This is a genomic window from Streptomyces sp. NPDC021020 (assembly GCF_044333285.1).
Taxonomy (GTDB): domain Bacteria; phylum Actinomycetota; class Actinomycetes; order Streptomycetales; family Streptomycetaceae; genus Actinacidiphila.
Genome location: NZ_JBIRQQ010000002.1, coordinates 855,226 through 961,749, shown reverse-complemented (window position 1 = coordinate 961,749; position 106,524 = coordinate 855,226). Strand labels below are relative to the sequence as shown.

Below are 106,524 nucleotides of genomic sequence, written 5' to 3'. Positions count from 1 at the left end.
CCATCAACTACCTCATCACCTGGCTCGGCTGCGCCAAGCAGCACGGACTGCCCATCAGCTACCTCGGCGGCTGGAACGAACGCGGCCACGACGCCGACTGGTACGTCCACCTACGCACCGCACTCGACAAGGCCGGCTACTCCGACATCCAGCTCGTCGCCGACGACAGCGGCTGGGGCGTGGCCGACGACATGGCCAAGGACAAGGCGTTCGACGACGCCGTGTCGATCATCGGCACCCACTACTCCTGCGAGGGCGGTGACGGCGGCAACGCCCACACCTGCTCCAGCACCAGCGCGGCCCGGGACAGCGGCAAGCCGCTGTGGGACAGCGAGAACGGCTCGCAGGACATGAACACCGGCGCGCCCGCGCTGATCCGGGCCATCACCCGCGGCTACACCGACGCGAAGATGGTCAACTTCTTCAACTGGCCGCTCATCGCCTCCGTCTACCAGAACCTGCCCTACAACACCGTGGGCCTCGCGACCGCGAACTCCCCCTGGTCGGGCAACTACTCGATCGGCGAGAACACCTGGGCCACCGCCCAGGTCACCCAATTCGCCCAGCCCGGCTGGCAGTTCGTCGACTCCGCCTCCGGCTACCTCGGCGGCGCCGAGACCAACGGCAGCTACATCACCCTCAAGTCCCCCAACGGCAAGGACTACTCCACCGTCCTGGAGACCACCACCGCCACCGAGGACCAGACGGTGAACTTCACCGTCAAGGGCGGCCTGTCCACCGGCACCGCCCACGTCTGGGCCACCGACGTCAACAACCCCAACCCCGCGACCGACTTCGTCCACCTCCAGGACATCGCACCCGCGGACGGCAGCTACTCCCTCACGGCGAAGCCGGGCTGGATCTACACCGTCACCACGACCACCGGCCAGGGCAAGGGCACCGCGAAGTCGCCCGCCGCGCACGCGCTGGCCCTCCCGTACTCCGACACCTTCGACCGCGACAAGGCCGGCACCGAGGCACGCTACGTCTCGGACATGCAGGGCTCCTTCGAGGTGCAGAAGTGCGCCGCCGGGCGGCACGGCATGTGCCTGCAGCAGATGGCGGACACCAAGCCGATCGAGTGGCAGGACGACTCCGACGCCTTCACCCTGGTCGGCGACCCGACCTGGACGGACTACTCGTTCGAGTCCGACGTGGAGCTTGCGAAGCCCGGCACGGTCGAGCTGATCGGGCGCGCGGGCACCCAGAACCGGCCGCAGTCGCACCAGCAGGGCTACTACTTCCAGATCAGCGACACCGGCGCGTGGACGCTGTTCCGCAGCGACGCCGACGGCCACCGCACCGTGCTCAGCCGCTCGGCGACGGCCGCGCTCGGCACCGGGAAATGGCACCGGCTGGGGCTGTCCTTCAGCGGCTCGACCATCACCGCCTCCGTCGATGGCAACGATGTCGGCACCGTCCGCGACAGCACCTACGCCGCCGGGCAGGGCGGTCTCGGCCTCACCTCGTACGTCACCGACCAGTTCGACAACCTGTCCTTCCGCAGCACCCGCGCGCAGACTCCCGCGGCCTCGCTGACGGTCACCCCGTCGAGCGCGTCCGTGCAGCGCGGCAAGACCCTGACCGTCACCACCACCGTCTCCGTGCCCAAGCACGGCAAGCCCGCCGAGGGCGTCAACCTCACCCTCGCCGCGCCCGGTTTCAGCTACGACGCGCAGCCGCAGGTCTTCGGCGAGGTCCGGCCGGGCCAGAGCCTCTCGGCGGTCTGGGAGCTGACCGCCCCGACCGACAAGGCGTCCGCAGCCACCCTTTCGGCCACCGCGACCTTCGCGCAGTCGGGCGTCGCCCAGTGGCTGCGCCAGGACACCGGGGTGAGCGTCGTCAACCCGCCGCCGCCCTCCGGGGTGAACGCTGTCAGCGACCTCGACTTCGTCTCCGCCACCAACGGCTGGGGCCCCGTCGAGCGCGACCTGTCCGTGGGCGGCACCAACTCCGGTGACGGCGGCCCGCTGACCATCGCCGGCACCGTCTACCCCAAGGGGCTCGGCACCAACTCGGTCAGCGACGTCTCGATCTACCTCGGCGGCAACTGCACGGCGTTCGAGTCCAGCGTCGGCAACGACGCCGACGCGGGCGGCGGCGGCTCCATGACCTTCAGCGTCCTCGGCGACGGCAAGACGCTGGCGGCCACCAAGACCGTCCGGGGGAACGACCCGGCCCAGAAGATCACGGCCGATCTCACCGGCGTGCAGATGCTCGACCTCGTCGTCGGCGACGCCGGCGACGGCAACGCCTACGACCACGGCGACTGGGCCATGCCCACGCTCACCTGCAACTGACGCGTAATCGACGTTCGATAGGACACTGATGCACTTCAGGCACAGCAGAACCGGAAGAACGAGCAGAACCGGCCCGGCCGGCAAGGCGGTCGCAGGCCTCGCCCTCGCGGCCCTCACCGGCAGCGGGCTGGTGGTGGCGGCCGCGGCGCCGTCGAGCGCCCGGCCGCAGCATTCCGGCACCACCACGATCGCGGGCCCCGCCCACTCCGGCCTGACCGCCCAGGTGACCGTCGACGGCGCGGGCGAGCCCTCCCTCGCCGTCGAGCGGAACGGCCGGCCGGTCCTGCTCCCGGGCCGGCTCGGGATCCGCACCGGAACCGACGACCTGACCACCGGGCTGCGCCTGGTGGACCGGCACGACCGCACCGTCCACGAGTCCTACCGCATGACCGCCGGCAAGCAGGCGGTGCGCTCGGCGACGATGCGCGAGTCGACCCTCACCTTCCGGGGCGCCGGCGGCGCGACGCTGGGCGTCGTGGTCCGGGTCTCGGACGACGGTGTCGCCTACCGCTACCTGGTCGGCGGGAAGGGGCAGGTGACGGTCACCCAGGAGGCCTCGACGTTCCAGCTCCCGGTGGACGCCAAGGCGTGGGTCCAGCCGTACAACCCCAGCTACGAGACCGAGCGCACCCAGACCACCGCGGGCGCCGCCAACGACGCGCAGCCGAAGACCTGCGACGGCGACACCTGCTCCTTCGGCTACCCCACGCTCTTCGAGTCGGGCGGCAGCTATGTGCTGCTCACCGAGGCCGACGTGGACGGCCGGTATTCGGGCAGCCACCTCGACCACCAGGCCGGCAGCGGTGCCTACCGGGTCGCGCTGGCCGACGACCAGCCCGTCACCGCGGCCGGGCCGCTCGCCACGCCGTGGCGCACCGCGATCGTCGGCAACCTGGACACGATCGTCGGCTCCACCCTGGTCGACGACCTCGCGCCGCCGTCGAAGATCACCGACACCTCCTGGATCCGTCCGGGCGTGGACGACTGGTCCTGGCTGAGCGACGGCTCCAGCCCCGCGAACTTCCAGCGGCAGAAGGACTTCGTCGACTACGCCGCCGCGCACGGCCTGGAGTACACCCTCGTGGACGCCGGCTGGCAGGAGAGCTGGGTCCCCGAACTGGTCCGCTACGCGCGGGCCAAGGGCGTGGACGTGCTCCTGTGGTTCGACTGGAACGCGCTGCGCACGCAGGCGCAGCGCGACGCCTGGCTGCCCAAGGTGAAGGCCTGGGGCGTCGCGGGCGTCAAGGTCGACTACATGTACTCCGACGCGCAGTCGACCTTCCAGTGGTACGACGACATCCTGCACGACACCGCCCGGCTGAAGCTCATGATCGACTTCCACGGGGCGACGATCCCGCGCGGCCTGCAGCGCACCTGGCCGCAGGTGATGAGCGTCGAGGCGGTCCGCGGCGAGGAGAACGGGCAGAACACCACGCGCGACATCTTCCTGGCCTTCACCCGCAACGTCGTGGGTTCGATGGACTACACCCCGACCTGGTTCTCCCGTCCCGGCCGCAAGGACACCCTGGCGCGCGAGCTGGCGCTGCCGGTGGTCTTCGAGTCGGGCTGGACGAGCCTGGGCGACAAGCCGGAAGGCTTCGCCGCCCAGCCGGTGGCCGAGAAGTACCTCGAACAGCTGCCCACCGCGTGGGACGAGACCCGGCTGGTCTCCGGCTCGCCCGACGTGCAGGCAGCCGGCGACCGGCAGGTCGTCATCGCCCGGCGCAGCGGCGACCGCTGGTTCGTCGGCGGCATCCTGGCCGGCCAGGCCGACACGATGAAGGCCCCGCTCGGCTTCCTCGGCAAGGGCAGCTGGCTGCTGGAGACGGTCGGCGACAGCGACGGGAAGCTGCAGCGCACCGTGCGGACGGTGACCGCCCGCGACACCCTCACGGTGGACGCCGCCACCGACGGCGGTTTCGCCGCCCTCGCGTGCCCGGCGACCCGGGGCCGTACCGACTGCGAGCAGCCGGTCGTCACCGCCCCGGCCACCACGCTGACCCTCGACCCTTCGGCGGCGACCGCCGAGCCCGGGGGCGGCGTGCGGATCGACGCGGGCTTCACCTCGCCGCAGGCGGGGCTGCACCAGGTGCGGATGACGCTGGACCGCTCCCGGCTCCCCCAGGGCTGGACGGTGTCGGGCCGTGACGTCACGAAGGGCAGCCTGCGTGCGGGCCAGGAGCTCGGCGGCCAGTGGCGGGTGACGGTCGGCAAGGACCAGCCGGGCGGCTCGGTGGACGTCCCCGTGTGGGTCGAGTACGCGAACCCGGCCGGCGGGAAGGCGCCACCGGTGCACGTCGAGCAGATCGTGCACGTCAGCATCCCGCTGCACGGAACGGCGTACGCCAGTGACCAGCCGTTCGTCTCCGCGACCAACGGGTGGGGGCCGGTCGAGCGCGACCAGTCCAACGGCGAGACCGGGTCCGGTGACGGCAAGCCGATCACCATCGGCGGCACCGTCTACGCCAAGGGCCTGGGCGTGAACGCCCCGTCCCAGGTCGCCATCGACATCCAGGGCCGCTGCACGCGTTTCGAGGCGCATGTCGGCGTGGACGACGAGACCGGCGGCAAGGGCAGCGTGACCTTCACCGTCCTCGGTGACGGCAGGCAGCTGGCCACCACCGACGTCCTGCGCGGCGGCCAGGGCGCGGTGGACCTGACCGCCGACACGACGGGGGTCCACACCCTGACCCTCACGGCCGGGGACGGCGGCGACGGCACCTCCTTCGACCACGCGGACTGGGGCACGGCCCAGCTCACCTGCGCCGACTGATCCGCCCACGTCCCGCTGCGGGCCGCCGTCCCGTCACCCCCGAGGTGGCGGGACGGCGGCCCGCGGCGCGTCCGGGAACGCGGCCGTCAGCGGCGGGCGGACCGTGCCTGCGGCGGGGATATCCGCACCCGGCGGGTCTCCGGCACGTTCTCGATGTCGTCGAGCTGCGCGACGACGGTGCGGCGCAGGTCGTCGTAGTCCTCGAACGTGTGGTCCTGGAAGAGGGTGTAGGCCGTCCACATCAGGTTGGCGCACACCCGGGCCGGCACCCGTCCCGTCCGGGCGCCCATCCCGACCAGCGCGACGGACCCGATACTGCCGGGCACCTGCCCGTTCTGCCGGTGGACGGCCTGGAAGGCGGCGGCGCAGGCGAGCGCGACGTTGAGCGTCTCGCTCACGTTCTGCCCGGACTCCTCCATCGTCGGCGCCGAGATCAGGTACTTCGGGCGGACCGCCCCGGACGGCACGCACACCGCGCTGCCCACCGGCAGCCGGCCGCCCGCCTCGTCACGGATCGCGCGCTGCACGCGCAGCTGGATGCCCGCTCCCAGGTGGCGCTTGACGACCGCGTCCACCCCGCCGTCCATCCGGCCCCGGGAGTTGGTGGGGCTGACCCACGCGTCCACGTCCTGGTCGAGGATCGAGGCCTTGCGGATCTCGATTCCGGGCGTGTCGGCGAAGGCCGCCCGCCACGACTCCACCACCGTCGCGTTCACGTCGGCCAGCACCACCCGGAGCGGCTGCTGCACCCGGTCCACGCTCATGGGTCCCCCTACGGTCGAGATCTTTCCCCTTGTCGATCACGACGCTACCGCCCCCCACTGACAACACCCCTCCGAGGCGCTGACGGCCCGTCATCCGCGGTCCGCGCTCGTGCGTGTGAGCAGATGTCAGACCCTTCCGGTATGAGTAGAGGTGCCGCAGCCGGCCGTACGAGGGCCGCGCGGGCCGGACACCGTACGGCCGCGGTCGGCCACTTTCGACACACCGGAGATTCCGCCATGAGCGACGCCCCCACCACCTCCGCCGCACCCGGCCCCGACGACCCGCTGGCTCTCGCGGAGCTCTTCGCGGGCGGCGGCGAGCCGTGGCTGCCGCTCCTCAAGCCGGTCATCGAGGCGCAGCCCGGCGCGGCCGATCTCATCGGCCCGCAGCGCCGCCCGGAGGTCGTCCCGGTCCGCGAGCTGACCTTCCAGGCGCTCAAGCCGCACGCGCCGCACAAGTGGAAGGTCGTGGTCTTCGGCCAGAATCCGTACCCGCGGCCGGAGAGCGCGACCGGCATCGCGATGTTCGACAACACCTTCCACAACTGGAAGGACAGCCAGTTCGGACGGGTCGTCAGCATCCGCTGCATCATCAAGGCGGCGGCGATGTGGAAGTACGGGATACCGAAGAAGACCCCGATCGCGGATGTGCGCGCGCTGCTGAAGGAGCGGGAGACCGTCCAGCCGCCCGAGTGGTTCCAGGCGATGCTCACCCAGGGCGTGCTGCTGCTGAACGCGGCGCTGACCGCGCACAGCGACGGCTCCTCGGGGCCCGACCGGCACACCGCCTTCTGGCGGCCGGTCGCCGAGCGGATCGTCGAGGAGATCCTCAAGGCCAAGCAGGACGCCCCGGAGGAGGACCGCGGGGTGGTCTTCGCGTGGTGGGGCGCGCACGCCCGCAGCCTCAAGCAGGTCGTCGTACGGCTGCAGAAGAAATACCCCGGTGTCGAGGTGCGGCACATCGACCACTGCAACCCGGCGGCGCAGGGCGACATCTTCTGCGACGGCGAGCACTTCTCGGTCGTCAACGACGCGCTCGCCTCGCTCGGCGCCGATCCCGTCGACTGGCTGCCCAGCACGGGGTGGAACGCGGCGGCGGCGCAGGCGGGCGGCGCGGACGGCGACGTGGCGAGCCGGATGGGCGCGTTCATCACGTCCACGATGGAGCTGCACCAGCTCTATCTGGAGCGCCTCGCGGGCGTGAAGGACGAGGGCCTCGTCCTCCCCGCCGTCACCGGCGTCCTCGACACGCCGCTCATGGACTTCCGGGACGCGGTCGGCCCGGTCGTCGAGCTGCTGCCCGCGCTGGACGGGCACGTCCGCCGCTCGCACGAGTTCGGCAAGCGCCGGGCGGACGAGCTGTCGGGCGTCCTGTCCCCGGAGGCCATCGCCGCGCTCTACCTCTACACGTGCGAGTCCGCCTTCTACCGGGAGATCAACGCCGTACTTCGCTCGCCCGACCGCACCAGGGTCGTCCCGTACCTGCCCTATCTGCGGCTGCTGTTCGCGGCGGTCTCCGGACTCCCGGCCAGGACCGAACCGCTGTGGCGCGGCGTGCCGCTCGACCTGCGGGCGCAGTATCCGCTCGGCCGGACCGTCACCTGGTGGGGCGTGTCGTCCTGCACGCCGAACATCGGCGTCGCCCGCGCCTTCCTCGGCAGCCGCGGCAAGCGCACCCTCTTCACCGTCGAGCCGCTGCGCGCGACGGGCATCCAGAACTTCTCGGCCTTCACCGGGGAGGAGGAGTTCATCCTGCTTCCGGGCACCCAGCTGAAGGTGACGGGCGTCCGGTCCGAACGCGGCGGCCTGTGCACGGTGACCCTCACCGAACTGGAGGCCCAGCCGCTCGTGTCCTGACCTGGTGCGAATTGTCGCCTACGACCGGTAGTGCCGGACCGGTCGAAGGCAGCATGCCGCTCAGCCCTTGATCAGCCGGTCGTAGGGCTCGTCCTCTGGCGTGGAGATCAGGACGAAGTCCTCGCCCGCCCCGGTCGCGACCTCACGCAGGCGGGCCAGGACATCGGCCTCGGCGGGAAGCTCAAGGCCGAGAGCAGCGGCCGCGCGGTCCCGCCGAAGTGCCAGGTCGGGCATGTCCTCCAGATACTCGGCGGCCAGGTCACCGCTCTCCTCCGCGGTGAACGCTCGGCAGTCGCGCCACCAGGGCGCGACCAGGAGGAGCCGGAGGAGTTCCGGCAGGCCGATTGCACCAGAGCCGCGCCGCCTTCGGAATCCGCGTAGAGAACCGGACGTTCCTCCCCGCCCTCGCCGCAGAAGAAGTACGTGCCCCCGGCTCCATCGCCCGCGAAGCCCTCCAGAGTCGCGCCCGACGCAAGGCGAACGTCCTCGCCGTGGTACCCCCGGTCGAGTGCGAAGTCGCCCGGCCAGGCCAGGAAGCGGGCAGCATCATCGTGCTCGGAGATGGCGGTGATCAGCGATTGCATGCGCCGCACCCTAGCGACCGGGAACGACACTCAGGCGCTTGCCGGCGAGCGGTGGCCGGTTGCCTGGGAGACGCCGGCGACGCCGCAGGCGCCGAGGACCAGGTGCAGCCGCTTGTGCGCGGCGTGTGTCAACGGTGGAACGAGCAACGTCGTGATCCCGGCTTCGACGGCCGCGCCGTCGTGGCCGGAGCGGTCGTCGACCATCAGTGTCTCGTGGGGCTGCACGCCGAGCCGATCCAGGGCGATGCGAAAGATGGCCGGGTCGGGTTTGCACGCACCACGCTCGAAGGACAGGACGAAGTCGTCGACGTGCGTGTCCAGGCCGGCCTTCACGAAGCTCGGGCGGATGTCGACATGGATGTCGCTCACGATCGCCACCTTCACCCCGGCTGCCTTGAGCGCCCCCAGCGTGGGTTCGACGTCGACGGCGAACACGTTGTCGGCGGCGTCGCACAGGGCGTCGTACATCACCTCGGCCAGGACGCAGTCCACACCGGCGGCCGTCACCCAGCGCAGGTAGCTCTCGCGGTGGGCCGCAGCGGACAGATCCGCGCCTGCCCAGCCCTCTGCGACATCGTGGCGCCTGCCTGCTGCGCCCAAGGCCGCGCTGATCCGCGCGACCTCTGCCGAGGAGACGTCCCGCCCCGCCTGTGCCAAGGAGCGCTCAATCCACGAGGCCCCTCTCGGTCGCCCGCACACCGGCATCTTCGTCCGCTGGTCCCGGACGTTCGATCTTCACCGAGAAGACCTCAGTGTCTCACTCCAGCGGATAGCCGATCTCCGTGATGTCTCCTGCCAGGTCGGCCAGTGTGATCTCCGGATTCAACGCGTGGACCACTTCTTCGGTCAGCGGACGCGAGGAAAGGACGTGCCGGACTGCCTCCACGTCGACCGGTATCTCGTAGTAGTCCTCGGCCCATTGCTGAAATGCTTCCGCTGAGCGATCCGCCAGCAGGCCGAACAAGAACGCAGCGCCGTCCGGATCCCCCGTCGCTGCTTCGGGGAAGTCGATCGTTCCGGTCCTCCAGTGGTCGTCCCCCGCCTCTCGCCACATGCAGGCAGTGACGACAGGCGTCCCGTTTTCGTCGGAGAAGGCAGGTTCCTCGACACACGAGCGGAAGACGTCGGGCACGTCGTCGAGCACGCCGGGCCACGGCCCGTCCTCGCCGTAGGGGCTCATGGGTGACTCGTGCGCGAAGCCACGCACATAGGCGCCGGCGGCCGAGAACACGATCGAGTACTCGTCACCCGACCCGTTGCGCATCGAGGCCATGGCCTCCGCCTCGGACCAGTGGGCGTCGAAGGAGCAGTAGCGGTCCTCCCACTCGGGGCTGAGGACCGCCTCCAGCATGGCCATGGCACGGCAGTGATCACGGAGGACGGCTGCCTCAGGCAGACATCGGGCAATGTCATGAACGGTCACGCGCACATCCAAGCGCACGCCTCCGACACCCGGTTCCTGCCCGGCGGTGGTGGCTGTCCCGTGGGACATCGCCCCCGGGGTGTGGGGTGCGCGTGGGTCGCACCCTTGTGAGGGAGGGGGGCGGGGAGGCTCTACGATCAAGCTCGTCCGGCGCGGCCGGGCGGTGGATGTGGGGGCGGTCCGGGAGGGTCGCCGGAGAACGAGGGTGGGGATTGTCCAGGCACCGGTTGTCGAAAAAGGGGCGGTACATCGCGTGGGGGACGGCTGCGGCCGTCGTCGCCGCGGGGGGTGTCGTGATGGCGCAGTCGTCGATGGCGGCGACCACGTGGCCCGCGCAGAAGACCTTCACCGGGCGGGCGTTCGACACCTGCACCGCGCCGTCGCAGGCGGCGATGAAGGCGTGGAAGGCGGACGGCTACTACGGCGGCGCGGCCGTCTACGTGGGCGGGCGCAACCGGGGCTGCGCGCAGCCCAACCTGACCGCCTCCTGGGTGAAGGCAGCCAACGCGGCGGGCTGGAAGCTCGTCCCGATCTACGTCGGCGCGCAGCCGCCGTGCCAGACGGGGACGAAGTCGGAGAAGCTCACCGCGGCCACGGCCACGTCGCTCGGGGCGAGTGACGGCAAGGACGCGGTCGCCAAGGCGGCGGCGCTGGGGATGAAGGCCGGTTCGGCGATCTACCTGGACATGGAGTCGTACGACGTCACCAACACGTCGTGCAACAACGCCGTGCTGGCGTACGTGCGTGCGTTCAGCAAGACGCTGCGCGACAAGGTCTACCGCGCTGGTTACTACGGGTTCTCGACGTCCAGCGCCAAGGCCGTGGCCACGGCGGCGAACCGGACGGACCTGCCCGGCAACCTCTGGTACGCGCTGTGGGACGGCAAGGCCACCACCACGACGGACTGGCCCTGGAGCACGAAGCTCTACACCAGCCACAGCCGGGGGCACCAGTACCAGGTCAACAGCAAGGAGACCCGCAAGGGTTACACGCTCACCGTGGACCGCGACTACTGGGACGGCCCGGTGGCCATCGTCTGAGAACGGACGGGTGCGGCGGGCCGCCGGCGGGGATCCCCGCCGGCGGCCCGCGCGCGTTGGGCGTAGCGGCCGGGGGCGGTGCCCAGCACGCGCTTGAAGTGGCGGCTGAAGTGGGACTGGTCGTAGAAGCCGACGGCGGTCGCCACCTCGGCGGCCGGCAGGCCGTCCAGCAGCATCCGGCGGGACAGGTCGACACGGCGGGACATCACGTACTGGTGCGGGGCGATGCCGAAGGCGGCGCTGAACGCGCGCACCAGGTGCGTGGGGTGGGCGTGCAGCCGGCGGGCGGCCTCGTCCAGGGTGACGCCTTCGCGCAGGTGCGCGTCGAGGAGGTCCCGCAGCCGGCGCGCGACGCCGGTGTCCCGCCCGGGAAGGGCGGGGACGAGCCGGGGGCGCAGGTGTGTGCGCAGCCGCTCGCCGACGAGGGCGAGGCGGCTCTCGGCCTCCAGTTCGTCGCCGGGGCGGGCGAGGGCCTGGTGCAGTTGCCCGATGCGGGTGCGCAGCAGCGGGTCGGCGAGATCCGGGGTGTCGACGGCCGGGCCGATGAAGCGCTCGTCGAGCTGCGTCATGTCGAGGTAGAGGACGCGCTTGCGGAATCCGTGCGGCGTGGCGGGCGAGCCGTTGTGCGGGACCTGCGGGGGCAGCAGGCTCACCGTGCCGACGGGGGTGCCGTGCTCGCTGCGGTCCAGGTCGTAGCGGACGGCGCCGTCGTCGACGATCAGCAGCGTCCAGGCGTCGTGCACGTGCATCGGGTAGGTGTGCGCGGTGAAGCGGGCGTGGAGGACCTCCACGACTCCCGCCACCGGCGGGCGCCACGCGGAGGTCTCGTGCGCCGGTGCCATGCAAAGAACGTACAAGACCGGCGCCGCCCGCGGCCGCGAGGCTGGGGGCATGGACATCCTGAACGAAACCGTGGACAGGACCGGGGCCGACTTCGCGCCCGTACGCTTCGACACCAAGATCGCCGTCCTGCTGCGCGACGACCTGCGGACCTGGCAGCGGCTGAACGTGACGGCCTTCCTGGTGAGCGGCCTCGGCAGCGTCCTTCCGGAGCTGGTCGGGGAGCGGTACGAGGACGCCGACGGCACCGCCTACCTGCCGATGTTCCGCCAGCCGGTGCTGGTCCTCGAAGGCGGCAAGGAGACGCTGACCGCCGCGCACGGCCGGGCGCTGTCCCGCGCGCTGCCGGTGTCCGTCTTCACCTCGGAGCTGTTCGCGACGGGCAACGACCGCGACAACCGGGCGGCGGTGCGGGCCGTGCACCGCGAGCAGCTCGACCTGGTCGGGCTGGCGGTGCACGGCCCGCGCAACGCGGTGGACAAGATCCTCAAGGGCGCCCGTATGCACCCCTGACGGCCGGGGCGGTCAGAGCTTCAGCCCGTTGCGGGTGATGTACCAGTTGTGGAAGCCGATCAGCGCGCCGAGCAGCGCGAGCCACAGCACGGTGCTGACCAGCGGGAAGGCGTCCACCGGGATCGTGTACGCCAGGACGACACGCAGGGCCGAGTCGAGCAGGAAGCCGCCGCCCCACACCGCGGTGAGCAGCCGCAGTTGGTGGCGGAAGAGCGGCTCGGCGTCCCACCGCTCCTCCCAGGCGGCGAGGCCGGACTCGCCGACCTTGGCGATGACGATGCCGCGGGAGGCCGTCATCATGAACGGCCGCCGGAAGAGGAGCGTGGCGAGCACCCAGAGGCCGAGGGTGGCGGTGACCCAGCTGTCCCGGACCATCAGCACCCGCGGGCTGCCGGTCACCAGGGTCAGCAGCGTGCCGGCCACGACCAGGGTGAGGGTGAACACCGCCACGACCTCGACGCGCCGCTGCCGTACGACGCCGTAGCCGATCCACGGCAGCACCAGCAGGCCGCCGACAACCATTGCGAGGTACTGCCCGGCGCCCGCGCCGCGCAGCCCGTAGTACGCGCCGAGCGGCAGGACGAGTTCGAAGAGGAGCTGCGCGGCGAGCCGGCGGCGCAGGGCCGCGGTCCTGTTCGCTGCGGACGGTGCGGGCGGTGCGGGCTCTGCGGCGGCGCCTTCCGGGCCGCGCGGCGGTGTGCGGTGTGCGATGCCCATCTGAGCCCCCGTGTCTGCTGCTGTCATGACGTCCTCCTGGTGGCGCGGTCGAAGAGGTCGGCGAGTTTGCGGCCCGCGGCGCGCGCGTCGAGGTCGCGGTCGTGGGCGGCGCGCCGCACGACGTCGTCGATGGCGGCGCGGATCGCCCGCACCATCACCCATGGGTCGAAGTCGCAGAACTCCCCGGCCTGCTGGCCGCGGCGGAGCTGCTCCACCTGGGCCGCGAGACCGGCCTCGGCGGCGCCGAGGAAGGCGGCCGCGCCGGGCTCGTCGCCACGCAGGTTGGTGAGGACGCCGGTGATCGCGGCCATGTGGCGGGGGTGGTCGGCGACGAGGTCGAGGTTGCTCTCGACGTAGGCGCGCAGCCGGGCCGCGTAGCCCCCGTGGGCGATGACGCGGGGGCGGACGTAGCTGTCGGCCAGGCGCATGACCTCGGCGACGACCTCGCGCATCAGGTCGTCGCGCCCGTCGAAGTGGTAGCTGATCATCCCCGTGCTGCTCAGCCCGGCGCGCTCGGCGATCTTCGCGAACGAGGCCCGGTGGTAGCCCGATTCGGCGATGACGTCGATGGCGGCGGCGACGATCTGGGCGCGGCGGCCGGTCTCGGTGAAGGACGGCCTGCCCTTCCGCCCCGCCCCCTGACCAACTCCTTGCTTGCCCGAGCTGTCTTTTGCTTGCATGAGCAAGACGGTACGCGCGTTTGCTCGCCCGAGCAAGAAGCCGGGCAAAAGCCCGGCAGGAAGCCGGCGCGGCACGGGGCGGACGGGCCCGCGCGGGGCGTTGTCAGACCCCCTTGGTAGAACGTGATCACACATCGGCTCCGGCCGGCCGGGGGAACGCGCCCGCCGTCCGGGGACACCTCGACACGGCGTGAACGGGACAGGGACATGAGCGGGTTGGTGCACGACCACCTGAAGGAGTACGCCGGGCTGCCGGTCGTCGACTGGCCGTCACCGGCGGAGAAGCGCCGCCCGGCCGCCGCCGCGGGCGAGGCCGCGTGGCGGATCGCCGCGGACACCTACGACAGCGAGGAGACCTGGCCCGAGGCCTTCGCACGCTTCACCGCGGCTGTCGACCTCACGCAGGTCAGGGCCCTGGTCGTGGGGGCGTGGCCGGAGGCGTACGAGGAGGGGCCGGGTCCCGTCGTCGGGGCGCTGCTCGCCGCGCGCGAGCAACTGCCCGCGCTGCGCGCCCTCTTCATCGGGGACATGACCTTCGAGGAGTGCGAGATCTCCTGGATCGTCCAGGGCGACCTCACCCCGCTGCTCACCGGCTTCCCCGAGCTGGAGCAGTTCGGCGTCCGGGGCGGCAACAGCCTGGAATTCCCCGCCGTACGCCACGAGAAGCTGCGCGAACTCGTCGTGCAGAGCGGCGGCCTGGGTGCGGACGTGGTGCGCGGGATCGCCGCGAGCGACTTCCCGGCGCTCACCGACCTCGACCTGTGGCTCGGCACCTCGGAGTACGGCGGCGACGCCACGGTGGCCGACCTCGACCCCTTCCTGACCGGCACCCGGCTGCCCGCGCTGCGGCGGCTGGCGCTGCGCAACAGCGACATGCAGGACGCGGTGGCCGCCGCCTTCGCCACCGCCCCGGTCGTGGCGCGCCTCGACGAGGTCGACCTGTCCATGGGCGTGCTGACGGACAAGGGCGCGGCAGCGCTGCTCGCCGGGCAGCCGCTGACCCACCTGAAGTCGCTCGACCTGCACCACAACTACATCGGCGAGGACCTCGCCCGGCAGCTGCGGGAGGCGCTGGAGCCCGCGGGCGTCCGAATCGACCTCGGCAGCGCGAACGCGGAGTCGTACACCGAGGGCGACACGGGCACCGTCTGGCGCTACGTCGCCGTCGGCGAGTAGCGGCGCGCGGGCCGGCGGAAGGGACAGGGGGCAGGAGGTGACCGGGAAGGACGCGGTGCCGGGCGGCGGGCGGGGCCTGCGGCTGGCGGTGGTCGGCAATCCGGGGAACCGCCGGGTGCGGCTGTTCACCGAGGCCGCGGCGGCCGCCGGGTTCGCCGCGCCCCGGGTCGTGGCGTGGCTCGACGTGCTGCGCGACGGCGGGGCCGGCTTCGCACCGGAGGAGGTCGTACGGCTGGACTCGCCGGGCGAGCACCCCGAGGTCGACCGGCTGCTGCGCGGCGTGGACGACCCGACCCGGGTGGAGGGCGGCGCGCGCTGGTACGCCGCCTTCACCGCGGCCGTACGGTCGCTGCGCGGCGGGGTGCGGCTCGACGACCCGGACGAACTGGCCGTCCTCTTCGACAAGCGGGCCTGCCACCGCCTTCTGGCGCGGGCCGGGGTGCCCGTGCCGGAATCCCCCACCAGCGGCGGCGCCGCGCCCGTACGCGGCTGGGACGACCTGCGGGCGCTCATGCGCGCGCACCGCATGCCGCGGGTCTTCGTCAAACCGGCGCACGGCTCCTCGGCCTCGGGCGTGGTCGCGCTGGAGACCGCGTCCGGCGGCCGGGTGCGGGCGACGACCTCCGTGGAATCGGTCGACGGACGGCTGTTCAACTCGCTGCGGGTGCGCCGCGTCACCGCCGAACGCGAGGCCGCCGCGCTGGTCGACGCCCTGGCACCGGACGGGCTGCACGTCGAACGCTGGCTGCCCAAGGCGACCGTGGACGGCCGCGCGGCCGACGTGCGGGTGCTGGTCGTGGCGGGCAGGGCCACCCATGCCGTGCTGCGCACCAGCCGCTGGCCGATGACCAACCTGCACCTCGGCGGCGCCCGCGGCGACCTCGCGGCGGCCGTGGCCGCGGCCGGTCCGGCCTGGGAGGAGGGCCTGCGCGTCTGCGAGCGGGCGGCGGCCTGCTTCCCGGGCACGCTCGCCGTCGGTGTCGACCTGCTGCCCACCGCCGGCTGGCGGCACTTCGCCGTCGCCGAGGTGAACGCCTTCGGCGACCTGCTGCCGCGGCTGACGGGCCTGCCGGGCACGGCCGCCGAGGGCCTGGACACGTACGGGGCCCAACTCGCCGCGCTGCCCGCCCACGTGGCGGCCCGGACGGGCGGCCCCGCGGGTCCGGCGGCGGCGGGGGGACCGGCCGCTGGCGCCGGACCCGCGACACCCGTGCCGTACCCGGGCCCGGCGACACCGGCAGGACGCGCAGCGCCCGCGGCGACCGCCGGACCCGCAGCCTCCGCCCGACCCGCAACACCCGCAACACCCGCGAGGGAGCAGCACAGTGCATCGACCTGACCCGGACGCCGTGAGCGGGCCGCCGCACGCCCCGGCGCCCGGCCCGGGTGCGGCCCCGTACGCGAACCCCGACATGAACGAGGTCGTCGGCCGGGACGACCTGCTGCTGGTCACCCTCGACACGCTGCGCCACGACGTCGCCGCCGAACTCGCCGCGGAGGGGCGGCTGCCGAACCTCGCGCCGCACCTGCCCGGCGGCTCCTGGGAGCGGCGGCACGCGCCCGGGAGCTTCACCTACGCCTCCCACCAGGCGATGTTCGCCGGCTTCCTGCCCACCCCCGCGGCGCCCGGGCCGCACCCGCGGCTGTTCGCCGCCCGCTTCGAGGGCAGCGAGTCCACCGCGGAGGGCACCTGGGTCTTCGACACCCCCGACCTGGTCGGCGGGCTCGCCGCGGCCGGCTACCACACGGTGTGCATCGGCGGTGTCGGCTTCTTCAACGGGCGCGGCGCGCTCGGCGGCGTCCTGCCGGGGCTCTTCGCGGAGAGCCACTGGGAGCCGGAGTTCGGCGTCGCCTCCCCCACCTCGTTCGAGGCGCAGGTGCGGCGGGCCGAGGAGGTGGTGGCCGCGCTGCCCGCCGGGCGCCGGCTCTTCCTCTTCGTCAACGTCTCGGCTCTGCACCAGCCCAACTGGTTCCACCTGCCCGGCGCGACGAAGGACGCCGGCGACACGCGCGCGACGCACCGGGCCGCGCTCGAATACGTCGACCGGCACATCGGACGGCTCTTCGCCGCCGCCCGCTCCCGCCGCCGCTGCTTCGCCGTCGTCTGCTCCGACCACGGCACCGCCTACGGCGACGACGGCTGGACCGGCCACCGCATCGGCCACGAGTCGGTGTGGACCGTCCCCTACGCCCATTTCTTCCTGGAGCACCGGGAGCCCGCAGCATGACCACCGCCCCGCCCCGTACTCCGGCCCCCGTGGCGCCCGCCGCGGTACGCCCGTACCAGGACTACGTCTACGCCTACCCGCACAAGACCGCGTACGGCCCGCTGGACGAACCCCCCGCGCTGCGCGACCTGTGGCGGAACGAGCCCAAGGACGCCCTCGCGCTCTACCTGCACATCCCCTTCTGCGAGGTGCGGTGCGGATTCTGCAACCTCTTCACCCGGGTGGGCGCCCCCGGCGACCTCACCACTCGCTATCTCGACGCCCTGGAGCGGCAGGCGGTCGCGGTCCGCGCCGCGCTCGACGACGGGGGCGCCGCCGGTGCGGTGCGCTTCGCCGCGGCGGCCTTCGGCGGCGGCACCCCGACCTTCCTGGAGGCCGCCGAACTGGAGCGACTGTGCGACATCGCCGAGCACCGCATGGGCGCCCCGCTCGGCGGGGTGCCGCTCTCCGTGGAGGCGTCGCCCGCCACCGCGACCGCCGACCGGCTCGCCGTGCTGGCCGCCCGCGGCGCGACCCGGATCAGCCTCGGCGTGCAGAGCTTCGCCGACGACGAGGCCCGCGCCGCCGTCCGCCCGCAGCGCCGGGCCGACGTCGAGGCGGCGCTCGGCCGGATACGCGACAGCGGGGTGCCGGTGCTCAACATCGACCTCATCTACGGCATCGACGGCCAGACCCCGTCGAGCTGGCGCTCCTCCCTGGACGCCGCGCTCGCCTGGCGCCCGGAGGAGCTGTATCTCTACCCGCTGTACGTACGGCCCCGCACCGGCCTGGACGGGCGTACGGACGTGGCCGATCCGGCATGGGACGCCCAGCGCCTGGATCTCTACCGGCGCGGCCGCGACCACCTGCTGGAGCACGGCTACCGGCAGGAGTCGATGCGGATGTTCCGGCGCGCCGACGCGCCCGTGCCGCAGGGGCCCGTCGACCACGCGTGCCAGACCGACGGCATGGTGGGCCTCGGCTGCGGCGCCCGCTCCTACACCGCGGGCCTGCACTACGCGTTCGACTACGCGGTGGGCATGCCGCGGATCCGCACCATCATCGACGAATACACCGCGACCACGGATTTCGGCCACGCCGTGCACGGCCGCGCGGTCGACGCGGACGAGGCGCGCCGCCGCCATCTGCTCCAGTCCCTGCTCCAGGCCGGGGGCCTGGAGGTGGCCGGCTACCGCGCCCGCTTCGGCAGCACCCCGCAGCAGGACTTCCCCGCCGAGGTCGCCGCCTTCGCCGCCCGCGGCTGGCTCGACGAGGGCGCCGCGCCCGCCCTGCTGCGGCTGAGCCCCGAGGGTCTCGCGCACTCCGACGCGGTCGGCCCCGCCCTCTTCTCGCCCGCCGTGCGCGCCGCCATGGCCGCCTACCAGGTCAGGTGAGGGCCGGTGGACCTCACGCTGCTCTACCGCGGCCCGCTCGCCTCCTGCGACTACGACTGCCCCTACTGCCCGTTCGCCAAGCGCCACGACCCGCCCGACCGGCTGCGGGCCGACCGGGCGGCGCTGGAGCGCTTCACGGACTGGGCGGCCGCGCAGGACGACACCCTCGCGGTGCTCTTCACCCCGTGGGGCGAGGGGCTGACCCGGTCCTGGTACCGGGAGGCGATCGTGCGGCTGTCGCACCTGCCGCACGTGCGCCGGGTGGCGATCCAGACCAACCTGAGCGGCCGCACCGCGTGGCTCGCCGCCGCCGACCGCGCCAAGGCGGCGCTGTGGTGCACGTACCACCCGGACCAGACGCCGTACGACCGCTTCCTGGCCCGCACCCGCGAACTGGCCGAACTGGGCGTGCGCTTCAGCGTCGGCGTCGTCGGGCTGCCCGAGCACCTGGAGGCGGCCCGGCGGCTGCGGGCCGACCTGCCGGAGCGGCACTACCTGTGGGTCAACGCGGCCGAGGGGCACACGTACACCGACGCCGAGGCCGACCGGTGGACGGCCCTCGACCCGCTCTTCCCCTTCAGCCGGCACCCGCACCGCTCGGCGGGACTGCCCTGCCGCACGGGCGAGTCGGTGGTCTCGGTCGACGGCGACGGGACGGTGCGCCGCTGCCACTTCGTCCGCGACACCCTCGGCAACCTCTACGACGGCTCCTTCCGCGCCGCCCTCGCCCCGCGCCCCTGCCCGCTCGCGGTGTGCGACTGCCACATCGGCTACGTCCACCTGGAGTCGCTGCCGCTCTACGACGTCTTCGCGGGCGGCGTCCTGGAGCGCGTCCCCGCCGGGCGCTGACACGCGGGCGGGCCGCCACGCCGGAAAAGCCTTTGCGTCCGATCCCCGTGACCAGGGACGATGCACGGCTGTGGAAAAAGACGACACCCCTCCCCGCCCCGGCCGCCTGCGCGCGCTGCTGCCGGACACGACGCCCTGGCGCACCTCGCGCGACTTCCGGCTGATGTGGCTCGCGGGAGTGATCACCACCTTCGGCAGCTTCCTGACCCTGGTCGCGCTGCCGGTCCAGGTCAAGGATCTGACGGGGTCGGCGGCCGCGGTCGGCGCGATCGGCGCGGTGGAGCTGGTGCCGCTGATCGTCTTCGGGCTGTACGGCGGGGCGCTCGCCGACGCGATGGACCGCAAGCTGCTCATCAACGCCAGCGAGGCGGCGCAGGGCCTGCTGTCGGCGGCGCTGCTGGTCAACACGCTGCTGCCGCACCCGGGGGTGTGGCCGCTGTACGTGGTCGCGGCGCTGTCCAGCGCGCTGACGGGGTTGCAGCGCCCGGCGCTGGACGCGATCGTGCAGCGGATCGTGCCGCGCGACCAGCTCGCGGCGGCGGCCTCGCTCAACGCCCTGCGCTACCAGGTCGGCGCGATCGCCGGGCCGTCGCTGGCCGGTCTGGTGATCGCCTGGGCCGGTCTGGGGTGGGCCTACGCCGCCGACACGGTGACCTTCGCGGTCTCGGTGTGCCTCGGGCTGGGCCTGCGCCGCTCCCCCGCCGCGCACGACGCCGCCCGGCCGTCGCTGCGCGGGATCGCGGAGGGCGCGCGCTACGCGTGGGGCCGCAAGGAGCTGCTGGGCACGTACGCGATCGATCTGGCCGCGATGTTCTTCGCCTACCCGGCGGCGATCTACCCCTTCCTCGCCGACGACCTGCACGCCCGCTGGTCGCTGGGCCTGATGTACGCGGCCGGTTCGGTGGGCTCGCTGCTGGTGAGCCTGACGAGCGGCTGGGCGACCCGGGTGCACCGGCACGGCCGGATGGTGGTCCTCGCGGCGGCGGGGTGGGGCGCGGCGATGGCGGGGGCGGGCTGGGTGCGGGAGATCTGGCTCGTGCTGCTCTTCCTGGCGCTCGCCGGGGGGATGGACATGATCAGCGGGATCGGCCGCAGCACGATGTGGAACCAGACGATCCCGGACGCGCTGCGCGGCCGCCTCGCCGGGATCGAGCTGCTGTCGTACTCGGTCGGCCCGCAGCTCGGCCAGGTCCGCTCGGGCACGGTCGCCGCGATGACCTCGGCCCGTACGTCCGTGTGGTCCGGCGGCCTCGCCGGGGTCGCCGCGGTCGGCCTGCTGGCGGCGTCGCTGCCCGCGCTCATGGCGTACGACGCGCGGGCCGGGGCGGCGCCGCAGCAGGTGCCGCGCGCGCCGGAGGGCGCGGAGGCGGCCTGATCCGCCGGAGGCCGATGAGTTTCCGGGCCCGCGCCGGTCCGAGGGGTGTGCGGGTGTCAGGACCGCGCGGCCGTGGGAGGCGGTCTCCCCGGGCAGGCAAGGAGAACGGAGTGCCATGAGGATCGTCGCGATCGAGCACATGACCCTGGACGGCGTCGTGCAGGCGCCCGGCCGCCCCGACGAGGACACGCGCGGCGGTTTCACCGCCGGGGGCTGGGCCGCCGAGCGCGCCGGGGACGGGACGGTCGCCCGGATCTGGGGCGAGCGGCTGTCCGCGGGCAGCGGCTTCCTCCTCGGCCGCCGCACCTACGACGACGTGCTCGGGCACTGGAACGCCGAGGGCGGTCCCTTCCGCGACGCGCTCAACGCGGCCCCGAAGTACGTCGCCTCCCGCAGCCTGGCCGAGCCGCTGCCGTGGCCGAATTCGGCGCTGCTCGGCGGTGACGTGCCCGCCGCGGTGGCCGGGCTACGGCAGGCCCCCGGCGGGGACCTGCACATCATGGGCAGCGCGGAGCTGGTCGCCTCGCTCGCGGCGCACGGCCTCGTCGACACGTACGTGCTGTGCGTGCACCCGATCGTGCTGGGCGCGGGCCGCCGGCTGTTCGCGGAGGGCTTCGCGCCCGCGGCCTTCGAGGCCGTCGAGGTGACACCGACGCCGAGCGGTGTGGTCGTCGCCGTGTACGCGTCGGCCGCGGCGTCGTCGTAGGCCGCCGGGGCGTCAGGCCGTGTGCAGGACCGCCGCCATGTCCGCGGCGGGCAGTTCCGCGGTGTAGACGTCGGTGCCGGGCTGGTGCTTGCGGCCGCCGGCCGCGAGCGGACCGGCGTCGACGGGGTCGAAGCCGATCTCGCGGATGAGACCGGACACGACCTTCTTGGCCTTGGCGTCGTCGCCGGAGACGGGGATGGCCAGCCGCTCGGGGTCGCCCTCGGGGCGGCCGCGGTCGCGCAGGTTCTCCCAGAAGATGGCGTTGAAGGCCTTCACCACGTCGCCGCCGGTCACCGCGCGGACCTTCTCGCTCGACGTGGTGGAGCCGTCGTCGAGGTCGGCCTCGTGGCCGTCGCGCTGCGGGTAGTAGTTGCAGGTGTCGACGACGATCTTGCCGCTCAGCTCGTTGCGGGGCAGCTCGTCGATCCGGCCGTAGGGGATGCTCACCACGGCCACCTCGCCGAAGCCCGCGGCCTCGGCGGCGGTGACGGCCCGCAGCCCGCCGCCGATGTCGGCGGTCAGGCCCGCGAGGGTCTCCGGGCCGCGGGAGTTGGCGATCGCGACCTGGTGGCCGGCCGCGGCGAAGTGGCGGGCGAGCGTGGAGCCGATGTGGCCGGCCCCGATGATTCCGATACGCATGCGTCGTGCTCCTTGGCGTGTAGGGGGGGTATGTGCGCGGCCCGTTCAGGGAGCGCAGGGCGCGCAGGCCGGGCCGCCCGCGGGGCGCGGTCCGAGCGGGACGCCGTTGCGGCGCAGCACCTCGCGGACGTCCAGGATCAGCGGGAAGACCTCGTGGTTGCGGTCCTCGCCCTGCTCGTCCCAGGCCCGCTGCTCGGCTTCGACGGCCATCCGGTCCTCGGCGAAGACGCGTTCGGTGAAGCGCCGGATGAGCGGCCAGGCCAGCTGGAGCACGCCGGGGACGCGCGGCTTCTCGATCATGAGCAGCCCGTAGACGTGGCAGGTGCGCTGTTCGGCGTCCTCCGGCACGTACGCCGCCCACAGCCGGAAGGCCGGGCGCGCGGCGCCCTCCGGCACCAGGTCGAGGGTCTGGTAGGGGTATTCGGTGCGGATGGTCATCACGTCGCTGGAGTCGGAGCCGCCGAGGCCCTCCCGGGCCAGCAGGTTGGCGCCGCGGTTGCGCTTGCCGCCGTCGTGCCGGAAGAGGTAGCGGGCCTCGACCGACCGCGGGCCGGTGCGCGCGTCCAGCAGCCGCGGGCGGAGCTTGCCGACGACACCGCGGTGCAGGAACTGGTGGTTCATGTCGAGCAGGTTCTCGTGCATGAAGGAGTAGTGGCAGCGCACGGTCCGCGAGTAGGTCATGGTCCGGTAGCCGGCCGGGCCGTACGCGGGCAGCTCCGGCAGGGTGGCGGTCTGCGCCATGGCCGGGTCGCCGGGGAAGACGAACACCATGCCGTAGGCCTCGCGGACGGGGTAGCCGCGCACCCCGCGCGGCGGCCGGGCGTCGCCCTTGGACAGGTAGGGGATCTGCGAGATCCGCCCGTCCCCGCGGTAGGCCCAGGCGTGGTAGCAGCAGCGCAGCGTGTCGCCGTCCACCACGCCCATGCTCAGCGGCACCTGGCGGTGGGCGCAGCGGTCCTCCAGCGCGTGCACGGCGCCGCTGCGGCCGCGGTAGAGGGCGATGCGCTCCCCGGCGAAGGCGGTCGCGACGGCCTTGCCGCGGCGCACCTCGCGGGAGAGCGCGACGGGATACCAGTGGTCGGGGCTCAGACCGACCCGCCGCAGGTCGGGCGGTGCGGCGCGGCCCGGCTCCCGCTCCCCCGCCCGCCGGGCCCGCCCCGCCACCTCCTGCTCCGGCCCGATCGTCGCGGTGGCCTCGGTGTCGTTGTCGGTCATGCCTCTCCCTCGCACGCGGGACGGCGGGGCGTACGGGCGCGCCGCCGCGGGCGCACCGGGCAGCCCCCGGGCACTGTCCATCCTGGGCCGCCCGCGGCGAGCCCGCCGGGTCTGCGCGCCCGGACAGGCGACGTCCCGCGCGGTCAGCCGCTCCGGCGGGCGCGGAAGGCGGCCGCCTTCGTGCGGTTCTGGCAGGCGGTGGAGCAGAAGTGGCGGGCCGAGTTGCGGGAGGTGTCGACGTAGACGCGGTCGCAGGCGGTGGCCGCGCACACCCCGAGGCGCCCGGCGAGGCCGCCGCCGAGGAGGACGGCCAGCCCGGTGGCGCAGCCCGCGCCCCAGCCGACCGCGAGGGAGTCGTCGCGGCCGTGGAAGTGCAGCTGCCAGCCGCGGTCGGGGTCCCGGTCGAGCTGCGGCCGGGCGCCGCGGGCCAGCAGCAGCGCGTTGAGGGTCTCCGCCGCGTCGTCCAGCCGCCCGCCGCCCGCGGCCTCGAACACCTCGCGCAACCGCCCCGCCGTGCCGGCCAGCTCGTCGGCCTCGGCCTGCGTGACGGGATACCGCTTCGGTACGGACAGCGCCGCCTGTACGGCCCGGCAGCGCTCCGGGCCGCGCGGCGCGGTGTAGTCGCGGCCGCGCGCCAGGCCGTCCGTGAGGTCGTTCACCAGCGCCACGGACGCCTCCAGCAGCCGCTGCATGTGACTGTCGAACAGCACTTGACCAGTTACTCCTCTCGCACATAACGTCATCACTGACGATACCCGTTTCGCCAGTCACGGAGGTACGCCGGTGGGTCTGCCGCGCGCTGTCCGCGTCCTGCTCCTGGCCCGTGTCGTGAACCGGCTCGGTGCCTTCTCCGTCCCCTTCCTTGCCGCCCTGCTCACCACCGACTTCCACACCGGGCTGGCCTCCGCCGGGCTGGTCACCGCGGCCTTCGGCCTGGCGTCGATCCCCTCCCGGCTGATCGGCGGGCGGCTCGCCGACTCGCTCGGCGCCCGCCGCACCGTCGTGCTCGGCCTCACCGGCTGCTCCCTCGCCCAGCTGGGCCTGGCCGCCGCCCGTTCCCTGCCCGCGGCCGCGCTCGCGGCCGTCGTCCTCGGGCTGGCCTTCGAACTGTACGAGCCGCCCAGCCAGGCGCTGCTGGCCGACCTCGCGGGACCGGCGGGAAAGGTCCGGGCCTTCAGCCTCTTCAACGCCGCCCTCGCGCTCGGCGGCATCGGGGCCGGACTGCTCGCGGCGCTGCTCGGCCGCTGGGACCTGCGCTGGCTGTTCGTCGCCGACGCGGTGAGCTGCCTGCTGTGCGCGGCCCTGGTACGGTTCGCCGTCCCGGCGGACCGCAGGGCGGATCACCCGGACGGGCCGCCGGCAGCCGCCGCGTCGCCGTGGCGGGACCGCCGGCTGCTGGTCATGCTGGCCCTCGGCACCGGCTACGCCCTGCTCTGCATGCAGACCCTCACCATGCTGCCGCTCTCCCTGGCCGCCCGCGGCCTGCACACCGCCGACGCCGGGCTGATCTTCACCGTCTCCGCCGTCACGGTGATCTGCGCCCAGCCGCTGCTGCGGCTGCGCCGGGTGGCCGAACTGCCCGCGCACACCGCGCTCCTCGCGGGCCACCTGCTGCTCGCGGCCGGGCTGCTCGGATACGCGGCCGCCCACGGCCTGCCCGCCGCGGCCGCCGCCACCGTACCCTGCGGGCTGGGCGAACTGCTGGTCATGGGCCGGGCGTACGCACTCGTGGCCGACCTCGCCCCGCCCGCCGCGACCGGCCGCTACCTCGCCGTCTTCGGCACCTGCTGGGGCTTCGCCGGAGTGGCGGCCCCGCTGCTGGGCACGCAGGTGCTCGCCCGTACGGGGCCGGGCCCGCTGTGGTCCGCGATGGCGGCCCTGGCCCTCGCCCTGGCCGCCGCCCAACTCCTCACCCCGCGCCCGCCGCTCGCGCGCGCCCCGGCGAACGGCCCGGCGGTGGCCGGCGCCGGACGGACCGCGGGCGAACCGGCGGGGTGAGCGCGGGGGCGGTCCCGCGGGGTCCGAGCGGTCAGTCGGAAGCGACCTTGACGGGCTGACCGCCGGTCAGGGACAGCAGCTCGTCGAAGGTCAGCGGCATCACGGTGTGCGGTGTGCCGGCCGCGGCCCAGACCACCGGGTGCTCGCGCAGCGCCTCGTCGACCACCGTGCGCACGGGCGCGGGGTGGCCGATCGGGGCCACCCCGCCGATCGCCTGGCCGGTGACCCGCCGGACCTCGTTCGCCGAGGCCATCGCGATGTCCAGCGCCCCGGCGTTCGCCGCGAGCAGTTCGGTGTCGACGCGGTGCCGCCCGCTCGTCATGACGAGCAGCGGCTCGCCGTCGGCGAGGAAGAGCAGGCTGCTGGCGATGGCCCCGACCGCGCAGCCGAGCGCGTCCGCCGCCTGCGCGGCCGTACGGGTGGAGTCCGGCAGCTCGCGCACCCGGACGGTGAGGCCCGCGGCCACGAGCTGCTGCTGGACGATGCGGCTGCGGGCGGGCAGGTGCTGGTCGTCGGTCATGGTGGAGCGTCCCTTCCGTGCGGGCCGTTCGGGCGGCCCGCACCGATTCGGTGCGGATGGCGGTGCGGTCGGACCCGGGAGAGGGTCCACGAGAAGGCCGGGCAGACGGTTCGGGAGCAGGACCGGGCGCTCACACGCCGGGACTCTCCGCCCCGCCGCCCGGGTAGTGCATGAGGAGGACGACCTCGGCGGGGCCGCCGAGCGCGCGGAAGCGGTGCGGCCGGTCGCCCGGGTAACGCGCGCTCTCCCCCGGACCCAGCTCCCGTTCGGCGTCCGCGGGCCCGACGCGTACCCGGCCGCGTACCACCGTCACGGTCTCCTCGACGCCCGCGGCGTGCGGCGCCGAGTCCTGCCGCGTCTCGTCCAGCACGGCCCGGTAGACCTCGACGAGCTGCGGGCCGACCGGCCACCGGCCCAGCAGCACCGCGGCGACGGACTCGCCGCGCACGGCTCCCGTACCCGCGGCGCCGATGTCGGGCGGCGCGTCCGGCAGCAGTGCGCCGAGCGGGGCCTCCAGCGCGGTGGTGAGCGCGAAGAGGGTGTCGAGCCTGGCTCCGCGCCGGTCGTTCTCCAGCTCCGAGATCGTGCCCTTGCCGATCCCGCTGCGCCGCGCCAGCTCGGACAGCGAGCATCCGCGCTCGCTCCGCAGCCGCCGCAGCCGGGCGCCCAGCGTCTCGTCCACTCCGTGCCACCACCGTTCTGTTAACAGAACGCTAGCACGCCGCACGGGAGTTGCCGCCTCGCCAGGCGTCCGCCCCTGGCGAGGCGGAATCTCCCGGGCGCGACCACCCGGCCGTAATTCCCCTTCCCCGTTTCGCTTTTCCGGTTCAGGCAGAACCCTTGCCAGCCCGTCAGAAGCCGCCCTATCCTCGCGGGAAACAGAAAGCGCTTTCTAAAACGGGGGCTTATTCGGAAGGGGAAACACCACGATGAGACGAGCAGCAGCCCTGCAGATCGGCGCGGTCAGCGCCACACTGGCCCTCGCGGTCGCGACCGGCGCGGTCCTGTTAGGCGAGCAGGCCTCGGCGGCGGCGACAGCGAGCGGCGCGAGCGGCTACGCGAGCCAGAACGGCGGCACCACCGGCGGCGCGGGCGGCCAGACCGTGAAGGCCACCACGGGCGCGGAGATCAACGCGGCCCTGTGCAACCGGGCGAGCACCAGCACCCCGATCACCATCCAGGTCGAGGGCACCATCAACCACGGCAACACCGCCAAGGCGTCCGGCAGTTGCAGCACCGCCGACGACGTCATCGACCTCAAGCAGATCAGCAACGTCACGATCGAGGGCGTCGGCAGCGGCGCGGTCTTCGACCAACTGGGCATCCACGTGCGGGAGTCCAGCAACATCATCATCCAGAACGTGACCGTCCAGAACGTCAAGAAGTCCGGCTCGCCGACCTCCAACGGCGGCGACGCCATCGGCATGGAGACCGACGTCCACAACGTCTGGGTCGACCATGTGAGCCTGCTGGCGTCCGGCGGTGAGGACGAGGGGTACGACAGCCTCTTCGACCTCAAGCACAACACCCAGTACGTGACGCTGTCCTACAGCACGCTGCGCAACTCCGGCCGCGGCGGCCTCGTCGGCAGCAGCGACAGCGACCTGGCCAGCAGCTTCATCACCTACCACCACGACCTGTACGAGAACATCGACTCCCGCGCCCCGCTGCTGCGCGGCGGCACCGCGCACAGCTACGACAACTACTACGTGAGCCTCAACAAGTCCGGCATCAACCCCCGGGCGGGCGCCCACGCGAAGATCGAGAACAACTACTTCAAGGACTCCAAGGACGTCATCGGCACCTTCTACACCGACCTGATGGGCTACTGGCAGGTCAGCGGCAACATCTACGACAACGTCACATGGACCGCCGACGGCTCCGAGAACCACCCCGCCGGGCCGGACCCGCAGTCCAACACGACGGTGAGCATCCCGTACTCCTACACCATGGACGCCGCGAGCTGCGTGCCGTCGGTCGTGACCCGGACGGCGGGCGCGGGCAAGGGGCTGCTGGTGTCGGACGGCAACTGCTCGACGCAGTCGCCGACGGCGCCGCCCACCACCCCCACCCCGAGCACGTCCACGACGTCCTCCCCCACCACCCCGCCGACCCAGCCCGCCGGCACCAACCTCAGCCTGGCCTCCGGGGCCGGCGCGGACGGTTCCAGCAAGGCCTCGGGCACCAGCTACGGCAACGTCCGCGACGGCGACCTGGGCACCTACTGGTCACCGAGCGGCACGACGGGCTCCGTCTCGGTCAAGTGGGGCTCCGCCACGGCGGTTTCCTCGGCCGTCATCCGCGAGTCCGCGGGGGCGACCGGCCGCATCGGCGCCTGGAGCCTGGTGGACGCCGACACCGGCGCGGTCCTGAAGTCCGGCAGCGGGGCGGGCACCATCAGCTTCCCGAAGACCTCGCTGAAGAAGATCACCTTCCAGATCACCGGCGCGTCGGGCACTCCGCAGGTCGCCGAGTTCGAGACCTACGCCTGAGCTGCGCCCGACCCGCGGCTGACCCGCGGCCTCGATCCGCCACCGTTCCGCGGTTGGTTCGGGATCGATTCGGGGTCGATTCGCGCAAGCGCTTTCCCTCGTATGCCCGGCGGGAATCCCCCATTCCCGCCGGGCATATGACGGGTCATGCCCCCGCGACCGGCGCGGCCAGGTGCGGGAAGCGGAATTCGGTGCGGGTGTGGTGGGCGGTCGCGGGGCGCAGGACCGTGGAGGGGTAGCCGGGGCGGTTCGGGGAGTCGGGGAAGTGCTGGGTCTCGAAGCAGACGCCGGTGTGGCGGGTGTAGGGGGTGCCCTGCGGGCCGCGGTGGGTGCCGTCGAGGTTGTTGCCGGTGTAGAGCTGGAGGCCGGGTTCGGTGGTCCAGACCGTCATCCGGCGGCCGCTTCCCGGGTGGTCGACGCGGGCGGCGCGGCGCAGGGCGCCGGGGGCGGGCGCGGGGTCGAGGACGTAGCAGTGGTCGTAGCCGCCTGCCGCGGTGAGCTGCGGGTGGTCCTCGGCGATGCGGGCCCCGATCGGCCGCGGGTCGGTGAAGTCGAAGGGGGTGCCGGCCGCGGGCTCCTCGGGGCCGAGCGGGATGGCCTCCGGGTCGACGGGCAGGTAGGAGGCGGCGTCCAGCGCGAGGACGTGGCCGAGGACGTCCCCGGCGCCGGCTCCGGCGAGGTTGAAGTAGGCGTGGTGGGTGAGGTTGACGACGGTGGGCCGGTCGGTGCCGGCCCGGTAGTCCAGGGCGAGGGTGCCGTCGGCGTCCAGCGTGTAGGTGACGCTGACGTCCAGGGCGCCGGGGAAGCCCATGTCGCCGTCCGGGCTGTGCAGGTCGAGGACGACGGAGACGGTGCCGTCGTCGGGGCGCGGGCCGGGGCGGGCCTGCCACAGCCGGCGGTGGAAGCCGTCCGGGCCGCCGTGCAGGGCATGGCCGCGGTCGTTGGCGGGGACGTGGTGCACCGCGCCGTCCAGCGTGAAGCGGCCGCGCGCGATGCGGTTGGCGTAGCGGCCGACGACCGCGCCCAGGAAGGGCTGCTCGGCGGCGTACTGCTCCATCCCCGGCAGGCCGAGGACGATGTCGGCGGGCCGCCCCTGCGCGTCCGGCACCCGCAGGCTGTGCAGGGTGGCGCCGTAGGTGAGCACCTCCGCGCTGACCCCGCTCGGGGAGCGGAGCGTCCAGCGGTGCACGGTCTCGCCGCCGGGCGCGGTGCCGAAGGGCGCGCTGACCAGGGAGGCACGGGGCATGGTCGTCCTCGGGTACGGGCGGCCGGTACCGGCCGCGGTCGACAGGGGATGGGGCCAGCATGTCAGGGCCGGGCAGGCGGCTGAGCAGCGGGTTCCCGGTTCCGGGCAGGTCTCAGCTTCTGCGCACGGCCGTGGATTCGCGGGCGATGAGCCGGTAGCCGGGCTCGATACGGCGCGGCGCGGGAGGTTCGGCGGCGTCCCGCCGGTCGATGCGCTCGACGAGGCAGTCCACCGCGAGCCGGGCGAGTGCCGCTTTGTCCGGGGAGACGGTGCTGAGCGACACGCTCCCGTAGCGGCCCTCCTCTATGTCGTCGAAGCCGACGACGGCGACGTCGTCGGGCACCCGCAGGCCGCGTTCGACGAGGGTGCGCATCGCGCCGATGGCCATGAGGTCGTTGTACGCGAAGACCGCGTCGGGGCGCTCCTCGCGGTCGAGCAGCGCGGCCATCGCCGCCGCGCCGTCCCGCCGGTCGTAGCCCTCGGTGGCCACGACCATCGACTCGTCGGGTTCCAGACCGGCCGCCAGGATGGCCTGGCGCCAGCCGCGCAGCCGCAGATGGGCGGGCTGCCGGGTGCTCTCCCGGCGGGCGCCGAGGTAGGCGATCCGGCGGCGGCCGATGTCGAGCAGGTGGCGTACGGCGGCGCGGGCCGCCCCGACGTTGTCGACCATGATGTGGTCGTAGGGCGCGTCGTACTCGCGCTCGCCCAGGAGCACCATCGGCGGGCCGTCGCCGCGGGCGGCGAGGTCCTCGTTCTCCAGCCGGATCGGGCTGAGGATCAGCCCGTCGATGACGTGGGCGCCGAAGCCCTGGGTGACCAGCATCTCCTTCTCGCGGGAGCCCGCGGTGTGGTCGAGCAGCACGGTCAGGCTGTGCCGGGCGGCGGCGTCGATGACGGCGCCGGCGACCTCCGCGAAGTACGGGTTGCCGAGCTCCGGTATGGCCAGCGCGATGATGCCGGTGCGGCCCTTGCGCAGGTGGCGGGCGGTCAGGTTGGGGCGGTAGCCGAGGTCGTCGATCGCGCGCTGGACCCGCGCCCGGGTGGTGGGTGTGACGTGCGGGTAGTCGTTGACGACGTTGGAGACGGTCTTCACCGACACGCCGGCGCGCAGTGCGACATCTTTGAGGCTGACGCCCACGGCTTTCCTTTCTTGCGGGCTCTGGGTGGCGGGACGGGCCCGGCCGTGGGGTACGGCCGGGCCCGGCACGCCGGGCACGGGCGTCCGGAGCGGTCACTCCAGTTGCTGGGTGCGGCTGAGCAGGGTCTGCAGCAGCACTACCACAGCGAGGAAACCGCCGTTGACGGCGTCGGTGAACGCCGAGCCGTACTGCGAGAAGTAGTGGTCGATCAGATTGTGGATGACGGCCAGCAGCAGCACGCCGCACGCCGTGCCGCCGACCGAGCCGCTGCCGCCGGTCAGCAGGGTGCCGCCGATGACGACGGCGGCGATGGCGGTGAGTTCGTAGCCGACGCCGATCGTGGTGACGCCGGAGCCGAGCCGGGCGCCGCCCAGCGCCCCGGCCGCGGCGGCCAGGGTGCCGGACAGCGCGTAGACGAGCGTCTTGGCGCGCACGACCGGCAGGCCGAGCAGTCCTGCCGCGTTCTCGTTGCCGCCGATCGCGGTGAGGGTGGCGCCGAAGCGGGTGCGGGTGAGCAGCAGCGCCCCGAGCAGGAAGAGGCCCGCGACGATCAGCACCGGTGTCCACACCCCCTCGCCCAGCGAGCGGAAGGCGGAGTGCTGCGGGACGAGGTAGGTGGTGGAGCCCTCGTCGGTGACGGCCTGCATCAGCCCGCGCAGGCCCAGCAGTCCGGCGAGGGTGACGATGAAGGGTGCCATGCGGCCGCGGGCGATCAGCAGTCCCTGGAGCGAGCCCCAGGCCGCGCCGACGGCGAGCGGCAGCACGATCGCCAGGGCGCTGCCGTGCCGGGAGCCGTACGCGCCGAGGACCCCACCGAGCGCGTACATCGACCCCACCGACAGGTCGATGCCGCCGGTCATGATGACGAAGGTCATGCCGAGCGCGAGCAGCCACACGAAGGCGTTGTTGCCGAGGATGCCGCTGATGTTGGACCAGGTCGGGAAGGTGGACGAGGTCGCCGAGGCGACGGCCACGACGAGGGCGAGGACGGCGAGCGCGCCGAGCTTCTGCACCCGGGCGGCGATCCGCTCGCCGGAGGTGGTGCGCGGGGCGGTGGCGGCCGCCGCGGTCGCGGGCGGCGCTGCGGTGGAGGTCATCGGCTACCCCGTTCCTGCGAGGCGTACACGGCGAGGGCGATGATCGCGGCCTCCACCATCTGGGTGTAGGAGGTGTGGACGTTGTGCTGGGTCAGCACGGCGGAGATGAGCTGCATGAACAGCGCGCCCGCCACCGTGCCGAGGACGCGCACCCGGCCGCCGCTGAGCGGCGTGCCGCCGACGACGACGGCGGTGATGGCGCTCAGCTCCATGTTGAGGCCCTGGTTGGACGGGTCGGCCTCGGCGCCGTGCCCGACGATGAGCACCCCGGCGAGCGCGGCGAGCACACCGGAGATCACGTAGACGGTGACGAGCACCCGCCGGACCGGAAGGCCCGCGAGCCGGGCGGCCGGGCGGTTGTCGCCGATCGCGACGAGCTGCCGGCCGAAGGTGGTACGCCGCACCAGCAGTCCGGTGAGCAGCGCGCAGCCCGCGGCGATCCAGGCCATCTCGGGGATGCCGGCGACGCTGCTCGTGCCCAGGTCCAGCAGGGCGCCGTCGGTGACGGGCTTGGCGGAGGCGCCGTTGACGATCTCGGCCAGGCCCCGTACGCCGATCATCAGCGAGAGCGTCGCCACGATGGGCTGGACGCGGGCGAAGGCGACCATGGCGCCGCCGACCGCGCCGGACGCGGCGCCCATCAGCAGCGCGACGGCCAGCACGCCGGGCAGGCCGTAACCGGCGTAGAGCGGGACGGCGGAGGCGGCGAGCGCGATCACGGCGCCGACCGACAGGTCGATGCCCTCGGTGCCGATCACCAGCGCCATGCCGAGCGCGACGAGCAGGGTGGGGGCGACCTGGAAGAGCTGGACGCGGATGTTGCTCATCTCGACGAACGAGGTGTCGAGCCCCACGGCCACCAGGAAGAGCACGGCGAGGGCGGCGTAGACGCCGTAGTCCTGCATCAGGCGCAGCAGCCGGGCGCGGTCCGGGACCGCCCGGCCGCCCCAGGTGAGGGAGGTCATCGCCGGTTCTCCTTGGCGGGTGCGGGTGCGGACCCGGCCGCCGGGGCGGCGGGGCCCGGGCCGGGGTCGTCGGGATCCGGATCCTCGGGATCCGGGCCGTCGGGATCCGAACCGTCCGGGTCCGGGTCGTCGGGGGACAGCGCGGGGGCGGCGGCCAGGGCGGCGAGCAGCCTCTCCTCGGTGACGTCGTCGCCCGCCAGATGGCCGACGACATGGCCGTCCTTGAGGACGACGACGCGGTCCGAGCCCTCGATCAGCTCCTCCAGGTCGGAGGAGATGAGGAGCACGCCCAGCCCGTCGCCCGCCAGTTCGTCGATAAGGGCCTGGACCTCGGCCTTGGCGCCGACGTCGATGCCGCGGGTCGGCTCGTCGAGCAGCAGCGCCTTGGGGTTCAGGCACAGCCAGCGGGCGAGCAGCACCTTCTGCTGGTTGCCGCCGGACAGGTCGCCGACCCGCTGGTCGGGGCTGGAGGCCTTGATACGCAGCCGCTTCATGAAGAAGTCGACGACCTCGTCCTGCCGCTCCCGGGAGACCAGGCCCGCCCGGGACAGCCGCGGCAGCGCGGCCAGCGAGATGTTCTCCCGCACCGACAGGCTGGGGATGACGCCCTCGGCCTTGCGGTCCTCGGGCAGCATGACGACCCCGGCCCGGATCGCGGCGGCGGGGCTGCGGTGGCGCAGTTCCCGCCCCTCGACCTCGACCGTGCCGCTCTCGGTGGCCAGCGCCCCGACGATCGCCCTGGCCGTCTCGCTGCGGCCCGCGCCCAGCAGGCCGCCGAGCCCGACGACCTCGCCGGGCCGGACGTCCACCGAGACGCCGTGCACCCGGTGGCGCACGGTCAGGTCGCGGGCCCGCAGGACGGGTTCGGCGTCGGCGCCGTCGCGGCGGGCGGCGTCGAAGGCGGTGGTGCCCTTCTCGCGGACGGCGCCCATCTCCCGGCCGAGCATGAGGGAGATGAGCCGGAGCCGGTCCAGGCCCGCCATGTCGCCGGTGTGGACGACGGCGCCGTCGCGCATCACCGTCACCCGGTCGCACACGGCGTACAGCTCGTCGAGCCGGTGGCTGACGTAGACCACCGCGATGCCCTGCCGCTTGAGGTCGCGGATGACGGAGAAGAGCGTCTCGACCTCGCGGGGTTCGAGCGAGGAGGTCGGCTCGTCCATGATGACGACGCGGGCCTCGATCCCTACCGCGCGGGCCAGCGCGACCATCTGCTGCGCCCCGAGGCCCAGGGAGCGCAAGGGACGGGTGACGTCGACGTCCACCCCGTAGCGGCCGAGGACGTCGGCGGCCCGCCGGTTCATCGCGGCGACGTCGACCAGGCCGAAGCGGCGCGGCTCGCGGCCGAGGAAGAGGTTGCGGGCCACCGACATCAGCGGGATGAGGTTGACCTCCTGGTAGATCGTGGAGATGCCCGCGGCCTGCGCCTCCAGGGGGTTGCGGAAGTCGCGGTCCCGCCCGTCCAGCCGTACCGTGCCGCGGTCGGGGCGGTGGACGCCCGTCATCACCTTGATGAGGGTGGACTTGCCCGCGCCGTTCTCGCCGATGAGGGCGTGCACCTCCGCGGGACGCAGTGCGAAGCCCACGTCCCGCAGCGCGTGCACCCCGGCGAATGCCTTGTCCACCCCCGCCACTTCCAGTACGGGGCCCGCGCCGGCCGCCTTCTGCTGCTGGACCAACTCTTCCTCCTGGTAGGGCTACGGGCTGACGGGCGGACCGCGGTCGGTCAGTACACGAGACCCTGGTCGAGGGCCTGCTTGGCGTTGGCGGAGGTGAAGTGGCCGTCCTTGATGATCACCTTGTCCGGCACGCCCTTGGTCCCGTAGAAGTCCTGGAGGGACTGGAAGGCGAGCGGTCCGAAGCGCGGGTTGGTCTCGATGTCGGCGGCCAGCTGGCCCGCGGCGACGTCCTGGACGGCCTGCTGGATGCCGTCGATGGAGACGATCTTGACGTCCTTGCCGGGCGTCTTGCCCGCGGCGCGGATGGCCTGGACGGCGCCGAGCGCCATCTCGTCGTTCTCGGCGTAGACGGCGTTGATGTCGGAGTGCGCCTGGAGCAGCTGCTCCATGACCTTCTGGCCGTCGGTCTGGGCGAAGTTGCCGGTCTGCGAGGCGACGACCTGGATGTTCGGGTACTTCGCCTTGACCTGGTCCTGGAAGCCCTTGGTGCGGTCGGTGGTGACGTTGTTGCCCGGGGTGCCGGTCAGGATCGCGACATGGGCCTTGCCGCCGGTGGCCTGGGCGAGGTCGTCGGCGGCGATCTGCGCCTGGCCGTAGAAGTTCGAGCCGATGAAGGCGATGAAGTCGGTGCAGGCGGCGCCGGTGACGGTCCGGTCGATCGTGAGGACCGGGATCTTCTTGGCCTTGGCCTGGGCGAGCGCGGGGCCGAGGCCGTCGGAGTTCTCCGGCGCCACGATCAGGACCTTGGCGCCCTGCGCGATCATGTCCTCGATCTGCGAGTTCTGGGTGTTGACGTCGGCATTGGCGTTGCGCTCGATGAGCTTCACGCCGAGCCGCTTCGCCTCGTTCTCGATGCTCTTGGTCTCGGTCGCGCGGAAGGGGTTGCTGGTGGACTCCGACTGCGAGAAGCCGACCACCGTGCTGCCGTCCGTGATGTCGAGCTTGGGGACGCCGCCGCCGTACTGCTGGGAGGTGCAGCCGGCCCCGGCGGCGGAGTCGGTGGGGGTGACGACCTGCTGGGAGGCGGCCGTGTTGTCGGCGGCCGAGGACGACGGGCCCGAAGCCTTGTCGTCGTTGCCCGAGTTGGTGCAGGCGCTGGCGGCCAGGCACAGGCCGGCGGCGAGCACGGCGGCGGCGACGGACCGGGCCGGCGGACGGGTGGTCATACGACGGATCACATCCTCATCGAGGTGGTCGTGACATGCGGTCGGGAACGGACGGAGCCGAGGACCGGGGAAGGGCGGAGACGCGAGCGGGGCGGTCGCGCGGGGGTGGGCCGACCGGGCTGGAGCGAGGTAGTACAACGATGTAGAGGGACCATCGAGTATCGGACAGGGACGTGTCAAGACGCGGTACGAAAAGCGTTCCCGGAAGTGCCCCGAGGACGCTCTCCCGGCGCCCTCCCGAGGGCCCTTCCACGCGTCCTGGCACCCGCTCCGAGCAGCCGTTGTCTGCCCACGTGACGTCAAATGACCAGGTCAGCAAGCTGTGTTGCAAAGCCGGCAGGCACCGACCGCCGGTCGTGGCACCGACTGGAATTGCCGCTGCGCAAGGTCTGGACAGGCCGCGCGCTCCGTGCTGTCATCGTGCTGCCCCACGCTTTACATCGTTGAACGGCATGATCGAACGAGCGCAGTGCACGACCCTCTGACGGGTGGCGGCGGTGGTGGTGCCTCCGCCGCCGCCACCTGCACGGCGCCCAGCGGGTCGGCAACCGCCGCCCGCTGTTTCGGTGGCCGGGCGGCAGCTCCCTTCCCCCACTCCACAGGAGCGCGTCATGCGACAGACACCACAGGAAACACCCGCACCACCCGGCAGGGAAACACCCCCCACCACGCCGTCCCGTGCGGCGGCTCTCCTCGCGGCCGCGCGCCGCTGGCCGGCCCGCGCCCTGGGATCGGCCGTCGCCGTCCTCGCGCTGGTGCTGGGCACCCTCCTCGCGCTGCCGACCGCCTCCCAGGCGGCCGGCTCGCTGCCGTGCGACATCTACGCCGCGGCGGGCACGCCCTGCGTGGCCGCGCACAGCACGGTGCGGGCCCTCTTCTCCGGCTACAACGGCCCGCTCTACCAGGTCACCCGCGCCTCGGACGGCGCGACCGCCGACATCGGGCTGCTGGCCCAGGGCGGTTACGCCGACGCCGAGCACCAGGACACCTTCTGCGGCGGCACCACCTGCCGCATCAGCAAGGTCTACGACCAGACGAGCCGGCACAGCGACCTGCTACCCGGCCCGGCCGGCGGCGCGGGCGGCGTGGACCGCGGCGCGGACGCGAGCGAGATCGCCGTCCACGCGGGCGGCCACAAGGTCTACGGCATCTGGGTCTCGCCGGGTGTCGGCTACCGCTACACCGGTGCCGCCCCGGGCGTCCCGGTCAACGGCCACGCCGAGGGCGTCTACATGGTCGCCAGCGGCACGCACGTCGGCTCGGACTGCTGCTTCGACTACGGCAACGCCGAGAGCACCCCGTACGACACCGGCAACGGTCACATGGACGCCGTCAGCATCGCCACCACCTGCTACTTCTCCCCCTGTACCGGCTCGGGCCCATGGGTCGAGGCGGACATGGAGAACGGCATGTTCCAGGGCGACAACGGCTCCAACACCGCCAACCTCGGCAACAGCAGCCCCTACGTCACGGCCGTGCTGAAGAACGACGGGCAGACGACGTACGCGATCAAGGGCGGCAACTCGCAGAGCGGCGGGCTGTCGACCTGGTGGAGCGGCGGGCTGCCGACCCGCAGCGGATACCGGCCCATGCACCAGGAGGGCGGCATCATCCTCGGCACGGGCGGTGACAACAGCAACCGCAACATGGGCACCTTCTTCGAGGGCGCCATGGTCGCCGGCTACCCCACCGACGCGGCCGAGAGCGCGGTGCAGGCGAACGTCGTCGCGGCCGGCTACAGCGGGCAGACCAACGTGCCCAACGGCCCGCAGGGGACGGTCACCGGCCCCGGCGGCAAGTGCGTGGACGTCGCCGCCGACGACACCGGTGTCAACGGCACCGGCGTGCAACTGTGGGACTGCCAGACCTACGCCGAGGACCAGCACTGGTCGCACAACGCCAACGGGTCGCTGAGCACGATCGGCCGCTGCCTGGACATCAACGGCAACGGCACCGCCAACGGCACCCAGGTCGAGCTGTGGGACTGCAACGGCGCCGGCGGGCAGAAGTTCGTCCAGCGCGCGGACGGCTCGCTGTTCAACCCGCAGTCCGGCCGCTGCCTCGACTCCCCCGACGGCGCCACCGGCAACGGCACCCGGCTGCGCATCTGGGACTGCAACGGCTCCGCCGCCCAGCGCTTCACCGTCAACGGCGGCGCCCCGGTCGCGGGTCCCGGCGGCAAGTGCGTGGACGTCGCCTCCGACGACACCGGCACCAACGGCTCGGCGGTGCAGCTGTGGGACTGCCAGTCCTGGGCGGTCGACCAGCACTGGTTCCACAACGCCAACGGCTCGCTCGGTACGCTCGGCCGCTGCCTGGACATCAACGGCAACGGCACCGCCAACGGCACCCAGGTCGAGCTGTGGGACTGCAACGGCGCCGGCGGCCAGGTCTGGAACCAGCGTTCGGACGGGACGCTGTTCAACCCGCAGTCCGGCCGCTGCCTCGACTCCCCGAGCGGCGCCACCGCCAACGGCACCCGGCTCCAGATCTGGGACTGCAACGCCTCCGCCGCCCAGCAGTTCGCCCTGAGCTGACCCTCGGGTCCCCGATCGGGACGGCCCGGGGCACGGGGGTGCGGCTCCCCCCGTGCCCCGGGCCGTCCGCCTGCCGGGGGCGGGCCCGGCAAGAACCCGGCGGAAACCCGCTGGCGCGACGGCGCGGTGGCGGTCGAGCATGCAGGGCATGAGCGATCAGCCCGAGCGATGGACCCAGGCCACCGTTTACCCCGACATGTGGACCGACCCCGACGACGACCCCCGCGACAACGGCGCCGGCCCGGAGGGCGAGGCCGCCACGCTGCACGACTATCTGACGAACTACCGGATCACCGTGCGGATGAAGTGCGAGGGCCTGGACGCCGGGCAGCTCGCCCGGCGCTCCGTGCCGCCCTCGACGATGTCGCTGCTGGGCCTGCTCCGGCACCTCGCCGAGGTGGAGCGGGACTGGCGCAACTGGCTCGGCGAGGGCGAGCCGGAGCCCAGGATCTACGGTCCGAAGGACGCGGATTTCCTCGGCGCCGTCGCCGACCCGGCGGTGGTCGACGCCGCCTGGGCCGACCTGGAGCGCGAGCAGGCCGCGACCGACGCGGCGCTGGCCGCCCACCCGGACCTCGGCGAGCGGATCGGGATCAGCAAGGACGGGTTCGCGATCCGGGAGCTGCTGGTGCACCGGGTCGAGGAGTACGCCCGGCACAGCGGCCACGCCGACCTGCTGCGCGAGTGCGTCGACGGCCGGGTGGGGCAGTGACACCGGTCCCGCGCCCCCGAACTCCCGCCGCTGCCACGGCGGAAGGCCGCGCCGCCGGGCTGTCGGCGGCGGGCCGTAGGCTGTGCGGGTGACGGACGCGCGACTGGACGTGCTGCTGTCGGCGGCCGAGCCCGGCGACGAGCAGCGGATAAGGGAACGCCTCGGCCTGCCCGCGCGGGAGCCGGAATCCGGTGCCGAACCGCCCGGGCTGTGGAGCGCCGTGCGGTGGGTCTCGTCGGCCAGGGTGCCCGCGGCGGTCGCGCTGTGGATGCTGGAGTGCGACCGGCCGGAGATCAACGAGATCGTCTTCATGGGCGCGCGGGTGAGCCCGGCCGTCCGCCGGGACATTCGGCTGGGCCTGCCGTTCGGCGACCGCACGGCCGGGGTTCTCCCGGTCTCCCGGCAGGTCCGCACGGCGCGTGTCGACTTCGCGGAGGCCGACGCGGACGGCGCGGTCGCCGCGCTGCGCGCGGTGCGGTCGATGAAGGCGGGCCGGACGGCCGCCGCCCTTGTCCGGCGGGAGCACTGGGACACCGTGGACGCGGAGGACCGCGCGCACCCTCTGCCCGGTTACGCGCGCTGGGCGCTGGCGATCCGGATCGACTGCCCGGAGCCGCTGCGCGAGCGGCTCGGCGCCGGGCACCCGTCGTTCGCGTACCGGATGCGGCAGGCCGGGATCATCGCCCGCCCGGGGGGTTACGTCCGCGAGTGGGGCCCGGCGCGCGACGTGCTGGACGTGCTCGCCGCCGGGCGGTGGGCCTTCCCGGCCCGGCTGCGGGAGGCCCGGGCAGAGCTGCGACCGCTGGTCGGCGACCGGCTCGGCGGGAACACGGAGGCGTGGGCCGTCGCCGCCCAGCTGCTGCCGACGTTCGCCGGTACGGTCCCGGAGCTCGTCGTGACGGCGGGCGCCGTCGCCTGAACCACCGTACGGGCGCGGGGCGTTGCCCTGCGCGTGCACGTACGGACCGGTTGCCGGAGGGTGCGGGGCGGCTGGATTCGAACCAGCGTGATCCGGTTTTGGAGACCGAGCGTCTGCCTCTGCGCTACGACCCCGCGGGGTGATCCTAGGGCGCGACGCCCCTGTGGAAAACCTGGCGGCGTTGTCGCCGCCGGCTGGTACCAATGGATGCGTCAGGTGCGGAGCAGGGGAAGAACGCGGGGGGCGGGGCACATGGGGTACGGGGAGCGGGGAGGGCACCGCCATGTCGTCGATCTGGCGGACCGCCGGGCCCTGGAGCGGTGGCGGCCGGCCGACGCGGAGGTCACGGCCGAGGCGCGGCGGCTCAAGGAAGCGGCGCTGCTGGACTTCGGGCTGAGCGAGTCGGCGGTGGCGTCCTGGCTGTACGCGAAGTGCCGGCACCAGATCGCGACCACGGCGGTCGGCACCGCCGCGGTGGTCGCGAGTGGCGACGGCAGCTGCCTGCTGCTGTACAACCCGGAGTTCTTCGTGGCGCTGGGCCTGGACGGCGTGAAGTTCGTGCTCTTCCACGAGGCGCGGCATCTGGTGCACCGCCATCTGTTCGCCGAGCCGGAGCTGCGCGCCGACCCGGTCTTCACCCTCGCCGCCGAGGTGTCCATCAACCATGTCGCCCTGGTGCGGCTCGGCCGGGACACACTGCCCCTGGTGGACGGCGAACCCACGGGCATCGACCCGGCCGCGGTCCACCGCGCCTACACCGAGGATCTGCTGGCGCACGGCCGGGATCCCGTGGACTACGCGGCGTTCACCGCCACCGACATGTCCGTGCACCGCGAGCTGAAGCGGATGCGGCATCCGCCGGTGACCGAGCCGCGCTGCCTGCACCTGACGGAGGGCGCGGTGCCGGCCGACCAGGAGACCGTGGACCGGACGGCCGGTTCGGTGCTGCTCAACACGCTGCTCGCCGCCCGCCGCGGGCACACCGGGGCGGAGGGCGAGCTGCTGGACCTGATGGACCGTACGGAGGGGGCCGGCGAGCGGGTGTCCCGGCTGTGGGGGCGGCTCGGCACGGGCGCGCTGCGCGGCACGACCACCGCGACCGGCCGGGTGGACTGGTGGCAGCGCTGGCTGGTGGACGTCCTCGCCTCCAAGCTGCGGGAGGGCGAGCGGCTGGTCTACCCCAAGAAGCGCGGGGCGCTGCTGGCCGCGCTCGGCGCCGACCCGATGCTGTCGCGCCGCGGCCCGGTCCGGGACAAGGTGCTGGTCATCGCCTACGACACGTCCGGTTCGATGCCCGGCCACGTGGTGCACTGGCTGACGCGGCTGGTCGGGGCGATCGACGGGGTGCAGGCGCACTGGCTGTCCTTCGACGGCGCGGTGATGCCCTTCCGGCCCGGCGAGCGCGTCTACGGCGGTGGCGGTACGAGCTTCGCCGTCGTCGCCGACTACGTGGAGGGCCGTACCGCCCTCGACGGGCGGCTCTTCGAGGAGCGGCCGGACGCGGTGGTGGTCCTCACCGACGGCTACGCGCCGCACATCACCCCCGCGGAGCCGGACAAGTGGATCTGGCTCATCACCGAGGGCGGCGACGACTGGCCCGACGCCCACCACCCGCCGATGGCCTGCCATCGCGTCACGACAGGATCGACATGAGCACCGCCGTCACCCCGCCCCCGCCGTCCGTTCCGGGCACGGTCCCGGTACCGCGCGGCTGGCGGCCGAACGCCACCTACCCGCGGCCGCCGGAGGGCGGGGCGGCCGTGTCCCGGCTGGAGTCGTTCATCGACGCGATGATCGACATGGGCCAGACCGGGCAGGTCTTCGGCGAGCACGGCATCGGCAAGACCGCGACCTTCTTCTCCCATGTCGCCGAGGCCTACCCGCAGGCCGCGCTGGTCTTCGTGCCAGCCGCCAACCTGACCCCCGACGACCTGCTCGTCAACGCGCCCGTGCGGGATCCGGCGACCGGCGAACTGGTGCTGCGCCAACTGGTGATGAGCCAGCTGAAGCCCGGCCGGCCCTTCGTGCTGCTCATCGACGACTCGCTCCAGGCGGGCGAGACGATCCAGAGCCAATTGATGCAGGTCGCCTGCAACTGGACGCTGGGCGAGTACGACCTGCGCGCGCTGGGCTGCATCGGCGTCTTCCTCACCGACAACGAGTCGCTGGCCGAGACGGCGGCGCGGCGCAGCGACCTCGCGATCCTGGACCGCATGGTGACCGTGCGGATCTCCGCGAACGACACGGCGTGGCGCGTCAAGCTGGCCCAGAAGTACCGGGACCGGGATCTGGGCGGGGTGTTCACCGTGTGGGCGTCGCTGTCCCCGGCGCTGCGCGAGGCGCTGTCGCCGCGCACCCTGGACCACATCCTCGCCAACGCGTGCGAGGGCTTCCCGCTGCGCTGGGGCCTGCCGCTGGTCAACGGCGAGCGGCTGCGGCTCACCGAGCAGCTGCCCGACGGCAGGCCGGGCCCGGACCGCACGGCCGAGGTGCTCGACCGGCTCGCGGGCGCGCTCGGCGTACCGAACCCGGCGGCCGTCGCCGACCCGGTGCGCAAGGTGCTGCGCGCGGCGCTGCGCAACCGCTGGGCGGTGCTGCTCCAGGGTCCGCCGGGCTGCGGGAAGACGGAGCTGGTGCGGCAGACCGTGCGCGACGGGCTGGGCGGCCGGGAGGCGCTGTACTTCTCGCTGCCGGTCACCAACGTCGAGGACCTGTGCGCCCCGGTGCCGACCGCCGACGGGTCGCTGGACAACCTGCTGGCGAAGGGCTTCACCGGCCCGGAGCCGAAGGTGATCGTCTGGGACGAGTACAACCGCCCCAAGGACAAGGCGGCGTTCGCCAAGCTCATGGAGATCACCCAGGAGTGGTCGCTCGCGGGCCGTCCGATACCCGGCCTGCGGGCGCAGATAGCCCTGCAGAACCCGCCGTACCACCTGGGCCGCAAGCTCCAGGTGGCGCGCAACAACATCGCCCAGGCCACCCGCTTCACGGTCTCGCTGACGGTGGAGCCGCAGGACATCCCGGCGAACGAGTGGCTGATCGCGAAGTACGGCGCCGTCGCCGAGACGGTGCTGGAGTGGTGGAAGCACGACATCGACGAGGAGGGGCGCGCCTGGATCACCAAGCGCACGATGGAGCGGCTGGTCAAGCTGCACCAGCGGGGGCTGCCGCTGGAGATGGGCACGGTCTACCTCGGCGACGGCGAGTACGCGCCCGTCCCGCTGACGGCGCTCGTCGAGCGGCTCGCCAACCGGCCGGTGACGGGGCTTCGGGAGCTGGCCGCGGACGTCGGGCGCTGGGAGGAGCGGCTGCGGCGGGCGGCCGACGGCTCCAGCGAGGGCGGCGCGGACAGCGACGTGGTGCACCAGGTCATCGCCAACGCCGAGCTGTCGCAGCTGCGGCGGCACCGCAAGGCGGTCGCGCGGCTGGTGGCGCTGCTGCCGCCCAAGCTCCGGGCGACGTACCTGGTCGGCGCGTCGGACGCGCACCAGCGCTTCTGGACAGAGGTGTTCGCCGCGCTGCCGCGCTGATCCCCCGCGGGGTCAGGGCGCCGGGGGCGCGGTGCGGTGGACGCTGCGGACAGCGGCGACGTCGGGCGGGGTGGCGGGCATCGGCAGATGGGCGCTGAGCGCGTCGAGGCGGCGGCGGACGCTGGTGGCGACGCCCTTGCCCAGGACGAAGCGGGTCGCGGTCGCCGCCGCGGGGGCCGCGTCGAGCAGCCGGTGGGCCTCGCGGCTGCGCATGCCGGTGTGGGAGAGCACGAGGTGGGCCAGCCGGTGCGGGGCGGCGGCCAGGGCCAGGCCGATGGCGGTGGCGGCCTCGGTGTCGACGCGGTTGTCGGGGGCGCCGAGGGTGCCCGCGGCCCTGACCCGGCCGAGGTCGAGCAGCTCCACACCGGCCGCCGCCGCGGCCCCGGTCAGGCGGGCGGTGGCGCGCGGACCGATGCCGTTGCTCGCGACCGACAGCCGGGCGAGCCGCCCGTGGGGGGCGCGTTCGAGTGCCGACGCCAGCAGCAGGGCGCCGTCGTCGCCCAGCCCGCACGCGGACGCGTAGAGCTCGTCGAGCGCGCCGGCCGCGAGCAGGGCGGCCAGCGGCGCCGCCCCGGGGGCGCCCAGCGGGTTGCCGCCGACGTAGAGCCGCTCGATGCGGCGGCCGGCCGCGGCCGCGGCGAGCAGCGTCTCCGCGAGCACCGCGGCGCCCGCGGCGTCCAGCCCTGTCTGGACGAGGTCGAGGGTGCGCAGCGAGGCCGCGGCGGCGACGAGTTCGGCGGCCGCCTGCCCGCCACCCGTGCCCAGCGGGTTGCGCTTGAGCCATACACCGGTCACGACGTGCTGGGAGGCGCGGACGCTGTCGGCGATCCGGCAGGCCCCGGCCGCGGTGATGCCGTTGCAGCCGAGGTAGAGCGTCTCCACGGAGCTGCCCGCGGTGCGGTCGGCGATGTCCGCGGCCCCCTCGTCGCCGAGTCCGTCGGTGCCGAGCAGCAGGTGCCGCACGCCGCCCGCGGCCGACTCGGCCCCGCCGTCCGCGGACCGCAGCGCCTCCCCGAGGAGCCGGGCGCCGTCGGGCCCGAGGGCCTGCTTGCACAGGTCGAGCCGCCCGTCCGGCAGCGCGGTCCCGGCCGGGAAGTCCAGCCGCCCCGCCACCGGGCCGCCGGTCCGCAGCCAGGCCAGCAGCGGCGCGAGGTCCCGTACGGAGCGCGGGACCACGGGCGGCACACCGGCGTACGCCCCGGCGCCGGACCCCGTACCGGTCGGTGTTCCCCGGCCCCCCGACGCCCCGGGCGGACCGCCCACGGCGGGCTCCCCCGGCGACCCCGGACCGCCCATCGCGGGCTCCCCCGGCGACCCCGGCCCCGCGGCAGGGTCGCCCGCGCCCGCCGCCCCGCTCTCCCGGCCCGGCGTCACCACTCCGCCTCCCGGTAGTCCTTGAGGAACACCCCCGAGACAGGCTCCCCCGCCTCCCCGCGCACGATCGGGTCGTAGACGCGGGCCGCGCCGTCCACGACGTCCAGCGGGGTGCGGAAGCCGTGGGCGGCGATCCGCGCCTTCTTCGGCGCCGGGTTCTCGTCGGTGATCCACCCGGTGTCGACGCTGCACATGTGGACGCCCCGGGCGGCGAGTTCGGGCCCACTGGTGCGGGTGAGCATGTTGAGGGCCGCCTTGGCCATGTTGGTGTGCGGGTGTCCCGAGGTCTTGTTGCGTACCGCGAAGCGCCCCTCGACGGCGGTGACGTTGACGATGTAGCGCCGCGGGCGGGGCGAGGCCAGCAGCAGCGGCAGCAGCCGGTCGGCGAGCAGGGCGGGAGCGAGGGCGTTCACCAGCTGCGTCTCCAGCAGCTCCGCCGGGTCGAGATCGCCGATCCTGGCCGACCAGGAGTTGGCCGGCGCGAGGTCGGGCAGCAGCCCCGCCTCGTCCGTCACCGCGGCGTGCCCGGAGCCCGGCAGCAGGGGGCCGCCGACCGGGGCGAGGCCGAGCACCGCGCGGACGCCCGCCGTGCCCTCCGCTTCGGCAGGCGCGCCCGGCAGCGCGGACGTCGGGCGGTAGCCGGGAGCGCGCAGCACCCCGGCGGGCAGCGGCCCCGCCTCGCCCGCGGCCAGGGCGGCGTACGACTGCGGCGGGCGGCGCACCGTCTGGGCGGCGTTGTTGACCAGGATGTCCAGCGGCTCGCCCGCCGCCGTCAGCTCCGCGCACAGCCCGAGGACCTGGCGCGGGTCGCGCAGGTCGACGGCGACGACGGTGAGCCGGTCGAGCCAGCCGCCGCTTCCCTCGGCGGCCCGGAAACGGCGCACCGTGTCGTGCGGGAAGCGGCTGGTGACGAGGACGTGGGCGCCGTCCCTGAGCATCATCAGCGCGAGCTGGAAGCCGATCTTCACCCGCCCGCCGGTGAGCAGCACCCGTCTGCCGCGCAGGTCCGTCGCGAGCGAGCGGCGCGCGGTGTTGTCGGCCGCGCAGTCCGGGCACAGCGCGTGGTAGAAGGAATCGGCCTGCCGGTAGGGCGACTTGCAGATGTAGCAGCGCTTCGGCCGCGGGTAGTCGCCGGGCCCGCCCGCGCCGGGGGCGGGCAGCGCGAGCGGCGCGTCCTCGCGCCGCTCCCTGGCCCCGGTCGCGGTGGCCCCCGCGACGGCGGCCTCGGCGGCCGCCCGCTCCTGCACGCGTTCCCGCTTGCGCTGCCGGCGCCCGTCGCGCACGAAGGACGCGGCGACCTGCTCGGCCCGCAGCCGTACGGAATCGTCGGCGGGCAGCGCGCGCAGCCGGCCGACCGTGCGGTGGAAGGCCGCCAGCTCGTCGTCGGGGACGTGCCCCTCCCCCGTCACGCCCCGCTCCCCTCGTCCAAGACCGTGACCCCGACCGGATTCGAACCGGCGTATCCGTCCTGCAAAGACGGCGCGCCTGCCTCTGCGCTACGGGGTCCCGCGTGCCGTGCCTGCCCGGCCGGCCGGATTCGAACCGGCGTCCTCCCCTGAGCAAGGGGCTGCGCCTGCCTCTGCGCTACGGACGGGCATTGCCGATGATCGTACGACCCGCCGGGCGGCCCCGGCGAGCGGGTCCGGACAAGGGGCCCGGACCCGCGGCGGCGCCGGGATCAGCCGGCGGCGAGGAGTTCCAGCGTGTCGACGACGCGGTTCGAGAAGCCCCACTCGTTGTCGTACCAGGCGACGACCTTGACGTGCCGTCCGTCGACGCGGGTGAGGGCCGAGTCGAAGATCGACGAGGCCGGGTTGCCGACGATGTCGGACGACACCAGCGGGTCGTCGGAGTATTCGAGGATCCCGGCGAGCGGGCCGTCCGCGGCGGCCCGGTAGGCGGCCAGGACCTCGTCGCGCGTCACGTCGCGCGCCACCGTCGTGTTCAGCTCGACGATCGAGCCGACCGGCACGGGCACCCGGATCGAGTCGCCCGAGAGCTTGCCCTCCAGCCGGGGCAGCACCAGGCCGATCGCCTTGGCCGCGCCCGTGGTGGTGGGCACGATGTTGACGGCGGCGGCGCGGGCGCGGCGGGCGTCGCGGTGCGGGCCGTCCTGGAGGTTCTGCTCCTGGGTGTAGGCGTGCACGGTCGTCATGAAGCCGTGCTCGATGCCCGCGAGTTCGTCGAGCACGGCGGCGAGCGGCGCCAGCGCGTTGGTCGTGCAGGAGGCGTTCGACACCACGGTGTGCGCGGCCGGGTCGTAGACCTCGGTGTTGACGCCGTACGCGACCGTGGCGTCGGCGCCGTCCGAGGGCGCGCTGACGAGGACCTTGCCGGCGCCGGCGGCCAGGTGGGCGCGGGCGGCCGCCGCCGAGGTGAAGCGGCCGGTCGACTCCAGCACGACGTCGACGGCCAGCTCCGCCCACGGCAGCTGCGCCGGGTCCCGCTCGGCGAGCACCCGGATGCGGCGGCCGTCGACGACGAGGGTGTCGCCGTCCGTGGTGACCGGGCGGCCGAGGCGGCCCGCCGTGGAGTCGTAGGCGAGCAGTCGGGCGAGGGCGACCGGCTCGGTGAGGTCGTTGACGGCGACGACCTCCAGGTCGCTGCCGCGCTCCAGCAGGGCGCGCAGCACGTTGCGGCCGATCCGGCCGAATCCGTTGATGGCGATGCGAGTCATGAGTGGTGTGTCCCTTCGTCCCTTCGGTGCACCACCAGACTCGCGTGGCAGGTCCGGGCGTGGCCGTGGCCCGAGCGCCATGGTTCGCAAGGATCGCGCCAGGGCGGATCGCGGCGCGCGGAGCCCGCTATTCGCCCCGTGCGAAGGTCCGCCGGTATTCGGTCGGGGTGGTGCCGAGGATGCGCTGGAAGTGCAGCCGCAGGTTGGCGCCCGTGCCGAGCCCGACGTCGTTGGCGATCTGCTCGACCCCGCGCTTGGAGCGTTCCAGCAGCTCGCGGGCCAGGTCGACGCGGGCCCGCATCACCCACTGCATCGGCGTGTAGCCGGTGTCCTCGGCGAAGCGCCGGGAGAACGTGCGCGGGGAGACCGCCGCGTGCCGGGCCAGGGCCTCCAGGGTGAGCGGCTCGCCGAGCCGGTGCAGGGCCCATTCGCGGGTCGCGGCGAAGCGCTCGCCGAGCGGCTCGGGCACGCTGCGCGGCACGTACTGCGCCTGGCCGCCGCTGCGGTAGGGGGCCGCGACCAGCCGCCGGGCCGCGTGGTTGGACGCGGCGATGCCGAGGTCGCCGCGCAGGACGTGCAGGCACAGGTCGATACCGGAGGCGGCGCCGGCCGAGGTGAGCACGCTGCCCTCGTCGACGAACAGCACGTTCTCGTCGACCCGGACGAGCGGGTGCTTGTGCGCCAGGGCGCGCGTGTAGTGCCAGTGCGTCGTGGCCCGCCGCCCGTCCAGCAGCCCCGTCGCGGCGAGCGCGAACGCCCCCGTCGAGATGGCGGCCAGCCGCGCGCCCCGGGTGTGAGCGGCGACCAGCGCCTCGACGACCTCCCGGGGCGGGTCCTCGCGGTCCGGGAAGCGGTAGCCGGGCACGAAGACCGTGTCGGCCCACGCGAGTGCCCCGAGGCCGTGCGCGACGTGGTAGGCCAGCCCGTCGCCGCCGGTCACCAGCCCCGGCGCCGCGCCGCACACCCGTACCTCGTACGGCATGCTCTCGCGGGTCGTGAACACCTGCGCGGGGATGCCGACGTCGAGCGGCTTCGCCCCCTCCAGGACCAGCACGGCGATACGGCGGAGGCGCGAGGACGGCACGTCACCAGGGTACGGGCCCCCGGGCGGCCCGCCCGCCGGCACGACGGCCGCGGGACGGCGGCGAATCCGCCGTCCGCGAATCCGCCGTCCGCGAACCGGCCTGGGCGCGCGGCGGGCGCGGTGCTTGGGTGGGGGGATGGAGATCTTGGTGCTGGGCGGAACGGCGTGGCTCGGGCGCGAGCTGTCGCGGCAGGCGGTCGGGCAGGGGCACGCGGTGACGTGCCTGGCCCGCGGGGAGAGCGGGGACGTCGCGGAGGGGGCCGCCCTGGTGGCGGCCGACCGGCGGGACACCGCGGCGTACGGGCCGCTGGCCGACCGGGAGTGGGACGCGGTCGTCGAGGTGTCCTGGCAGCCCGGTTTCGTGCGCGGGGCGCTCGAAGCGCTCGGCGGCCGGGCGCGGCACTGGACGTACGTCTCCTCCGTCAGCGCCTACGCCTCGCACGCCGTGCCGGGCGCGGACGAGTCGACGCCGCTGCTGGCCCCGACCGCGCTGGACGAGGTGGACAGCGCCCTCTACGGCGAGGCGAAGGCCGCCTGCGAGCGGGATTCGGCGGCCGCGGTGGGCGACCGGCTGCTCGTCGCCCGCGCCGGGCTCATCGGCGGGCCGGGCGACCGGAGCGGCCGCTCGGGCTACTGGGTGGCCCGCGCCGCGCGCGACCCGCGGGGCCCGATGCTCGTGCCCGACACGCCGGACCGGCCCACCCAGGCGGTCGACGTGCGGGATCTCGCCGGGTGGCTGCTCGACGCCGCGGAGAGCCGGACCACCGGCACCTTCGACGCGGTCGGGCCGGTCGTCCCGTTCGGCGAGTGGCTGGAGCTGTCCCGCACCCTCGGCGGGCACACCGGCCCGGTGGTCGCGGCCGGTTCCGCGTGGCTGCTCGCGAACGGCGTGGCCGAGTACATGGGGCCCGAGTCGCTGCCGATGTGGGTGGCCGAGCCGGGCTGGGAGGGCTGGTCGGCCCGCACCGGGGCCGCCGCGCGCGCCGCGGGGCTGCGGCACCGCCCGCGCGCGGAGATGCTCGCCGACACGCTGCGCTGGGAGCGCGCTGAGGGGCTCGACCGGGAGCGCAGGGCGGGCCTCAGCGCCGGACGGGAGCGCGAGCTGCTGGCGGCGCTGGGCTGACGGGCCGCGGGCCGGCCCGGCCGCTGTCGGTGCCGCACGGCACACTGGCCCTCATGACACCGGACGCGCTCAAAGCCATCTGCCTGGGAATGAACGGGGCCGAGGAGACCTTCCCGTTCACCGCGGAGACGTCCGTCTTCAAGGTCGGCGGAAAGATCTTCGCGATCACCGCGCTGGACGCCGAGCCGCTGAGCGTGAGCCTGAAGTGCGACCCGGAGGTGGCGCTGCAACTGCGTACGGCCCACCCGGAGATCACCGGCGGCTGGCATCTGAACAAGCGTCACTGGAACACGGTGCGCCTGGACGGGGCGCTGCCCGACGACCAGGTGCGCGAGATGGTCGAGGACTCCTACGACCTGATCGTCTCCAGGCTTCCGCGCCGCGAGCAGCTGCGGCTGGACTGGCCCGGGGTACGCGAGAACGGAGTACGTGAGAACGGGGTGCGAGGGCCGGGGATACCCGACGACGGGACGCGCTGAGCCGTGCGGGCCGTCGGGCCGCCCGGCCCGGCGCGCCCCCGGCGGTGCGGGCGGCGCCCCGCGCAGGATGGAGGGCGCCCCGCCCGCCGGCCCCGCCGCCCGCTTCCGTGAAGAGGTCCCGCCGTGCCCGCTTCCTCCTCCGGCCGCTACGGCGAGGACGCCTTCCCGCCCGGCCGGGAGGGCGAGGGCGAGCGCATCGACTACGGCGCCCTCGCGTACGACGACGTCACGCTCGCCCACCTGCGCGCCCTCGGTGCGGGCCCCGGCTGGCGGTGCCTCGACGCCGGCGCCGGTACGGGTACGGTCGCGCGCCGGCTGCTGGCCGACGCCGGGGTGGACGGCGTGCTCGCCGTGGACCGCGACGTGCGCTTCCTCGCCGCCCGCCCGGTGCCCGGCCTCGACGTGCTGGAAGCCGATGTCACCGCGGCCCCGGACGCGGTTCCCGGCTCCTTCCGGCTGGTGCACGCCCGGTTCCTGCTGATGCACCTGCCCGAGCCCGAGCGCATGGTCCGGCGGCTGGCGGAGCTGGTCGAGCCGGGCGGCTTCCTGGTCCTCGGCGACGCGGTCGACCTCACCGGCGACCGGGCGCCCGCGTCCCCGTACACGGCGGCGATGCGCGCGATGTGGCAGGGCCTGGAAGCCGCAATCGGGACGGACGCGTCCTGGGTGCCGTCCTACCCCGCGCTGCTGCGGGCGGCCGGGCTGGAATCCGTGGGCGCCGGGATCCATGTGCCGCCGCTGCTGCCGGGCAGCGCGATCAGCCGCTTCTGGGCCGACACCTGGCAGCGCAGCCGCCCGGCCATGCTCGCCACCGGCCTGATCGACGACGCGGGCCTGGACGCGGCCCTGCGCTACCTCGACTCCCCGCGGTGCGCCGCGCTCTCGGCGGGCCTGCTCACCGCCTGGGGCCGCAGGCCACGGCGGTAGCCGCAGGCCCGCGCCGCCGCTCGCCTTGCGGGAGCGGCGGACAGGCGCAGCATGGGAGGAGCGGCATCCGGCGGCGGGAACGAGGGGCGGGACGCACCGGGCCCGCGGGGCGTCCGTGACGCACGCGGCGCGCGGGGGGAAGGCGACCGAGCGAGCGAGAGGAAATCTTCATGCCCTTCGTGACGACGCGGGACGGGGTCGAGATCTTCTACAAGGACTGGGGCCATGGCCGTCCGGTGGTCTTCATCCACGGCTGGCCGCTCAGCGGCGACGCGTGGCAGGACCAGCTCAAGGCGGTGGCCGACGCGGGCTTCCGCGGCATCGCGCACGACCGGCGCGGCCACGGGCGCTCGACTCCGGTCTTCGACGGCTACGACTTCGACACCTTCGCCGACGACCTCGACGACCTGATCACCGGCCTGGACCTGCGCGACGTCACCCTCGTCGCCCACTCCATGGGCGGCGGCGAACTGGCCCGCTACATCGGCCGGCACGGCACGGAGAGGGTCCGCTCGGCGGTGCTGCTCTCGGCGATCCCGCCGATCATGCTCCAGGGGCCGGACAACCCGGAGGGGGTGCCGCAGAAGGCCTTCGACGAGATCAAGGCCGGCATCCTCGCCGAGCGCTCGCAGTTCTGGAAGGACACCTCGGAGGCGTTCTTCGGGGCGAACCGCGAGGGCAGCCGGGCCACCCAGGGCAACCGGGACGCCTTCTGGCTGATGGCGATGGACGAGACGATCGAGGGCGCCGTGGCCTGCGTGGACGCCTTCGCGGCGACCGACTTCCACGCGGACCTCGCGAAGTTCGACGTCCCGACGCTGGTCGTGCACGGCGACGACGACCAGATCGTGCCCTTCGCGGCGACCGGCGCCAAGACGGCGAAGCTGGTCGAGGACGCCGAGCTGAAGGTCTACGAGGGCGGCTCGCACGGCATCGCGCTGGTGCCCGGCGACAAGGAGAAGTTCACCAAGGACCTGCTGGAATTCCTGGCGAAGTGACTCCCCTCCCGTCCCCCGGCGCCGCGGCCCGCCCGCGCCGCCGGGGGACGGCCGGGCCCGGCGGACGGAGAGCGCGGTGGCGACGAAGGCAGCGGTGGACGTGGTGGTGGTCGGCGCCGGGCTCGCGGGGCTCGCGTGCGCGCAGGACCTGGTGGCCGCGGGGCTGCGGGTCCGGGTGCTGGAGGCGTCCGACGGGGTCGGCGGGCGGATGCGCACCGATGTGCGGGACGGCTTCCGCTTCGACCGCGGCTTCCAGGTCGTCAACCCGTCCTACCCGCAACTGCGCCGCCGGCTGCGGGTGGACGAGCTGGACGCGCGGCCGTTCGGCCCCGGCGTCCTGGTGCGCACCCCGCGGGGCATGCTGCGCTTCGCCGATCCGACGCGGGCCCCGCGGCAGGCCGCCGATCTGCTGCCCGGCCGGCTCGGCTCGCTGCGGGACGTGTCCGCGCTGGTCATGCTGTGCGGGCGGGATCTGCTCACGCCGCCGCGGGCGCTCAAGCGGGCGCCGGACCGGACGACCAGGACGGCGCTGGCGGATGCCGCGATCGGCGAGGATCTGGTGGAGCGGCTGCTGCGGCCCTTCCTGTCGGGGGTGTTCCTGGAGGACGAGCTGGAGACCTCCAGCCGCTACTTCCACCTGGTGTGGCGCTCGATGATGCGCGGCAGGCTGTGCCTGCCCGCCCGCGGTGTCGCCGCGGTCCCCGAGCAGCTCGCCGCCGCCCTGCCGGACGGCACGGTGGTGCTCGGCACCCCGGTCGAACGTCTCACCGGGGAAGGGGTGCTGACGGCGTACGGGGAGGAGCAGCCGGCCCGCGCGGTGGTCGTCGCGACCGGCCCGGCGGCCGCCGCGGAGCTGCTGCCGGGACTCGCCGTGCCGCCGGTCCGCGCGGTCACCACGTACTACCACGCCGCCCCGCGGTCGCCGCTGGCCGAGCCGACGCTGGTCGTGGACAGCGCGCGGCGGGTGCTCAACACGGTGGTGCTCAGCGAGGTCGCGCCGTCGTACGCGCCGCGCGGGCGGGCGCTGGTGGCCACCTCGGTCCTGGGCGCGGACGACCCCGCGCGGCGGGAGGCGCGGGTGCGCGACGTGCTGGCCGAGCTGTACGGGACGGACACCCGCGGCTGGGAGCCGGTGGCCGTCTACCCGGTGCCGGAGGCGCTTCCGGCCATGCCACCGCCCTGGCCGCTCTCCCGTACCACCCGCCACTCCCCCGGTGTCCACGTCTGCGGCGACCACCGCGCGACCGGCTCCGTGCAGGGCGCCCTCGCCTCCGGCGCACGCGCCGCCCGCGAGATCCTCGCCGACCGCGCGACCGGCGGGTAGCGGCGTCCGGTCACCGGCGTCGGCGGCCGTACCGGGTGTGGTGCCGCTCGTGGAAGGCGCGGGTGAGCAGGGCGTGGATGTGGTGGCCGAGCTCGTCGGGCCCCGTCAGCGGGTGCGGGAAGGGCAGCCGGGCGTCGAGGTGGCCGTACGGGCGCTCCAGGCGCAGCACGATGCCGTGCCGGTCGAGGGCGAGCGGGACGACGCGGGTGACATCGACGAGCTGCCGGTCCGTCAGCAGCCGGGCCAGCTCGTCCAGGTGCTCCTGGTGGTCCTCGGCCAGGTGCAGCAGCAGCCGCGCCTCGGCGGAGGCGACCGGGTCGGGCCGGGCGGCGGCCAGCTCGCCGGGTGCGACCAGGTGGCGGGCCCCGCGCGCGTCGAACGCGACGGCGCGGACGTCGGCCCGCAGCCGCACCGCCCCGGCAGGCCCCGGTTCGGGCGCCTGCAGCCGGGCGGTGATCCGCACCCGGGCGCGGACCCGGTCGCGTACGGGTACGGGCGCGAGGTCCGTCCACTCCAGCACCGCGGGGATGCCGACCGCCGGGCCGCAGGACGCCTCCGCGGCGGTGCGGCTGTCGACGGGGACGCGCAGCCGCAGGACGCGGCCGTCGAAGTCGGCGGCCACGCCGGTCAGGAAGTCCTCGTGCGCACCGTTGGCCGTCACCCCGGCGGAGCCCGCGGTCGACAGGATGCTGCGGACTTGCTCGGCGGCGCTGGGCTCGCGCGGATCGGCGGTCCTGGTCACACGTCCTCCTCGGGACTTAGGTAAGCCTAACCTTAATATGACACCGAGCCGGGATGTGGACAACGGCAGCCGGAAGTCCCGCGGCGTTCTACGCTGGGTGGTGCAACTGGTTCGCCCTGCCCGCCAGGCAGGCGCGTCGTAAGAGGGAACCCGGTGGGAATCCGGGACTGCCCCGCAGCGGTGAGTGGGAACGACCGCCGTCATACGCACTGGGTCCGGGCCGCGGACCTGGGAAGCGACGGCCAGTAGGAAAACTGCCTTCCGGCAGAGCGCCCGCGAGTCCGAAGACCTGCCCGTTGCCCGTACGCGGACCGTTCCGCGCACGGACATCCCGGTGACCTCGAGGGCGGGTCGGCGACAACCGGCGGGTGGACGTACCCCTTTCGGGGGGAACAGTCCCGACCCGTCCGGCTGCGTCACCCTTCACGCCCCCGTCCCGTCGCCGGGATCTCAGGGATCCGTCTCGTGAAGGAGATCTCCGTGACAACCAAGCCCGCAGCCGCGGCAGCACGGGCCACCGTGTACGGCTACCCCCGCCAGGGTGCCGACCGGGAACTGAAGAAGGCCGTCGAAGGCTACTGGAAGGGCCGCGTCACCGCGGCCGAGCTGCGTAGGACCGCGGCCGAGCTGCGCCGGGCCAACTGGCGGCAGCTGTCCGAGGCCGGCATCGACGAGGTGCCCACCGGCGACTTCTCGCTCTACGACCACGTCCTCGACACCAGCGTCATGGTCGGCGCGATCCCCGCGCGGCACCGCGCCGCGGTCGAGGCCGACCCGCTCGACGGCTACTTCGCGATGGCCCGCGGCACGCAGGACGTCGCGCCGCTGGAGATGACGAAGTGGTTCGACACGAACTACCACTACCTGGTGCCCGAGCTGGGGCCCGACACCGTCTTCGCCCCCGACCCCGCCAAGCAGCTCGTCGAGCTGGCCGAGGCCCTGGCGCAGGGGCTGACCCCGCGGCCGGTGCTCGTCGGACCCGTCACGTACCTGCTGCTGGCCAAGCCCGCGCCCGGCGCGCCCGCGGACTTCGAGCCGCTGAGCCTGCTGGACCGGCTGCTGCCCGTCTACGCCGCGGTGCTGGCCGGGCTGCGCGCGGCGGGCGCCGAGTGGGTGCAGCTCGACGAGCCCGCGCTCGTCCAGGACCGGGACGCCGCCGAACTCGACGCCGCCGCCCGCGCCTACCGCGCGCTGGGCTCCCTGACGGACCGCCCGAAGCTGCTGGTCGCCTCCTACTTCGACCGGCTCGGCGAGGCCCTGCCGGTGCTGGCCGAAGCCCCGGTCGAGGGCCTGGCCCTGGACTTCACCGGCCCGGCCGCCGGCAATCTCGACGGCCTCGCGGCGGCCGGCGGACTGCCCGGCAGGCGCCTGGTCGCGGGTGTCGTCGACGGCCGCAACATCTGGACCGCCGACCTGCGCAAGGCGCTCGCCACCCTCGGCACCCTGCTGGGGCTGGCCGGTCAGGTCGACGTCGCCGCGTCCTGCTCGCTGCTGCACGTGCCGCTCGACGCCGCCGCCGAGACCGGCCTCGACCCGCAGGTGCTGCCCTGGCTCGCCTTCGCCCGGCAGAAGACCGCCGAGATCGCCACCCTCGCCGCGGGCCTGTCCCGCGGCACGGAGGCCGTCGCCGACGAGCTGGCCGCCAACCGCGCCGCGCTCGACTCGCGCGCGGCCTCCCCGCTCACCCGCGACCCGGCCGTCCGCGAGCGGGCCGCGGCCGTCACCGCCGCCGACGCCCGCCGCGCGCAGCCGTACGACGAGCGCACCACCGCCCAGCGGGCCCGGTTGCGGCTGCCGCTGCTGCCGACCACGACGATCGGCTCCTTCCCGCAGACCGGCGAGCTGCGCACCGCCCGCGCCGACCTGCGGGCCGGACGCATCGACACCGCCGGCTACGAGGAGCGGATGCGCGACGCCGTCCGCGAGGTCATCGCCTTCCAGGAGAAGACCGGCCTGGACGTCCTCGTGCACGGCGAGCCCGAGCGCAACGACATGGTCCAGTACTTCGCCGAGCAGCTCACCGGCTACCTGGCCACCCGGCACGGCTGGGTCCAGTCCTACGGCACCCGGTACGTGCGCCCGCCGATCCTGGCGGGTGACATCTCCCGCCCCGGGCCCATGACCGTGCGCTGGACGTCCTACGCCCAGTCGCTCACCGACCGGCCGGTCAAGGGCATGCTCACCGGACCGGTCACGATGCTCGCCTGGTCCTTCGTCCGCGACGACCAGCCGCTCGGCGACACCGCCCGGCAGGTCGCCCTGGCGCTGCGCGACGAGGTCGCCGACCTGGAGGCCGCGGGCACCGCCGTGATCCAGGTGGACGAGCCCGCGCTGCGCGAGACTCTGCCGCTGCGTGCCGCCGACCGGCCGGCGTACCTGGCGTGGGCCACCGAGGCCTTCCGGATCACCACCGCCGGGGTGCGCGCGGACACCCAGGTCCACACGCACATGTGCTACGCGGAGTTCGGCGACATCGTGCAGGCCATCGACGACCTCGACGCGGACGTCATCAGCCTGGAGGCGGCCCGCTCGCACATGCAGGTGGCCCGCGAGCTGGCCGCGCACGGCTACCCGCGCGAGGCCGGTCCGGGCGTCTACGACATCCACTCGCCCCGCGTCCCCGGCGCCGACGAGGCGGCCCGGATGCTGCGCACCGGGCTGAAGGCCATCCCCGCGGAGAGGCTGTGGGTCAACCCCGACTGCGGTCTGAAGACCCGCGGCTGGCCCGAGACCCGGGCGTCGCTGGAGAACCTGGTGGCCGCGGCCCGCACGGTCCGCGCCGAGCTGGACGCCTGACCCGCGCCCGGCGCCCGGCGTTGCCGCGCGGCAACGCCGGGCGCCGGGCCGGACCGGCCGCGTGTCAGGCCCGGCGTGCCGCCAGCCGCGTCACCCCGGCCGCGCACCGGTGCAGCGTGCCGAGCGGGTGCGGCTCGCCGTGCCCGGGGGTCTCGACGCCTGCCAGCAGTACGTTCCACGGCAGCGCGCTGTCGGTCTCGACAGTGATCTCGTCACCGGCGCGGGTGACGGTGAAGGTGACCGGCGTGCCCGAGCCGTCCGGCGCGGGCACCGGCGTCACGGTGGTGGCGCCGTCGGCCGGCGCGTACACCCGCAGGGTCACGCCGTCCGCCCAGTCGGACACCGGCCCGTCCGAGGAGGCCCCGAAGGGGATCACCGCGCCGGGCCGGGCGAGCAGCGGCAGGGTGTCGAGCGGGTGCGTCTCGCGCCGCCAGCCCGGGCCCTCGACCCGCTCACCGGTCAGCACGCTGGTCCAGGTGCCCGCGGGGACGTAGAAGTCGACCGTGCCGTCCGCGCTGAAGACCGGGGCGACCAGCAGGTCGCCGCCCAGCATGTACTGCCGGTCCAGGGTGGCGCAGGCCGGGTCGTCGGGGAATTCCAGCAGCATGGCCCGCATCACCGGCGTGCCCGTGTCCCGGGCCTGCCCGGCGGCGCGGTAAAGGTAGGGCATCAGCCGGTGCTTGAGGCGCGTGAAGGCGGCGGTGACCGGGACGGCCTGCTCGCCGTACTCCCACGGCACCCGGTAGGACCGGCTGCCGTGCAGCCTGCTGTGCGAGGACAGCAGGCCGAACTGCACCCAGCGGGCGAAGAGTTCGGGCGTCGGGGTGCCCTCGAAGCCGCCGATGTCGTGGCTCCAGAAGCCGAAGCCGCCCAGGCCCAGCGACAGCCCGCCGCGCAGCGACTCGGCCATCGCCTCGAAGGTCGACTCGCAGTCGCCGCCCCAGTGCACGGGCATCTGCTGCCCGCCGGCGGTCGCCGAGCGGGCGAAGAGCACCGCCTCGTCCTCGCCCCGCACCTCGCGCAGCAGGTCGAAGACCGTCTCGTTGTAGAGCTGGGTGTAGTAGTTGTGCATCCGCCGCGGGTCGGAGCCGTCGGACCAGGCGACGTCGACCGGGATCCGCTCGCCGAAGTCGGTCTTGAAGCAGTCCACGCCCTGGTCCAGCAGGACGCGCAGCTTGGACGCGTACCAGGCGCGCGCGTCGGGGTCGGTGAAGTCCACCAGGCCCATCCCGGCCTGCCACTGGTCCCACTGCCACACGCTGCCGTCCGGCCGCCGGACCAGGTAGCCGTGCGCGGCGCCCTCGGCGAACAGCGGGGACTTCTGCGCGATGTAGGGGTTGATCCACACGCAGATCCGCAGGCCCCGCTCCTTCAGCCGGGCCAGCATGCCCTCCGGGTCGGGGAAGACCGCGGGGTCCCAGGTGAAGTCGCACCATTGGTAGGGGCGCATCCAGAAGCAGTCGAAGTGGAAGACGCTCAGCGGGATTCCGGCGTCGGCCATGCCCTGGACGAAGCCGGTGACGGTGTCCTCGTCGTAGTCCGTGGTGAAGGACGTGGACAGCCACAGGCCGAAGGACCAGGCGGGCGGCAGCGCGGGGCGGCCGGTCAGGGCGGTGTAGCGGGCGAGGATCTCCTTCGGGCCGGGGCCGTGGACGACGTAGAACTCCACGGACTGGTCCTCGACGCTGAACTGCGCCTTGCCGACGAGCTCCGAGCCGATCTCGTACGACACCCTGCCGGGGTGGTTGACGAAGACGCCGTAGCCGCGGTTGGTGAGGTGGAAGGGGACGTTCTTGTACGCCTGCTCGCTGCTCGTACCGCCGTCCTCCTGCCAGACGTCGACGCTCTGGCCGTTCCTGGTGAACGCGGTGAAGCGCTCGCCGAGGCCGTAGACGTACTCGCCGACGCCCAGGGCCGCGCGGGCGACCATGTGGTGGCGGCCCTCGGCGTCGGTCACGAAGCCGAGGCTCTTCTCGCCGAAGGAGGTGAGCGGGGTGCCGCCGGCGCTGAAACCGAGGTGCCAGGGCTGCTCGGTGTCGATGCGCAGGCTCAGCCCGCCCGAGGTCAGCTCGACCACGGAGCCCTCGCGGACCGCGCTCCCGTACCGCCCCTCGCCGGGCAGCGCGAATTCCGGGAGCCCGCGCACGGCGCCGGCGTGGTGGGTGGACCGCACACCGATCACGCCCTCGGCGGGGGACCAGCACTCCACCGTCAGCAGCGGGCTGTTGAGGGTGTCGCCGCGGTGGCCGACCTCGCGGACGGCCGCGGACAGGGTGACGCGGTCCTCGGTGACGCTCGCGTCGGCGACCTCGGCCGCGAAGCGGGCGGTGACGCCCGGCCGCAGCAGCCAGTAGCCGTCGGTGAACTTCATGGAGGTCTCCTGCTCTGTCGCCCGGTCGCTCGCCGGTCATGTGTCGAATCGATTTCCTGACCGTCCCGGCAAGGTTAGGCACTGCCGGGCGGGGCGGCAAGGGTGTTCCGGGCGGGACCTGCCGCCCGGCGCGCGGCGGCGGGGCGCGGCCGGGTCAGGCGGGCGGCGGGCGCAGCGCGCCGCCGCCGAGCAACTCCGGGGCGAGGAGCACCTGCCGGGGGGCGGATCCGCCGGGCGCGGCCTGCTCGCGGGCGCGCCCGCGGCCCCTGGCGGGGCGGCGCGCGTCGGCGTCCTCGACGGCCAGCTCCACGGCGGTGGAGCCCATCGCGGGCACGGGCAGCTCGATCCGCGGCAGCCGCGCGCACGAGGAGTCGCCCGGCAGCGAGCCGATGACGACGACGGCCAGGTCCTCCGGCACCCGGTGGCCGAGCGCGCCCGCCGCCGCCAGGACGTGGCTCCAGGCGGTCGGATGCTGGACGACCAGGGCGGACGGCGGCCCGGCGGGCCCGGCCAGCAGCACGCGCAGCAGGCCGGCCGCCTCGGCGGGGCCGTCGGCCGTGTGCGCGACGCGGACCGCGGCGCCGGTCTCCCGGCCGCCGCGCCGGGCGCCCGCGATCCCGTAGAGCGCGGCGCTGCGCCGGGCACGTACCTCCTCCTCGGCGGAGCCGAGGTAGACGACCTCGCGGTGGCCGGCGACCGCGAGTTCGCGGACGGCGAGCACGGCGGCCTGCTCCCAGTCGAGGTCGATCCACGGCAAGGCCGCCTCGTCCGCCGGGCGCCCGATCAGCGCGGCCGGGAAGTCCAGCTCCCTGACCACCTCGATACGCGGGTCCTCCAGGTCGACGGCCATGATCACGGCGGCGTCCGCGAGGCCGCTGACCGCGACCCGGCGCAGGCCCGAGGCCTTGTCGCCCGAGGTGGCCAGCAGCAGGTCGTAGCCCAGGCGGTGGGCGGCGTCGGCGGTCTCGATCGCGAACCGGCCGTCCACGGCGTGCCGTCCGCCGCCCGGACCGCCCACCCCTTCACCGCGGGGCAGGGCCAGCGCCACCACCTGGGTGCGCCCGCTGCGCAGCATGCGCGCGCCGGCCCGCGGGTGGTAGTCGAGCGCCTCGACGGCCTCGCGCACCCGCTGCCGGGTCTCCTCGGTGGTGCTGCGGTCGCCGTTCAGCACGTAGGACACGGTGCTGGGAGCGACACCCGCGCGCCGCGCGACGTCTCTGATGCTGGCCATCGTCGACCTCCGGTCCGCCCTGGCCACCGGCGCCGGGGAGAGCCGTCATGGTAACCGCGGACGGTCAGACGGCCGCCGGACGGAGGGCGGAGACGATGCCGGCGAACCGCTCGGCCGCGAACTCCGCCTCCTCCATGGCCATCGTCAGCGGCGGCATGAGTACGACGGTGTCGGGCGTGTAGTGGACGAGCAGGCCCTGTTCCCGGCACGCCCGCTCCAGGTCGCGCCGGTCCGGCATCGACAGCGGGCTGCCGTTGTCGTCCACCAGGTCCAGGCCCACGTAGGCGCCGACGGTCCGGATGCCGTTCACGGCGGGCGCCCCGGCGAGCAGTTCGCCGAGCCGGTCGCCGAGGTACGTGCCCAGCGCCCGGCCGCGTGCCACCAGGTCCTCGGCGGTGTACGCGCGGATCGCCGCGAGGGCGGCGGCGCACGCGACCGGGTGGCCGTCGGTGGTCGACGCGTGCGCGAAGACCGTGCTGCCGGTGTCGAACGCCGCGTGGACCGCGCGGGTCGTGAGCACCGCGCCCAGCGCCGCGTACCCGGCGGTGATGCCCTTGGCCAGGCACATGACGTCCGGCGCCACCCCGGAGATGCCGGCCGCGAACATCTCGCCCATCCGTCCGAAGCCGGTGAAGGCCTCGTCGAAGACGAGCAGGATGCCGTGCTTCGTGCAGTAGTCGCGCGCGGCGCGCAGGTAGGCGCTGGGCAGCGGCTGCCCGTTGCGCCCCTTCACCGGCTCGACGACGAACGCGGCGATGTTCTCCGCGCCCAGCGCGTCGAGCTGCCCGGCCAGCGCGGTGCCGTCGTCGTCGGCGGCCGGCTCGGGGATGTGCCGGAAGCCCTCCGGCATCGGGCCGAACGTCCAGTGCATGATGCGCTGCCCGCTCGCCGCCATGGCCGCGGTCGGGCTGCCGTGGTAGCTGTCGCGCAGGCCGACGATCAGCCGGCGGTCCCGGTGGCCGGTGTTGCGCTGGTAGGAGCGGGCCATCAGGATCGCGCTCTCGACGGCCGCGCCACCGGTGTGGCAGAAGCGCACCCGGTCCAGCCCTGCGGGGGCGATACGGGTGAGCTCCCGGGCCAGGTCGACGACCACCGGCGCCGGCAGCTCCCACCGCACCATGCAGACGTACGGCAGCTCGCGCGCCTGCCGGCACATCGCGTCCACCACGTCCGCCCGGCCGTAGCCGAGCATCATGTTGCCCACCCCCGCGCGGGCGTCGAGGGCGCGGTTGCCGGCCGCGTCGATCAGCCAGCTGCCCTCCCCCTTGACCCACAGGTCCTGCGGGGTGTTCCGCTCCAGGATCGTGGACGTGGGGACCGTCCCGTGCCAGAGGGGGTAGTCGTCGTGGTCCCATGTGCTCGGCGTCGTCATGGCCGTCTCTTCCGGGGTCGGCGGTGCCTGACGTTACTTGACGGGTGCCTGGACCACGGCGCAGGTGAAGGTGTATCCGCCGGTCCCCTGGATGAGCATGCCGTACTCGCCCGGGTTGAGGTCGGCCTCGATGTCCACCAGGTTCGCCAGGAAGTCACCGGCGCCGAGGCAGCCGGTGGTGCACTCCAGGTAGCGCGGGTCGCCGCCGATGAACTCCTTGATCGCGGGCTTGAACATGCCCTCGCGCATGTTCCTGGTCAGCCGCGGCAGCGCGACGGCGCTGATGTCGGAGGGCCCGATGCCCGCCTTGGCGAGCGCGCCCATGACCAGGTCGTGCAGCTTCGGGACGGCGAGCTTGACCATGCGCCCGGCCGCACCGGACTCCCGGAACACCTTGTTGGCCGCGCGCAGGTCGATCGGCGTTCCGTGGCCCAGCGGGACGGAGGTGAAGTCGGCCTCCCCGCGCATCTGGATCTCCCACTCGGAGTCCGACACCATGTCGAGCGACAGCAGGTGCAGGACGTCGGCGCCCTCTCCGGTCCGGCCGAGGACGACCGCGGCCGCCGAGTCCGAGTACGTCGCGTCGTCGTCGCTGGCCCAGCGGTCGAAGCCGGGCAGGCTGAAGCGGTCGGAGCTGGTGACGAGCACCGCGCTCTGCTCGGGGGTGGCGGTCAGCCACTTGGCCGCGATCTGAAGGGCGACGGCGCCGCCGTTGCAGAGCTGGTGGACGTTGATGGGGAGCGCGTCGTCGATCCCGGCCTGGTGGGCGACGTAGTGGGCCGGCGACCACATGTCGAAGCCCTGGTGGTAGCTGTGCGCGTGCACCACGCAGCCGACGGCGCCGCGGTCGACGCCGCTGCTGTCGAGAGCGCTGCCCGCGGCCTGCGCGGCCATCCGGGGCGGCGCGACGTCCTCCGGGGCGACGTGCAGTTCCGAGATGCCGATGCGCTCCATGTCCGCTGCGCTGAGCGCACCCTCGGCCGGACCCTCCTTGTCTTCCGGAAGCCAGAGGGTCGCCGCCTTGATGCTCAGCCCCGTCGCAGTCACTGTGTTTTCACCCTTCGTTCGTTTCCATCAGGCGTTGTGGTTCTGGCGCTCTCGTTCAGGCCTGCGCGTGCCGCTGTGCCAGCAGCGCCCGCTTGTCGACCTTGCCGGAGCCCGTCAGGGGGAAGCTCTCGCGTACGTGGATCTCGCCGGGCAGCATGTAGCCGGGGACCTTGGTCGCCAGGTACTCGGTGCACGCCTTGTGCGTGAAGTCCTCGCCCGCCGGGACCACGAACGCCACCACGACCTTCTCGCCGTCGTCCTTCTCGGCGACGGTGACGAAGGACTGCCGGACACCGGGCGCCTCGTTCATGAAGTGCGCGATCTCGCCCAGCTCGATCCGGAATCCGTTGACCTTCACCTGGTCGTCGAGCCGCCCCTGGAAGACGACGTTGCCGTCCTCGCGTACGAAGGCGCGGTCGCCGGTGTGGTAGAGCCGCACCTTCTCGCCGTCGATGTCGTACTCGACGTACTTCTGCTCCGTCAGCTCCGGCCTCCCCAGATACCCCGGCGACAGGCCGGGGCCCGCCAGGCACACCTCGCCCGGCTCGCCGGGCGCGCACAGCACGCCGTCGCGGACGACGTACAGGGAGGTGTTCTGGATGGGCAGCCCGATGGGCAGCGCGGAGTCGCCCAGGACGGAGTCCACGACGGGGTAGTAGGTGGCGAACACCGAGCACTCGGTGGGCCCGTAGACGCTGACGACCCGGCCGTCCCCGTAGTACGTGCGGCCCTTCTCGATGTGCCGCAGCGAGTGCGCCTCGCCGCCGGTGAGGATGGTGGCGACGCCGTCGAACACGGCGGGGTTCTCGTCCACGATCACGTTGAAGAGCGCCGTGGTGACGAAGACCGCGGTGACGCCGTTGTCCTGCACGATCCGCTTCAGCTCCGACAGCCGGACGTAGTCCGACGGGTAGAGCACGCACGTCCCGCCGTGCAGCAGCGTGCCCCAGATCTCGAACTCGGCGGCGTCGAAGGCGACCGCGGCGAGCTGCGGGACGACGGAGTTCTCGTCGAGCTGGACGAAGCGGGAGTTGAACACCAGCCGGACGATGCCCTCGTGGCGGATCGGCACGCCCTTGGGCGATCCGGTCGAGCCCGAGGTGAAGACGATGTAGACGACGGAATCCTGCGCGACCCGCAGGTCGGGGTCGGGCGCGGCGGTGTCCAGTCCGGCCGGGTCGGCGGAGATCACCTGGGCCTGCGGGAAGCGGGCCGCCGTCTCCTCGGGTGCGTCGGTCAGCAGCGTCGTGCAGTGCGCCTGCCCGAAGATGCCGGCGAGCCGGTCGTCCGGCCACTTGCGGTCGAAGGGCAGGTAGGTGCCACCGCACTTGATGATCGCCAGCATGGCGGCGATCATCTCCGGCGAGCGCTTGACGCACAGGCCCACGACCTGGCCGGGCTTCACCCCGGCCGCGCGCAGCCGCGCGGCAAGGCCGTTGGCCAGGCCGTTGAGTTCGCGGTAGGTGACCTTGCGCTTCTGGTGGACCACCGCGACGGCGTCCGGCCGCCGGGCGGCGGCGGCCTCGAACAGCTCCTTGAGGCTCTCCGCCGGGTAGTCGGCGTCCGTCCTGTTCATCTTCCCATGAACGGCGAGAGCCTCATCCGAAAGGGCGATCTTATCCATTCGAATTCCCCAGACGTGTGTTGACGACTCTTGTGACGTGCGCTGGGTGGCTGTCCACGAAGAAATGTCCGCCAGGTACCTCTACCAGCTCGCAGTGCCGCCTGGTGAAACTCTTCCAGCCGCGCATGGACTGCCAGCTGTCGATTGAGTCGTCCAGGCTGTAGAGCGCGGTGATGGGCACGTCCACGCCGTCCGCGTGGCGGTCGTCCCATATCTCGGCGAGCCGGATCTCGCTGCGCACCGTCGGCAGGAGCAGGCGCAGCAGCCGCTCGTTCCCGAACAGCTCCGCCGGTGTGCCGCCCATTCCCGCGACGGCACCGCGGAAGTCATTTTCCGTCATTTCGTGCATGAAAGGCCGGGCCTGCGGCGAATCCGGGCTCCGGCAGCCGGAGACGAACAGCCTGCGGGTCATTCCCGGGTAGGCGGCCGCGGCCCGGTGGGACAGCTCGTACGCGAGCCGCCCCCCGAAGCTGTGGCCGTAGAAGGCGTGGCGGCGCGCCAGCCGCGGCGACAGCGCCTCGAAGACGTCGTCGACCAGCGGCTGCCACTGCTCGTAGCGGGGTTCCTTGAGGCGCCGGCCCCGGCCGGGCAGGATCACGCACACCAGCTCGACGTCGTCCGCGATCCCGTCGCACCAGCCGCGGAAGGTCTCGGGACTCCCGCCGGCGTAGGGAAAGCAGAACAGCGTGCTGGCGGGTTCTGCCACCGCGGCCCTGAGGGTCGTCACCCACCTGTCGTCGGTCGCCGCCACGCCCGGGCCTGCTAGTCCGCTACCGCGTCGGCCGGCTTGGCGTTGCGCTGGATGCTGGCCACGATCTCGGTGAGCCGGCTCTCGGTGAACAGCTCGTCCGGCGGCAGCGAGTCGTCGCCGAACTCGCGCTCCGCGCGCTCCATGAGCTTCACCGCGCTCAGCGAGGTGCCGCCGGCCTCGAAGAAGTCGTCCTCGCCGGCCGACACCCGCAGGCCCAGCTGCTTGCACTCGTCGATGACCCACGCCAGCAGCGCGTCCGGTGCCATCCGGTCGTCCGTCTCGCTCATTTTCATCTCTCCTAGTGCACCGGGAATCGGAATCCGTTGACGTTGGTGTCGACGAAGCGGTTGTGGCCGTACTTGTCCTCGCCGGACGTCAGGACGCAGCCGAACTTGTCCAGGCTCGCGCGTGCGCCGAACTCCAGCAGCTCGTCGGAGTACGGGTAGACGCGGACCTGCGTCGGCAGGTAGCGGGAGGCGAAGCCGAGGCGCATCTTGGTGTCGCTGCTGTTCGGGTGCGACGCGTGCATGAGCGTGGACCAGAAGAGGATGAACTGGCCCTGGCGCATGACCTGGGAGACGGCCTGGGACTCGTCGGGGCGCCAGTCGGGGTCCTTCTGCAGCTGCCGGTAGTCGTAGCCGAACAGGCCGCGCTTGACGCCGTCCTTGTCCATCTGGTTGATGATCTCCGGGTTGTACTCCATGACCTTCGACTCGTCGTAGTTCATGGAGGTGTGCGTGCCCGGGATGAACTGGAGGCAGCCGTTCTCCACCGACGCCTCGGTGAAGGCGGTCCAGGCGGTGATCGTGCCGCCGAACTCGGCGTCCTCCGGCCACACGATGTGCGGGTGCTTCGCACCGTCGACGCTGGAGAAGTTGTCGGCCTGGTGCCAGTCCGTGCCCTCGTCGCCCGGGTACTTCGGGAAGAGCTCGGTGCGCCAGCACAGGGTGTCGGGGCCCAGCAGGCTCGACACCCGGTCGACGATCTCCGGCCGGGTGACGTGCTCGGCCAGGAAGTCGACGTCGAGGTGCCGGTCGTAGCTGGCCGCCAGGTTGGTGTTGCCGGAAACGGTCTGGCCGTCGGCGTACACGGACTTGCTGGTCTTCAGCAGCTTCGGCCTGGTCTGCCGGAGATATCCTTCCATTTCCTCTTCGCTGTAGAGGTCGAACGGACCGATATAGCCGTCGCGGGCGAACTGCTCGAGCTCTTCGGCACTCAGCGCGAACGTTTTCGTACGAGCCACGTTTTCTCCCCGATCCTATATTGCGCCCCGAGACGGCACCCGGAACGGCATAAAGGCTGGATAATTCGGCCGCCGGCAACTATCGGAGCAGCGCCGGAAACTGGACGAAGAACTGAATGCGACATTAGCTGCGGAATACGTCGATCGACAACCCCTATCCGGAGCGCGGCAACCCCTATCCGGCCAGGTGAACCGGGCAGGGGTACGGTGTACGGCGGGGCTCCGCGGGGGCATCCAGGCCCCGCCCGGAGCCTTATGCGGAAGGCGTTACGGCGCCGGCGTCGCGGCCAGCACGGCGGCGTGCGCGGCGCGGGCCAGCCGGGCGCCCCACAGCGACCGCGGGCCGGCGAAGGCGTGGGGCTCGCCGCGGCCGGTGGTGCGGGCGGCGACGCACACCGCGTCGGTCGGGGTGCCGGAGCAGTCGTACCCGGCGCGCAGCAGCGCCTGGACCTTGGCCTCGGTCGCGGTGGCCACGGCGTTGACCAGAGCCCCGTCGGTGAGCGCGGCCGGGACGACGACGAGGATGTTGACCGTCCCCGGCGCGGCCGGGGACGGTACGCGCCCGGCGGGCGCGGCGGCCCAGCCGTGGACCCCCAGGCCCACGGTGGCGACGGCGGTGACACCGCCGTCCCGGCCCTCGCCGTACGCCCCGACGTCGGCCGCCGTCATGAGCCCGACCCCCGGCCCGGACTCCCCCGCCGCCGCGGCGATCTCCGCGAGGTGCCGCTCCGGATCCGTCCGCCGGTATCCGTGCGGCACCTGGGCGTTGAGCACCCAGCCGCGCTCCCCGATCCCGCCGCCCAGCACCGCGCTGCTGACCATCCGCCAGCCCGCGCCCGCCCGCCACAGCAGCGCCCCCCAGCGCTCGCCGTCCTCGCTGCGTACGACCCGCTCCACCGCGACGGGCGCCACGGCCCTCATACGGCCGGCCTCACGCGGGGTGCGGGGCCGGGGCGGTGGACTCCCGGACGACGAGGGGGGTGGCGAGTTCGACGTGCAGGGTGTCGACGGCGTGGCCGGCCACCAGGCGCATCAGCAGGGAGACGGCCATCCGGCCCATCTCCTCCAGCGGCTGGCGGGCGGTGGTGAGGGTCGGGGTGATGCTGTCGCTCAGCTCGCTGTCGTCGAAGCCGGTGACGGAGAGGTCCTCGGGGACCCGCAGGCCCAGGCTTCCGGCGGCGCGGAGCGTGCCCGCGGCGGTCTTGTCGTTGAAGGCGACGATCGCGGTGGGCGGCCGCGGGTGCGCCAGCAGGGAGAGCGCGGCGCGGCGGCCCTCGTCGGCGGTCGGCTCGGTGATGTGCCGGATCAGCTCCCGGTCGGGCAGGACGCCGATCTCGGCGAGCGCGGAGGCGTATCCGACCAGGCGGTTGCGGCTGGCGAGCCAGTCGACGGGGCCGCCGACGAAGCCGATCCTGCGGTGGCCGAGGCCGATGAGATGGCCGGTGAGGCGGCGGGCGCCGGCGGCGTGGGCGGCGGACACGGAGGCGACGTCCTCGGGGAGTTCGGCGCGCGGGTCGATCACCACCAGCGGGTAGTGCTGGGCGTGCAGCGCCCTGAGATCCTCCGTCGAACTCGGCGGCAGGACGAGGACGGCGCCCGCGAGGCCGGGGGTGCGGGGCAGTTCGAGCAGCGAGCCGCGGCTGCCCTGCGCGCTGCCGCCGGCCTGGACGACCGCCTTGCGGCCGTGCAGGTCGAGCGTCTCGATGACGGACGTGACGATCGTGCCGAAGTAGTCGGTCAGCTGGTACGGGCAGGAGACGAAGACCGGGAGCACGGCCGCCTCCGGGGTGCCGGGCGCGCCGGGCACGGCCGCCCCGCCCAGCCGCCGCGCCGCCTGCCGGACCATCTCCTGGGTGGCGGGTGCCACCGCGTCCCGCCCGTTGATCACCCGGGAGACGGTGGCGATCGAGACGCCGGCCTCGTCGGCGATGGCCCGGATGGTGACCCGTGACCCCGGCCGCCTACCCAACCGGGACAGAGCTCCGCTTCATGACGCGGCAGTCTATAGGGGACGTCAGCGGATGCCGCGTTTGCCGCAGGCGCTGACCTGCTGTGCGTCAACCGGTCCGCTCCCTCCGCGGCAGGGCGGCGACCGTACGCGGAGGGAGCGGGGTCACCGTCCCCGCCCGGCCCGACTTCAACTCCTGTACGGGCAGGCGCCGTCAGAGCCGCCTCCCGGTGCCCATGACCGCTCAACCCGAACGCACAGGTCAGCGCATCCGGCGGGATGGGTACGAGGGGTGACGGCCTCAACTGCTAGTAAAGCTTCCTGACAGATGTCTTGACGTGGTGTCGTCAATACGCGCAAACTCCGGTCTGCTCGGCCGAGAACACCCCCCACCCCCGGCTTCCACGGAGCACCTCATGCGCGTCAAACACTGCATCGCCACCGCAGCAGCACTGGGCCTCGCCGCCACCGGCGCCGTCATCAGCGGTGCGGGCAGCGCCCAGGCGGCGGGCCCGGCGCTGCCGGCCCACTTCGCCGCCCCCTACCTCCAGATCGACGGCAGCACCGCCAACGACATGGCGGCGGACATGAACGCCACCGGGCTGAAGAACTACACGCTCGCCTTCCTGATCCCGCGGTCCGGCTGCACCCCGTACTGGGAGGCGAGCGGCGAGGGCATCGGCGCGTACGCCTCGCAGATCAGCGCCCTCCAGGCGGCGGGCGGCAACGTGATCATCTCCTCCGGCGGCGCGGAGGGCGGTGAGCTGGCCCAGACCTGCACCTCGGTCTCCTCGCTGACGGCGGCCTACGCCAACATCGTCAACACCTACGGCGTCAACCGGCTCGACTTCGACATCGAGGGCGGCACCCTCGGCGACACCGCCGCCAACCAGCGCCGCAACCAGGCGCTCGCCGCCCTCCAGGCGCAGAACCCGGCGGTCCAGGTCGCCTACACCCTCGCGGTGGACCCGGGCGGCCTGCCCTCGCAGGAGTACAACGTGCTCAGCGACGCCAAGAGCAAGGGGGTCAACGTCAGCGCCGTCAACATCATGACGATGGACTTCGGCAACGGGCAGAACGCCCTCAACGACGCCCTGTCCGCGGCGCGCGGCACCGCGGGCCAGCTCGCCGGCCTGTACGGCATCTCGACCGCGGCCGCGTACAACCGGCTCGGCCTGACCCCGATCGCCGGGCAGAACGACGACAACGAGTTCTTCTCGCAGTCGGACGCCCAGACGCTGGAGAGCTTCGCCGCCACCAACGGGGTGCAGGAGCTGTCCTTCTGGGAGGTCGACTACTACGACAAGCCGGCCGGCTACGCGTACTCGCGGATCTTCAACCAGATCACCGGCGGCGGCAGCACCACCCCACCGCCGACCGGCGGCGCGGGCCAGATCACCGGCTACGGCGGCAAGTGCGTGGACGTCGCGGGCGCCAGTTCCGCCAACGGCACGGCCGTCCAGCTCTACGACTGCAACGGCACCGGCGCCCAGCAGTGGACGGTGGGGTCGAACAACACGCTCAAGGCGCTCGGCAAGTGCATGGACGTCGCGTCGGCCGGCACCGCGGACGGCTCGAAGGTGCAGCTCTACGACTGCAACGGGACCGCGGCGCAGTCCTGGCAGAAGCAGTCCAACGGCGAGCTGGTCAACACCGGCTCGGGCAAGTGCCTGGACGCCACCGGGCCGAGTTCCGCCAACGGCACCCGGCTGCAGATCTGGACCTGCTTCAACAGCTCCAACCAGCACTGGACGCTGCCGTCCTGACCCGCCCCGCCCCTGCACGTTCCGGCCCCCCGCGCGCCTCGCGGGGGGCCGGAACGTCCCCGCTACGGGACGTCCGGCGGCGGATCGGTGAAGGCGCCCGCGGCCGCGGCCACCGCGGTGGCCGTCGCGGCGCGGTCGGCCAGCCCCGGGTCCGGGGGCAGGCGCAGGAGCACCAGGTGGTGGTAGAGCGGCGCGGTGGCGGCGACGAGCAGATGCCGGGCATGGGTGCGCGCGGGGATCTCGCCGCGCTCGGCGGCGCGGCGCACGAGAATCTCGAAGCGGGCGTAGCGGTCATCCCAGAAGCGCCGCAGCGCGCCGGAGGCCTGCTCGGAGCGGAAGGACGCGGCGATCAGGGCCGCGGTGACCGGCGGCTCGGACGTGAGGACCGTCTGGATCTGCCGGTTGAGGGCGGCGAGGTCACCCCGCAGCGAACCGGTGTTGTCCGGCTGCCAGTCGGCGCCGGCCGCGGCGTCGACGACGTCGGCGAGCAGTCCGCCGATGTCCCGCCAGCGGCGGTAGACCGTCGTACGGTGGACACCGGCACGCGCCGCGACGGCGTCCACGGTGAGGGCGTCGTAGCCGGACTCCACCAGTTCCAGGAGCACCGCCTCGATCACCTGTAAGCGGATACGCCGGGTGCGGCCGCCCGGCCGACGGGCCCTCTCGGGATCAGCCGCTTCCGGTTCACTTGCTGAGCGCAAATGTGTCATGACGCTATGTTAATACAACTGATATCGCGATAAGCCGGTGCCAACTGGCGTGAACACGCACATAATCGCCTGACCGCCCCGCCCGCCCCATCCGACCGCGTGGCACCATGGGCCGATCATGACGATACGTGTGCTGATCGCCGACGACCAAGAGATGGTGCGGCGCGGGCTGCGGCGGACGCTGGAGAGCCAGCCGGACATCACCGTCGCCGGCGAGGCGGCCGACGGGGTCACCGCGCTGGCGCTGGCCCGCGAACTGCGGCCGGACGTGGCCCTGCTGGACGTCCGGATGCCGGGGCTCGACGGGCTGGAGGTGACGCGGCGGCTCGCGGGCGGCCCGGAGGGCGTGCGGGTCGTCGTGGTGACGACCTTCGACCTGGACGAGTACGTCTACCCGGCGCTGCGGCACGGCGCCTCGGGCTTCCTGCTGAAGCGCTCCGGCCCCGCGCTGCTGGTGGAGGCCGTGCGCGCGGCGGTGGCCGGGGACCAGCTGGTCAGCCCGTCGGTCACGGTGCGGCTGCTGAGGGAGGTGACCGGCGCGGGGCGCGGCAGGCCCGCGCCGGCCACGCCCGGAGAACCGCTCACCGAGCGGGAGACCGAGATCGCCGGGCACGTCGCACTGGGCAAGACCAACGCGGAGATCGCGCGCGAGCTGTTCATCTCCGCCGGGACGGTGAAGACCCATGTCGCCGCGATCCAGCGCAAGTTGGGGGTGCGCAACCGGGTGGGCATCGCCGTCTGGGCCTGGGACGCCGGATGCGCCGCGACCGTCGCGGCCGCCCCGGAGGACCCCGCACGATGAGCCGCACCGCGCGGGATCCGGCGGCGGAAACGGCTGGGGGCGAGGGCGGGCGGCGGATCGGGTGGGCCGCGGGGCTCGCGGCGCTGGTGATGCTGCCCGTCCTCGCCGGGCGCCCGGTCGCCCTCGTGACAGCGGTGCCCGCGGCGCTGGCCGCGTTCGTGCTGTGCCTGCGGGTGCCGTGGCGCCGGGTAGCCGGTGTGCCCGCCGCGCCGCCGGCCGCGGTGTGCCTCGCCTCCCTGGCCGCCGACCTGGGCTTCCGGGGGCCGAAGGGCTACGTCGTGCTGTGGGCGGCGGCCGAACTCCCGGCGCTGCTCCTGCTGCTGCGGCGGGTCGCGCGCCGGGCGCCGGACCGGGCGGGGCTGGTGCTGGGCCCGCTGCTGGCGCTCGGCGCGGTGCTGATGCCGCTGCGGCTGCTGGCGTCCGAGCCGCCCGTCGCAGCGCACGCGGTCACGCTGAGCTGCGTGCTGGGCCTCTTCCCGGTGGGGCTCGCGGCGGGCGTGGGGCTGTACTTCCGCGCCGCCGAGGCGCGGCGGAAGCGCGCCGTCGACGGTGCGCTGCACGCCCAGCGGCTCCAGGTCGCCGCCGACCTGCACGACTTCGTCGCCCATGAGCTGACCGGCATCGTCGTCGAGGTGCAGTCCGCGCGGTGGGCGGGCGGCCTGGGCCCGGAGGAGACGGCGGAGCTGCTGGCCCGGGTCGAGGCGGCCGGGGTGCGGGCGCTGGACTCCATGGACCGCACGGTGGGTTCGCTGCGGGAGGGCGCGGCGCCCGCCCGTACGTACGGGCTCGCCGACCTGCCCGGCCTCGTCGGCCGCTTCACCGCGGCGGGGCAGGGCCCGCGGGCGGAACTGCTGCTGGAGCCGGGCCTGGAGGGCGCCTTGTCCCGGACCGCGGACGACGCCGCCTACCGGGTGGTCGTGGAGGCCCTGACCAACGTCCGCCGGCACGCCCGGGGCACGGCCCGGGTGACCGTCACCGTCGCGCGTACCGCCGACGCCGCCGCCCCGGACGGCGTGGAGGTGACGGTCGTCGACGACGGCGGTGCGCCGCGCAGCCGCAAGGCCCCGCGCCACGGCGGCGGTACGGGCCTGGCCGAGCTGTCCCTGCGCGTCACCACCCTCGGCGGCTCGCTGACCTGGGGCCCGCACGCGTCGGGCTGGCGGGTACGGGCCCTGCTGGCCGGGTGACGGCGGCCCCCGCCGACCGGATCCCGTATCCGCCCGCGATATCTGCCGAACGGCAGATGTGCGCACCTCCCCCGCTCGCGGACCCTCGAAAGGCCTGATCACCGACCCCTCCGGAGGACCGCGTGCGCCCCCCTGTCCTGGCCGCCGCAAGTGTGCCGGCTGCCGTCCTGCTCGCCCTCGGCGCGCTGACCGCCTGCTCCGTGGACGCGAAGAACGCCACCCCCAAGAGCACGGCGTTCGCGTTCAGCGGCGACACCCTCGACGTCCGGGCGCACGGCGTCCCCACCGACCTCGTCGCCACCGATCGGAAGGACGTCGAGGTCACGCGCTGGTTCGACGCGAAGGCCGGCAGCAAGAAGACCCTGGTCTGGAAGCTCCACGGCGGCACCCTCGACCTGGACGCCCGCTGCAAGGGGCTCGCGCTGTGCGACGCGCGCTTCCGCGTGGAGGTGCCGCGCGGCACGACCGTCCTGCGCGACGGCCGGCCCACGAAGCTGCGCGGGGACAAGCACTGATGCTGGAGCTCGTCGACGTCACCAAGACCTACCGCGGCGGCAAGCGCGCCGTGGACGGCGTCACGCTGCGGCTGGCCCCCGGCATGCTGGGCCTGCTCGGCCCCAACGGCGCCGGCAAGTCCACCCTGATGCGTATCGCCGCCACCGTCACCCGCCCGGGCGGCGGCCGCGTGCTGTGGCACGGCGCCGACGCGGTCGCCCGGCCGAACGCGCTGCGCGCCGCGCTCGGCTACCTCCCGCAGGACTTCGGCGTCTACCCGAACCTCTCGGCCCCGGAGTTCCTGCGCTACCTCGCCGCCGCCAAGGGCCTGTCCGCGCGCACCGCCCGGGCCCGTACCGCGGAGCTGCTGCGGCTGGTGAATCTCGACGAGGCCGGAAAGCGCCCGCTGAAGGGGTATTCGGGCGGCATGCTGCGCCGGGTCGGCATCGCGCAGGCGCTGCTCGCCGACCCGGAGGTGCTCATCGTCGACGAGCCCACCGCGGGGCTCGACCCCGAGGAGCGGGTCCGCTTCCGCAACCTGCTGAGCGACCTGGCGGCCGACAAGATCGTGCTGCTGTCGACGCACATCGTCTCCGACGTCGAGTCCGTCGCCCGCGACATCGCCGTGGTGGCCCGCGGCCGGCTGCTCTACCGCGGCACCCCGGAGGAGCTGCTGCGGCGCACCTCGGGCCTGGTGTGGGAGCTGTCGGCGCGGCCGGAGGACCTGGCGGCGGTGCGCTCCCGCTTCACCGTCAGCCGCATGGTGCGCACGCCCGGCGGCGTACGGGTGCGGCTGCTCGCCGGGCACCGCCCCTCACCGGAGGCGGTGCCCGCCGAACCGGACCTGGAGGACGCCTACCTGGCGACCGTCGCGGAGCGGGAAGAAGAGGTCGCCTCATGAGCGCCGCACCCGCGGGCCGGGGGCTCGGCGCGGTCGCCGGGGTCGCCCTCGCCGACCTGCGCGACCGGATCCGCCGCCCGTCCTACGCCGTCACCCTGCTCGCCGCCGTGGCCCTGGGGTGGCTGGCCGTTCCGGCGCCCGGCGCGCACTGGGTGATCCTGCAGATCGGCGACCACCGCGGGACGTACAACAGCGCGTACGTGGGCCTGGCCACCGCGCTGGCCGGGACGCTGTGGCTGGCGCTCGGCGGCTTCTACGTCGTGCGGGGCGTGCCCGCGCGCGACGAGTCCTCGGGCGTCGGTCGGCTGCTGGCGGCCACCCCGCTGCGCACGACCGCCTACTTCGCGGGGAAGCTGCTCGGCAACGTCCTGGTGCTCGCCTCGATGCTCGTGGTGCTCGCGGTGACCGCGCCGGTGATGCAGCTGCTGCGCGGCGAGTCGCGGACCGTCGACCCGGTGGCGCTGCTGCTGCCCTTCGCCGTGCTCGCGCTGCCGGTGATGGTGGCCGTCGCGGCGGCCGCGCTGCTCACCGACACGGTGCCGGGGCTGCGCGGCGGGCTCGGCAACGTGGTCTGGTTCTTCGTCTGGCTGGCCTTCGCCTTCGCCGGGCAGGGGCCGGGCGCGCCGCTCGGCGGGATCGGCGTGCACGAGGCCACCCGGTCCATGCGGGCCGACCTGCTCGCCCAGGCGCCCGGCGCGCGCGGCGACTTCAGCCTCGGCTTCACCTACACCGACACACCGCTGCGGGTCTTCACCTGGGACGGCTTCACGCCGGGCGGGAGCTTCCTGCTCGGCCGGGCCGCGATCGTCGCGCTCGCGGTGCTCTGCGCGCTGCTCCCCGGCCTGTGGTTCACCCGCTTCGACCCGGCCCGGACGCGCGCCCGCGCCACCGCGCCCGTACGCCCGCCCGCGCCGCGGCAGGCCGCCGCCCCGCCGCGGACCGCCCCCGTGCAGGGCCCCCTCACCCCCGCCAGGACCGGCGGCCTGCTCTTCCCGCGGCTGTACGCCGCCGAGCTGCGGATCCTGGTGCAGGGCACCCGCTGGTGGTGGTGGAGCGCCGCGGCGCTGACGACACTGACCGCCTTCGCCGCGACCGGCAGCGGCGCGACCCGCTTCGTGCTGCCCGCGGCCTGGATCTGGCCCGTCCTGCTGTGGTCCCGGCTCGGCTCGCAGGCCGCCGAGCACCGCGTCGACACCCTGCTCGGCGCGGCCCCCCGCCCGTACCGCCGGGTGCTGGCGGAGTGGGCGGCGGGCGTCACCCTCACCGCCGTCACCGGGCTGGGCCCGCTGGCCGTCCTGCTGCGCGACGGCGACTCCCCCGGCGTGGCCTGCTGGCTCGCGGCGGCCGCGTTCATCCCCTCCCTCGCGCTGGCCCTCGGCACCCGCAGCCGCGGGCACCGCCTCTTCCAGGGCCTCTACGTACCGCTCTGGTACGCCGCCGCGAACGGCCTGAGCGCCCTCGACTTCATGGGCGCCACCCGCGCTCCCGGCACCTCCGCCACGCTCCCCCCGCCCGTCCTGGCGGCCCTGTCGGCGCTGCTGCTCGGCACCGTCCTCGCCCCGCTGCTGCGCCGGCCCGCCGCGGCGCGGCTCAGCGGGCCAGCAGGTCCCGGATCGCCGCCGTGACCTCGTCGGGCGCCTCCTCGGCCATGAAGTGCCCGGCCCGGGTCAGCCGGTGGTCCAGGTCCGGCGCCCAGGCCCGCCACACGGCGGCGGCGTCGTAGCCGAGCTGCGCGCCCCAGTCCTGCTGGATCACCGTCACGGGCATGGCCAGCTGCGATCCGGCGTCCAGGTCCGCCTGGTCGTCCGCGACGTCGGCGCCGGCCGAGGCCCGGTAGTCCGCGACGATCGACGGCACCGCCGCGGCGCTCGCCCTCAGGTAGGCGGCGCGCACCTCGGGCGGCATCGCGGCGGGGTCGGCGGACCAGGCGTCGAGGAAGGAGCCGAAGAAGGCGTCCGCGCTCGCCGCGATCATCGTCTCGGGCAGGCCGGGCGGCTGCGCCATGAGGTAGAGGTGGTAGCCGACCGCCGCGGACACCCCGTGCAGGACGTTCCACATGTCCAGGGTCGGCACGATGTCGAGGATGCCCAGGTGGGTGACCGTCTCGGGGTGGTCGAGCCCGGCCCGGAAGGCGACCAGGGCGCCGCGGTCGTGGCCGGCGAGCGCGAAGCGGTCGTGGCCGAGCGCCGCCGCGAGGGCCACGACGTCGGCGGCCATGGCGCGCTTGGCGTACGTGCCCGGTCCGGTTGCGGGCGGCTTGCCGCTGGCGCCGTAGCCCCGCAGGTCGGGGCAGACCACCGTGTGGTCGGCGGCGAGCCGCGCGGCGACGTGCCGCCACATCAGGTGGGTCTGCGGGAAGCCGTGCAGCAGCACGACGGGGCTGCCGCTGCCGCCGACGGCGGCGGCGATCTCCACACCGTCCGCGCCGGGCAGGCGCACGTGCTCGAAGCCGGGGATGCCGGGTGCCATGGGGAACCGTCCTTCGCTGGGAGGGGCTGACCCGGCCGAGCATGGGCGGCGTCGATCAGCAGCCGATCAGTACGGCGCGGCGCGGGGCCCCGCGGGCGCGGAGGATGGGGGTATGCGCATCGACGTCCTCGGCACCGTGCGGGCCCGCCACGACGACGGCCGCCCCGTCGCACTGGGCGGCCCCCGCCATCGCGAGGTGCTGGCCCGGCTCGTCGCCGCCGAGGGGCGGATGGTCGGTACGGACACCCTCGTCGACGACCTCTGGCCGGATCCGCCGGCCCGCGCGGTGGGGGCCCTGCGCACGTTCGTCGCCGCGCTGCGCCGCGCCCTCGAACCCGACCGCCCGCCCCGCCACCCCCCGCGCCTGCTCGTCACCGAGGGCCCCGGCTACGCGCTGCGCCTGCCCCGCACCGCCGTGGACGTCCACCGCTTCGAGGACACGCTCGCCGCCGCCCGCCGCGACCCCGCCGCCCCCGGCGCGGCAGCCGCCCTCACCACCGCCCTCGCCACCTGGCGCGGCCCCGCCTACGCCGACGTCCCCGCCTCCCCCTGGGCGGAACGCGAGCGCGCCCGCCTGAAGGAACTCCGCCTTGAGGCGGTGGAGCTACGGGCCCGCATCCTCCTCGACTCCCCACCGGACCCCGCTCACCCGGACGGTTCCGTCCCCACCGCCGCTACTCCGGGCCCGCGCGGCCCACGAGCAGACCTGGCCGGCGCGGGTCCCGCCACCGGGGACGAGCCCGGCCCGGACGGGGCCGGAGGGGAGGCAGCCGGCGCCCCGGCGGCGGACGACGGCACGGCGAGCGCCGCCACAGACAGCGGTGCGGTAGACGGCACCGCGGCGGCCGGCAGCGCGAAGGGCACCGAGGCGGCTGCCGACGCCTCGGCCAACAGCGGCACGACGGGCGGCGCACCGGCAGACAGCACCGCAACAGGCACCAGGGCGAAGGGCAACGAGGCGGCGGACGGCGGCGCGGCGAACAGCAGCGCGGCCGACGGCGCACCGGCGGGCGGCATCTCAGCAGGTACCAGCACGACCGGCAACAAGGCAGCCGCCAGCACCCCGACCAACAGCAGCACGGCCGACGGCGCACCAGCAGACAGCACCGCAACAGGCACCAGGGCGAAGGGCAACGAGGCGGCGGACGGCGGCGCGGCGAACGGTACCGCGGTGGGAACCGGCACAGCGGACAGCGCCGCGATGCAGGGCCCTCCCTCGGGCGGCGGCAGCGCCGTGGCGGACGGCGGCCCGGGTGGCGGCGGGGACGGGGTGGACGCCGGGGGCTCGGGGGCCGAGGGTTTCGGCGGGCTCGTCGCCGAGTTGGGCGCGCATGTCGACGCGCACCCGTGGCGGGAGCCCGCGTGGGGGCTGCTCGCCCGCGCGCTGCACCGTGCGGGGCGCCAGGCCGACGCGCTGGCGACGCTCCGGCGCGCCCGCGCGATGCTCGCCGACCGGCTCGGCCTCGACCCGGGCCCGGAGCTGCGGCGGGTGGAGGCCGAGATCCTCGGCGCGGACGCGGCCGCCGGGTGGACGGCCCCGGGCGTCCGGCTCGGCCCGCGGACCACCGTGGACCTGGCCCGTACCCTCGCCTTCGCGGGCGGCGACGCGCTGGTCCACTCGCGGCGCGACCGGCTCGCCGCGATCCGGGCGGCGGAACGCACCGGGGATCCCGGGCTGACCGCCCGGGTCGTCGGCGCCTACGACGTGCCCGCGCTGTGGAGCCGGGCCGACGACCCCGGGCAGTCCCGCGCGGTCGTCGCGGCCGCCGAGCGCACGCTCGCCGCGCTCGGCCCCGCCGCTCCCGCCACCGTGCGCGCCCGCCTGCTGGCCACCGTCGCGGTCGAGAGCCGCAGCGCGGACCTCACCGCGGCCGAGCGGGAGCGCGCCGGGCGGGCGGCGCGGCAGGCGGAGGCCCTGGCCAGGGAGTCGGCCGATCCGGCCCTGCTGGCCTTCGCGCTCAACGGGACCTTCCTGCAGTCCTTCACCCGCCCCGGGCTCGCCGGGCTGCGGGACGGGATCGGCGCCGAGATCCTCGGCCTGGCCGAGCGGCACGAACTGCCGGGCTTCGCGGTGCTCGGGCGGCTCGTCCGGCTCCAGTCCGCCTCGGCGCTGGGCGACCTGGACGCCGCCGCGGGGCACGCCGAGGCCGCAGAACGGCTCGCCGCCCTCACCGAGGCCCCGCTCGTACCCGTCCTCACCGGCTGGTTCCGGGCCCGCGCGGCAGCCGCCCGCAGCACCGCGCCCGACGGGCCGTCACCCGCCGCGGCGGCGGCGCGCTACCGCGAGGCCGAGGGGGCGCTGCGGACCGCGGGGATGCCGGGGCTGCACCGCGGCCTCTTCGCGCTCGCCCTGCTGGGGCTGCGGCTGCTGCACGACCGGCCGGCGCCCACCGACCCGCGCCTGGACTGGGGCCCGTACCTGCCGTGGGCGCGGCCGCTGGTCCTGCTGGCGCGAGGCCGCGCGGACCAGGCGCGTACCGCGCTCGGCGCGCTGCCCGAACCGCCGCGCGACCACCTGCAGGAGGCGCTGTGGTGCCTGACCGCGCACGCCGCCGTACTCCTCGGCGAGCGCGGTACGGCCGCCCGCGCGGCGACGGCCCTGCGCGGCGCCCGGGCGGAGGACGCCGGGGCCGCGAGCGGCCTGCTGACGCTGGGGCCGGTGGCGCGGTACCTGGCGGAGGCGGAGGCCGCCTGACCCCCGCCCGACCCCGTCAGCCCTCCGTCAGTCCTGCGCGGACGCCTCCCGGGCGACCTTCAACGCCCACAGCACCAGGGGCAGTTGGGCGGGCAGCCGGCTGTACGCCACGGCCCTGAGGGCGGGGTGGCGGCGCCGCCAGCGGTAGGCCATGGTGACGTTCGCCGGGAAGACGGCCACGAAGAAGCCCGCGGTCAGCAGCGCCGCGGGGCGGCGGGTGGCGGGGGCCAGCAGGGCGGCGGCGAGGGCGAGCTCGGCGGCCGCGCTGCCGTTCGTCCAGCCGCGCGGGCTGCCCGGCAGGGACCGCGGGACGATCGCGTCGTACGGCTCCGGCACGGCGAGGTGCGTGACCGCGGCCCCCGCGAGCAGTCCGGACAGCAGTCGGGCGGAGCGGACGGACACCGCGGCCTCCTGGATGGGCGGCGCCGGTCCCAGCGACCGGCTACCCGTCGGTAATATCACGGGACCGGCGCCTTCGGCACCGCCTGGCGGAACGGTGCGGCCCCTGGCGGAATTCGATCGTCCGAAACGCCCCCGAGGGTGGTCATGAAGAGGGTAATCTGACGATATCTCATACCGTCGCAGTACCGACCCGGGGGGAAGCGGGCAGGTGGTGCAGCGCACAGTCGGCCACGGCCGTACGGAGCAAGAGGCAGCGCAGGAAGCAGGACGAGGGGCGGGGCGAGGGGCCGGGCAGGAACCGCAGCCGGGGCCGCGGTTCGGGGAGGAGCTGCGCAGGCTGCGCGAGGCGGCCGGCATGTCCTTGCGCGCGCTCGCCCGCGAGGCGCAGTCCAGCCCCGCGCACATCAGCCGGATCGAGCGCGGTCTGCGGCAGCCCGGCCGCGCGCTGGCCCGGCTGTGCGACCGCGCGGTGGACGCCCGCGGGCGCCTGCTCGCGCTGCTGCCGGGCGACGGCGCGGAGCCCGCGGGCAGCGGCGCGCAGGACGCGGACGCCGACGTGCCGGACGGCGCGGACGGCCCCGTCCCGTGGGTGCCGGACCGACGCGACTCCGCCGCCGTCGCCGCGGCGTTCGGGGCCGCCGCCTGGCACTTACGGGTGCTGGGGCGGCAGGTGCCCGCGCACGTCGTGCTGCCCAGCGTCGCCGAGCAGGCCCGCTCGCTGCGGGAGATCGCCCTCACCGGGCACAACCCCGACCGCACCCTGCTCCGGCTGGCCGCGCACACCGCGGAGTTCGCCGGCTGGATGGCCCAGGAGAGCGGGCTCCCCGCGGAGGCGGCACGCTGGACCGCGGAGGCCGGCCGGCTCGCGTCCCTCGGCAGATTCCACGACCTGCGCGCCTACAGCAGGGTCCGGCAGGCCGAGCTGGCGATGTACGCGGGCAGCGCGGACACCGTGGTCGAGCTGTGCGAACGCGTGCGGCACGGCCGTGAGTACGGCGTGCGGGTGCGCGCCTTCGCCGCCCAGCGCGCCGCCCAGGGCCACGCCATGCGCGGCGAGGTCGTCGCCGCGATGCGGGCGCTGGAGCAGGCCCGCGAGCTGTGGTCGGCGCAGCCGGACGAGCGGCCCGACGCCCTGCTCATCGGCTCCGCCGCCATAGGCGACCCGGGACAGCTCGTGACGGGCTGGTGCTGGACCGACCTCGGGCGGCCGCGGCTGGCCGCCGAGCTGCTGCACTCCGCGCTGGGCCCCGCCCACCGGGTGGAGGGCCGCCGGATCCGCGCGCTGTTCGGGGCCAGGGCCGCACGGGCGCTCGCGGAGGGCGGCGAGGTGCAGGAGGCGGTGGAGCTGGGCCGCCGCGCGCTGCGCGCCGCGTCCGCCACCCACTCCGCGACCGCCCGCGGCGAACTGCGCCTGCTCGCCGTTTCCCTGGAGCGCGCCCCCCGCCACCGCCCCGCCACCGACCTTGTGCAGGCCATCCGCGCCCTGCCCGGCCCCGGCGGCGCCTGACGGCTGCCCCGGCCAGCGGCGCGCCGGGCCGCCGGACGCCCCCGGCACCCGCAGACCCACCTCCCGCGGAGCGAACCGTGAACCCACCGCCGGACGCCGCCCGCGTCCGCGGTCCGCGCGTTCGCGGGCGCGGTCGGTGACAATGGCCGCAGGGACGGCGACTGCGGTGAGGACGGCGATGACCGAGGGAGCGCGGGACGGGGGCGGGGGGCCGGCGGGCGGGTGCCCCTTCTGCGAGCTGCTGGACACGCCCGGCCACCCCGCCGTGGTGGAGCGGTGGCCGGACGCGGTGGCGCTGACGCCGCGCGGGCCGGTGACCGAGGGGCACGTCCTGGTCGTGCCGCGCCGGCACGTGGCCGACGCGGCGGCCGACCCCGAGGTGGCCGCCGCGGCGATGCGGCACGCGGCGCAACTCGCGGGCCGCCACCCGTCGTGCAACATCATCACCAGCTGCGGCGCCGAGGCCACGCAGACGGTCTTCCACCTCCATCTGCACGTCGTCCCGCGCCGCGACGGCGACCGTCTGGCCCTGCCCTGGGTCCCCGCCCCCCGCTGAGCGCACCGCTCAGCCGTCCGCCACCACCTCCCACACCGGCGTGCGGACCACCACCGGGCGGTCCCGGTCCTTCTCCGTCGTCAGCAGCGGCATCCACAGCGTGCGCACGCCCCGGCGGTTGACCAGCCGGCAGTCGCGGCCGCAGCCGGGGCAGCCCACGCGGCCCGCGGCCAGGCCGTCCTGCGGGGCGTCGAAGTAGCCGAAGGCGTCGACCCCGCCGCCGGACTGCTCGGGAGCGCGCAGGAACGCGTCCCAGTCCAGCGCGTCCGGCGCCCGGCCGTGCGGGGCGCAGCGCGGGCAGGGCACCCGCACCCGGGACCAGAAGTGCTCCTGCACCACCTCCGGGTCGTAGAAGCCCCAGCGCCGCAGCACCCGGGAGAGCGGGCGGGCGGGCCCGGTGGGCGCGATGCGGCTCTCGGGCGCGGCGGAGACGGGGTCGCAGTTGGTCAGCAGCACGGTCAGCCGCCGTACCTGCTCGTGGTCCGGCAGCCGGAGCAGCCCGTCGGCGGCGGCCCTCGTCAGCGGTGTCGTGCCGGGCACACCGGGCACCACGACCTGCGCGTCCGCGATCCTGGGCAGCCGGCCGAGCCGTACGCCCTGGGTGTGCAGCAGCATGTACGCGGCGCACATCAGCTCGCCCGCGCACCAGAAGGAGTCGGCGTAGTCGCCGGTGAGGTAGACCAGGATGCGCGAGGTCGCCTCGATCTCGCGCTGGAGGCGGGCGACGCCCTCCCACATCTGGGCCCGGGTGACCACCTCGGTGGGGTAGGAGAACTCGCTCGGCGGCACCATCCGCACGGTCGTGCCGTGCTCGCGCTGGAAGGCGTCCCGCCAGGCCTCGGCCGCCTGCTGGTGGGTGCCGCGGAAGCTCATGAAGTGCTCGGCGGGCCGGTCGTACATCCAGTAGTGCCCGGCGGGAGACGGGCCGCCGGAGGGCGGTTCGGGGAGCGGGACGCCGAACCGGGCCGCGAGGTGGCGGGCGAGCCACGCCCCGATCTCGTCGTTGCGGAACGTGCTGCCGTGCACGGGCGCGAACTGGTGCCACGTCAGCACGTTGCGCGGCAGCGGGGTGCGGCTGACGATCACGTTCTTGCGGCGCAGCTTCGTCCACATCGTCATCGCGTCGTAGACGCCGCGCTCGTCCTCCAGCGAGGCGTCCCAGATCGTCACGTCGGTGCGGCCCAACTCCGCGCGCATCCCCTCGCGCCGGTCGGCGGGCGGCCGTACGACGCGCAGCTCGGCGCCCAACCCGGCGGCTATGGGGGCGATGTGACGGTCCAGCAGGTCCTGGCCGCCGTCGGTGGCCGGTGCGAAACAGGTCAGCCTGGGCACGGTCGGGGAGCGTAGCGCGCCCGCGCGCCAGGCAACACCGCAACACCGTGAGGACGGCGCGAACCGGCCGAGACTGGCTTCATCGCGCACACCAGGAGCGCTCGCGGCCCGCGCCGCCGCGCACGCCCGCGCACAGGGGAGCACGCCATGAACACCACGCCCGCCGGCGGCGACATCAAGATCGCCGCCGCAGTCGACTTCGGCACCCACGGCACGGGATTCGCCTGGTCGGTCATCGAGCCGCTGAACGACGTCGCCGCCGAACGCGCCATCGTGCGGTCGTCGTACAAGCCCGCCGGCAGGTACGAGGTCACCCGTGCGAAGGACCTCTCCGCGGTGCTCACCGACGCGAGCGGCGCCGTCGCCGACTGGGGCCACAGCGCGCGGGCCCGGTGGCTCCACATGCTGGAGGCCGAGACCACGCAGGGCTGGGGCTACGCGACCGGCTACAAGATGGCGCTGCGTGCGGACACCGGCGAGATGGGCGTCGCGCAGGCGCTCGGCACCGCCGACATCCACGACACCGCCGCGGTCCGCGCGCTGGTGACCGGGTGCCTGGCCAAGGTGCGCGCCGCCGCCGAGGAGAACATGGCCGCCTCCGGCTTCCTGCCCCACCAGGTGCGCTGGTGCCTGACCGTCCCGGCGATCTGGGACGAGGCCGAGAAGCAGCTGATGCGCGAGGCCGCCGTCGCCGCGGGTTTCCCGGACGACGAGGAGCGGCTGCTGCTGGCCTACGAGCCGGAGGCCGCCGCCATCACGGCGTACCTCTCGCTGGCGCTGGCCATCGACGGCACCGGGCAGACCGACCGGGTGCCGCTCATGAAGGCCGGAACCCGCTTCATGGTGGTCGACTGCGGCGGCGGGACCGTCGACATCACCGCCTACGAGTCGCTCAAGGACGGGACGATCCGGCTGGCCGAGATCGGCGCGGTGTGCGGGGGCCGGCTCGGCTCCGAATTCCTCGACCACGCCTTCCGGACCGAGCTGCTGGCCGACCGGCTCGGCGCGGACCTGGTGTCGCGGCTGGCGGCCACCCATCCCGACGAGCTCCAGCGGATGGCCGACCAGTGGGAGACCCACAAGATCGACGACCTGGTCACGGTGTCCGACGAGGCGACGGGCGAGCTGCGGCTCGCGGAGTCCGGCTACCTGTGGGTGGAAGTGCCCGGCGCGGTCTGGGAGCTGCTCGGCGAGGACCACCGGCAGCGGCTGACCGCGGCGAGCGGCCGCCGCTACCGCCTGGAGTTCACCGCCGCGGAGGTGCAGCGCGTCTTCGACGGCCTGGTCGACCCGATCCTGGCCCAGATCGACGAGCAGCTGGCGGCCATGGCCCGGACCCCGGCCAAGGCCCCCGACGCGGGCGGCGCGCCCCAGGAGTACCTGCTGCTGGTGGGGGGCTTCTCCGGCAGCAGCTACCTGCGCGAGCGCATACACCGGCGGTTCGGGGACCGCATCCGCATCCTGCGCCCCGCCTACCACGACTGCGCCGTCCTGGACGGCGCCGTGCACTACGCCTACGACCCGGGGATGGTCGCCTCCCACCAGGCCCGTTTCACCTACGGGGTGGCGCTGTGCCTGCCGTGGGAGGAGCGGGACGGCGCGGAGCGGCGCGGTGTCGTCGAGGGCCAGGCGCTGTGCGGCAGCCGCTTCCGGGTCGCCGTCGTCCGGGGGCAGACGGTCGAGGTCGACGAGCATGTGGAGGTGCCCGACCTGCGCCCGGTCAACCGCAAGGACACCGAGGTGAAGGTGGAGTTCTACCGGACCCGGGACCTCGACCCCCGCTACACCGACGCGAGCGGATGCCAGCTGGCCGGGACGGTCACGGTGCCCGTCCCCCGCCACTTCCGGCGCAGGAGCAGCACGGACTCCTTCACCTTGCGGATGTACTTCGGCGACACCCAGATCAGGGTCGAGATGCGCGACGACCGGACCGGCACGGTCACCAAGGGCACCGTCGCCTTCGCCCGCATGCGCTGAGCCCGCGCGTCCGGAGCGTACGCCACCAGGCCCGGCGCGGGACCGCCCGCCGCCGGGGCAACCGAGCACGGAAGGAGGCCCAGGACGTGCACGACCACGACAGGACCGGGCCGGCCATCAGGCAGGCGCGCCACGGGGGCGCGCCCGCCGGACACCGTCTGACGGATCTGCTGGGTCTGATCGACCCGGCGGACCTGAAGGACCTCACGGAGAGGGAAGTGGAAGAGGTGCTGCGCCGACTGCTGTTCATGTTCCGCTGGCTGCTGACCGGTGGACCCAATCGTGTCGAGGACGAGCTGAAGCTGCTCCACCGCTCGACCGCCGCCCTGAAGGAGGCAGCGAAGAAGCTCGACGGCAGGCTGGAGGCCACGAACGAGGTGCTCGCCCGGCAGCAGGAGCAACTGGCGCTGATCCAGGGCACCTTGAGCCGGCTCCAGAACGACCAGCACGACCGGCACGCCGAACTCGGCGCGAAGTGGCAGAAGCTGCTGGGCGACAGGGTGCTCGTCCGGCTGGTGGAGCAGGCCGTCTCGCTCGCCCCTGGCCGGACGTGGGATCCCGCGGACCAGTCGCCGGACGCGCACTGGGCCCGGGTGCGCGACGAGGCGACGGCGCGGCGCGCGAGCGCGGAACTGCTGATCGCGGGCGAGGAGGTGGACCTGGCCGCGCTGGAGCGGCTGCTCGTCCCCGCGGGCGTCGAGGGCACGCGGGAGCGGGCCGAGGTCGCGGACCTCGCCGCCAGGGCCGCCGGGCTGCACCGCGCCGCCAGCAGGCTGAAGTACCGCCCCGCCTTCGACTTCTCGCCCCCGCAGCCGGTCGTCACACCGGAGACCGCGGTCCTCTACTCGCCCGAGTGCGGCTACGGGCGGCCGGCCGCGTACGTGGTGCTGCCCGCCTACCAGTTGCGCGAGAAGCGGCTGACGCTGCCGACCGTACTGACGGACCGCGCCGCACCGGCGGTCCCCCGTACCACGGGCACGGGGAAGGACACCGTATGAGCGTCATGGACCTGCGGGTCCTCGCCGAGCGGATCCCGCTCGTCGCCGACCGGGCCCTGGTGGAGATCGTCAACAGCACCGAGACCGCCGGCCACCTGGCGGACCACCGGGCCGGGGAGGGCTTCTTCCGGCGCCTGTGGTCGAAGGGCACGGGCGCGGACCGCAAGCGCGAGGTGCAGGGGACCCAGGCGCTGGCCCGCGCCCAGCGCCTCACCGTCGACCTGGTCCGCGACCTGGGCGAGCACCTGTCCTTCACCAGCCTCAACGTGGCACTGGTGTCGACCCGGCTGGACGAGCTGGCCCGGGAGACCGAGGACAGCGGCCGGCTGGCCCGGCAGAGCCTCGGCGAGGTGTCCGAACTGGCGTCGGTGGTGGCCTCCTTCATGGACATCACGACCCGCCGGCTGGACGCCGTCGAGCAGCGCCTCGACACCCACGCGGCACTCCTGGACGTCCACGCCGCCGCCCTGCTGGAGCTGGAGCGGCGGCAGGTCCACAGCGAGCTGTGGCAGAACTCCCGGGACACCGTGGACGCTCTGATGCGCAAGTGGCGCACGTACGGCGCCTACCGCTCGCTGCCCTGGCCCGTCCAGGCGCTGCTGCTCGCCCGGCAGCTCGCCGCGGGCAAGCCCGGGGAGCACGAGGCGGCCACCGGCGACCGGGAGTGGCGCGAGCGGCTGACCGGCGAGCTGCTCGCCGACCCCGGGTACACGGATCTGCGGGAGGCGCTGGAGTGGCGGGAGCGGCTGCCGCTGGCGGCCCTGCTCTCGCACGTGCTGTCCGGGCTGCCGGGCGCCGACGAGAGGCTGATGGTCGCCGAGCTGCTCGGGGCCGGGCTGCCGCCCGGGCTGCGCCCGCCGCACGGCCCGCTCGCCCTGGTCACCGCGCGCACCCTGGAGCTCGCGGTGCTGCGACCGCAGGAGCAGCAGAAGCACCTCATCCACCAGGCCCGCCAGGACACCTTCGCGGAGTGCCTGACCAGGCCGGGGCCGATGACCGCGCAGGAGTTCGTGCGCTGGGCGGTGGAGGAGCAGGCGGACGCGGCGCGGGCGGCCCGCGGGCGGGCCGGACGCGGGCTCGCGCCGGGCGGACGCGGCGCCCTCCCGGACGGTGACGCGGGCCCGGCGCGGGTCCCCGACCCCGTCGGGGAAGGGAGCGCGTGATGGGCGGCGACACGCCCGCGAAGGGCCCGGACGAGACCGCCGCGCTCGTCGCGCGGGCCGAGGCGATCGCCGCGCGCCCCGTCCCGCCGGTCCCCGCCCGGCGCGAGGGGCCGCAGCCGCTGCCGCTGGCGCCGCCGCCCGAGCACCGGGTGGGGCTGGTGCTCGCGGGCGGCGCGGCCAAGGGCGCGTACCAGGTCGGGGCGGTGCGCCGGCTCGCGGAGGCCGGGGTGCAGCTGACCGCGGTGGCGGGGACGAGCATCGGCGCCCTCAACGCGGCGGTGCTGGCCTCGTCCCCCGGCCTGGTGGCGGGCGCGGACCGGCTCGGCGAGGCGTGGGAGTGGTTCACCGGGCGGTTCGGGGCGGGGCCGTTCGGCCCGGCGGACGGGACGGACGAGGAGTTCAGCGTCCAGTTCGGCAACCTGGCCCCCCGGCTGCTGCGCATGCTGTCGCGGCGCGGCGACCTCGAACGCCTGGTGCGCACGTCCGTCGACACGCAGGCGCTGCGCACCGGCATACCGTGCCGGGTCGCGGTCTACCCGGTGGAGGCGCCGATCCCGCTGATCTTCTTCCGGCTGCGCGCCGCGCAGGCCGCCGCTCAGGTGCTCCGGCGCTACCGGGGCCTGCGCTCCCGGATGGTGGAGCTCAACACGCTCTCCGACCAGGAGGTGGTGGACACGGTGCTGGGCAGCGCCGCCCTGCCGCTGCTCTTCCCGCCGCGCAGCGCCGGCAGCGGCTACTACCGCGACGGCTTCCTCGGCGGGGACAACACACCGATCCGCGCGCTGGCCGACGTCGACCACTGCGACGTGGTGATCGTCGTGCACCTCGCCCCGGGCGAGACGGTCCGCGCCGACGAGCACAAGGGCCTCACCCTCCTGCAGATCCGCCCCGCCCGCCCGCTGGTCCCCCCGGGCCCGCTCGGCGGTGTGAGCGGCCCGCTCGACTTCTCCCCCGGCCGCTACCGCACCCTGCACGACCAGGGCTACCGGGACGCCGACGCCGTGATGACCCGCCTGAACGCCCTGCTGGGCGCCGCGGCCGCCGTCCGCCACTCCGAACGCCTGATGGCCGAGCGCGTCCAGCACCTGATCGCCCCGCCACCACCCGGCGCCCTCCGGCTGCGCCCGCAGCCCGACCCGGAGGAGGGCCCGGGCGGCTGAGCCGGACCGGCGCGCGGGCGCACGCGCCGGTCGCCCCCCCGGGGTTCGGACGGCGCCCGGGGGGTCAGACGGCGCTCGGTGCCGGGGCGGGCGGCGGGACCTCCGGGACGGGCTCGTACCGCAGCAGCGCGGGGGTTGTGGCCGCGGTGAGGACGATGCCCGCGAGGCACGCGGCTCCCCCGCTGACGGCGCTGAACGCGGGTGACACGAGGGAGCCCACCGCGCCCGCCTCGGCGTTGCCCAGCCGCGGTCCGGCCTCGCCCGTCACGAAGCCCACCGCGCTCACCCGGCCGCGCAGGGCGTCCGGGGTGCGCGTCTGGAGGATCGCCGACCGGAACACTCCGCCGACCATGTCCGCCGCACCGGCGACCGCCAGCAGCGGCACCGCGAGCCACAGCGACCGCGCGAGCCCGAACCCCGCGACCGCCAGCGCCCAGCAGCATCCGGCCGCGAGCAGCGCCCGCCCCTGGCGGCGCACGCCCGGCAGCCCGCCCGACACCGTGGCCGCCAGCACCCCGCCTGCCGCGGGCGCCGCGTAGAGCAGGCCGGCGGTCCGCGGGCCGCCGTGCAACTGCCCTTCCGCGAATGCGGGAAAGAGGGCGAAGGGCATTCCGAACACCGTGTTGTTCACGTCCAGCAGCAGGATCGACCGCAATGCGGCGTGATCGCGCACGAATCGCAGCCCCTCGCCCACCGACGCCAGTCCGGCCTTGTCCGCTTTACGGTGTGCGGGCATCGGCGGCAGCCGCAGCGCCGAACGGACGACGAATGCAAAGCTCACCGCGTCCACCGCATAAGCCGTCCCCGCGCCCGCCGAGGCGATCAGCACCCCGGCGAGCAGCGGGCCGGCGACGATGCTCGCCTGGAAGGACATCTGCTGCAGGGCCGCGCCCTCGGTGTACCGCTCCGCCGGCAGCAGCAGCGGCATGAAGGTGCGCGAGACGGGCGTGCTGAGCGCGAACAGGCTCGCCTGGACCCCCGCCAGCACGAGCAGCACCCACGGCTGCCGCACGCCCAGCGCCGCCTGGAGCGCGAAGAGCACCGAGACCAGCGCCGACAGCCCCGAGGTCAGGGCGAACAGCCGGCGGCGGTCGAACGAGTCCGCCAGGGATCCGCCGAAGAGGCCCAGCGCGATCGTGGGCACGGCCTCCACCAGGCTCACCGCCCCGACCGCCGCCGGGGACCGGGTCATCGCGTAGACCTGGACGGGCACCACGACGCCCGTGACCATATTCCCCGTCGTCGAAACGGTCTGCCCTAACCACAACCGCCGGAAATCCGCCGAATCCCGTAGCGGCCCCAAGTCGACCAGCAGTTTTCCGCGGGCCGGCCGCCGGAATCCGCCACCGGTCCTTTCCGCTCCGCCGCGATTCGCGACGTCGTCGGCCCCGCCCGGGGAGGCACCGCCGGAATCCGTCGCATCCGCCACGACCGGCACGCTATCCGTGCGCCCGACCGGCGGCAAGGCGGCCGTGAGAAAGGCCCCGCCCGGTGGCTAGGATGCGCGCATGGCCGAGAGCGACCCGAGCGACCCCACGGAGCAGAGCCTGTGGCGGCCGCTGCGCCTGCTCCAGGCCGCGGTCGACGCCGACATCGCGCGGATCTACGCCGACCAGCGGATCGACGGGCTCAAGCCCGCCTTCGTCATGGAACTGCTCCGGCTGCACGCGCGCGGGCCCATGACCATCGCGGAGCTGGCGGAGTCCGTGCAGCGCACGCACTCCGCGCTCAGTCAGAAGGTCGCCGCTATGCGGAAGGCAGGGTGGGTCACGACGGTGGTGGGGGACGACGCGCGGACCAGGAAGGTCGCGCTCACCGACGAGGCCCGCCGGGTGGTCGGGCGGCTGGCGGCCGAGTGGCGGGCCACCGAGGCGGCCCTCGCCGAGCTGGAGACCGAGGTCCCCTACCCGCTCTCCCGCGCCGTCGCCGACATCGGGCGGGCCCTGGAGCGCAGGAGCTTCCACGACCGGGTCGCCGCGCACCTCGCGGGGGGGCGCCGGATGACCCCGGCCGCCTCACGCGGGCGGTATGCGCGCGACCGCGCGGCCATGCTACGATGAATGCGTTGCAGTTGTGGTACCCATGAACCTATGTGCGCCTGACGGAAATGTTTCTTCCTGCAGGCGCATTAGTTTTTTCCGGCATCTCCGGATGGGGCCTCTGCCTACTGAAGGAGAAAGTCATGGCACAGGGAACCGTGAAGTGGTTCAACTCCGAAAAGGGTTTCGGATTCATCGAGCAGGACGGCGGCGGCCCGGACGTCTTCGCCCACTACTCGAACATCGCCTCCCAGGGCTTCCGTGAGCTCCACGAGGGCCAGCGGGTCAGCTTCGACGTCACGCAGGGCCAGAAGGGCCCGCAGGCGGAGAACATCGTTCCCGCCTGATTGCCGTAACGCGGAGCGGTAACGCGTATCGGCGGAGCCGTAACGCGGAGTAGCTCACCGGGATCCGCACCGTCACGGTGCGGATCCCGGTTTGTGTTGTATCCAGGAAGGCAGACAGCCCCATGTCCCGCAGGTCCCAGAAGCCGAACGGCCGCGCCGCCGCGCCCGCGTCGGCCCCGTCGTCGCCCAGGGAATTCCGGGTGCCGGAGAGCAAGACGCCCGCGCTTCCCGCCGTCGAGGAGTTCGCCGACCTGGACATGCCCGCGGGCCTGCTCGCGACCCTCACCGCACAGGGCCTGACCGCCCCCTTCCCGATCCAGGCCGCCACGCTCCCCAACTCGCTCGCCGGCCGCGACCTGCTGGGACGCGGCCGCACCGGCTCCGGCAAGACGCTGGCCTTCGGGCTCGCCCTGCTGGCCCGGACGGCCGGGCTGCGCGCACAGCCCAAGGCGCCGCTGGCCCTCGTGCTGGTCCCCACCCGTGAGCTGGCCCAGCAGGTGACGGACGCGCTGGCGCCGTACGCGACGGCGGTCAACCTGCGGCTGGCGACCGTGGTCGGCGGCCTGTCGATCACCAAGCAGGCCGCGACGCTGCGGCGCGGCGCCGAGGTGGTCGTGGCGAGCCCCGGCCGGCTCAACGACCTCGTCGACCGCGGCGACTGCGTGCTCGACGACGTCCGCATCACGGTGCTGGACGAGGCCGACCAGATGACCGACATGGGCTTCCTGCCGCAGATCACCAAGCTGATCCGGCGGGTGCGGCCGGACGGTCAGCGGATGCTGTTCTCGGCCACCCTGGACCACAACATCGACCGTCTGGTGCAGCAGTTCCTGACGGACCCGGTGGTCCACTCGGTGGACCCGTCCGCCGGTGCGGTGACCACGATGGAGCACCATGTGCTCCACCTCCAGGACGAGACCGACAAGAAGGCCGTCACCGCGCACATCGCGGCCCGTGACGGCCGGGTCCTCCTCTTCCTCGACACCAAGCGGTCCGCCGACCGGCTCACCAAGCGGCTGCTGTCCGTGGGGGTCCGCGCGGCCGCACTGCACGGCGGGCGCTCCCAGCCGCAGCGCAACCGGACCCTGGAGCAGTTCCGCAGCGGCCAGGTCACCGCGCTGGTGGCGACGAACGTCGCGGCCCGCGGTATACACATCGACGACCTCGACCTCGTGGTCAACGTCGATCCGCCCACCGACCACAAGGACTACCTGCACCGCGGCGGCCGCACCGCCCGCGCGGGCGGTTCCGGCAGCGTGGTCACGCTGGTGCTGCCCGAGCAGAAGCGGGACGTCACCCGGCTGATGTCGCACGCCGGGATCCGCCCCCGGATCGCCCGCGTCACGTCCGGCGACGCCGAGCTGGCCGAGATCACCGGCGCTCGCGTGCCGTCCGGCACACCGGTCACGATCGAGGTCCCGGAGCCCCCCGCCCCGGCGAAGTCCCGCCCGCCGCGCAAGCCCGCCACGAGGTCGGGCGGCCAGCCCGGCGGCAGGTCCGGTGGTCAGCCCGGCGGCAGGTCCGGCGCCAGGTCCGCCGGTCAGCCCGGCGCCAAGGCCGCGGCCCAGCCCGGACGCCGCCGCTCGGCGGCGGGAGCCGCGACGGGCGCGGTGGCCGCGGGCACGGCCACCACGCGCAAGCCCGCCGCCGGCGCGACGGGCCGCCCGTCCGCCCAGGGCACGGGCGGCGCCGCCGGAACCACCGGCCGCGGCCCGCGCCGCCGCTCGGGCCGCCGCAACCCGGCCGCCTGAGCACCCGCCCCGTGCCTGCCCGGCCCCCGCGAGGCGGCCGGGCAGGCACGGGCGCCCCGGAGCCCGCGGCCGCGCGGCACACCCGATGAGCGGCCCGGCCGTACGGACCGCCCCGCGGTCACGGCGCCGCCTGGCGGTACACCCGGCAACCGGCCCGGCCGTACGGACCGCTGTGCGGCCACCGCGTCCCCTTGATCCCACCCGGTGGTCCGGCCGGGAGCCGCTCCGCTAGCGTGGTCCGGCATGACGGTCACCGGGACGGACATCACCGCGGATCTGATCCGGGAGCTGCTGCGCGAGCAGTGCCCCGACCTCGCCGACCGGCCCATCGCGCTCGGGGCGCGCGGCTGGGACAACCAGATCTGGCGGCTGGGCGACGACCTGGCCGTACGGCTGCCCTGGGCGACGCAGTCCGCGGACGAGTTGCTGCGCAAGGAGCACACCTGGCTGCCCGGGCTGGCCCCGGGCCTGCCGCTGCCGGTGCCCGTCCCGCGGTACCTGGGCGAGCCGTCCGCGCGCTTCCCGCGGACCTGGATCGTCACCACCTGGGTGGCCGGCGAGCCCGCCGACCGGGCCCCCGCGACGCGGCCCGCGGAATCCGCCGACGCCCTGGCCGCCTTCCTGACCGCCCTGCACCGCCCGGCGCCCGAGGGCGCGCCCGTGGGGCGGGGCCGCGGCGGCCCGGTGTCCGCCGCTGCCGAGCACGTCGCGGGCGCGCTCGCCTCGGCCGCCGAACTCGGCCTGGTGGACGCCCCGGACGCGATCCGGGCGGTCTGGGAGGACGCCGCCGCGGCGCCCGAGTGGACGGGCCCGCCGATGTGGCTGCACGGCGACCTGCACCCGGCGAACGTACTGACCGCCGACGGCACCTTCTGCGGCGTGATCGACTTCGGCGACCTCTTCGCGGGCGACCCCGCCTTCGATCTCGCCGCCGCCTGGATCCTCCTCCCGGACGGCGCCGCCGACCGCTTCCACGACGCCTACCGCCCCTCCCCCGACCCGGCGACGCTGCGCCGCGCCCGCGGCTACGCGGTGGCACGTGCCCTGATGTGCCTGCACATCGGCGACGCGGGCGACCACGGCCGCCCCGGCGGCAAACCCACCTGGGGCCCACCCGCCCGCACCGCCCTGCGCCGCCTGGCCGCCACCGCCGCCCGCGGAGGGTGAAGGCGGCCGGCACGGTGTCGGCAGCAGAAACGACCCGTGCCGCGGGCCTGGGGCAGGCAGGTCCGCGGCACGGGGGGTTTGGGTGGTGCGGTCAGGACGGGGTGTCGAAGAGGGTTGCGAGGGCGGGGAGGTCGCGGACGACCCAGGAGGACACGGACATCACGGCGAGGTTGTCGACCAGGGACGTCACCGTGGCGATCGGGACGCCCGCCGTGAAGGCGGCCTGCATCTCCATGGCGGTGCCCATGCTCAGCGTGCGGCCGGGGAGGTAGGCGACGCACAGGTCGCACGTCGCCGCCTCCGCGGTCATCGTGTTGAACGTGTTGCGCAGCGAGGCCAGTTCGGGTGGGAGGGACCCGAGGTCGAGGACCGGGGGCGGGTCGGACATGAGTTTGCCGATGAGTGCCAGGGTCTCCGGGTCGGCGAGCCGGCGGGTGACCTCGGTGCTCGGGTCGAAGCACTCCGCCAGGGGGAAGCGGGAGCGGACCAGGGCCGCGATCTGCTCGCGGTAGGACTGGTCGTCGGTCCGCAGGCCCTCGTTGGAGCCCTGGATGGTGCCGGCGACGAAGACCCGTCGCAGGTAGCTGAACTGTGGATTCGTCATGCGTCCTGCAGGTGGTAGTCCGGGAGTTCCGTCCGGTGGTCCGCGATCTTCTGGTAGACCTGCGCGGCCGACACCAGGTGCTCCTCGATGTCCTGGCGGTCCAGGCCCGTGGTGCGTTCGAGGTCCGCCCACACCGCCTCGGCCGCGGCGCCCTCGCCGTTGGGCGTCGCGACGCCCTGGCCGGAGCGCAGCCAGATGTCCCGGGCGGAGAACTCGCAGCTCGCGAAGCCCTTGAGCGGGATGATCGCCTCGGCCGTCACCGCAGAGCCGGCCGATGCCGCCGGGTCCGCCGGGTCCGCCGCGCCCCCCGCCCCCGGCGCATCCGTCACGATGGCCCGGATCGACACGCTGTTCTGCTCGGGGTGGGTGAGCAGCGCGAGCATGTCGGCGGAGAAGCGGGCGAAGTCGAAGCGGTTCTCGGAGCGCAGCGTGAAGTGCCGGCTCAGGAAGTGCGCGCCGTTCTTCACGCTGTACTTCGAGTAGCTCAGCCGGATCCGGTAGCCCTCGCCGGACGACCGGTAGACCGCGGTGAGCCGCGCCGGGTGCGCCCCGCCCCGCTCGTCCCGCCGCACCGGCGCCGCGTCGACCTCCACCTCGCAGTGGCCGCGCCGTACCTCCTCGGCCGGGAAGACGATCGGCGTCAGATGCATCAGGTACGGGTCGAGGACGATCACGGCGCCGTCGTCCTCGAAGACCGCCGCGATGTGCCGCATGTCCTGGAGGATCGCGGCCTCGGGGGCGCCGAGCGCCGCCGCCCGCTCCGCGACGTAGAGCGTCTGGTGGATGCACGCCACGCCGTGCCGCGGGTCGGGGTCGCTCTTGTCGTACCAGTGCAGGTATTCCGTCGCGCTGTTGTACGGCACGCCCCGCAGCACCGATTCCAGGGCAGCGGCGTACGGGTCGGAAGGGTCGGAAGTCGGCCTCACGTGAATCGCTCCTCCAGCACGGTGGTGTCGGGGCTGTCGGCGAAGACCATCGACCGCAGCTCCTTGCGGCGCACCTTCCAGGTGGACGTCCGCGGGAGGCGGTGCCAGGGGATGAAGACCGGCGCCGCCATGTCCGGCAGCCCGCGCGCCACCTCGGCCCACTGCTCGGCGCCGAGGTCGGGACCGTCGAGGCTGACGACGGGGACGGGGGCCTGGTCGCCGCGGGTCAGGACGATGACCTCGACGGCGTTGTCGATCCGCTCCAGGAGCTTGCTCTCCAGCTCCGTGGCGCTGCCGCCGGGGATGGCGTCCACCGCGCGGTCGACGAAGTGGATGCGGCCGAGTGCGTCCTTGTAGCCGACGTCACCGGTGTTCCACCAGTCGCCCTTCCACTTCTCGGTCCAGCGGTCGGTCTCGCCGACGTAGTCGACGCAGGTCGACTTGGCCTTCGCGAACAGCACGCCGACCTGGCCGCGCTTGACGGGCCGTCCGGTCTCGGGGTCGGCGGCCTTGACCGCCACGAGCCCGGGCCACGGGTTGCCCATCATGTTCATGTCCCCACCCGCGGCGGCCCGGCGGTTGATCTGGCCGCGGGTGTAGCCGAAGCCGGCCATCGGCCCGACCTCGCTCTGGCCCCAGCTGTGGCCCCACAGCAGCAGGCGGCGCTTGGAGGCGTTCACGAAGGGCCGGGCGATCGACGGGTGCATCAGGTCGAAGGTGTTCATGTAGTACCGGACCCGTTCGAACAGCTCCGGCCGCCGCCGTACCAGCGGCACCCAGGCCTGGAAGACGTTCGGGGTGGCCTCGATCGTGGTCGGCCGCACCCGCTCCAGCAGCCGCTCGACGTCCTCGGCCTCGTGGCTGCTGGCGATGACCAGCGCCTTGGGGGCCCACCGCAGCTGCGCCATGGCCCAGGCGTAGGCGCGCGAGTGGGCGAAGGATATGGAGCTGAGACAGATGTCCTTGGGCCCGTTGACGGCGATCGGCATCGGCAGCAGTTCCAGCTTGGTGCCGGCCCGGCAGGAGTCCGCGGTGTGGGCGACGAGCTTGGGCGTGCTCGTCGTGCCCGAGGTGTGCGTGATCATCATCAGGTCGCTGTCGGCCTTGAGGTCGAGCGGCGGTACGGGGCTGCCGCGCAGGCCGTCGAGCGTCGGCAGGCCGGCCCCGGCGTCCCCGGCGCCGCCGTCGATGAGCACGGTCTTGCCGAAGGACACCAGGTCGACGCCCGCACGTTCGGCCGCCTCCAGCACCGGGGAGGTGATGAGGGTGACCGCGGGGTCGAGCCGCCCGAGCATCTCGGCGAGGTGCTCGGGGTAGTTGGCGCCGGAGATCGTCGCGGCGGTGGCCCCGATGCGCGCGGCGGCGGCCGCGAGCAGGATCATGTCGAAGTGGTTGCGCTTGACGACGGCGATCCGGTCGCCCTTGCGCGCGCCGGCCGCGTACAGCCGGCCGGACATGTCCTGGACCAGGCCGGCCAGTGCGGCGGCGTCGTACTCGGTGCCGGCCGCGGGCGCGATGTCGAACGGCCGGTCGAGGATCATGGTCGTGGTACGTGACTGCTCGGCGTGCCAGTCGAACAGCAGGCCGAGGTTCTTCGGCGGTTTCTTCATGGGATGTCCTCAGACCGCGAAGGAGATGATGAAGGCGGCGACCGCGCAGGCGAGGAATCCCAGGCAGTTGACCCAGAACTCCTGCTTCGTGAACCGCGCCCGGACGTGCGCGATCGACGCGCACAGGAAGTAGACGATCACCCCGACGTTCGCACTGAAGCCGATGCCGTCGTGCTTGATGCCGACCAGCAGGCCCACGATCGCGAGGGTCTTCACCACGAGGAGCACCCACCACCACTCCCGCGGCAGCTTGACGCCGTCGAGACAGGCCTGGATGAACGGGAGCGGGCGCACGGACATCAGGACGTCCGAGGCCAGCAGGACGGCCAGCGCGATCTGCGGCCACGAGGGGCTGGGGCTGAGGTGCATTCTCGTTCCTTAGGTGAAAAGGGGTCGACATCTGCCGTGCGCCGGGGTCCCTCCGGCCGGGGTTGCCGGCGGCCGGAAGGCGGACCTTCAGACCGGCGGCGGCTGGCTGCCCGTCACACGCCGTCCGGCTGCTGCCCGAACTCGCCGAGCAGGTAGCCGACGAGCGCCTCGACGGTGGGGTGGTCCCAGGCGACGGTGGGCTCGACGATCAGGTCGTACTCGTCCTCGATGTCGCCGCAGAGGCTGAGGGCGGCGACGGAGTCGAGGCCGTAGCCGGTCAGCGGCGCGGCCGGGTCGATCTCGGCCGCGGGCAGCCGGGTGTAGGACGCGACGCGGCCGATGAGCCAGCCGGCCAGCGACTCGGCCGTGTGCGGGCCGCCGGGTTCGGGGACGGTTGCGGGGCCGGCCTGCGCCGAGCCGTCGGTGGTGGTGTCGATCACGGGTTCCTCCAGATCCGGATGAGGGTGTGCGGGCCGGGCGGCGGGATCCGTCAGCCGGCCGGCGCGGTGGCGTAGAGGTCGAAGCTGCGGCGCCCGGCGTGCCGGCGCAGCAGCTCCTCCTGCACACGCCCGGCGCAGTCCGCGGGCAGGGCGGCCGGGCGGCGGCCGAGCCGCCGCACCAGCCGGTCCAGGGCCGCGGCGGCCCAGGCGGGGTCGCCGAGGAAGGGGTCCGCGCCCTGGTCCCGGGCGCGGCGCCACACGCCGAGCACGGCGGCGCCGGCCAGCACCACGGCGTAGCGGTCGGACAGCGCGAAGCTCGCCGGGGAGGCCAGCGCGGTGCGGTCCACCGGCGGGAGGGCGAGGCTCTCCTGCTGGACGAGCCGCAGCTCGTCGGTGAGCTGCCGGGCCAGGGCGCGGACGGCCGCCTCGTGCGGGGAGCCGTCCGGCAGGGTGTCCGCGGCGGCGACGAGCGAGGCGCTCAGGCTGTCGCGGTCGGCGGCCAGGGCGAGCTGCCGGTAGGGGATCTCGGGCAGGTCGGTGTGCGGTTCGAACAGCGAGTCGGGGGCGGGCGCGGTGCGGAACCACGAGCGCCGGGCGAGGCGCGGCAGCTGCGGGATGACCGTCGCCTGGCAGGCGGCCGCGCCCGCGTGGCCGAGGCTGAGCACCGGCAGGTCGCGCAGGTGCTTCTGGAAGATGCCGGTGGCGCCCTCGCGCAGGTAGAAGCGGGCGCCGAGCACGACGGAGAGGTCGTGCACGGCCTGCTGGAGCAGCGCGGGCACCAGGTACTTGACCGCCGAGGCGTACACGCTCGCCTCGCCCGGCAGCAGGTGTACGGCGCGGGTGCCGGCCAGGCACAGGCAGTCGGCGGTGAGCAGGTCGAGGAAGGCGCCGCCGAGGGTGTCCCTGGCCTGCGGGATCTCGGCCACGGTGCGTTTGTAGAGGTGCCGCCCGGTGGCGAAGGACACGACGGTGCGCAGCGCGCTGTCGGCGGCGCCGAGCGCCATGGCGGGCAGGGCGCTGCGGGTGAGCTGGAAGGAGCGCAGGGCCACGTCGGCGCCGTGGCCGAGCGTGCCGACGAGCGCCGTCGCCGGGACGGGGGCGCTGTCGATCTCCAGCCCGGACAGATGGCAGCCGCGCACGCCGACGGTGCCGTAGCGGGGCAGGACGGTCAGCCGTTCCGGCGCCACCTGGGCGCGCTCGACCATCAGCACGGAGTGGCTGCGCGGGCCGGGGGCGGGGTCGGTGCGGCTGAACAGCAGCCAGGCCCGAGCGCGGGCGGCGTTGTTGATGACCTGCTTGGTGCCGTGCAGCACGAAGGAGCCGTCGGGCCGGACCCGGGCCGCGAAGTCGTTGCGCAGGAAGTCGTTGCCGTGCGCGAGCTCGTGGTAGGCCACGGAGACCCGGTCGCCGCCGAGCAGGATCTCCGCCAGCCGGGCCTGCTGCCGCGCGTCGCCCTCGGCCCACACGTTGACCGACGCCATGAAGGACGTGACGCCGTAGCCGAGTCCGAGCGCGACGTCGCGCCGGAAGACCTCGCGCAGGACGCGGGCCAGGCCGTCGAGCCGCTCCAGCCGGCCGCCGAGTGCGACCGGGACGAACTCGGCGTTCAGGCCGAAGGCGTCCAGCAGTTTCTCGCCGGCCGCGGACAGCTCCCCTGCCTCGTCGGCCGCCAGGATCGCGGCGTCGCCGACCGGGTTGGCCGGGTCGCCGGGATCGCCGAAGGCCGCGGCCAGCTCGGCGGCCCGCGTCGCGACGAGGGCTTCCTGCGGAGTCCGCTCCGCCTGATCGGCCGTCATGACGCCCTCCCGGCGGCCGGTTCGGGGACGTGGACGGCGGGGGCCGGGCGGCCCGTACCGTCCGCGGCCGCGGGGACCGGCCGGCCCGTCCCCTCCTCGGCGGCCGGGCGCAGTGCCAGGGGCAGCAGTGAGACCAGCCGGCCCCCGGCGCGCAGGTCGGTGGCCGCGTCGAGGACGGCGTCCAGCGCCTGCGGGTCGGCGGCGTCCGGCACGTCCAGCGCGGCCAGCAGCCGGGCGAGCGCGGCCCGCAGCCACAGGGCGCCGCGCCACAGCGGCGCCGTGCCGCCGGCCTCCGCCTCCGCGTGGCTGTACGTCCACAGGCCGACGCAGGCCGCGCCCGCGAAGCACAGCGCGAACCGGCGGGCGGCGTCGAAGGCGGCGGGCGGCACCTCGGTCTGCGCGTCCCGCAGCGCCGCCATCTGCGCGTGCACCGCGTCCACCGCGTCCACCAGTCGCTCGGCGGCGCGCAGGGCGGGCGCGAACGCGGGGTCGCCCGCGGCCAGTTCGCGCAGCCGTGCGACGCAGGAGGGCAGCGCGGCCAGGATCCCGCTGCCCTGCCGGGCGATGAGGGAGAGCCGGCCGAGGTCGGCGGGCGGCAGCGGGGCGGCGAGCCGGAAGGCCGCGGCCGCGCCGCGCACGTCGCCCGCGCCGCGCTCGTGGGCGCGGACCAGCAGCCGGAACTGGCTGATCAGCGAGTTGAGGTTGACCAGGGTGTTGCCGTCGAAGAGGCCGACGATGCGGTGGTCCCGGTCGATCTTCTGGAAGCGGCCGCCGGCGTGGACGCCCTTGAGGAAGGCGCGGGCGCCGAGCAGCCGGGTCAGCGCGGTGACGACGCCCTCGGTGCGGGTGGGCACGAGGTATTTGGTGACCGCGGAGACGACGGAGAGCTCCGCGGGGAGGGTCTGCACCGCGCGGGCGACCACCAGCGCCAGTGCCTCGTCGGCCAGCACGTCGGCGGTGGCCTCGGCCAGCGTCCTGCGGGCCTGCGGCAGTTCGGCGAGCGGCCTGCCGTACAGGCTGCGTCCGGCGGCGAAGTCCAGGCCCAGGGCGAGTGCCTGGTCGGCGGCGCCCAGCGAGAGCGCCGCACACATGGTGCGGGTCAGCTGGAGGGCCTTCAGCACGGTCTCCAGGCCGCCGCCCACCTCGCCGACCACCGCCTCCGGGCCGACGGGGGCGCGGTCGAAGGCGATCCCGGAGATGTCCGCGCCGCGGATGCCGTGCGTGCGCACCTTGTCCAGGTGCCGGTACGTGTCGGCCGGCAGGGTGCGCTTGTCGACCAGCAGCACGGAGTAGCCGCGCGGGCCGCCGGCCGGGTCGGTGCGGGAGAGCACCGACAGCAGGCTGCCGCGGGTGGCGTTGTTGATCAGCCACTTCTCCCCGCTGAGCCGGTAGCCCGCGCCCGGGTCCGCGGCCGCCTCCGCCACGACGTCGCCCGCCAGCAGGTCGCTGCCGTGGGCGCGTTCGGTCAGCGCGAGGGAGACCCGGGTCCGGGCGGCGACGTCGGCGGCGAGCCGCCGGCACTGCTCCGCCGAGCCGCCCACCCACACGCAGACCGAGCCCAGGTACGTCTTGCCGTGGGCGACCGCGACGGTCAGGTCGCGGCGCGCGACGGTGCGCATCATCTGCATCAGCTGCTCGTAGTCCGCGAGCCGGCCGCCGTACGCGGCGGGGACGTAGAAGGCGTGCAGGCCCAGCTCGTCCAGCCGGTCGCAGGGGCCTTCGGGGAAGTCCTCGTGCTCGTCCAGCGCGAGGCTGCGGGCGTGGCTGAGCGGCGTCACCGGCTCGTCCGGGTCGCCGAGATCCCACTCCAGCCGCTCGGCGAGGCGGTAGGGCGGGTACGCCTCCAGGGGCGCGTACGGCGTACGGTCCACGGCTCAGCCCACCGGGGCGGGCAGCGGGGCGGCCACGAGGCGGGCCACCTGGCGGTCGAGGTCCTGGTGGACGGGGTCCAGACCGTCGTCCAGCAGCAGCGCCCGCATCAGGGTGCGCTGGATCTTGCCGCTGGTGGTCTTGCGCACGGTCGCCGGGCGGACCAGGACGACGCTGCAGCTGGCCTGGAATTCGGCGCGGACGTGGGCGCGGATCTCCGCGCACAGCGCCGCGGGGTCCTGGGCCGCGGCCCGGCGGAACTCCTGGACCAGGACGAGGTGCTCCTCGCCGCCGTCGACCGAGAAGGCGGCGCCCGCGCCGCCGCGGAAGGCCGGGTGCAGGGCCTGCACCGATCGCTCCACGTCGTGCGGGTAGATGTTCCGCCCGTTGATCAGGATCATCTCCTTGAGGCGGCCGGTCACGTAGAGCTGCCCGGCCTCCAGCACGCCGAAGTCGCCGGTGCGCAGCCAGCCGGTGTCCGTCCCGGCCGCGGAGACGATTCCGGCGTCGAAGATCCGCGCGTTGACGTCGGGGCGCTTCCAGTAACCCGAGGACACGCTGGCGCCCTTGACCCAGATCTCGCCGACGTGCCCGTCGGGCTGCTCGGTGTGCGCGTCCGGGTCGACGATCCGCACGTCGAAGTCGGCCGGGTCGACCACGCCGCTGCTGACCAGCGTGCGGGTGCCCGTGCCCAGGTCCGTGCCGGTGTCAGGGTCCGTCTCCGGTGCGGCCTCGGCCAGCCGGCCGTGCTCCAGCGCGGCCGCGTCGGCGGTGCGGTAGGCGGGGCTGCGGTCGGCGGGGGTGCCGGAGACAAGCAGGGTGGTCTCGGCCATGCCGTAGCAGGGGAAGAAGCTCTCGGCGCGGAAGCCTGCCGGGGCGAAGCGCTCGGTGAAGGCGCGCACGGTCTCGGCGCGGATCGGCTCGGCGCCGTTGCAGGCGTGCCGCCAGCTGCTCAGGTCCAGGGTGGCGAGCTGCTCGTCGGTGATCCGGCGCACGCACAGGTCGTAGCCGAAGTTGGGGCTGCCGCTCACGGCGACGCCGTGTTCGCCGATCATCTGCAGCCAGCGCACCGGTCGCATGAGGAAGGTGACCGGGGCCATGAGCACCGTCGAGCCACCCGCGTAGAGCGAGTGGAGGATGTGCCCGATCAGGCCCATGTCGTGGTAGGCGGGCAGCCAGCAGCCCATCCTGACGCCCTCGCCGGTGCCGAGCGCGTGCGAGATGGCCAGTTCGTTGGCCAGCAGGTTCGCGTGCGAGACCATGACGCCCTTGGGCTCGCTGGTGGAGCCGGAGGTGTACTGCAGGAAGGCCAGCGCATCGCCCGTCAGCCGCGGCCGCGTCCACTCCCCCGCCGCGCCCTGCGCGGGGTCGTCGCTCGCCAGGACCTCGATCCCGGTGGCGCCCGACGCGCGCAGCCAGGCGCTGACGTCCGGCTCGTCCGCGGAGCCGGTGAGCACGGCGCGCACCTCGGCGTCCCGCAGGATGCCGGTGAGCCGCGCGGACTGGTTGTTCTCGCCCGGCAGCGGCGCGGGCACCGCGACGGCACCGGCGTAGAGGCAGCCGACGAAGGCCTTCACGAATTCCAGGCCCGAGGGGTACAGCAGCAGCACCTGGCCGCCGGCCGCGCCCTTGCGCTGCAGCCAGGAGGCGATCCGCCGGGCCTCGGCGTCCAGTTGTCCGTACGTCAGCCGCTGCGCGGCGGCGTCGGGCGACTTGCCGGGCAGGAAGACGTACGCTTCCTCGTCCGACCGCTCGGCGGCATGGCGCAGCACAAGCTCGGTGAAATTTTCCTGCCCTCGCAAGACCGTCCCCCGATCTCCACACTCGCGTACGACGCATCACGTGCGGCCGGACGCCCGGCCGACGGCACGCGGGAGGCGCCCTCCCCGTGCCGGGACGGCTCGAACCCGATGCCGGATCAGCTGTTTTCGGGCGCAGCCGTTACGGCGACGTCACTCGAATCGATGGTGAATTCATTCCGTCCGACCGCGAATCCATGTAAATCCCCGGGAGGCACCGCGGCCGAATTCCTATTTCTGTCCCATTGCCATCGACTCGGACCGCCGCTTTCCGCACAACCCTTTGCCGACGAACGATTTCGACAGTATCAGACGTCCACGACACGCGCGGCTGCCATTGTGGGCCGCCCGTTCGACCCGGCGTTATGGGCGATCGTTCTACAGGCTTACGCCCCGTACGACCGGCTCGCCCGGATCATGTCTCCCCATCCGTTATCATCCCGCTGACGCGGCCTCACAGCGCCTGCCTCGGCGGTGATTTGCGGTGGATCGTGCGGAATCCACGGGTGGCGGTGCTGAATTCACGTGCCCAGTGGCGGGCGGCGGCGCCAAGCCGGCACCAAGCGCATTGTCAGAAAAAGCGGAGCAATGGGCACCGGTCCGGTGCTTCTCGTACCGGAGAAGGCCGTCTGCGTGGCGTGGCGGCCGATAGCGCCCGGCCGGGGTGGAGCGAATCACCGGCCGGCGCGCGCCGTTTTCATTCCGTCGCCGGGGGCAGCCCGCGCAGCCATGCCTCCAGTTCGCGGGTGACGGTTTCCGGCCGTTCCTGGTGAATCCAGTGGCCGGTGTCCCGGACGGCGAGCACCGTGGTCGCGGCGGTGGCGTGGGAGCGTTCGAGGGCCTCGCGGCCCGGGTCGCGGTGGAAGGCGAGGACGGGCTGCCGCCGCCGGGCCAGCAGCGGGGCGGCCTGCGGGGCGAAGCGGAGGGAAGTCGGGGCGTCCAGGTTCTGCCGCAGGCTGCGGGCGACGACGAAGGGCGGCATCCGCTCGATGTCGCGCCGGTGCCACTCGCGCAGGTGGTCCGGCCCGGTGGCGGAGTCGATCCGGGCGATGAGGCCGGCCACATCCCCGGCCAGGGCGGCGTCGGGCCGGCGGGCCATCGGCAGCAGCCGGTCGCGCTCCTCGGGCCTGCCGCCGTAGTCGGGGTCGACCAGCGCGAGCGCGGCCACCAGCTCCGGGTGCTCGACGGCGAGGAGGGAGGCCAGCGAGGCGCCCATCGAGTGCCCCAGGACGACCGCGGGACCCGGGGCGAGCCGGGCCAGCAGCCGGGCCAGGTCGCCCGTGAACTCCGCCGCGTCGTAGCGGGAGTCGGGGGCCTGGCTGGCGCCGTGCCCGCGCAGGTCCACCGTCACCGTCCGGCACCGCCGCCGCAGCGCGGGAAGGAGGGGGATCCAGCTGTCCGACGTCCCGAGCCAGCCGTGGACGAGCACGGTCGGCACGCCGAGCCAGCCGGGCGCCGGGGCGCCGTCCGGGAGGTCGTCGGTGTAGAAGAGCCGGACGTCGTCGAGTTCGAGGAAGGGCATGCGCGCGGATCTCCTGGGCCCGGGGGCGGGTGTCGGTGCTTCGGGAGGGGTGGCCGTCCGGGGGTGTCGGGCCCGGAGGACACGGGGTCAGGCGGGGGTCTCGCAGGCCGCGGCCGGCGCCGGTGTGAGGGACCGCAGCAGCGCCCGCGCCGGGTCGGAGGCCGCCGCGTGCAGCCGCGCGGTGTCCAGCCGCACGGGTACGACGGCGGGCCGCCCGGCGCCGAGGGCCGCGTCGAGCAGCGCGAGGCCCCGGCGGGGGGTCAGCCCCAGGATGCCGGCGCGCGCCGAGCGGTGGAGCTCCAGCGGGCCCGCCATGCCACCGCGTTGCGCCCACGGGCCCCAGGCCAGGGAGAGCGCGGGCAGCCCGCGCGCCCGCCGGTGGTGGGCCAGCGCGTCCAGGAAGGAGCTGGCGGCCGCGTAGTGGGCCCGGCCCGGCGCTCCGAGCACCCCGGCCGCGGAGGAGAAGAGGACGAACGCGGTCAGGTCCAGACCCTGCGTCAGCTCGTGGAGATGCCGGGCGGATCCGGCCTTCGCGGCCAGGACACCGGCCGTCCGGTGCGGGGTCAGCCGCGTCAGGACGCCGTCGTCCACGGTGCCCGCGCAGTGCACGACGGCGGTGACCGCCGGGCTCCCGGGCGCGGGCGTGAGCAGGGCGGCGAGGGCGGCCCGGTCGGTCATGTCGCAGCCCGCGGCCACCGCCGAGGCGCCCAGCCGCCGCAGTTCCCCGGCCAGGCTCGTGAGCCGCGCGTCGGCGGCGCTCCGGCCGGCGAGCACCAGCCGCCGTACGCCGTGGGCGCGGACCAGGTGCCGGGCGACGAGCCCGCCGAGCGCGCCCGCCGCCCCCGTGACCAGGACCGTGCTCCCGGGGCCGAACCCGCTGCCCTCCGGCGTACCGGCGGGCGGCGCGGCCACCAGCCGGGGCACCCGCACGACGCCCTCCCGCAGCGCCTGCTGCGGCTCGCCCGAGGCGACGGCCGCGGGCAGCGCCCGCCAGGACTCCCGCGTCCCGTCGACGTCCAGCAGCGCGAAGGAGTCCGGGTGCTCGGCGAGGGCCGAGCGCACCAGGCCCCACAGCGGTGCGTGCGCAAGGTCGGGCACATCCTCGGCGGTGGCGGCGGCGACCGCGCCGCGGGTGACCACGACCAGCCGGGCACCGGTCCGGCCGCGGGCGGCCAGCCAGGACTTCAGTACGGCCAGGGCGCCGAGCGCGGCCCCGGACTCCCCGGCCGCGCCCGCACCGCCCGGGTACGGCAGGAAGGGTGCGAGCACCGTGGGGTGGCGTGCCGCGGAGGCCGCGTCGGCGTGGACGGCGACGGTGTCCCCGAGCGCCCGCAGGGCCGCCGCCAGGGGTGCGCCGGCGCTGCCGAGGACATGCCAGGCGCGCCCGGCGGGCGGGGCCGCGGCGGCGGGGTGGGGCTGCCATTCCAGGTGCAGCAGCGCTCTTCCCGGGTCGCCGGGCCTCGTCGCTGCGCCACGCGGGTACGGGACGGCAGCCGGGCCGCCGGGCAGCTCGCGGGCACGGCGTGCGGAGGCGTCCAGGAAGACGGCCCCGGGCCCGACTCCGGCCCCGGCCTGGGCCTCGGGCAGGGCCTCCGGCACGGCTGACAAGCGGTCCATAAGCGCGTTCCCTCGTCGTCGGGAGCCGAAGTCGATTCGCCTGCGCGGATTCTCCGGCCGCCGCCCGGCGGGACCGGCGGCGCCGTACCGGAAAGGCAATTCGGCATCCGCCCCGAACACCGTCACGGGAAGCGGGAAGGCGGCATCCGGCACGGCAATTCTGCACCGTGCGGGGATTGGCCGGATACCGGTCGTACGGCCGGGGCGAACCTGGTCCCAGGACCAGGAAGGCGCACGTCGGCCGTGCCGCAGGCTCCCGGCGGGTGTTCCGGGGAGCGGCCGGGGGCACTGTTCCCGCAAGGCCCTTCTGCGATAGCGTCGCAGCGGAGCGGGGAACGCGGACGGTGGTTTTCCTCCCGCCGCAGAAGGCGCCGCCGCAGCGGCG

90 protein-coding genes, 3 tRNA genes and 1 riboswitch are annotated in these 106,524 nt (G+C 74.3%); of the genes, 42 read left to right on the top strand and 51 right to left on the bottom strand.

Annotated elements, in window-relative coordinates:
- On the top strand, positions 1-2,300 hold a 2,300-nt coding region (locus ACH4SL_RS08505; protein WP_398442666.1), incomplete at its 5' end, for an NPCBM/NEW2 domain-containing protein.
- Between the two features lie 28 nt (positions 2,301-2,328).
- Positions 2,329-5,073: a glycoside hydrolase family 97 catalytic domain-containing protein gene (locus ACH4SL_RS08500; protein WP_398442665.1), complete on the top strand. Its 2,745-nt coding sequence runs from the start codon at positions 2,329-2,331 to the stop codon at positions 5,071-5,073.
- Positions 5,074-5,159: 86 nt separating this feature from the next.
- Here the strand turns inward: ACH4SL_RS08500 and ACH4SL_RS08495 are convergent, their stop codons facing one another.
- Positions 5,160-5,837 carry a macro domain-containing protein gene (locus ACH4SL_RS08495; RefSeq protein WP_398442664.1) on the bottom strand — a complete coding sequence of 226 codons (678 nt, stop codon included), beginning with the start codon at positions 5,835-5,837 and terminating at the stop codon, positions 5,160-5,162.
- Between the two features lie 237 nt (positions 5,838-6,074).
- On the opposite strand from ACH4SL_RS08495, the gene ACH4SL_RS08490 reads away from it, so the two are divergent.
- Positions 6,075-7,694: an ADP-ribosyltransferase domain-containing protein gene (locus tag ACH4SL_RS08490; RefSeq protein ID WP_398442663.1), complete on the top strand. Its 1,620-nt coding sequence runs from the start codon at positions 6,075-6,077 to the stop codon at positions 7,692-7,694.
- A gap of 60 nt (positions 7,695-7,754) precedes the next feature.
- Here ACH4SL_RS08490 and ACH4SL_RS08485 read toward each other — a convergent pair whose 3' ends face one another.
- From ACH4SL_RS08485 to ACH4SL_RS08475, 3 genes are all read right to left on the bottom strand, one after another.
- Positions 7,755-7,928 carry a hypothetical protein gene (locus ACH4SL_RS08485; protein WP_398442662.1) on the bottom strand — a complete coding sequence of 58 codons (174 nt, stop codon included), beginning with the start codon at positions 7,926-7,928 and terminating at the stop codon, positions 7,755-7,757.
- A gap of 380 nt (positions 7,929-8,308) precedes the next feature.
- Positions 8,309-8,935 carry an HAD family hydrolase gene (locus tag ACH4SL_RS08480; RefSeq protein WP_398442661.1) on the bottom strand — a complete coding sequence of 209 codons (627 nt, stop codon included), beginning with the start codon at positions 8,933-8,935 and terminating at the stop codon, positions 8,309-8,311.
- 100 nt (positions 8,936-9,035) lie between these two features.
- Positions 9,036-9,701: a hypothetical protein gene (locus tag ACH4SL_RS08475; protein WP_398442660.1), complete on the bottom strand. Its 666-nt coding sequence runs from the start codon at positions 9,699-9,701 to the stop codon at positions 9,036-9,038.
- A gap of 167 nt (positions 9,702-9,868) precedes the next feature.
- Here ACH4SL_RS08475 and ACH4SL_RS08470 point away from each other — a divergent pair, with 167 nt between their 5' ends.
- Positions 9,869-10,741: a glycoside hydrolase domain-containing protein gene (locus ACH4SL_RS08470; protein WP_398442659.1), complete on the top strand. Its 873-nt coding sequence runs from the start codon at positions 9,869-9,871 to the stop codon at positions 10,739-10,741.
- On the opposite strand, the gene ACH4SL_RS08465 is transcribed toward ACH4SL_RS08470, so the two are convergent.
- Positions 10,711-11,583 (bottom strand): helix-turn-helix domain-containing protein, encoded by an 873-nt coding sequence (locus ACH4SL_RS08465; RefSeq protein ID WP_398442658.1) that lies wholly within the window; start codon positions 11,581-11,583, stop codon positions 10,711-10,713. The two genes, ACH4SL_RS08470 and ACH4SL_RS08465, sit on opposite strands and share 31 nt — an antisense overlap.
- Before the next feature lie 49 nt (positions 11,584-11,632).
- Between ACH4SL_RS08465 and ACH4SL_RS08460 the strand changes: the two genes are divergently transcribed.
- Complete coding sequence (locus ACH4SL_RS08460) at positions 11,633-12,094, top strand: DUF2000 family protein (protein WP_398442657.1); 462 nt, start codon at positions 11,633-11,635, stop codon at positions 12,092-12,094.
- Positions 12,095-12,106: 12 nt separating this feature from the next.
- Here ACH4SL_RS08460 and ACH4SL_RS08455 read toward each other — a convergent pair whose 3' ends face one another.
- Together ACH4SL_RS08455 and ACH4SL_RS08450 are read right to left on the bottom strand one after the other, a co-directional pair.
- The gene (locus tag ACH4SL_RS08455) at positions 12,107-12,838 is read right to left on the bottom strand and encodes a VC0807 family protein (protein WP_398442656.1); all 732 of its coding nucleotides are present in this window, start codon (positions 12,836-12,838) and stop codon (positions 12,107-12,109) included.
- Positions 12,835-13,491, bottom strand: a complete 657-nt coding sequence (locus ACH4SL_RS08450) for a TetR/AcrR family transcriptional regulator (protein WP_398442655.1) — start codon at positions 13,489-13,491, stop codon at positions 12,835-12,837. The genes ACH4SL_RS08455 and ACH4SL_RS08450 overlap by 4 nt, the downstream gene beginning before the upstream one ends.
- A 207-nt stretch (positions 13,492-13,698) precedes the next feature.
- On the opposite strand from ACH4SL_RS08450, the gene ACH4SL_RS08445 reads away from it, so the two are divergent.
- From ACH4SL_RS08445 to ACH4SL_RS08415, 7 genes are all read left to right on the top strand, one after another.
- On the top strand, positions 13,699-14,667 hold the full coding sequence (locus ACH4SL_RS08445) for an STM4015 family protein (protein WP_398442654.1): 969 nt from the start codon (positions 13,699-13,701) through the stop codon (positions 14,665-14,667).
- 37 nt (positions 14,668-14,704) lie between these two features.
- Positions 14,705-16,006 carry an STM4014 family protein gene (locus tag ACH4SL_RS08440; RefSeq protein WP_398442653.1) on the top strand — a complete coding sequence of 434 codons (1,302 nt, stop codon included), beginning with the start codon at positions 14,705-14,707 and terminating at the stop codon, positions 16,004-16,006.
- A gap of 73 nt (positions 16,007-16,079) precedes the next feature.
- Positions 16,080-16,895 carry an STM4013/SEN3800 family hydrolase gene (locus ACH4SL_RS08435; RefSeq protein ID WP_398442706.1) on the top strand — a complete coding sequence of 272 codons (816 nt, stop codon included), beginning with the start codon at positions 16,080-16,082 and terminating at the stop codon, positions 16,893-16,895.
- On the top strand, positions 16,892-18,268 hold the full coding sequence (locus tag ACH4SL_RS08430) for an STM4012 family radical SAM protein (RefSeq protein ID WP_398442652.1): 1,377 nt from the start codon (positions 16,892-16,894) through the stop codon (positions 18,266-18,268). The genes ACH4SL_RS08435 and ACH4SL_RS08430 overlap by 4 nt, the downstream gene beginning before the upstream one ends.
- 6 nt (positions 18,269-18,274) lie before the next feature.
- Positions 18,275-19,117, top strand: coding sequence for an STM4011 family radical SAM protein (locus tag ACH4SL_RS08425; protein ID WP_398442651.1), 843 nt, complete (start codon positions 18,275-18,277; stop codon positions 19,115-19,117).
- 70 nt (positions 19,118-19,187) lie between these two features.
- Positions 19,188-20,492 carry an MFS transporter gene (locus ACH4SL_RS08420; protein ID WP_398442650.1) on the top strand — a complete coding sequence of 435 codons (1,305 nt, stop codon included), beginning with the start codon at positions 19,188-19,190 and terminating at the stop codon, positions 20,490-20,492.
- A 115-nt stretch (positions 20,493-20,607) separates the two neighbouring features.
- Complete coding sequence (locus ACH4SL_RS08415; protein WP_398442649.1) at positions 20,608-21,198, top strand: dihydrofolate reductase family protein; 591 nt, start codon at positions 20,608-20,610, stop codon at positions 21,196-21,198.
- A gap of 12 nt (positions 21,199-21,210) precedes the next feature.
- Here ACH4SL_RS08415 and ACH4SL_RS08410 read toward each other — a convergent pair whose 3' ends face one another.
- From ACH4SL_RS08410 to ACH4SL_RS08400, 3 genes are all read right to left on the bottom strand, one after another.
- Positions 21,211-21,837: an NADPH-dependent F420 reductase gene (locus tag ACH4SL_RS08410; RefSeq protein WP_398442648.1), complete on the bottom strand. Its 627-nt coding sequence runs from the start codon at positions 21,835-21,837 to the stop codon at positions 21,211-21,213.
- 45 nt (positions 21,838-21,882) lie between these two features.
- Positions 21,883-23,052: a Rieske 2Fe-2S domain-containing protein gene (locus ACH4SL_RS08405; RefSeq protein ID WP_398442647.1), complete on the bottom strand. Its 1,170-nt coding sequence runs from the start codon at positions 23,050-23,052 to the stop codon at positions 21,883-21,885.
- Between the two features lie 143 nt (positions 23,053-23,195).
- Positions 23,196-23,762: a CGNR zinc finger domain-containing protein gene (locus ACH4SL_RS08400; protein WP_398442646.1), complete on the bottom strand. Its 567-nt coding sequence runs from the start codon at positions 23,760-23,762 to the stop codon at positions 23,196-23,198.
- Positions 23,763-23,835: 73 nt separating this feature from the next.
- Between ACH4SL_RS08400 and ACH4SL_RS08395 the strand changes: the two genes are divergently transcribed.
- Positions 23,836-25,050 (top strand): MFS transporter, encoded by a 1,215-nt coding sequence (locus tag ACH4SL_RS08395; protein WP_398442645.1) that lies wholly within the window; start codon positions 23,836-23,838, stop codon positions 25,048-25,050.
- Between the two features lie 31 nt (positions 25,051-25,081).
- On the opposite strand, the gene ACH4SL_RS08390 is transcribed toward ACH4SL_RS08395, so the two are convergent.
- Together ACH4SL_RS08390 and ACH4SL_RS08385 are read right to left on the bottom strand one after the other, a co-directional pair.
- Positions 25,082-25,570 carry a YbaK/EbsC family protein gene (locus ACH4SL_RS08390; protein ID WP_398442644.1) on the bottom strand — a complete coding sequence of 163 codons (489 nt, stop codon included), beginning with the start codon at positions 25,568-25,570 and terminating at the stop codon, positions 25,082-25,084.
- A gap of 130 nt (positions 25,571-25,700) precedes the next feature.
- A complete protein-coding gene (locus tag ACH4SL_RS08385) occupies positions 25,701-26,252 on the bottom strand; it encodes a helix-turn-helix domain-containing protein (protein WP_398442643.1) in 552 nt (183 codons plus the stop codon).
- Between the two features lie 247 nt (positions 26,253-26,499).
- Here ACH4SL_RS08385 and ACH4SL_RS08380 point away from each other — a divergent pair, with 247 nt between their 5' ends.
- Positions 26,500-28,062, top strand: coding sequence for a polysaccharide lyase family 1 protein (locus ACH4SL_RS08380; protein WP_398442642.1), 1,563 nt, complete (start codon positions 26,500-26,502; stop codon positions 28,060-28,062).
- A 145-nt stretch (positions 28,063-28,207) separates the two neighbouring features.
- Here ACH4SL_RS08380 and ACH4SL_RS08375 read toward each other — a convergent pair whose 3' ends face one another.
- The 6 genes from ACH4SL_RS08375 to ACH4SL_RS08350 form a co-directional block, all read right to left on the bottom strand.
- Positions 28,208-29,308 (bottom strand): aldose epimerase family protein, encoded by a 1,101-nt coding sequence (locus tag ACH4SL_RS08375; RefSeq protein ID WP_398442641.1) that lies wholly within the window; start codon positions 29,306-29,308, stop codon positions 28,208-28,210.
- Between the two features lie 112 nt (positions 29,309-29,420).
- Positions 29,421-30,446: a LacI family DNA-binding transcriptional regulator gene (locus ACH4SL_RS08370; RefSeq protein WP_398442640.1), complete on the bottom strand. Its 1,026-nt coding sequence runs from the start codon at positions 30,444-30,446 to the stop codon at positions 29,421-29,423.
- Between the two features lie 93 nt (positions 30,447-30,539).
- Positions 30,540-31,544, bottom strand: coding sequence for an ABC transporter permease (locus tag ACH4SL_RS08365; protein WP_398442639.1), 1,005 nt, complete (start codon positions 31,542-31,544; stop codon positions 30,540-30,542).
- Positions 31,541-32,509 (bottom strand): ABC transporter permease, encoded by a 969-nt coding sequence (locus ACH4SL_RS08360; RefSeq protein ID WP_398442638.1) that lies wholly within the window; start codon positions 32,507-32,509, stop codon positions 31,541-31,543. Before ACH4SL_RS08360 ends, ACH4SL_RS08365 begins: the two co-directional genes overlap by 4 nt.
- Positions 32,506-34,188, bottom strand: a complete 1,683-nt coding sequence (locus ACH4SL_RS08355) for a sugar ABC transporter ATP-binding protein (RefSeq protein WP_398442637.1) — start codon at positions 34,186-34,188, stop codon at positions 32,506-32,508. Before ACH4SL_RS08355 ends, ACH4SL_RS08360 begins: the two co-directional genes overlap by 4 nt.
- 47 nt (positions 34,189-34,235) lie before the next feature.
- On the bottom strand, positions 34,236-35,354 hold the full coding sequence (locus tag ACH4SL_RS08350; protein WP_398442636.1) for an ABC transporter substrate-binding protein: 1,119 nt from the start codon (positions 35,352-35,354) through the stop codon (positions 34,236-34,238).
- 611 nt (positions 35,355-35,965) lie between these two features.
- Between ACH4SL_RS08350 and ACH4SL_RS08345 the strand changes: the two genes are divergently transcribed.
- The 3 genes from ACH4SL_RS08345 to ACH4SL_RS08335 all read left to right on the top strand — a co-directional run bounded on the left by ACH4SL_RS08345 (position 35,966) and on the right by ACH4SL_RS08335 (position 39,522).
- Positions 35,966-37,891, top strand: a complete 1,926-nt coding sequence (locus ACH4SL_RS08345; RefSeq protein ID WP_398442635.1) for an arabinofuranosidase catalytic domain-containing protein — start codon at positions 35,966-35,968, stop codon at positions 37,889-37,891.
- Positions 37,892-38,039: 148 nt separating this feature from the next.
- Positions 38,040-38,603: a DUF664 domain-containing protein gene (locus tag ACH4SL_RS08340; RefSeq protein ID WP_398442634.1), complete on the top strand. Its 564-nt coding sequence runs from the start codon at positions 38,040-38,042 to the stop codon at positions 38,601-38,603.
- A gap of 88 nt (positions 38,604-38,691) precedes the next feature.
- Entirely contained in the window at positions 38,692-39,522 is an 831-nt protein-coding gene (locus tag ACH4SL_RS08335; RefSeq protein ID WP_398442633.1) for a hypothetical protein, read from the top strand.
- 61 nt (positions 39,523-39,583) lie between these two features.
- Here the strand turns inward: ACH4SL_RS08335 and ACH4SL_RS08330 are convergent.
- Positions 39,584-39,658 (bottom strand) — tRNA-Trp (locus tag ACH4SL_RS08330).
- Between the two features lie 116 nt (positions 39,659-39,774).
- On the opposite strand from ACH4SL_RS08330, the gene ACH4SL_RS08325 reads away from it, so the two are divergent.
- Together ACH4SL_RS08325 and ACH4SL_RS08320 are read left to right on the top strand one after the other, a co-directional pair.
- Positions 39,775-41,175, top strand: coding sequence for a hypothetical protein (locus tag ACH4SL_RS08325; protein WP_398442632.1), 1,401 nt, complete (start codon positions 39,775-39,777; stop codon positions 41,173-41,175).
- Complete coding sequence (locus ACH4SL_RS08320; RefSeq protein WP_398442631.1) at positions 41,172-43,052, top strand: AAA family ATPase; 1,881 nt, start codon at positions 41,172-41,174, stop codon at positions 43,050-43,052. The genes ACH4SL_RS08325 and ACH4SL_RS08320 overlap by 4 nt, the downstream gene beginning before the upstream one ends.
- Before the next feature lie 12 nt (positions 43,053-43,064).
- Here ACH4SL_RS08320 and ACH4SL_RS08315 read toward each other — a convergent pair whose 3' ends face one another.
- From ACH4SL_RS08315 to ACH4SL_RS08290, 6 genes are all read right to left on the bottom strand, one after another.
- Positions 43,065-44,228 (bottom strand): ribonuclease inhibitor, encoded by a 1,164-nt coding sequence (locus ACH4SL_RS08315; protein WP_398442630.1) that lies wholly within the window; start codon positions 44,226-44,228, stop codon positions 43,065-43,067.
- 194 nt (positions 44,229-44,422) lie between these two features.
- Complete coding sequence (locus ACH4SL_RS08310) at positions 44,423-45,835, bottom strand: SDR family oxidoreductase (protein ID WP_398442629.1); 1,413 nt, start codon at positions 45,833-45,835, stop codon at positions 44,423-44,425.
- 25 nt (positions 45,836-45,860) lie between these two features.
- A tRNA-Ala gene (locus ACH4SL_RS08305) sits at positions 45,861-45,932 on the bottom strand.
- Between the two features lie 16 nt (positions 45,933-45,948).
- Positions 45,949-46,020 (bottom strand) — tRNA-Ser (locus tag ACH4SL_RS08300).
- 84 nt (positions 46,021-46,104) lie between these two features.
- Positions 46,105-47,103: a type I glyceraldehyde-3-phosphate dehydrogenase gene (gap, locus tag ACH4SL_RS08295; RefSeq protein WP_398442628.1), complete on the bottom strand. Its 999-nt coding sequence runs from the start codon at positions 47,101-47,103 to the stop codon at positions 46,105-46,107.
- Between the two features lie 127 nt (positions 47,104-47,230).
- Positions 47,231-48,187, bottom strand: a complete 957-nt coding sequence (locus tag ACH4SL_RS08290) for a GlxA family transcriptional regulator (RefSeq protein WP_398442627.1) — start codon at positions 48,185-48,187, stop codon at positions 47,231-47,233.
- A 136-nt stretch (positions 48,188-48,323) separates the two neighbouring features.
- On the opposite strand from ACH4SL_RS08290, the gene ACH4SL_RS08285 reads away from it, so the two are divergent.
- The 5 genes from ACH4SL_RS08285 (at position 48,324) to ACH4SL_RS08265 (ending at position 53,038) form a co-directional block, all read left to right on the top strand.
- Positions 48,324-49,310, top strand: coding sequence for an oxidoreductase (locus ACH4SL_RS08285; protein ID WP_398442626.1), 987 nt, complete (start codon positions 48,324-48,326; stop codon positions 49,308-49,310).
- 53 nt (positions 49,311-49,363) lie between these two features.
- Positions 49,364-49,789: an MmcQ/YjbR family DNA-binding protein gene (locus ACH4SL_RS08280; RefSeq protein ID WP_398442625.1), complete on the top strand. Its 426-nt coding sequence runs from the start codon at positions 49,364-49,366 to the stop codon at positions 49,787-49,789.
- Positions 49,790-49,912: 123 nt separating this feature from the next.
- The gene (locus tag ACH4SL_RS08275) at positions 49,913-50,716 is read left to right on the top strand and encodes a class I SAM-dependent methyltransferase (protein WP_398442624.1); all 804 of its coding nucleotides are present in this window, start codon (positions 49,913-49,915) and stop codon (positions 50,714-50,716) included.
- A gap of 170 nt (positions 50,717-50,886) precedes the next feature.
- Positions 50,887-51,714 (top strand): alpha/beta fold hydrolase, encoded by an 828-nt coding sequence (locus ACH4SL_RS08270; protein WP_398442623.1) that lies wholly within the window; start codon positions 50,887-50,889, stop codon positions 51,712-51,714.
- Positions 51,715-51,790: 76 nt separating this feature from the next.
- On the top strand, positions 51,791-53,038 hold the full coding sequence (locus ACH4SL_RS08265; protein ID WP_398442622.1) for an NAD(P)/FAD-dependent oxidoreductase: 1,248 nt from the start codon (positions 51,791-51,793) through the stop codon (positions 53,036-53,038).
- A 10-nt stretch (positions 53,039-53,048) separates the two neighbouring features.
- Here ACH4SL_RS08265 and ACH4SL_RS08260 read toward each other — a convergent pair whose 3' ends face one another.
- A complete protein-coding gene (locus tag ACH4SL_RS08260; protein ID WP_398442621.1) occupies positions 53,049-53,780 on the bottom strand; it encodes a DUF2470 domain-containing protein in 732 nt (243 codons plus the stop codon).
- A gap of 90 nt (positions 53,781-53,870) precedes the next feature.
- Positions 53,871-54,092, top strand: a riboswitch (cobalamin riboswitch).
- Between the two features lie 168 nt (positions 54,093-54,260).
- On the opposite strand from ACH4SL_RS08260, the gene metE reads away from it, so the two are divergent.
- On the top strand, positions 54,261-56,576 hold the full coding sequence (gene metE / locus ACH4SL_RS08255; RefSeq protein ID WP_398442620.1) for a 5-methyltetrahydropteroyltriglutamate--homocysteine S-methyltransferase: 2,316 nt from the start codon (positions 54,261-54,263) through the stop codon (positions 56,574-56,576).
- Positions 56,577-56,640: 64 nt separating this feature from the next.
- Here the strand turns inward: metE and yicI are convergent, their stop codons facing one another.
- The 10 genes from yicI to ACH4SL_RS08205 form a co-directional block, all read right to left on the bottom strand.
- Positions 56,641-58,947: an alpha-xylosidase gene (gene yicI, locus ACH4SL_RS08250; protein WP_398442619.1), complete on the bottom strand. Its 2,307-nt coding sequence runs from the start codon at positions 58,945-58,947 to the stop codon at positions 56,641-56,643.
- 154 nt (positions 58,948-59,101) lie between these two features.
- On the bottom strand, positions 59,102-60,178 hold the full coding sequence (locus tag ACH4SL_RS08245; protein ID WP_398442618.1) for a LacI family DNA-binding transcriptional regulator: 1,077 nt from the start codon (positions 60,176-60,178) through the stop codon (positions 59,102-59,104).
- 64 nt (positions 60,179-60,242) lie between these two features.
- Positions 60,243-61,550 carry an aspartate aminotransferase family protein gene (locus tag ACH4SL_RS08240; protein ID WP_398442617.1) on the bottom strand — a complete coding sequence of 436 codons (1,308 nt, stop codon included), beginning with the start codon at positions 61,548-61,550 and terminating at the stop codon, positions 60,243-60,245.
- 33 nt (positions 61,551-61,583) lie between these two features.
- Entirely contained in the window at positions 61,584-62,597 is a 1,014-nt protein-coding gene (locus tag ACH4SL_RS08235; protein WP_398442616.1) for a ketoacyl-ACP synthase III family protein, read from the bottom strand.
- Between the two features lie 55 nt (positions 62,598-62,652).
- Complete coding sequence (locus ACH4SL_RS08230; RefSeq protein WP_398442615.1) at positions 62,653-64,173, bottom strand: amino acid adenylation domain-containing protein; 1,521 nt, start codon at positions 64,171-64,173, stop codon at positions 62,653-62,655.
- A 40-nt stretch (positions 64,174-64,213) separates the two neighbouring features.
- Positions 64,214-64,948 carry a thioesterase II family protein gene (locus ACH4SL_RS08225; RefSeq protein ID WP_398442614.1) on the bottom strand — a complete coding sequence of 245 codons (735 nt, stop codon included), beginning with the start codon at positions 64,946-64,948 and terminating at the stop codon, positions 64,214-64,216.
- Between the two features lie 35 nt (positions 64,949-64,983).
- Entirely contained in the window at positions 64,984-65,259 is a 276-nt protein-coding gene (locus tag ACH4SL_RS08220; RefSeq protein WP_031512027.1) for a phosphopantetheine-binding protein, read from the bottom strand.
- An 11-nt stretch (positions 65,260-65,270) separates the two neighbouring features.
- Positions 65,271-66,215 (bottom strand): chlorinating enzyme, encoded by a 945-nt coding sequence (locus ACH4SL_RS08215; protein WP_398442613.1) that lies wholly within the window; start codon positions 66,213-66,215, stop codon positions 65,271-65,273.
- Between the two features lie 267 nt (positions 66,216-66,482).
- Entirely contained in the window at positions 66,483-67,136 is a 654-nt protein-coding gene (locus ACH4SL_RS08210; RefSeq protein ID WP_398442612.1) for an adenosylcobinamide amidohydrolase, read from the bottom strand.
- 10 nt (positions 67,137-67,146) lie between these two features.
- The gene (locus tag ACH4SL_RS08205; RefSeq protein ID WP_398442611.1) at positions 67,147-68,184 is read right to left on the bottom strand and encodes a LacI family DNA-binding transcriptional regulator; all 1,038 of its coding nucleotides are present in this window, start codon (positions 68,182-68,184) and stop codon (positions 67,147-67,149) included.
- A gap of 395 nt (positions 68,185-68,579) precedes the next feature.
- Here ACH4SL_RS08205 and ACH4SL_RS08200 point away from each other — a divergent pair, with 395 nt between their 5' ends.
- Positions 68,580-69,929, top strand: coding sequence for a ricin-type beta-trefoil lectin domain protein (locus ACH4SL_RS08200; protein ID WP_398442610.1), 1,350 nt, complete (start codon positions 68,580-68,582; stop codon positions 69,927-69,929).
- Positions 69,930-69,991: 62 nt separating this feature from the next.
- On the opposite strand, the gene ACH4SL_RS08195 is transcribed toward ACH4SL_RS08200, so the two are convergent.
- Complete coding sequence (locus ACH4SL_RS08195; RefSeq protein ID WP_398442609.1) at positions 69,992-70,639, bottom strand: TetR/AcrR family transcriptional regulator; 648 nt, start codon at positions 70,637-70,639, stop codon at positions 69,992-69,994.
- 118 nt (positions 70,640-70,757) lie between these two features.
- Between ACH4SL_RS08195 and ACH4SL_RS08190 the strand changes: the two genes are divergently transcribed.
- From ACH4SL_RS08190 to ACH4SL_RS08170, 5 genes are all read left to right on the top strand, one after another.
- Positions 70,758-71,441, top strand: a complete 684-nt coding sequence (locus ACH4SL_RS08190; protein ID WP_398442608.1) for a response regulator — start codon at positions 70,758-70,760, stop codon at positions 71,439-71,441.
- Positions 71,438-72,628 (top strand): sensor histidine kinase, encoded by a 1,191-nt coding sequence (locus tag ACH4SL_RS08185; protein WP_398442607.1) that lies wholly within the window; start codon positions 71,438-71,440, stop codon positions 72,626-72,628. Before ACH4SL_RS08190 ends, ACH4SL_RS08185 begins: the two co-directional genes overlap by 4 nt.
- A 122-nt stretch (positions 72,629-72,750) precedes the next feature.
- Complete coding sequence (locus ACH4SL_RS08180; protein ID WP_398442606.1) at positions 72,751-73,143, top strand: hypothetical protein; 393 nt, start codon at positions 72,751-72,753, stop codon at positions 73,141-73,143.
- Positions 73,143-74,024: an ABC transporter ATP-binding protein gene (locus ACH4SL_RS08175; RefSeq protein WP_398442605.1), complete on the top strand. Its 882-nt coding sequence runs from the start codon at positions 73,143-73,145 to the stop codon at positions 74,022-74,024. The genes ACH4SL_RS08180 and ACH4SL_RS08175 overlap by 1 nt, the downstream gene beginning before the upstream one ends.
- A complete protein-coding gene (locus ACH4SL_RS08170) occupies positions 74,021-75,649 on the top strand; it encodes a hypothetical protein (protein ID WP_398442604.1) in 1,629 nt (542 codons plus the stop codon). Before ACH4SL_RS08175 ends, ACH4SL_RS08170 begins: the two co-directional genes overlap by 4 nt.
- Here ACH4SL_RS08170 and ACH4SL_RS08165 read toward each other — a convergent pair.
- The gene (locus ACH4SL_RS08165) at positions 75,615-76,493 is read right to left on the bottom strand and encodes an alpha/beta fold hydrolase (protein ID WP_398442603.1); all 879 of its coding nucleotides are present in this window, start codon (positions 76,491-76,493) and stop codon (positions 75,615-75,617) included. The genes ACH4SL_RS08170 and ACH4SL_RS08165 overlap by 35 nt on opposite strands.
- Before the next feature lie 112 nt (positions 76,494-76,605).
- On the opposite strand from ACH4SL_RS08165, the gene ACH4SL_RS08160 reads away from it, so the two are divergent.
- Positions 76,606-79,188: a BTAD domain-containing putative transcriptional regulator gene (locus tag ACH4SL_RS08160; protein ID WP_398442602.1), complete on the top strand. Its 2,583-nt coding sequence runs from the start codon at positions 76,606-76,608 to the stop codon at positions 79,186-79,188.
- Positions 79,189-79,215: 27 nt separating this feature from the next.
- Here ACH4SL_RS08160 and ACH4SL_RS08155 read toward each other — a convergent pair whose 3' ends face one another.
- Positions 79,216-79,590, bottom strand: coding sequence for a hypothetical protein (locus ACH4SL_RS08155; RefSeq protein ID WP_398442601.1), 375 nt, complete (start codon positions 79,588-79,590; stop codon positions 79,216-79,218).
- Positions 79,591-79,798: 208 nt separating this feature from the next.
- Here ACH4SL_RS08155 and ACH4SL_RS08150 point away from each other — a divergent pair, with 208 nt between their 5' ends.
- Positions 79,799-81,097 (top strand): helix-turn-helix domain-containing protein, encoded by a 1,299-nt coding sequence (locus tag ACH4SL_RS08150; RefSeq protein WP_398442600.1) that lies wholly within the window; start codon positions 79,799-79,801, stop codon positions 81,095-81,097.
- Between the two features lie 178 nt (positions 81,098-81,275).
- Positions 81,276-81,653, top strand: coding sequence for an HIT family protein (locus ACH4SL_RS08145; protein WP_398442599.1), 378 nt, complete (start codon positions 81,276-81,278; stop codon positions 81,651-81,653).
- Between the two features lie 9 nt (positions 81,654-81,662).
- On the opposite strand, the gene ACH4SL_RS08140 is transcribed toward ACH4SL_RS08145, so the two are convergent.
- Complete coding sequence (locus tag ACH4SL_RS08140; protein ID WP_398442598.1) at positions 81,663-82,985, bottom strand: hypothetical protein; 1,323 nt, start codon at positions 82,983-82,985, stop codon at positions 81,663-81,665.
- 147 nt (positions 82,986-83,132) lie between these two features.
- Here ACH4SL_RS08140 and ACH4SL_RS08135 point away from each other — a divergent pair, with 147 nt between their 5' ends.
- The 4 genes from ACH4SL_RS08135 to ACH4SL_RS08120 all read left to right on the top strand — a co-directional run bounded on the left by ACH4SL_RS08135 (position 83,133) and on the right by ACH4SL_RS08120 (position 88,283).
- Positions 83,133-84,962, top strand: a complete 1,830-nt coding sequence (locus tag ACH4SL_RS08135; RefSeq protein WP_398442597.1) for an Hsp70 family protein — start codon at positions 83,133-83,135, stop codon at positions 84,960-84,962.
- Positions 84,963-85,048: 86 nt separating this feature from the next.
- Positions 85,049-85,960, top strand: coding sequence for a hypothetical protein (locus ACH4SL_RS08130; RefSeq protein ID WP_398442596.1), 912 nt, complete (start codon positions 85,049-85,051; stop codon positions 85,958-85,960).
- Positions 85,957-87,123, top strand: a complete 1,167-nt coding sequence (locus ACH4SL_RS08125; protein ID WP_398442595.1) for a hypothetical protein — start codon at positions 85,957-85,959, stop codon at positions 87,121-87,123. Before ACH4SL_RS08130 ends, ACH4SL_RS08125 begins: the two co-directional genes overlap by 4 nt.
- Entirely contained in the window at positions 87,123-88,283 is a 1,161-nt protein-coding gene (locus ACH4SL_RS08120) for a patatin-like phospholipase family protein (protein WP_398442594.1), read from the top strand. The genes ACH4SL_RS08125 and ACH4SL_RS08120 overlap by 1 nt, the downstream gene beginning before the upstream one ends.
- 64 nt (positions 88,284-88,347) lie before the next feature.
- Here ACH4SL_RS08120 and ACH4SL_RS08115 read toward each other — a convergent pair whose 3' ends face one another.
- Positions 88,348-89,712, bottom strand: a complete 1,365-nt coding sequence (locus ACH4SL_RS08115; protein ID WP_398442593.1) for an MFS transporter — start codon at positions 89,710-89,712, stop codon at positions 88,348-88,350.
- A 79-nt stretch (positions 89,713-89,791) separates the two neighbouring features.
- Between ACH4SL_RS08115 and ACH4SL_RS08110 the strand changes: the two genes are divergently transcribed.
- From ACH4SL_RS08110 to ACH4SL_RS08095, 4 genes are all read left to right on the top strand, one after another.
- Entirely contained in the window at positions 89,792-90,343 is a 552-nt protein-coding gene (locus ACH4SL_RS08110; RefSeq protein WP_398442592.1) for a MarR family winged helix-turn-helix transcriptional regulator, read from the top strand.
- 122 nt (positions 90,344-90,465) lie between these two features.
- Positions 90,466-90,669 carry a cold-shock protein gene (locus tag ACH4SL_RS08105; RefSeq protein WP_031512004.1) on the top strand — a complete coding sequence of 68 codons (204 nt, stop codon included), beginning with the start codon at positions 90,466-90,468 and terminating at the stop codon, positions 90,667-90,669.
- Between the two features lie 122 nt (positions 90,670-90,791).
- Entirely contained in the window at positions 90,792-92,420 is a 1,629-nt protein-coding gene (locus ACH4SL_RS08100; protein ID WP_398442591.1) for a DEAD/DEAH box helicase, read from the top strand.
- Positions 92,421-92,663: 243 nt separating this feature from the next.
- The gene (locus ACH4SL_RS08095; protein ID WP_398442590.1) at positions 92,664-93,587 is read left to right on the top strand and encodes an aminoglycoside phosphotransferase family protein; all 924 of its coding nucleotides are present in this window, start codon (positions 92,664-92,666) and stop codon (positions 93,585-93,587) included.
- Positions 93,588-93,678: 91 nt separating this feature from the next.
- Here the strand turns inward: ACH4SL_RS08095 and ACH4SL_RS08090 are convergent, their stop codons facing one another.
- The 10 genes from ACH4SL_RS08090 to ACH4SL_RS08045 all read right to left on the bottom strand — a co-directional run bounded on the left by ACH4SL_RS08090 (position 93,679) and on the right by ACH4SL_RS08045 (position 106,139).
- A complete protein-coding gene (locus ACH4SL_RS08090) occupies positions 93,679-94,191 on the bottom strand; it encodes a hypothetical protein (protein WP_398442589.1) in 513 nt (170 codons plus the stop codon).
- Positions 94,188-95,117, bottom strand: coding sequence for a hypothetical protein (locus tag ACH4SL_RS08085; RefSeq protein WP_398442588.1), 930 nt, complete (start codon positions 95,115-95,117; stop codon positions 94,188-94,190). The genes ACH4SL_RS08090 and ACH4SL_RS08085 overlap by 4 nt, the downstream gene beginning before the upstream one ends.
- Positions 95,114-96,727 (bottom strand): AMP-binding protein, encoded by a 1,614-nt coding sequence (locus ACH4SL_RS08080; protein ID WP_398442587.1) that lies wholly within the window; start codon positions 96,725-96,727, stop codon positions 95,114-95,116. Before ACH4SL_RS08080 ends, ACH4SL_RS08085 begins: the two co-directional genes overlap by 4 nt.
- A gap of 9 nt (positions 96,728-96,736) precedes the next feature.
- On the bottom strand, positions 96,737-97,096 hold the full coding sequence (locus ACH4SL_RS08075) for a DoxX family protein (RefSeq protein ID WP_398442586.1): 360 nt from the start codon (positions 97,094-97,096) through the stop codon (positions 96,737-96,739).
- Positions 97,097-97,209: 113 nt separating this feature from the next.
- Positions 97,210-97,536 carry an acyl carrier protein gene (locus ACH4SL_RS08070; protein ID WP_398442585.1) on the bottom strand — a complete coding sequence of 109 codons (327 nt, stop codon included), beginning with the start codon at positions 97,534-97,536 and terminating at the stop codon, positions 97,210-97,212.
- 50 nt (positions 97,537-97,586) lie between these two features.
- Complete coding sequence (locus tag ACH4SL_RS08065; RefSeq protein ID WP_398442584.1) at positions 97,587-99,332, bottom strand: acyl-CoA dehydrogenase; 1,746 nt, start codon at positions 99,330-99,332, stop codon at positions 97,587-97,589.
- Positions 99,329-101,203, bottom strand: a complete 1,875-nt coding sequence (locus ACH4SL_RS08060; RefSeq protein WP_398442583.1) for an acyl-CoA dehydrogenase family protein — start codon at positions 101,201-101,203, stop codon at positions 99,329-99,331. Before ACH4SL_RS08060 ends, ACH4SL_RS08065 begins: the two co-directional genes overlap by 4 nt.
- Positions 101,204-101,206: 3 nt before the next feature.
- Positions 101,207-103,003 (bottom strand): fatty acyl-AMP ligase, encoded by a 1,797-nt coding sequence (locus ACH4SL_RS08055; protein ID WP_398442582.1) that lies wholly within the window; start codon positions 103,001-103,003, stop codon positions 101,207-101,209.
- Positions 103,004-103,697: 694 nt separating this feature from the next.
- Positions 103,698-104,522: an alpha/beta fold hydrolase gene (locus ACH4SL_RS08050; RefSeq protein ID WP_398442581.1), complete on the bottom strand. Its 825-nt coding sequence runs from the start codon at positions 104,520-104,522 to the stop codon at positions 103,698-103,700.
- Between the two features lie 87 nt (positions 104,523-104,609).
- Complete coding sequence (locus tag ACH4SL_RS08045) at positions 104,610-106,139, bottom strand: beta-ketoacyl reductase (RefSeq protein ID WP_398442580.1); 1,530 nt, start codon at positions 106,137-106,139, stop codon at positions 104,610-104,612.
- Between the last annotated feature and the right edge of the window lie 385 nt (positions 106,140-106,524).

What these genes read in the sequence shown, in the direction of transcription:
- ACH4SL_RS08145 (WP_398442599.1), top strand. Translation starts at nt 81,276, where the DNA reads ATGACCGAGGGAGCGCGGGACGGGGGCGGGGGGCCGGCGGGCGGGTGC.
- ACH4SL_RS08500 (WP_398442665.1), top strand. Translation starts at nt 2,329, where the DNA reads ATGCACTTCAGGCACAGCAGAACCGGAAGAACGAGCAGAACCGGCCCG.
- gap (WP_398442628.1), bottom strand. Translation starts at nt 47,103, where the DNA reads ATGACTCGCATCGCCATCAACGGATTCGGCCGGATCGGCCGCAACGTG.
- ACH4SL_RS08485 (WP_398442662.1), bottom strand. Translation starts at nt 7,928, where the DNA reads ATGCCCGACCTGGCACTTCGGCGGGACCGCGCGGCCGCTGCTCTCGGC.
- ACH4SL_RS08345 (WP_398442635.1), top strand. Translation starts at nt 35,966, where the DNA reads ATGCGACAGACACCACAGGAAACACCCGCACCACCCGGCAGGGAAACA.
- ACH4SL_RS08045 (WP_398442580.1), bottom strand. Translation starts at nt 106,139, where the DNA reads ATGGACCGCTTGTCAGCCGTGCCGGAGGCCCTGCCCGAGGCCCAGGCC.
- ACH4SL_RS08165 (WP_398442603.1), bottom strand. Translation starts at nt 76,493, where the DNA reads ATGGCACCCGGCATCCCCGGCTTCGAGCACGTGCGCCTGCCCGGCGCG.
- ACH4SL_RS08455 (WP_398442656.1), bottom strand. Translation starts at nt 12,838, where the DNA reads ATGACAGCAGCAGACACGGGGGCTCAGATGGGCATCGCACACCGCACA.
- ACH4SL_RS08280 (WP_398442625.1), top strand. Translation starts at nt 49,364, where the DNA reads ATGACACCGGACGCGCTCAAAGCCATCTGCCTGGGAATGAACGGGGCC.
- ACH4SL_RS08360 (WP_398442638.1), bottom strand. Translation starts at nt 32,509, where the DNA reads ATGACCTCCCTCACCTGGGGCGGCCGGGCGGTCCCGGACCGCGCCCGG.
- ACH4SL_RS08340 (WP_398442634.1), top strand. Translation starts at nt 38,040, where the DNA reads ATGAGCGATCAGCCCGAGCGATGGACCCAGGCCACCGTTTACCCCGAC.
- ACH4SL_RS08110 (WP_398442592.1), top strand. Translation starts at nt 89,792, where the DNA reads ATGGCCGAGAGCGACCCGAGCGACCCCACGGAGCAGAGCCTGTGGCGG.
- ACH4SL_RS08160 (WP_398442602.1), top strand. Translation starts at nt 76,606, where the DNA reads ATGCGCATCGACGTCCTCGGCACCGTGCGGGCCCGCCACGACGACGGC.
- ACH4SL_RS08490 (WP_398442663.1), top strand. Translation starts at nt 6,075, where the DNA reads ATGAGCGACGCCCCCACCACCTCCGCCGCACCCGGCCCCGACGACCCG.
- ACH4SL_RS08450 (WP_398442655.1), bottom strand. Translation starts at nt 13,491, where the DNA reads ATGCAAGCAAAAGACAGCTCGGGCAAGCAAGGAGTTGGTCAGGGGGCG.
- ACH4SL_RS08050 (WP_398442581.1), bottom strand. Translation starts at nt 104,522, where the DNA reads ATGCCCTTCCTCGAACTCGACGACGTCCGGCTCTTCTACACCGACGAC.
- ACH4SL_RS08430 (WP_398442652.1), top strand. Translation starts at nt 16,892, where the DNA reads ATGACCACCGCCCCGCCCCGTACTCCGGCCCCCGTGGCGCCCGCCGCG.
- ACH4SL_RS08470 (WP_398442659.1), top strand. Translation starts at nt 9,869, where the DNA reads ATGTGGGGGCGGTCCGGGAGGGTCGCCGGAGAACGAGGGTGGGGATTG.
- ACH4SL_RS08410 (WP_398442648.1), bottom strand. Translation starts at nt 21,837, where the DNA reads ATGCGTATCGGAATCATCGGGGCCGGCCACATCGGCTCCACGCTCGCC.
- ACH4SL_RS08095 (WP_398442590.1), top strand. Translation starts at nt 92,664, where the DNA reads ATGACGGTCACCGGGACGGACATCACCGCGGATCTGATCCGGGAGCTG.
- ACH4SL_RS08065 (WP_398442584.1), bottom strand. Translation starts at nt 99,332, where the DNA reads ATGACGGCCGATCAGGCGGAGCGGACTCCGCAGGAAGCCCTCGTCGCG.
- ACH4SL_RS08245 (WP_398442618.1), bottom strand. Translation starts at nt 60,178, where the DNA reads ATGGCCAGCATCAGAGACGTCGCGCGGCGCGCGGGTGTCGCTCCCAGC.
- yicI (WP_398442619.1), bottom strand. Translation starts at nt 58,947, where the DNA reads ATGAAGTTCACCGACGGCTACTGGCTGCTGCGGCCGGGCGTCACCGCC.
- ACH4SL_RS08135 (WP_398442597.1), top strand. Translation starts at nt 83,133, where the DNA reads ATGAACACCACGCCCGCCGGCGGCGACATCAAGATCGCCGCCGCAGTC.
- ACH4SL_RS08170 (WP_398442604.1), top strand. Translation starts at nt 74,021, where the DNA reads ATGAGCGCCGCACCCGCGGGCCGGGGGCTCGGCGCGGTCGCCGGGGTC.
- ACH4SL_RS08195 (WP_398442609.1), bottom strand. Translation starts at nt 70,639, where the DNA reads ATGACACATTTGCGCTCAGCAAGTGAACCGGAAGCGGCTGATCCCGAG.
- ACH4SL_RS08365 (WP_398442639.1), bottom strand. Translation starts at nt 31,544, where the DNA reads ATGACCTCCACCGCAGCGCCGCCCGCGACCGCGGCGGCCGCCACCGCC.
- ACH4SL_RS08465 (WP_398442658.1), bottom strand. Translation starts at nt 11,583, where the DNA reads ATGGCACCGGCGCACGAGACCTCCGCGTGGCGCCCGCCGGTGGCGGGA.
- ACH4SL_RS08380 (WP_398442642.1), top strand. Translation starts at nt 26,500, where the DNA reads ATGAGACGAGCAGCAGCCCTGCAGATCGGCGCGGTCAGCGCCACACTG.
- ACH4SL_RS08240 (WP_398442617.1), bottom strand. Translation starts at nt 61,550, where the DNA reads ATGACGACGCCGAGCACATGGGACCACGACGACTACCCCCTCTGGCAC.
- ACH4SL_RS08495 (WP_398442664.1), bottom strand. Translation starts at nt 5,837, where the DNA reads ATGAGCGTGGACCGGGTGCAGCAGCCGCTCCGGGTGGTGCTGGCCGAC.
- ACH4SL_RS08185 (WP_398442607.1), top strand. Translation starts at nt 71,438, where the DNA reads ATGAGCCGCACCGCGCGGGATCCGGCGGCGGAAACGGCTGGGGGCGAG.
- ACH4SL_RS08105 (WP_031512004.1), top strand. Translation starts at nt 90,466, where the DNA reads ATGGCACAGGGAACCGTGAAGTGGTTCAACTCCGAAAAGGGTTTCGGA.
- ACH4SL_RS08375 (WP_398442641.1), bottom strand. Translation starts at nt 29,308, where the DNA reads ATGCCCCGTGCCTCCCTGGTCAGCGCGCCCTTCGGCACCGCGCCCGGC.
- ACH4SL_RS08100 (WP_398442591.1), top strand. Translation starts at nt 90,792, where the DNA reads ATGTCCCGCAGGTCCCAGAAGCCGAACGGCCGCGCCGCCGCGCCCGCG.
- ACH4SL_RS08125 (WP_398442595.1), top strand. Translation starts at nt 85,957, where the DNA reads ATGAGCGTCATGGACCTGCGGGTCCTCGCCGAGCGGATCCCGCTCGTC.
- ACH4SL_RS08200 (WP_398442610.1), top strand. Translation starts at nt 68,580, where the DNA reads ATGCGCGTCAAACACTGCATCGCCACCGCAGCAGCACTGGGCCTCGCC.
- ACH4SL_RS08220 (WP_031512027.1), bottom strand. Translation starts at nt 65,259, where the DNA reads ATGAGCGAGACGGACGACCGGATGGCACCGGACGCGCTGCTGGCGTGG.
- ACH4SL_RS08210 (WP_398442612.1), bottom strand. Translation starts at nt 67,136, where the DNA reads ATGAGGGCCGTGGCGCCCGTCGCGGTGGAGCGGGTCGTACGCAGCGAG.
- ACH4SL_RS08350 (WP_398442636.1), bottom strand. Translation starts at nt 35,354, where the DNA reads ATGACCACCCGTCCGCCGGCCCGGTCCGTCGCCGCCGCCGTGCTCGCC.
- ACH4SL_RS08270 (WP_398442623.1), top strand. Translation starts at nt 50,887, where the DNA reads ATGCCCTTCGTGACGACGCGGGACGGGGTCGAGATCTTCTACAAGGAC.
- ACH4SL_RS08405 (WP_398442647.1), bottom strand. Translation starts at nt 23,052, where the DNA reads ATGACCGACAACGACACCGAGGCCACCGCGACGATCGGGCCGGAGCAG.
- ACH4SL_RS08090 (WP_398442589.1), bottom strand. Translation starts at nt 94,191, where the DNA reads ATGACGAATCCACAGTTCAGCTACCTGCGACGGGTCTTCGTCGCCGGC.
- ACH4SL_RS08080 (WP_398442587.1), bottom strand. Translation starts at nt 96,727, where the DNA reads ATGAAGAAACCGCCGAAGAACCTCGGCCTGCTGTTCGACTGGCACGCC.
- ACH4SL_RS08390 (WP_398442644.1), bottom strand. Translation starts at nt 25,570, where the DNA reads ATGACCGACGACCAGCACCTGCCCGCCCGCAGCCGCATCGTCCAGCAG.
- ACH4SL_RS08175 (WP_398442605.1), top strand. Translation starts at nt 73,143, where the DNA reads ATGCTGGAGCTCGTCGACGTCACCAAGACCTACCGCGGCGGCAAGCGC.
- ACH4SL_RS08325 (WP_398442632.1), top strand. Translation starts at nt 39,775, where the DNA reads ATGGGGTACGGGGAGCGGGGAGGGCACCGCCATGTCGTCGATCTGGCG.
- ACH4SL_RS08120 (WP_398442594.1), top strand. Translation starts at nt 87,123, where the DNA reads ATGGGCGGCGACACGCCCGCGAAGGGCCCGGACGAGACCGCCGCGCTC.
- ACH4SL_RS08460 (WP_398442657.1), top strand. Translation starts at nt 11,633, where the DNA reads ATGGACATCCTGAACGAAACCGTGGACAGGACCGGGGCCGACTTCGCG.
- ACH4SL_RS08190 (WP_398442608.1), top strand. Translation starts at nt 70,758, where the DNA reads ATGACGATACGTGTGCTGATCGCCGACGACCAAGAGATGGTGCGGCGC.
- ACH4SL_RS08415 (WP_398442649.1), top strand. Translation starts at nt 20,608, where the DNA reads ATGAGGATCGTCGCGATCGAGCACATGACCCTGGACGGCGTCGTGCAG.
- ACH4SL_RS08230 (WP_398442615.1), bottom strand. Translation starts at nt 64,173, where the DNA reads ATGAACAGGACGGACGCCGACTACCCGGCGGAGAGCCTCAAGGAGCTG.
- ACH4SL_RS08435 (WP_398442706.1), top strand. Translation starts at nt 16,080, where the DNA reads ATGAACGAGGTCGTCGGCCGGGACGACCTGCTGCTGGTCACCCTCGAC.
- ACH4SL_RS08075 (WP_398442586.1), bottom strand. Translation starts at nt 97,096, where the DNA reads ATGCACCTCAGCCCCAGCCCCTCGTGGCCGCAGATCGCGCTGGCCGTC.
- ACH4SL_RS08445 (WP_398442654.1), top strand. Translation starts at nt 13,699, where the DNA reads ATGAGCGGGTTGGTGCACGACCACCTGAAGGAGTACGCCGGGCTGCCG.
- ACH4SL_RS08320 (WP_398442631.1), top strand. Translation starts at nt 41,172, where the DNA reads ATGAGCACCGCCGTCACCCCGCCCCCGCCGTCCGTTCCGGGCACGGTC.
- ACH4SL_RS08285 (WP_398442626.1), top strand. Translation starts at nt 48,324, where the DNA reads ATGGAGATCTTGGTGCTGGGCGGAACGGCGTGGCTCGGGCGCGAGCTG.